The 115343-nt window shown below is 52.0% G+C and carries 92 protein-coding genes, 1 pseudogene and 2 other annotated features (2 of these 95 cut by a window edge); of the genes and pseudogenes, 32 read left to right on the forward strand and 61 right to left on the reverse strand.

Annotation, left to right across the window (positions count from 1 at the left end):
- The 5 genes and pseudogenes from CBE72_RS01410 to CBE72_RS01430 form a co-directional block, all read left to right on the forward strand.
- A protein-coding gene (locus CBE72_RS01410; RefSeq protein WP_100141973.1) for a type I polyketide synthase crosses the window boundary here: on the forward strand, window positions 1-6357 show its 3' portion. Its footprint begins 2664 nt before the window's first position; the window shows 6357 of its 9021 coding nt (coding positions 2665-9021); its start codon lies off the left edge, out of view; the stop codon is at window positions 6355-6357.
- On the forward strand, window positions 6354-8609 hold the full coding sequence (locus CBE72_RS01415) for a PfaB family protein (protein WP_100141974.1): 2256 nt from the start codon (window positions 6354-6356) through the stop codon (window positions 8607-8609). The genes CBE72_RS01410 and CBE72_RS01415 overlap by 4 nt, the downstream gene beginning before the upstream one ends.
- Before the next feature lie 7 nt (window positions 8610-8616).
- Window positions 8617-14490, forward strand: coding sequence for a hotdog fold thioesterase (locus CBE72_RS01420; protein ID WP_268239843.1), 5874 nt, complete (start codon window positions 8617-8619; stop codon window positions 14488-14490).
- 226 nt (window positions 14491-14716) lie between these two features.
- Window positions 14717-16147, forward strand: a pseudogene (locus CBE72_RS01425) (PfaD family polyunsaturated fatty acid/polyketide biosynthesis protein); the annotation flags it as partial.
- A gap of 232 nt (window positions 16148-16379) precedes the next feature.
- On the forward strand, window positions 16380-16916 hold the full coding sequence (locus CBE72_RS01430; RefSeq protein WP_157929017.1) for a DUF4124 domain-containing protein: 537 nt from the start codon (window positions 16380-16382) through the stop codon (window positions 16914-16916).
- 203 nt (window positions 16917-17119) lie between these two features.
- On the opposite strand, the gene CBE72_RS01435 is transcribed toward CBE72_RS01430, so the two are convergent.
- Window positions 17120-17566, reverse strand: coding sequence for a GNAT family N-acetyltransferase (locus CBE72_RS01435; protein ID WP_100141976.1), 447 nt, complete (start codon window positions 17564-17566; stop codon window positions 17120-17122).
- Between the two features lie 310 nt (window positions 17567-17876).
- Here CBE72_RS01435 and CBE72_RS01440 point away from each other — a divergent pair, with 310 nt between their 5' ends.
- Window positions 17877-20996 carry an NAD(P)-binding protein gene (locus CBE72_RS01440; RefSeq protein ID WP_100141977.1) on the forward strand — a complete coding sequence of 1040 codons (3120 nt, stop codon included), beginning with the start codon at window positions 17877-17879 and terminating at the stop codon, window positions 20994-20996.
- Between the two features lie 105 nt (window positions 20997-21101).
- Here the strand turns inward: CBE72_RS01440 and CBE72_RS01445 are convergent, their stop codons facing one another.
- Together CBE72_RS01445 and CBE72_RS01450 are read right to left on the reverse strand one after the other, a co-directional pair.
- Window positions 21102-22769, reverse strand: a complete 1668-nt coding sequence (locus CBE72_RS01445) for a diguanylate cyclase (protein WP_100142104.1) — start codon at window positions 22767-22769, stop codon at window positions 21102-21104.
- Between the two features lie 229 nt (window positions 22770-22998).
- Window positions 22999-23514, reverse strand: coding sequence for a GNAT family N-acetyltransferase (locus CBE72_RS01450; protein ID WP_100141978.1), 516 nt, complete (start codon window positions 23512-23514; stop codon window positions 22999-23001).
- A gap of 498 nt (window positions 23515-24012) precedes the next feature.
- Between CBE72_RS01450 and CBE72_RS01455 the strand changes: the two genes are divergently transcribed.
- Window positions 24013-24990, forward strand: a complete 978-nt coding sequence (locus tag CBE72_RS01455) for a DUF4382 domain-containing protein (protein ID WP_100141979.1) — start codon at window positions 24013-24015, stop codon at window positions 24988-24990.
- 142 nt (window positions 24991-25132) lie between these two features.
- On the opposite strand, the gene CBE72_RS01460 is transcribed toward CBE72_RS01455, so the two are convergent.
- Complete coding sequence (locus tag CBE72_RS01460) at window positions 25133-26503, reverse strand: magnesium transporter (protein WP_100141980.1); 1371 nt, start codon at window positions 26501-26503, stop codon at window positions 25133-25135.
- A 113-nt stretch (window positions 26504-26616) separates the two neighbouring features.
- On the opposite strand from CBE72_RS01460, the gene CBE72_RS01465 reads away from it, so the two are divergent.
- Window positions 26617-27108 (forward strand): glutathione peroxidase, encoded by a 492-nt coding sequence (locus CBE72_RS01465; protein WP_100141981.1) that lies wholly within the window; start codon window positions 26617-26619, stop codon window positions 27106-27108.
- Window positions 27109-27486: 378 nt separating this feature from the next.
- On the opposite strand, the gene CBE72_RS01470 is transcribed toward CBE72_RS01465, so the two are convergent.
- Window positions 27487-27711, reverse strand: coding sequence for a hypothetical protein (locus tag CBE72_RS01470; protein WP_100141982.1), 225 nt, complete (start codon window positions 27709-27711; stop codon window positions 27487-27489).
- Window positions 27712-28390: 679 nt separating this feature from the next.
- Window positions 28391-28909: a ubiquinone anaerobic biosynthesis accessory factor UbiT gene (gene ubiT / locus CBE72_RS01475; protein WP_100141983.1), complete on the reverse strand. Its 519-nt coding sequence runs from the start codon at window positions 28907-28909 to the stop codon at window positions 28391-28393.
- 139 nt (window positions 28910-29048) lie between these two features.
- On the opposite strand from ubiT, the gene ubiU reads away from it, so the two are divergent.
- On the forward strand, window positions 29049-30050 hold the full coding sequence (gene ubiU, locus CBE72_RS01480; RefSeq protein ID WP_100141984.1) for a ubiquinone anaerobic biosynthesis protein UbiU: 1002 nt from the start codon (window positions 29049-29051) through the stop codon (window positions 30048-30050).
- 10 nt (window positions 30051-30060) lie between these two features.
- A complete protein-coding gene (locus CBE72_RS01485; protein ID WP_100141985.1) occupies window positions 30061-30924 on the forward strand; it encodes a U32 family peptidase in 864 nt (287 codons plus the stop codon).
- Window positions 30925-31003: 79 nt separating this feature from the next.
- Here CBE72_RS01485 and CBE72_RS01490 read toward each other — a convergent pair whose 3' ends face one another.
- Window positions 31004-31711, reverse strand: coding sequence for a DUF998 domain-containing protein (locus CBE72_RS01490; RefSeq protein WP_100141986.1), 708 nt, complete (start codon window positions 31709-31711; stop codon window positions 31004-31006).
- Window positions 31712-32213: 502 nt separating this feature from the next.
- Here CBE72_RS01490 and CBE72_RS01495 point away from each other — a divergent pair.
- The 6 genes from CBE72_RS01495 to CBE72_RS01520 all read left to right on the forward strand — a co-directional run bounded on the left by CBE72_RS01495 (window position 32214) and on the right by CBE72_RS01520 (window position 42367).
- Window positions 32214-33758, forward strand: coding sequence for a methyl-accepting chemotaxis protein (locus tag CBE72_RS01495; protein ID WP_100141987.1), 1545 nt, complete (start codon window positions 32214-32216; stop codon window positions 33756-33758).
- A 283-nt stretch (window positions 33759-34041) separates the two neighbouring features.
- Window positions 34042-35400 (forward strand): YjiH family protein, encoded by a 1359-nt coding sequence (locus tag CBE72_RS01500; protein WP_229671889.1) that lies wholly within the window; start codon window positions 34042-34044, stop codon window positions 35398-35400.
- Between the two features lie 138 nt (window positions 35401-35538).
- The gene (locus tag CBE72_RS01505; RefSeq protein ID WP_157929018.1) at window positions 35539-39189 is read left to right on the forward strand and encodes a two-component regulator propeller domain-containing protein; all 3651 of its coding nucleotides are present in this window, start codon (window positions 35539-35541) and stop codon (window positions 39187-39189) included.
- 89 nt (window positions 39190-39278) lie between these two features.
- Window positions 39279-40145: a UDP-2,3-diacylglucosamine diphosphatase gene (locus CBE72_RS01510; protein WP_100141989.1), complete on the forward strand. Its 867-nt coding sequence runs from the start codon at window positions 39279-39281 to the stop codon at window positions 40143-40145.
- A 14-nt stretch (window positions 40146-40159) separates the two neighbouring features.
- The gene (gene olsF, locus CBE72_RS01515; protein WP_100141990.1) at window positions 40160-41908 is read left to right on the forward strand and encodes a bifunctional ornithine lipid synthase OlsF; all 1749 of its coding nucleotides are present in this window, start codon (window positions 40160-40162) and stop codon (window positions 41906-41908) included.
- 51 nt (window positions 41909-41959) lie between these two features.
- Window positions 41960-42367 carry a CBS domain-containing protein gene (locus CBE72_RS01520; RefSeq protein WP_100141991.1) on the forward strand — a complete coding sequence of 136 codons (408 nt, stop codon included), beginning with the start codon at window positions 41960-41962 and terminating at the stop codon, window positions 42365-42367.
- Between the two features lie 41 nt (window positions 42368-42408).
- On the opposite strand, the gene CBE72_RS01525 is transcribed toward CBE72_RS01520, so the two are convergent.
- The 12 genes from CBE72_RS01525 to murJ form a co-directional block, all read right to left on the reverse strand.
- Complete coding sequence (locus CBE72_RS01525; protein ID WP_157929019.1) at window positions 42409-42708, reverse strand: TapY2 family type IVa secretion system protein; 300 nt, start codon at window positions 42706-42708, stop codon at window positions 42409-42411.
- Window positions 42705-43100 (reverse strand): type IV pilin protein, encoded by a 396-nt coding sequence (locus tag CBE72_RS01530; RefSeq protein WP_100141993.1) that lies wholly within the window; start codon window positions 43098-43100, stop codon window positions 42705-42707. The genes CBE72_RS01525 and CBE72_RS01530 overlap by 4 nt, the downstream gene beginning before the upstream one ends.
- 8 nt (window positions 43101-43108) lie before the next feature.
- Window positions 43109-46636, reverse strand: a complete 3528-nt coding sequence (locus CBE72_RS01535) for a pilus assembly protein (protein ID WP_100141994.1) — start codon at window positions 46634-46636, stop codon at window positions 43109-43111.
- 4 nt (window positions 46637-46640) lie between these two features.
- Window positions 46641-47075, reverse strand: a complete 435-nt coding sequence (locus CBE72_RS01540) for a PilX N-terminal domain-containing pilus assembly protein (RefSeq protein ID WP_100142106.1) — start codon at window positions 47073-47075, stop codon at window positions 46641-46643.
- A gap of 10 nt (window positions 47076-47085) precedes the next feature.
- Window positions 47086-48045 carry a PilW family protein gene (locus CBE72_RS01545; RefSeq protein WP_373289246.1) on the reverse strand — a complete coding sequence of 320 codons (960 nt, stop codon included), beginning with the start codon at window positions 48043-48045 and terminating at the stop codon, window positions 47086-47088.
- A gap of 4 nt (window positions 48046-48049) precedes the next feature.
- Entirely contained in the window at window positions 48050-48601 is a 552-nt protein-coding gene (gene pilV, locus CBE72_RS01550; protein ID WP_100141996.1) for a type IV pilus modification protein PilV, read from the reverse strand.
- A 231-nt stretch (window positions 48602-48832) separates the two neighbouring features.
- Entirely contained in the window at window positions 48833-49786 is a 954-nt protein-coding gene (gene ispH, locus CBE72_RS01555) for a 4-hydroxy-3-methylbut-2-enyl diphosphate reductase (protein WP_100141997.1), read from the reverse strand.
- A gap of 1 nt (window position 49787) precedes the next feature.
- Window positions 49788-50210, reverse strand: a complete 423-nt coding sequence (gene fkpB, locus CBE72_RS01560; protein ID WP_100141998.1) for an FKBP-type peptidyl-prolyl cis-trans isomerase — start codon at window positions 50208-50210, stop codon at window positions 49788-49790.
- Window positions 50211-50213: 3 nt separating this feature from the next.
- Entirely contained in the window at window positions 50214-50729 is a 516-nt protein-coding gene (gene lspA / locus CBE72_RS01565; protein WP_100141999.1) for a signal peptidase II, read from the reverse strand.
- A gap of 11 nt (window positions 50730-50740) precedes the next feature.
- The gene (ileS, locus tag CBE72_RS01570; RefSeq protein WP_100142000.1) at window positions 50741-53566 is read right to left on the reverse strand and encodes an isoleucine--tRNA ligase; all 2826 of its coding nucleotides are present in this window, start codon (window positions 53564-53566) and stop codon (window positions 50741-50743) included.
- Between the two features lie 32 nt (window positions 53567-53598).
- Window positions 53599-54534: a bifunctional riboflavin kinase/FAD synthetase gene (gene ribF, locus CBE72_RS01575; protein WP_100142001.1), complete on the reverse strand. Its 936-nt coding sequence runs from the start codon at window positions 54532-54534 to the stop codon at window positions 53599-53601.
- 65 nt (window positions 54535-54599) lie between these two features.
- Entirely contained in the window at window positions 54600-56159 is a 1560-nt protein-coding gene (murJ, locus tag CBE72_RS01580; RefSeq protein WP_100142107.1) for a murein biosynthesis integral membrane protein MurJ, read from the reverse strand.
- 255 nt (window positions 56160-56414) lie between these two features.
- Between murJ and rpsT the strand changes: the two genes are divergently transcribed.
- The gene (gene rpsT / locus CBE72_RS01585; RefSeq protein WP_025011908.1) at window positions 56415-56681 is read left to right on the forward strand and encodes a 30S ribosomal protein S20; all 267 of its coding nucleotides are present in this window, start codon (window positions 56415-56417) and stop codon (window positions 56679-56681) included.
- Between the two features lie 63 nt (window positions 56682-56744).
- Here the strand turns inward: rpsT and CBE72_RS01590 are convergent, their stop codons facing one another.
- Window positions 56745-57041 (reverse strand): ArsR/SmtB family transcription factor, encoded by a 297-nt coding sequence (locus CBE72_RS01590; protein ID WP_025011907.1) that lies wholly within the window; start codon window positions 57039-57041, stop codon window positions 56745-56747.
- Between the two features lie 135 nt (window positions 57042-57176).
- Here CBE72_RS01590 and CBE72_RS01595 point away from each other — a divergent pair, with 135 nt between their 5' ends.
- Entirely contained in the window at window positions 57177-58580 is a 1404-nt protein-coding gene (locus CBE72_RS01595; RefSeq protein ID WP_100142002.1) for a M20/M25/M40 family metallo-hydrolase, read from the forward strand.
- Between the two features lie 73 nt (window positions 58581-58653).
- On the opposite strand, the gene yaaA is transcribed toward CBE72_RS01595, so the two are convergent.
- A complete protein-coding gene (gene yaaA / locus CBE72_RS01600) occupies window positions 58654-59430 on the reverse strand; it encodes a peroxide stress protein YaaA (protein WP_100142003.1) in 777 nt (258 codons plus the stop codon).
- A gap of 114 nt (window positions 59431-59544) precedes the next feature.
- Window positions 59545-61029, reverse strand: a complete 1485-nt coding sequence (locus tag CBE72_RS01605) for an alanine/glycine:cation symporter family protein (RefSeq protein WP_100142108.1) — start codon at window positions 61027-61029, stop codon at window positions 59545-59547.
- A gap of 426 nt (window positions 61030-61455) precedes the next feature.
- Between CBE72_RS01605 and CBE72_RS01610 the strand changes: the two genes are divergently transcribed.
- From CBE72_RS01610 to CBE72_RS01630, 5 genes are all read left to right on the forward strand, one after another.
- On the forward strand, window positions 61456-63822 hold the full coding sequence (locus CBE72_RS01610) for a phosphoketolase family protein (RefSeq protein WP_100142004.1): 2367 nt from the start codon (window positions 61456-61458) through the stop codon (window positions 63820-63822).
- 287 nt (window positions 63823-64109) lie between these two features.
- The gene (locus CBE72_RS01615) at window positions 64110-65213 is read left to right on the forward strand and encodes an OmpA family protein (RefSeq protein ID WP_100142109.1); all 1104 of its coding nucleotides are present in this window, start codon (window positions 64110-64112) and stop codon (window positions 65211-65213) included.
- 248 nt (window positions 65214-65461) lie between these two features.
- Window positions 65462-66415 (forward strand): transaldolase, encoded by a 954-nt coding sequence (tal, locus tag CBE72_RS01620; RefSeq protein ID WP_100142005.1) that lies wholly within the window; start codon window positions 65462-65464, stop codon window positions 66413-66415.
- Window positions 66416-66450: 35 nt separating this feature from the next.
- On the forward strand, window positions 66451-68088 hold the full coding sequence (gene pgi, locus CBE72_RS01625; RefSeq protein WP_100142006.1) for a glucose-6-phosphate isomerase: 1638 nt from the start codon (window positions 66451-66453) through the stop codon (window positions 68086-68088).
- A 190-nt stretch (window positions 68089-68278) separates the two neighbouring features.
- Entirely contained in the window at window positions 68279-68461 is a 183-nt protein-coding gene (locus tag CBE72_RS01630) for a DUF3545 family protein (RefSeq protein ID WP_100142007.1), read from the forward strand.
- Between the two features lie 61 nt (window positions 68462-68522).
- On the opposite strand, the gene CBE72_RS01635 is transcribed toward CBE72_RS01630, so the two are convergent.
- The 3 genes from CBE72_RS01635 to CBE72_RS01645 form a co-directional block, all read right to left on the reverse strand.
- Window positions 68523-69065, reverse strand: coding sequence for a hemerythrin domain-containing protein (locus CBE72_RS01635; protein ID WP_100142008.1), 543 nt, complete (start codon window positions 69063-69065; stop codon window positions 68523-68525).
- 189 nt (window positions 69066-69254) lie between these two features.
- Entirely contained in the window at window positions 69255-70352 is a 1098-nt protein-coding gene (locus CBE72_RS01640; protein ID WP_100142009.1) for a response regulator transcription factor, read from the reverse strand.
- Window positions 70340-72349 carry a hybrid sensor histidine kinase/response regulator gene (locus tag CBE72_RS01645; protein ID WP_229671887.1) on the reverse strand — a complete coding sequence of 670 codons (2010 nt, stop codon included), beginning with the start codon at window positions 72347-72349 and terminating at the stop codon, window positions 70340-70342. The genes CBE72_RS01640 and CBE72_RS01645 overlap by 13 nt, the downstream gene beginning before the upstream one ends.
- A gap of 99 nt (window positions 72350-72448) precedes the next feature.
- Here CBE72_RS01645 and nfo point away from each other — a divergent pair, with 99 nt between their 5' ends.
- A complete protein-coding gene (gene nfo, locus CBE72_RS01650; RefSeq protein ID WP_044734937.1) occupies window positions 72449-73303 on the forward strand; it encodes a deoxyribonuclease IV in 855 nt (284 codons plus the stop codon).
- A gap of 152 nt (window positions 73304-73455) precedes the next feature.
- Here nfo and thrC read toward each other — a convergent pair whose 3' ends face one another.
- From thrC to thrA, 3 genes are read right to left on the reverse strand one after another with little or no spacing between them, the layout of a single operon-like run.
- Complete coding sequence (thrC, locus tag CBE72_RS01655) at window positions 73456-74739, reverse strand: threonine synthase (RefSeq protein ID WP_028779797.1); 1284 nt, start codon at window positions 74737-74739, stop codon at window positions 73456-73458.
- A gap of 39 nt (window positions 74740-74778) precedes the next feature.
- The gene (thrB, locus tag CBE72_RS01660) at window positions 74779-75738 is read right to left on the reverse strand and encodes a homoserine kinase (RefSeq protein ID WP_100142010.1); all 960 of its coding nucleotides are present in this window, start codon (window positions 75736-75738) and stop codon (window positions 74779-74781) included.
- Window positions 75735-78200 (reverse strand): bifunctional aspartate kinase/homoserine dehydrogenase I, encoded by a 2466-nt coding sequence (gene thrA / locus CBE72_RS01665; RefSeq protein ID WP_100142011.1) that lies wholly within the window; start codon window positions 78198-78200, stop codon window positions 75735-75737. The genes thrB and thrA overlap by 4 nt, the downstream gene beginning before the upstream one ends.
- Window positions 78201-78233: 33 nt before the next feature.
- Window positions 78234-78354: a sequence feature (Thr leader region), on the reverse strand.
- A 466-nt stretch (window positions 78355-78820) separates the two neighbouring features.
- Between thrA and CBE72_RS01670 the strand changes: the two genes are divergently transcribed.
- Window positions 78821-79465 (forward strand): FKBP-type peptidyl-prolyl cis-trans isomerase, encoded by a 645-nt coding sequence (locus CBE72_RS01670; protein ID WP_100142012.1) that lies wholly within the window; start codon window positions 78821-78823, stop codon window positions 79463-79465.
- Window positions 79466-79620: 155 nt separating this feature from the next.
- Window positions 79621-80001 (forward strand): hypothetical protein, encoded by a 381-nt coding sequence (locus tag CBE72_RS01675; protein ID WP_157929020.1) that lies wholly within the window; start codon window positions 79621-79623, stop codon window positions 79999-80001.
- Between the two features lies 1 nt (window position 80002).
- On the opposite strand, the gene trpR is transcribed toward CBE72_RS01675, so the two are convergent.
- Window positions 80003-80278: a trp operon repressor gene (gene trpR / locus CBE72_RS01680; RefSeq protein ID WP_100142014.1), complete on the reverse strand. Its 276-nt coding sequence runs from the start codon at window positions 80276-80278 to the stop codon at window positions 80003-80005.
- Window positions 80279-80475: 197 nt separating this feature from the next.
- Between trpR and CBE72_RS01685 the strand changes: the two genes are divergently transcribed.
- On the forward strand, window positions 80476-80928 hold the full coding sequence (locus CBE72_RS01685; RefSeq protein WP_100142015.1) for a c-type cytochrome: 453 nt from the start codon (window positions 80476-80478) through the stop codon (window positions 80926-80928).
- A gap of 62 nt (window positions 80929-80990) precedes the next feature.
- Here CBE72_RS01685 and CBE72_RS01690 read toward each other — a convergent pair whose 3' ends face one another.
- On the reverse strand, window positions 80991-81668 hold the full coding sequence (locus CBE72_RS01690) for a cytochrome b/b6 domain-containing protein (protein WP_100142016.1): 678 nt from the start codon (window positions 81666-81668) through the stop codon (window positions 80991-80993).
- A 313-nt stretch (window positions 81669-81981) separates the two neighbouring features.
- Between CBE72_RS01690 and hpf the strand changes: the two genes are divergently transcribed.
- Together hpf and CBE72_RS01700 are read left to right on the forward strand one after the other, a co-directional pair.
- Complete coding sequence (gene hpf, locus CBE72_RS01695; RefSeq protein ID WP_100142017.1) at window positions 81982-82335, forward strand: ribosome hibernation-promoting factor, HPF/YfiA family; 354 nt, start codon at window positions 81982-81984, stop codon at window positions 82333-82335.
- 108 nt (window positions 82336-82443) lie between these two features.
- Window positions 82444-82563 (forward strand) — a sequence feature (Phe leader region).
- Window positions 82564-82601: 38 nt separating this feature from the next.
- Entirely contained in the window at window positions 82602-84557 is a 1956-nt protein-coding gene (locus CBE72_RS01700) for a chorismate mutase (RefSeq protein ID WP_100142018.1), read from the forward strand.
- On the opposite strand, the gene CBE72_RS01705 is transcribed toward CBE72_RS01700, so the two are convergent.
- The 11 genes from CBE72_RS01705 to ffh form a co-directional block, all read right to left on the reverse strand.
- Window positions 84545-85846 (reverse strand): cation:proton antiporter, encoded by a 1302-nt coding sequence (locus CBE72_RS01705; protein WP_100142019.1) that lies wholly within the window; start codon window positions 85844-85846, stop codon window positions 84545-84547. The genes CBE72_RS01700 and CBE72_RS01705 overlap by 13 nt on opposite strands.
- 46 nt (window positions 85847-85892) lie before the next feature.
- On the reverse strand, window positions 85893-86228 hold the full coding sequence (locus CBE72_RS01710; protein ID WP_028779791.1) for a hypothetical protein: 336 nt from the start codon (window positions 86226-86228) through the stop codon (window positions 85893-85895).
- A gap of 99 nt (window positions 86229-86327) precedes the next feature.
- The gene (locus CBE72_RS01715) at window positions 86328-87425 is read right to left on the reverse strand and encodes an FAD-binding oxidoreductase (protein WP_229671885.1); all 1098 of its coding nucleotides are present in this window, start codon (window positions 87423-87425) and stop codon (window positions 86328-86330) included.
- Window positions 87426-87494: 69 nt separating this feature from the next.
- Window positions 87495-89156 carry a hydroxylamine reductase gene (gene hcp, locus CBE72_RS01720; protein WP_100142020.1) on the reverse strand — a complete coding sequence of 554 codons (1662 nt, stop codon included), beginning with the start codon at window positions 89154-89156 and terminating at the stop codon, window positions 87495-87497.
- A 228-nt stretch (window positions 89157-89384) separates the two neighbouring features.
- Window positions 89385-90524, reverse strand: a complete 1140-nt coding sequence (gene tyrA, locus CBE72_RS01725; RefSeq protein WP_100142021.1) for a bifunctional chorismate mutase/prephenate dehydrogenase — start codon at window positions 90522-90524, stop codon at window positions 89385-89387.
- Between the two features lie 13 nt (window positions 90525-90537).
- Window positions 90538-91629, reverse strand: coding sequence for a 3-deoxy-7-phosphoheptulonate synthase (locus CBE72_RS01730; protein ID WP_025887857.1), 1092 nt, complete (start codon window positions 91627-91629; stop codon window positions 90538-90540).
- 311 nt (window positions 91630-91940) lie between these two features.
- A complete protein-coding gene (gene rplS, locus CBE72_RS01735) occupies window positions 91941-92294 on the reverse strand; it encodes a 50S ribosomal protein L19 (RefSeq protein ID WP_025010567.1) in 354 nt (117 codons plus the stop codon).
- A 34-nt stretch (window positions 92295-92328) separates the two neighbouring features.
- A complete protein-coding gene (gene trmD / locus CBE72_RS01740) occupies window positions 92329-93072 on the reverse strand; it encodes a tRNA (guanosine(37)-N1)-methyltransferase TrmD (RefSeq protein ID WP_093982523.1) in 744 nt (247 codons plus the stop codon).
- 16 nt (window positions 93073-93088) lie between these two features.
- Window positions 93089-93619 carry a ribosome maturation factor RimM gene (rimM, locus tag CBE72_RS01745; protein WP_025010565.1) on the reverse strand — a complete coding sequence of 177 codons (531 nt, stop codon included), beginning with the start codon at window positions 93617-93619 and terminating at the stop codon, window positions 93089-93091.
- A 21-nt stretch (window positions 93620-93640) separates the two neighbouring features.
- Entirely contained in the window at window positions 93641-93892 is a 252-nt protein-coding gene (gene rpsP, locus CBE72_RS01750) for a 30S ribosomal protein S16 (RefSeq protein WP_100142022.1), read from the reverse strand.
- 215 nt (window positions 93893-94107) lie between these two features.
- The gene (gene ffh, locus CBE72_RS01755) at window positions 94108-95481 is read right to left on the reverse strand and encodes a signal recognition particle protein (protein ID WP_100142023.1); all 1374 of its coding nucleotides are present in this window, start codon (window positions 95479-95481) and stop codon (window positions 94108-94110) included.
- A 305-nt stretch (window positions 95482-95786) separates the two neighbouring features.
- Between ffh and CBE72_RS01760 the strand changes: the two genes are divergently transcribed.
- Together CBE72_RS01760 and CBE72_RS01765 are read left to right on the forward strand one after the other, a co-directional pair.
- Window positions 95787-96575, forward strand: a complete 789-nt coding sequence (locus CBE72_RS01760; RefSeq protein ID WP_100142024.1) for a cytochrome C assembly family protein — start codon at window positions 95787-95789, stop codon at window positions 96573-96575.
- Window positions 96576-96675: 100 nt separating this feature from the next.
- Window positions 96676-97944 carry an HlyC/CorC family transporter gene (locus CBE72_RS01765; RefSeq protein WP_100142025.1) on the forward strand — a complete coding sequence of 423 codons (1269 nt, stop codon included), beginning with the start codon at window positions 96676-96678 and terminating at the stop codon, window positions 97942-97944.
- A 23-nt stretch (window positions 97945-97967) separates the two neighbouring features.
- On the opposite strand, the gene CBE72_RS01770 is transcribed toward CBE72_RS01765, so the two are convergent.
- The 12 genes from CBE72_RS01770 to rpoE form a co-directional block, all read right to left on the reverse strand.
- Window positions 97968-98507 (reverse strand): Mpo1 family 2-hydroxy fatty acid dioxygenase, encoded by a 540-nt coding sequence (locus CBE72_RS01770; RefSeq protein ID WP_100142026.1) that lies wholly within the window; start codon window positions 98505-98507, stop codon window positions 97968-97970.
- Between the two features lie 288 nt (window positions 98508-98795).
- The gene (acpS, locus tag CBE72_RS01775) at window positions 98796-99176 is read right to left on the reverse strand and encodes a holo-ACP synthase (protein ID WP_100142027.1); all 381 of its coding nucleotides are present in this window, start codon (window positions 99174-99176) and stop codon (window positions 98796-98798) included.
- Window positions 99176-99913 carry a pyridoxine 5'-phosphate synthase gene (pdxJ, locus tag CBE72_RS01780; protein ID WP_071477137.1) on the reverse strand — a complete coding sequence of 246 codons (738 nt, stop codon included), beginning with the start codon at window positions 99911-99913 and terminating at the stop codon, window positions 99176-99178. The genes acpS and pdxJ overlap by 1 nt, the downstream gene beginning before the upstream one ends.
- A gap of 112 nt (window positions 99914-100025) precedes the next feature.
- Complete coding sequence (gene recO, locus CBE72_RS01785) at window positions 100026-100751, reverse strand: DNA repair protein RecO (RefSeq protein WP_100142028.1); 726 nt, start codon at window positions 100749-100751, stop codon at window positions 100026-100028.
- Between the two features lie 8 nt (window positions 100752-100759).
- Complete coding sequence (gene era, locus CBE72_RS01790; protein ID WP_039034209.1) at window positions 100760-101749, reverse strand: GTPase Era; 990 nt, start codon at window positions 101747-101749, stop codon at window positions 100760-100762.
- Window positions 101746-102429: a ribonuclease III gene (rnc, locus tag CBE72_RS01795; protein ID WP_100142029.1), complete on the reverse strand. Its 684-nt coding sequence runs from the start codon at window positions 102427-102429 to the stop codon at window positions 101746-101748. The genes era and rnc overlap by 4 nt, the downstream gene beginning before the upstream one ends.
- Window positions 102426-103340: a signal peptidase I gene (gene lepB, locus CBE72_RS01800; RefSeq protein ID WP_100142030.1), complete on the reverse strand. Its 915-nt coding sequence runs from the start codon at window positions 103338-103340 to the stop codon at window positions 102426-102428. The genes rnc and lepB overlap by 4 nt, the downstream gene beginning before the upstream one ends.
- A gap of 169 nt (window positions 103341-103509) precedes the next feature.
- Entirely contained in the window at window positions 103510-105300 is a 1791-nt protein-coding gene (lepA, locus tag CBE72_RS01805; protein ID WP_100142031.1) for a translation elongation factor 4, read from the reverse strand.
- Between the two features lie 117 nt (window positions 105301-105417).
- The gene (locus CBE72_RS01810) at window positions 105418-105897 is read right to left on the reverse strand and encodes a SoxR reducing system RseC family protein (RefSeq protein WP_100142032.1); all 480 of its coding nucleotides are present in this window, start codon (window positions 105895-105897) and stop codon (window positions 105418-105420) included.
- Between the two features lie 10 nt (window positions 105898-105907).
- Entirely contained in the window at window positions 105908-106840 is a 933-nt protein-coding gene (locus tag CBE72_RS01815) for a MucB/RseB C-terminal domain-containing protein (protein ID WP_100142033.1), read from the reverse strand.
- 9 nt (window positions 106841-106849) lie between these two features.
- Window positions 106850-107470 (reverse strand): sigma-E factor negative regulatory protein, encoded by a 621-nt coding sequence (locus CBE72_RS01820; RefSeq protein WP_100142034.1) that lies wholly within the window; start codon window positions 107468-107470, stop codon window positions 106850-106852.
- A 24-nt stretch (window positions 107471-107494) separates the two neighbouring features.
- Entirely contained in the window at window positions 107495-108073 is a 579-nt protein-coding gene (gene rpoE / locus CBE72_RS01825; RefSeq protein ID WP_025010551.1) for an RNA polymerase sigma factor RpoE, read from the reverse strand.
- 199 nt (window positions 108074-108272) lie between these two features.
- Between rpoE and nadB the strand changes: the two genes are divergently transcribed.
- Window positions 108273-109883: an L-aspartate oxidase gene (gene nadB, locus CBE72_RS01830; RefSeq protein ID WP_100142035.1), complete on the forward strand. Its 1611-nt coding sequence runs from the start codon at window positions 108273-108275 to the stop codon at window positions 109881-109883.
- A 16-nt stretch (window positions 109884-109899) separates the two neighbouring features.
- Here the strand turns inward: nadB and CBE72_RS01835 are convergent, their stop codons facing one another.
- The 8 genes from CBE72_RS01835 to CBE72_RS01870 form a co-directional block, all read right to left on the reverse strand.
- A complete protein-coding gene (locus tag CBE72_RS01835; RefSeq protein ID WP_100142036.1) occupies window positions 109900-110322 on the reverse strand; it encodes a protein YgfX in 423 nt (140 codons plus the stop codon).
- Window positions 110303-110542: an FAD assembly factor SdhE gene (locus CBE72_RS01840; RefSeq protein WP_100142112.1), complete on the reverse strand. Its 240-nt coding sequence runs from the start codon at window positions 110540-110542 to the stop codon at window positions 110303-110305. The genes CBE72_RS01835 and CBE72_RS01840 overlap by 20 nt, the downstream gene beginning before the upstream one ends.
- Before the next feature lie 98 nt (window positions 110543-110640).
- Complete coding sequence (gene nhaR, locus CBE72_RS01845) at window positions 110641-111549, reverse strand: transcriptional activator NhaR (RefSeq protein ID WP_100142037.1); 909 nt, start codon at window positions 111547-111549, stop codon at window positions 110641-110643.
- Window positions 111550-111565: 16 nt separating this feature from the next.
- Window positions 111566-111949: a hypothetical protein gene (locus tag CBE72_RS01850; protein ID WP_167387629.1), complete on the reverse strand. Its 384-nt coding sequence runs from the start codon at window positions 111947-111949 to the stop codon at window positions 111566-111568.
- A complete protein-coding gene (nhaA, locus tag CBE72_RS01855; RefSeq protein ID WP_100142038.1) occupies window positions 111946-113121 on the reverse strand; it encodes a Na+/H+ antiporter NhaA in 1176 nt (391 codons plus the stop codon). Before nhaA ends, CBE72_RS01850 begins: the two co-directional genes overlap by 4 nt.
- 116 nt (window positions 113122-113237) lie before the next feature.
- Entirely contained in the window at window positions 113238-114032 is a 795-nt protein-coding gene (gene thyA, locus CBE72_RS01860; RefSeq protein WP_100142039.1) for a thymidylate synthase, read from the reverse strand.
- On the reverse strand, window positions 114032-114859 hold the full coding sequence (gene lgt / locus CBE72_RS01865) for a prolipoprotein diacylglyceryl transferase (protein ID WP_100142040.1): 828 nt from the start codon (window positions 114857-114859) through the stop codon (window positions 114032-114034). The genes thyA and lgt overlap by 1 nt, the downstream gene beginning before the upstream one ends.
- Window positions 114860-114896: 37 nt before the next feature.
- Window positions 114897-115343: the 3' portion of a sulfite exporter TauE/SafE family protein gene (locus CBE72_RS01870; RefSeq protein ID WP_100142041.1), read on the reverse strand. It continues 354 nt past the right edge of the window; only the last 447 of its 801 coding nucleotides appear in the window; its start codon lies beyond the right edge, outside the window; its stop codon occupies window positions 114897-114899.

Below are 115343 nucleotides of genomic sequence, written 5' to 3' on the forward strand. Positions count from 1 at the left end.
AACACCCTGGCCAGGTTGGCACAAGCCACCTTGGGCGATCGCGCTGCCGAATGCCTGTTCCTGTCGCTGGACAACCCAAGCTGTATCGATTCACTGGCCGCCGACACTGAGCTGAAGCAAGCCCTGCTCAGCCTGGCATTGGCGGGCCTGCCTCTGACAGATCCCGATGCCTATCGCGCCGTACAAACCCAGGCCAAACACAAGGCCTCACCGATGACAATCAAGCTCGGTGCCAGTAACTATATCAGCCCGGCGACCGCCCAGAAGATGGCGGCCTCACTCAAAGAGGGCCGGGTCAGTCAACAGACAAAAATAGTCGAGAAAGTCGTGGAAAAAATCGTCGAGATCCCAGTAGCGGCCGCAAGCCAGAACCCGAGTCAACCGAGCCAAGCTACAGCGCCACAAGCTGCAAACGGCCTCCCAGCAAACAGCGGCAGCGGATTACAGCAGTTTTTCAGCGCCCAGCAACAGTTGGCCGAGCTGCATCAGCAGTTTCTGAATATCCCACTGCAATATGGCAACAGTGTGCAGCAACTGCTCGCCGAGCAAGTAAAACTGGCGACGGCTGGCAAAGCGATTCCTGACAGCCTCAATCAGACCCTGGCCATGTTCCACCAGCACCAGGCCGAGACTTTAAAGATCCACAACGACTTTATTCAGTCGCAAAATCTCGGCGCCCAGCAGTTGTTGCAACAACTTCAGGGCGGCGCTGTGTTACCAAATTCTGTGTTGCCCAATGCTGTTTTGCCCAATATAGAGCAGGCCCAAGCAGCACCAGTGTCTGTGCCAGTGCCCGCCCAGGCTGCAGCGCCTGTAACTCACGCCGCAGCGCCAGTCAAAGCAGCGAGCACGCCCCAGCAACCAAGCCAAGTGCTACAGAGTCGGCCTCAAGCTCCAGCCCCAGCAGTAGCCGTAACCACAGCCAAGCCAAGCACAGGTGTCGAAGAGCTGATGTTACAAGTGGTGGCCGACAAAACCGGCTACCCCACAGAAATGCTCGAGCTGGGGATGGATATGGAAGCCGATCTTGGTATCGATTCCATCAAACGGGTGGAGATCTTGGGCACAGTACAAGATGAATTGCCTGAGCTGCCGCCGCTGGACGCCGCAACCTTGAGTGAATGCCGCACTCTGGGACAGATCGTCGATTATCTGCAGCAAAGCGCCGGTGTGGATTCCAGTGTGCAACCCGAGCCAATTCAGCCAAGCCCAGCCCTGTCAAACACAGCTAGTGATGTGACGGCACTGATGCTGCAGGTGGTGGCCGACAAGACAGGCTATCCCACAGAGATGCTGGAGCTGGGGATGGATATGGAAGCCGATCTCGGTATCGATTCCATCAAGCGGGTGGAAATTCTCGGCACAGTGCAGGATGCCTTGCCTGAGCTGCCACAGTTGGACGCCGCCACCCTAAGCGAATGCCGCACCCTGGGGCAGATTGTCGACTATCTGCAGCAAAGCGCCGGAGTGAACACCAGTGTTCAGCCACCCCGGGCTCAATCAAATGCAGCTCAATCAAACACTGCTCATGCAAATCAGAATGATGTCACGGCACTGATGCTGCAAGTGGTGGCCGACAAGACCGGCTACCCGGCCGAAATGCTCGAGCTGGGGATGGATATGGAAGCCGATCTTGGTATCGATTCCATCAAACGGGTGGAGATCTTGGGCACAGTACAAGATGAATTGCCTGAGCTGCCGCCGCTGGACGCCGCAACCTTGAGTGAATGCCGCACTCTGGGACAGATCGTCGATTATCTGCAGCAAAGCGCCGGTGTGGATTCCAGTGTGCAACCCGAGCCAATTCAGCCAAGCCCAGCCCTGTCAAACACAGCTAGTGATGTGACGGCACTGATGCTGCAGGTGGTGGCCGACAAGACAGGCTATCCCACAGAGATGCTGGAGCTGGGGATGGATATGGAAGCCGATCTCGGTATCGATTCCATCAAGCGGGTGGAAATTCTCGGCACAGTGCAGGATGCCTTGCCTGAGCTGCCACAGTTGGACGCCGCCACCCTAAGCGAATGCCGCACCCTGGGGCAGATTGTCGACTATCTGCAGCAAAGCGCCGGAGTGAACACCAGTGTTCAGCCACCCCGGGCTCAATCAAATGCAGCTCAATCAAACACTGCTCATGCAAATCAGAATGATGTCACGGCACTGATGCTGCAAGTGGTGGCCGACAAGACCGGCTACCCGGCCGAAATGCTCGAGCTGGGGATGGATATGGAAGCCGATCTTGGTATCGATTCCATCAAACGGGTGGAGATCTTGGGCACAGTACAAGATGAATTGCCTGAGCTGCCGCCGCTGGACGCCGCAACTCTAAGTGAATGCCGCACCCTGGGGCAAATTGTCGACTATCTGCAGCAAAGCGCCGGAGTGAATTCAAGCGTTCAGCCAAGCCCGATTCAATCAAACACAGCTAGTGATGTGACGGCACTGATGCTGCAAGTGGTGGCTGAGAAGACCGGCTACCCGGCCGAAATGCTCGAGCTGGGGATGGATATGGAGGCCGATCTTGGTATCGATTCCATCAAGCGGGTGGAGATCTTGGGCACAGTACAAGATGAATTGCCTGAGCTGCCGCCGCTGGACGCCGCAACTCTAAGTGAATGCCGCACCCTGGGGCAAATTGTCGACTATCTGCAGCAAAGCGCCGGAGTGAATTCAAGCGTTCAGCCAAGCCCGATTCAATCAAACACAGCTAGTGATGTGACGGCACTGATGCTGCAAGTGGTGGCTGAGAAGACCGGCTACCCGGCCGAAATGCTCGAGCTGGGGATGGATATGGAGGCCGATCTTGGTATCGATTCCATCAAGCGGGTGGAAATTCTCGGCACAGTGCAGGACCAATTGCCTGAGCTGCCGCCTCTGGATGCCGCCACCTTAAGCGAATGCCGCACCCTGGGGCAGATAGTCGATTATCTGCAGCAAAGCGCCGGAGTGGATTCAAGCGCGCAGCCTGAGCCAGTTTCAAATCAGAGTGATATCACGGCAATCATGCTGCAGGTAGTGGCTGAGAAGACCGGCTACCCGGCCGAAATGCTTGAGCTGGGGATGGATATGGAGGCCGATCTTGGTATCGATTCCATCAAGCGGGTGGAAATTCTCGGCACAGTGCAGGACCAATTGCCTGAGCTGCCGCCTCTGGATGCCGCCACCTTAAGCGAATGCCGCACCCTGGGGCAGATAGTCGATTATCTGCAGCAAAGCGCCGGAGTGGATTCAAGCGCGCAGCCTGAGCCAGTTTCAAATCAGAGTGATATCACGGCAATCATGCTGCAGGTAGTGGCTGAGAAGACCGGCTACCCGGCCGAAATGCTTGAGCTGGGGATGGATATGGAGGCCGATCTTGGTATCGATTCCATCAAGCGGGTGGAAATTCTCGGCACAGTGCAGGACCAATTGCCTGAGCTGCCGCCTCTGGATGCCGCCACCTTAAGCGAATGCCGCACCCTGGGGCAGATAGTCGATTATCTGCAGCAAAGCGCCGGAGTGGATTCAAGCGCGCAGCCTGAGCCAGTTTCAAATCAGAGTGATATCACGGCAATCATGCTGCAGGTAGTGGCTGAGAAGACCGGCTACCCGGCCGAAATGCTTGAGCTGGGGATGGATATGGAGGCCGATCTCGGTATCGATTCCATCAAGCGGGTGGAAATTCTCGGCACAGTGCAGGACCAATTGCCAGAGCTGCCACAGCTGGACGCCGCAAGCTTAAGCGAATGCCGCACCCTGGGGCAGATCATAGATTGTTTTGCCGGTTCAAACGCTGAGCATGCCGCCGAGCCGCTAACCCAAACCGATGAGACGCCAAACACTCAGCCGAGTGTGGCCTTGCCGCCCCATTCGGGAGTCAGCCTAAAAAAGCTGCCGGCGGCAGATAGATTCTCAGGCGCAAGCGCCGAGGCTCTGTTTGCCGCGAACAGCTGTGCGCTGCTGCTCGATGACGGCCACAACGCCGGAGTCCTGGCCAAGAAACTGACCGACAGTGGCATCAGTGTCACTCTGGTGCGCCCGGCGGCAACCGATTCGCAATCGGCGCTGGATAGCAAGCTGCCAATCCTGACTCTGACCAGCAATGATGATGCCGGAGTCAAGGCGCTCATCGCCGGGCTCAAACAGCAAGTGGCCATCTATATCCATCTGCAGCCACAACTGCCGCGGGAACAACTCGAGGAGTTGATGCCGCTCAGCATCACGGCCAAGACTCAGGTACAACTGAGCTTCCTGTTCGCCAAGCATTTGAGCCCAACCTGGCAAGCGCCGACAAAAGGCCGCCGCGCCTTTATCACTGTGGCGCGCATGGATGGTCAGCTGGGTTTCAGCGGTCAGCCCTGTGAATTGAATCAGAGCGCCCTGTTTGGCTTAACCAAGACCCTGGCGCAGGAATGGCCTCAGGTGCATTGCCGCGCGTTGGATCTTGCTCCTGAGCTTGATGCCTCGGCGCTGGCCTCGCAAGTCATGGATGCGCTCTACAGCCCGAGTCAGGATCCGTTGGAGTGGGGCAAAAGCGCCGCCGGTAGAGTGACCCTGGTAGCGACTTCGGCCGATGACCAGAATGCTGCCGATACAAGCCTGGCGCCATGCAGACTCGATAGTTCAGATAAAATACTGGTGACCGGGGGCGCAAAAGGCGTCACCCTGGACTGTGCCCTGGCGCTGGCCCACCAAAGTGGCAGTCACTTTATTCTCGCCGGTCGCAGCAAGGCCTTGGCATTGGAAGCCTTTCCCGATTGGGCCAAGGGGCTTGAGAGCGGTCAGCTAAAAGCAGCCGCAATCACTGCGCTAATGGCCAGGGGGCAAAAGCCCTCGCCCAAGGAAGTGGAAGCCCTGATAAAACCTCTGGTCAACGCGCTTGAGATTCACGCAGCGCTCAAGCGCTTTGAGGCCATAGGTGCCAGCGCCGAATACCTGAGCCTGGATGTCAGTAACCCGGATGTGGTCGCATCCACACTGGCGCCCATTCAAGCATTGGCGCCTATCAGCGGGCTGATTCACGGCGCCGGGGTGTTGGCCGATAAACACATCGCCGACAAGACCCTCGCCGAACTCGAATTGGTTACAGGCACCAAGGTTGGCGGCCTCTCCGCCTTGCTCAGTACCTTGGCGCCAAACAAAAAGGCCGCCAAGCACTTAAAACTGTTGGCGCTGTTTTCCTCCGCCGCCGGTTTCTACGGCAACACAGGCCAGAGCGACTACGCCATGGCCAATGAAATTCTCAATAAAACCGCTCATCGGCTGCATCATGAGCTGCCAACCACCCGAGTGATCAGTTTCAACTGGGGCCCCTGGGATGGCGGCATGGTCAACGCGGCGCTGAAACAGATGTTTGAGTCCCGCGGCGTCTATGTGATCCCAAGAGAAGCCGGTGCCAAGCTGTTTGCCGAGGCGATTCTGGCCCGCTCGGAGCCGCAGCTGTTGATTGGCTCCAGCATGCAAGGCCCGGGGGGTAAACAAGGCCTGAACCACACAGATGCGCCAGAGGCCCAAGCTAGCCCGCAAACCCTGAGTCGCAGCATCAAGCGCCAGGAGCTGGCGCTGCTGGAAGATCACTGCATTGGCGGCAATCCGGTATGGCCGACTGTCTGCGCGCTCCAGTGGATGCTGCAAAGTGCCCAGAGCCTCTTTGGCGGCGATTGGCGCGCCGTGGACTATAAGCTGCTCAAAGGCGTGGTGTTTGACAGTGATGAAAAGCGATTGCAGCTCAACCTGACTCTGGGAACCGATGGCGAGCTGCAGGCGAGCATCAGCTGTGATGAGCGGCCTCAGTACCAGGCGACCCTGCTGCCGTTAATACAGCAGCCGTTAATACAGCAGCCCGCCAGTCAGCCACTGACACATGTTTCTATGCCCGAAACAGGTGAAAGTGGGCCCGAGATCGGCGAAGGTGAGCTCCAAGTGCGTCAAGGCAGTGAGCTTTATCACAGCGGCGCCCTGTTCCATGGCCCGCAGCTGCAGGCCATTACTGAGGTGCTGCAGTTTGACGATCAAGGGCTTAGCTGCCGATACCGGCTACCGGAAGCCGCATCGAGCGAAGATCGCGCCCTGATCCAGCAAGACGCACTGCTGCAGGCCATGTTGATCTGGGCCCGGCTCAAATACGATGCCGCCAGCCTGCCCTCTTCCCTGGCGGCGCTCTGGCAAAACGCCCTACTACCTGAAAATGACACCGGCCTTATTCGCCTGCAGGTGACCAAGCACTCCAGCCGTCAGCTCAGCGCCGATCTGGCCCTGTTCAACGCCGAGGGCCAGCTGCAAACCGGGCTGGAAAATGCCAAGGTCACCATTAGCAAGGGGCTCAACGCCGCCTTTGAACCGGCCAAAGCCGCCACAGCTAATAGAGAAAGGCCTTGAGCAAAGCGATAGGCCCTATGCCTCACATTGGAGTAAAGCCAGCTGAGTCTGCGGCCGAAAAGCCGCTGCGGCTGGCGCTGTGCCTGGTCGAAGAGGAGCAAAGCCTGGCGCCCAAGCTTAGGGCTGCCTTGCGCACTATCGCGTTTGATAACAATCAGGTTCCCGACTGGCCTTGGCTGGTGGCCGAGGTCAAGGCCGGGGCAAGCCTGAGCCTGGTGCTGCCATCAAAGCAGCGGCTATTGCTGCTAAGCGCAGTCGATGCGGCGCAAGCAAGACTGCATCCCCAAGCCTTGCTGCAGGCCTTAAGCCATGGCGCTCACAAGCCGCAGCAGCTTCTTAAGCAGGCCTGGCAGCAGGCAAAACGCCCGGAGATAGAAGAAAGGGACACTCTGTTTCTGGAGCAATCGCTGGAACTTGAGCCGTTATGCCTGCAACTGGAGGCATTTGCCAAGCGGCGCCTGGCGCAGAAAATGGCGGGATTGCCTTTTCAAGGCAAGTCTCTGGCGCTGGCCAGTAACTCCCCGGCTATGGCGCTGATCCTCAGCCAAGGCACAGCCTTGAGCGGTTATTGCGATAAAACAGCCTTGAGCGGTTCTTGTGATAAAACAGCCCTGAGCGGTTCTTGCGATAAAACAACCCTGAGCAGCTCTTATGACAAAAAAGCCCTGAGCGACTCTTGCCTGAACAGCTCTGGTGTGAGCGGCTTGGCTTCTGGAAAAAAATTAACCTCAAGCCTTTGCCCCCAAGGAGCGCCCTGGCTTTTGCCACTGACCTTGATTGCCAACCCAAAGACTCTGCTCAGTGAGGCGCAAACTGCGCTGCAGCAGGCCCAAAGTCGCCTGAGCCAATCGATGAACGCAGATGCTCTGGCGCGCAGGCTGACGGATGAATTAAAAACCCTGGAGCAGAGCTTTTCAGGCACAGCGCCCGAGGGCGGCGAATACTATTCGCTGGTGCTTATTGGCCGAGATGCCACCGAGCTTATTGCCGAGAGCGAATTGCTCATGGGTCAGCTTCAAAAAATAACGTCTTTGGCCGAACTGCCAGAGCTTGAGCTTATTACGCCAAATGGCAGCGTTTTTTGCGCCAAGCCACTGGGCCCTGCTCGCCTCTGCTTTGTCTACCCGGGTGTCGGCACGGCTTACCATGGCATGCTCAGCGCCTTAAAACAGGCCTTTCCCAACAGTTATGCCGATTTTGAGGCCGCGGCAACAGCCGAAAATGTCGCCCTATCCACCCTGCTGCCAACAGCCTTGAGCGATGCTTCCAAAGAAACAACCTTGAGCGATAAAGCAGAGGCCGCACCCAGTCCGGCGCCAACAATGACACTCGCCGAGCAGGCCGTTGCCGGGGTCGGCGCCAGTGTGCTGCTGACGCAGATACTGCGGCGGGAGTTCAAGCTCCGCCCAGCCTTTGCCATCGGCTACTCCATGGGCGAAGCGGCCATGTTTGCCGCCAATGGCGTCTGGGACAAGCCTTTTGCTTTGGTTAAACCTACGCTGGAAAGCCGGATTTTCTCAGAGCAGATCTCGGGCGCGCTCACAGCCGTGCGCCAGGAGTGGCAACTCGATGCCAGAGATGCCATCTGCTGGAACAGTTTTCTGCTGCGCATTGATACAGGCAGCATCACGCCATTATTGCAAAACCCGGCTTACTCGCGGGTCTACCTCGCCATACGTCAGGGGCCTAGCTGCGTGCTGGCCGGGGATGAGGCTCAGTGCCGGGCACTGATAAAGTCCCTTGGCAAACGCGGCGTTGCCGCCAACCGGGTCACCGCCATGCACACACCGGCGGCCCTGCGTGTAAAGCCAGAATTGACCGACTTTTATGACAGACCACTCTCGGGCGAGCTTGAACAGCCGCAGCCCATCTATATCAGCGCCGGCAGCGAGCAGCCGCTCAAACCTGCCAGGCTTGAGCGCCAGCAGATAGCCGAGACCATAGCGACTTGTTTCAGCCAGCCACTCAATCTGGAGTCGCTGCTGCAACGGGCCCGAAAACATGGCGCGCAGCTGTTTCTGGAGGTCGGCGCCGACAGCCAAACCAGCAGCATTATCCAGGCGATGGCCGGAAAACAGCTCTCCAGCGATATCAAGGCCTTTGGCTGCGATCGCAAGCATAGCGGCGCCGCCGACAACAAAGCATTACTCAAGGCCCTGGCTCGACTCATCAGCCACAGGGTCCCACTGGCCACAGCGGCGCTGTATCCACAGCTTGCCCGGCCCGATAAACTTAGTGACGTGAGAAAGTGAGAACAGAGTGACAAGTAAACAAGCCGAGCCCATCGCCATAGTTGGCATGGCCGCCCGCTTCCCGGGCTGTGAGGATCTGGACGCCTTCTGGCAACTGCTCAGTGAAGGCCGGGATGCCATCAGCTCTCTGAATGACAGCCAATTGGGCGCCAGAGTCAGCGATTATCAAGGCGCAAAAGGCCAAAGCGACCGTTTCTATTGTGATCAGGGCGGTTATATTCGCCAGCTAAACTTCTCGCCCGAGGGCTATGCCAGATCAGCGGATGAAATGGCAACGGGTGCCCAAACCTGGGATCAGCACCTGTTGTGGGCACTCGATTGCGCCCGCAAGGCCCTGCAAAGCGCCGGGCTAACCCCAGCGCAAAACGCTTCCGACTTGGCGCGCTGCGGCGCCGTGATGGGCACGCTTTCGTTCCCGACCCGAGCTTCCAACAAGGCCTTTTTGCCGCTGTATCATCACAGTGTCGATACGGCGCTGCGACGGCGTTTCCCCGGCATGCCGCCATTGGCGTCAGCCATAGATGCGGGAACAGACGCAAATACCGGCCCAGGCACAGATGCAAGCATTCGCCATTGGGATACGGATATCGCCGCCCAGGGCTCTGAACTGCTGTGCGATTGCCTGGGCCTTGGCGGCCCCAGCCTGAGCCTGGATGCCGCCTGCGCCAGCTCAGTCTATGCATTGCGCCTGGCCTGCGACTATCTCAGTAACCACAGCGCCGATGTGATGTTGGCCGGTGCCGTCAGCGGTGCCGATCCCTTCTTTATCCATATGGGCTTTTCCATTTTCCAGGCCTTCCCCGAGTCGGGCCAAAGCGCCCCGCTGGATAACCATTCCGGCGGCCTGTTTGCCGGTGAAGGCTGCGGCGTATTGGTGCTCAAGCGCCTGAGCGATGCCCAAAGGGATGGCGATAACATTCACGGCATAATCAGAGGCACAGGGCTTTCCAACGATGGTCGCGGCCAGTTTGTCTTAAGCCCCGCCAGCAAGGGCCAGGTACTGGCGTTTGAACGGGCATCCGAGGCGGCAAATATCGCGCCATCCCAGGTGGAGGTGATTGAGTGCCACGCCACGGGCACGCCTCTGGGTGACAAGGTGGAACTCAGCTCCATGGAGCAGTTTTTCGGCCCCCGTCTGGAAGGCTGTGCCGCGCCTAAAATCGGCTCGGTCAAGTCCAATCTCAGCCACTTGCTGACCGCTGCCGGTATGGCAGGCATCATCAAGTTACTGCTGTCGATGAAACACAAGCTGTTACCTGCCTCGGTGAGAATATCGGCGCCACTGAGCTCGCCCACCGGCGTGTTTGGCGAGCACAATATAGTGCGCAGCGCCATCCCCTGGCCGACCAAAGCGGGCAATCCCGGCTCGGTTGCCGGGGTGTCTGTGTTCGGATTCGGAGGCTGTAACGCCCACTTGCTGCTCACAGGGCCAGATGCTGCCAAAGAGTTTATTCCAGCCAAACCTTCGCCGGGAACGGCTGAACACAAGGGCGCTGACGGCCTGGCGATTGAGGGCGCCGCCGCGCATTTCGGCGCCGCCGACTCGCTCGAGACGCTTGCCAAACTGATAGCCAAAGGGCAAACGGCCACCAGAGCGCTGCCACCCAAACGCTGGAAAGGCCTGGAGCGCAACCGCTCTTTGCTCTCCAGCATGGGGCTTGAACAGGCTCCCAATGGCGGCTACATAGACGAATTTGAACTGGATTTCCTCAAATTCCGCCTGCCGCCCCATCCGGGAGATAGACTGGTGGCGCAGCAATTACTGCTGCTCAAGGTAGCCGATGATGCGATTCGCGATGCCCATCTGCCCATGGGTGGCCGGGTGGCTGTGTTGGTCGCCATGGAAACCGAGCTTGAGCTGCATCAGTTCCGCGGCAGGGTTAATCTGCATAGCCAGATTAGCCAGAGCCTTAACGATGCCGGCATCACCTTAAGCCAAGATGAGTATCTCGAACTCGAGCGTTTGGCGATGGACAGCGTTTTGCCCAGCGCCAGCCTCAATCAATACACCAGCTATATAGGCAACATCATGGCCTCCCGGGTCGCCTCCCAATGGGATTTCAACGGCCCGGCTTTCAGTATTTCGGCCGCCGAGTTATCGGTTCCCCGGGCGTTGGAAGTCGCCGCCAATCTCTGCCGCACCGAGGCGTTGGACGCCGTAGTAGTGGCCGCGGTGGATCTCGCCGGCAGCGCCGAGCGGGTATTGCACTCGGGCAAGCGTCTGCAGCAGCTTGGACTGTTACCGGGTGAAGGCGCCGGCGCCTTGGTGCTGAAGCCGTCAGTTGCGCATCAAAGCGGCCGCTACGGCGCCCTGACAGAGCTGAGCTTCAAGCCGTTTTCATCAGTGGAATTAACAGCTACTGAGACTCTCTCTGCGGCAGACTCAAGGGAGCAAGCACTTTGCCGGGACGCACAGCCTGAAGTAGATGAGCACAGCCCCAGCTTCAAGGCTTTTCGTCGTCTCGCGGCCACCAGCCACAGCGCCGTCTCGCGTATGGGGCACAGCTTTGCCGCCGCCGGGATGGCCAGTTTGCTGCACTCGCTGCTGCGCCTGACCCAGGATAGGGATAAAGATTCCCACACCCTGCTGATAGATGGTGAGCGCCGCTGCGCCGCGGTTAATTTGCAACAGTCGGCGGAGCAAAAGGCGCGCCTGCAACAGGCGCTCCGCACGCAGAATAAAAAGAACCGTCAAGGGGCCAGTGAAAAGCCCAGTCCAAAGATAGCCGACACAAATGTTCGCCAGCTGTGGCAAACCATCACCCTTGGCGGTGACGCCATAGAGCAGCATATCGCCACCGCCGAGCTTAAACACGAGACCGGCATTCGCCAAAAGCTTGCCCAGGCAAAGAACACTCAAGCCCAAGCCGCGCCGGTAATACACACCAGCAACCAACAAGTTAACAGTGAACTCACTCAGGAGCTCAGCCCGGTGAACAATCAGCACGCCCCATCAGCTCTCAGACAATCCGTGCCCGGCGATAAAATTGCGGCCGCACCCCATAGAGCCGCTACCGAAGCGCACCTGCAGGCACTGGCAGATAATCAACGGCTGGCACGTGAAGCGCATCAGGCCTTTCTCAAGAGTCGTGAAACCGGACTGGCACTGGCCAGCGCCCTCTTGGGCGCCGGAGCTGCGGCCGAAAACTGCTTAAGCGCCGAAAATATCGGCTCAGAAGACAAGCGCTCGACAGCCCAAAACTCCGCCTCAGTAGCACCTTTGCCAGCGCGCACGCCCAATGACTCGGTCCAAACGGCTGCAGAAGCTGTTGCCAAAACCATTACCCCCAAAGCGACATCCCAAGTGCCCAAGGACAAACCCTGTATCTGGAATTATCAGGATCTGGTGCAATACGCCGAGGGCGACATAGCGCCGGTATTCGGCCCCGAGTATGCCGTGATTGACAGCTACCGCCGCCGGGTGCGACTGCCCACCACAGATTATCTGCTGGTCTCCAGGGTGACTAAACTCAATGCCCGTCTTGGCGAATACAAGCCGAGCACCATGACCACGGAGTATGATATTCCCGTGGACGCCCCCTATCTGGTCGATGGCCAGATCCCCTGGGCGGTGGCCGTGGAGTCGGGCCAGTGCGACTTGATGCTGATAAGCTATCTCGGCATAGATCTGGAGAACAAGGGCGAGCGGGTCTACCGTTTGCTCGACTGTACCCTCACCTTCCTCGGCGATCTGCCCCGTGGCGGTGATACCCTGAGATACGACATCTCCATCAATCACTTCGCCCGCAACGGCGATACCCTGCTGTTTTTCTTCTCCTACGAGTGTTTTGTCGGCGAACGTCTGATCCTCAAGATGGACAACGGCTGCGCCGGTTTCTTCACCGATGCCGAGCTGGCCGATGGCAAAGGAGTCATCCGCACCGAAGAGGAGATCAAGGCCCGCAACCTAGCGATGGCGAACAAGCGCCAATTCCAGCCCTTGATCCACTGTAAACAACAGATATTTGATTATCAGCGGATGAGGCAACTGCTGAGCGGTGATATCGGCGCCTGCTTTGGCCCTTCACATGACTTGGGTTACCGCCAAGCCTCGCTGTGTTTTGCCTCGGAAAAGTTCCTGATGATCGAAGAGGTCAGCAGAGTTGAGTCAAGTGGCGGCGCCTGGGGCCTGGGTCTGGTTGAAGGGCACAAGCAACTGGAGCCGGATCACTGGTATTTCCCCTGTCATTTCAAGGACGATCAGGTGATGGCCGGCTCCTTGATGGCCGAGGGCTGCGGTCAGTTGCTGCAGTTCTATATGCTCTATCTTGGCCTGCACAAACACACCCGCAATGGCCGCTTCCAACCACTGGAAAGTGCGCCGCAGAAGGTGCGTTGCCGCGGACAGGTACAGCCGCAATCCAATCGTCTCACCTATCGGATGGAAGTCACCGAAATAGGACTGACCCCCTGTCCCTGGGCCAAGGCTAATATTGAGATCTTGCTCGACGGCAAGGCGGTGGTGGACTTTCAGAATCTGGGCGTCATGCTCAAAGAAGATGAAGACTGTCACAGGTACGCCGATGACAGTGTAGTGAGTGACCAGGAGTACAGCGGAAAGCCGCAACACCCTGCCGCCTCGGCAAGTGATGCTAACGAGGCGCTGAACGCCGGACGCCAGGCGTCCATCAATGCCCCCTTGATGAGCCAGGAAAGCTGCCCGGACTCTCAGCCCATTCACGGCGTGCTCCCGGTCAGGCATGTTCCGGCACCAGTAACGCCGGACTACTCAAATCGCACACCCGATACTGCGCCCTTTACCCCCTGGCACATGTTCGAGTTCGCCACCGGCGATATTGAGAACTGCTTCGGCCCCGACTTTGCCGCCTACCGCGGGCTTATCCCACCGCGCACCCCTTGCGGCGATCTGCAGCTCACCACCAGGGTGACACAGGTGATTGGCAAGCGCGGCGACTTCAAGTCTCCGGCCTCCTGTATCGGCGAATATGAAGTGCCGCCCAAGGCTTGGTACTTCAGTGAAAACAGTCACCCGGCGCATATGCCCTACTCGATTTTGATGGAGATAGCGCTGCAGCCCAACGGTTTTATTTCCGGCTATATGGGCACCACCTTGGGCTATGGCGACACTGAGCTTTTCTTCCGTAACCTCGACGGTAAAGGCACACTGCTGCGCCGGCTTGACCTGCGTGGCAAGACCATCAGCAACGACTCGCGTCTGCTGAGCACTGTCAAGGCGGGCACCAACATCATCCAGAGTTTCAGCTTTGTGCTCAGCGCCGATGGTGAACCCTTCTATAAAGGCGAGGCAGTATTTGGTTACTTCAAGGCCGAGGCGCTGAAAAACCAGTTGGGGCTGGATAACGGCAAGGTGACCGAGCCCTGGGATAAACAGCAGGGGCTTGAGGCCGATGTAAGCTATGATCTTCGCGCTGCCGATTGCGCTCTCTATCATGGTTCTTGGAAGCAAAAACACCTGCGCCTGCCGGGCGGTCGACTCAACTTTGTCGATTCTATCCGCATCTGCCGCCAAGGCGGCCATTCCGGCTTGGGTTACATCTATGGCGAGCGCAAAATCGATGCCGCTGACTGGTTCTTCCGCTTCCATTTCCATCAGGACCCTGTGATGCCGGGCTCGCTCGGAGTGGAAGCCATGCTGGAACTCCTGAGTGCCTTTGCTCTGGACGCCGGGCTTGGAAGCCAATTCAGTAACCCAAGATTCGCCCATTGCCTGAGTCAGGTACAGTGGAAATACCGCGGTCAGATCAATCCCCTGAACCGGCAGATGTCGCTGGAGCTGCATATCACAGCCATAGAAGATACGCCGGACAGAGTCACACTGACAGCCGATGCCTGGCTAGCCAAAGATGGCCTGCGAATTTATGAAATAAAAGATCTGGCTCTGGCCATTGAAGAAGCCTGAACCCTCAGGCAAAGACAACCGAACAGATAATGAGAGCAACAAGATGACAAGCTTCAATTGGCCCTGGGCCCTGAACCCAAATAGTGATGATGTCTTTGCGGCCACGGATAACTGTGCCGTCAACGCAATCAAGGCGCTGGATAAGCCGCTGTTTGTCGCCAGACAAACCAAGGGTGAAATCCTGTTTGCCAATCAGGCGCAGCTTGCCGAGGCGAGTGCTAGCGGCAATACACTGCCGGTTTGTGCCATGGTGCCGCCACTCAGCGCAGCAGCGCTCGGCGATCCGGCCTTTGCTGCCTGCCACAAAGTCAAGTACGCCTATTATGCCGGCGCCATGGCCAACGGTATCGCCTCCGAAGATCTGGTGATTGCCCTCGGCAAGGCCGGCATACTCTGCTCATTCGGCGCCGCCGGTCTGGTGCCCTCCCGGGTGGAAGCCGCCATCGGCCGAATTCAGGCGGCGCTGCCAAGCGGCCCCTACGCCTTTAACCTGATCCACAGCCCCAGCGAACCAGCACTCGAGCAAGGTGCGGTCGAGCTCTATCTCAAACACCGGGTACGCACAGTCGAAGCCTCGGCCTTCCTGGCGCTGACCCCTCACATAGTGAGATATCGGGTGGCCGGACTGAGCCGGGACAGTGACGGCAACACCCTAATCGCCAACAAGGTGATAGCCAAGGTGAGCCGCACCGAAGTCGCCGCCCACTTTATGGCGCCGCCGCCGGAGAAAATCCTCCAGCAGTTGCTGAGTCAGGGATGGATCACTGAACTGCAGGCCGAACTTGCCAGGCAGGTGCCCATGGCCGACGACATTACCGCCGAGGCAGACTCCGGCGGCCATACCGACAATCGTCCTCTGGTTACCCTGCTGCCCACCATTATCGCCTTGCGGGACCAAATGCAGGCAAAATACGCCTACCAAGAACCTATCCGGGTTGGAGCCGGAGGCGGCATAGGCACGCCGGATGCGGCATTGGCGGCCTTCAATATGGGCGCCGCCTTTATCGTTACCGGCTCTATCAATCAGGCCTGTATCGAAGCCGGCGCCAGCGAGCACAGCCGTAAGCTATTGGCGACAGTGGAAATGGCCGATGTCACCATGGCGCCGGCCGCGGATATGTTTGAGATGGGCGTCAAGCTGCAAGTGGTAAAACGCGGCACACTGTTCCCCATGCGGGCCAATAAGCTTTACGAAATTTACAGCCGCTACGACTCGATAGAGGCCATTCCGGCCGATGAGCGCCAAAAACTGGAAACTCAGGTGTTTCGCGCCAATCTGGATGAAATCTGGCAAGGCACGGTTGCCCACTTTATGGCGCGGGATCCCGAACAAATTCGCCGCGCCGAGGGCAATCCAAAGCGCAAGATGGCGCTCATTTTCCGCTGGTATCTGGGGCTATCGAGCCGCTGGTCCAATACAGGGGAAAGCGGTCGGGAGATGGATTACCAGATCTGGGCCGGGCCGGCACTGGGCGCCTTCAACGCCTGGGCCAAGGATAGCTATCTGGATGATTACCGTCAGCGCCGTGCCGTGGACTTGGCACTGCAACTGCTCGTAGGCGCCGCCTATCAAAACCGGGTCAATCAGCTGCGAAGCCAGGGCATAATCCTGCCATCCAGCCTGGGCCATTATCGGCCGCTGAAATCGCTGGACTGAGCAGGATTACGGCTCATCAAAAAAGGTCTTATAGGCCTTTTACCATGCACCGCAAACGGGCACTCTGCCTGTTTGCGGTGCAATTCTGAGTTTTAGTTTGCATTTAGAGGTACAATCATCCGCCTTTATAACTTCCACTCAAACGATAAAAATATAAAATTTTCTTTTTAAATTTAAGGTCTATGCCTATCATAAGTTAACCACATGAGAGGTAGTTTTAGAAAGGGAATTCATGAGAATTAGCACAATATTACTAGCAACAACATCCTCACTGCTTATAGCTAATATAGCTCACGCGGAAATATATAAGTGTAAAATCAATGGCATTACCAGCTACTCTCAATTTCCTTGCGATGAAGGGGACAAATCAAAAGGAACATATCAACCAAATCCCCCAAGCATGACATATAAACCAACAATGCCATTAGCAGAGTATTATTTGGAAAATGAAAAAGTTCCTGTCAACACTATGGATGCCGGGGATGCAATATCCATTTACAATACTCAATGCAATAGAGACTCTTACAGTGGTGTTATTCAGAACATAAGTGCATACTCCACTTATGTTACGACCATTACAGTTGCATTCAAATATTACAAGCTGGGAATGGATAAGAAAATCTGGGATAGACAAACAAAAGTACTAAAACTCCAGCCCGGTAGAAGCACCCTTTTCTCTATTAAGGGAAGAGCTGCGCCGACCTCATATAATATCGATTGTGTTGTATCACGCCATGTTAAGTTTGTTGATAGTACAGTCACGAGATAATCGAAATGGCATCGTGAATTTGGCCATCTAAATAGACAAAGTGATAGATTGACTTCTCGCAAATAGGTGGCGGATATGAAGAATACAAAACCGACATTCAGTGCTGATTTTAAGCTCAGATAATAACGAATTATAGATAGGTGGGCTGCCTGAATACTGTGAAGAACTGGACATCCTTTAGCACAGACGAAAGTCCGCAGTAGTTAGCCGTAAGGCTGATGACTCTGGGGGATAAGCTGCAAATGCAGCTCGCCACCTTCGGTAAGCCCCAAGGATTGCCAGCCGAGATGGCGATAGAAGCCTTCGGCGCGGGTACCCGGCTCGGTACTGAGTTGCAGCTTGCTACAGCCACCGGCGTGGAGCCAGTCAACAGCTTGCTGTAACAGAGCCTTACCTATGCCCTTTCCTGCCGCCTCTTGAGCGATAAAAAGCGCCCAAATTCTGGCATCATCACGGTCGGCGCAGATAAAGCCAAACAGTTGGGTGTCAGTCTCGGCAATCCAGCTTCGCCGCCGGCCGCTCAGGTAACCGAGATAACAGGCATGAGTGATCCGCCCGGGATCCAGCAGGCGATTTTCGCTCACATTCAACCTCAGTGACATCATGGCGGGGATATCGCTCAACCTGGCGGTGCGTATGTTTATGCTCATGCTCGCGCTTGCGGCTAAAAAAACTCTCTTCATAGTGCTCAAAATAGCGCCAATTCAGGATAACAGTCCAGTTCACGTTAGCTTCAGTCAGCGACAGAGGCGTTCTTCCTTGAGCATTGCATTCCAGACAAGCAAGATAAACGGGAAATCGCGACTTTCTTTCAACCCCATCGCCTGCAACTGTATGCGCCCCAAGGCCAGCGCCAGACAACAGGGACAGCAATTGTAAGATGCCTGAATATGCGCTAGGTTTATTCAGTTAATTCAGCCAGATAAATCTGGCAAACGTCAGTACACAAGGATGGTCGCCATGAACGAACAACGCCCCGACTTTATCTACCCTCCCGGCTCAATGCTTATGCACTCTCCTCTGGTGTTAACCCAGGCCGATATGTACGGCTTTTTCCTCAAGGGCAAGCTTGCCAATTTGCAACAGAGTGTCGATCAAACCCTGAACCGGGTCGCCAACAACAAGATGTATTTCAAGGTGTTGTCCCCTTTTGTACTGACAACTTTCACTCAAATCGCCAAGGCTTATTCCAGTGTCGAGGTGGATCGCAACAAGGGGTGGATCCAGGAAACCGATATCATCACCTGGGTGATGGTGGGCAAACAGGCCGGACCGGATTCCGGCGAAATCAGCGAAATCCTGTTTCAGCCGCTGCATATCTGGGTCAATGATGCGATGGCATTGATCAATGGCCGCGAGCTGTTTGGTTATCCCAAATACGCCTGCGAATACCGGATGCCTGGCGTAGATGAGCCGCTGACAGAACTGTCGTTGTCGGCCAAGAGTTTTCAAAAATTTTCCCCGGATGCCGAACTGGCAATGGCACCACTGCTCCAGGTTAAGTGCAAACCGCAGCAGGAGAATGCCCTCTCGCCACTGGAAGCCATAGGCCAAACCTGGGACTTTATTCAGGCCCAAACCGACTTTATTCCCGATCTGGATGCTCTTGGGGCCGAGCAGGTATTCGAACTGCTGTTCAAACCGGCGGTGGAGCAAGTTTTCCTGAAGCAGTTCCCCGACGCTTCCGGCACCAAGGCGGTATATCAGGCACTGCTGCAGGCGCCGGCCAAAGTCAACAAGGTGCATCATCTGTCGCTGCTGGATAACTCCCTGGTGGCCACCGTCTTTGCCAACGACAGCTTCCCGCTGGCCGATACCCTGGGGGTACAACTCGGCGAGCAGCAGGTGTTGCTGCCCTACCATGTGAACTTTGACTTTGAGGTGCCGCCGGGCGAAGTGTTGGTGGATAACTCTATAGTCAAAAAAGAGAAAATTGCCATTCTCGGTGGAGGCGTTGCCGCCATTACCGCGGCCATGTGCCTTACAGAACAACCTGGCTGGCAAAACCGGTACCAGATAGATATCTATCAACAGGGCTGGCGCATTGGTGGCAAGGGAGCCTCCGGGCGCAATGCCGCCATGGGGGATCGTATCGAAGAGCATGGGCTGCATATTTGGTTTGGTTTCTACCAAAATGCCGCCGCTCTGATGCGCAAAGCCTATGAAGAACTGGGGCGAGCGGATGACGCGCCGCTGGCCAGCTTTGTCGAAGCCTTCAAGCCCCATAACTTCATTGTGCTGCAGGAGCAGATAGAAGGTCGCAGCCTGAGCTGGCCCATAGAGTTCCCGCCCATGCCGGGTATCCCCGGCGACAGTACAGAAACCCTGACGCTGTGGAAATTGGTCAAGGCGGCCTTCTACTGGATCCGTCAATGGTTAAAACGGATGGATGAAGTCGATAAGGCCGTGGCCAAGGATAGCCCCAGAGACTGGTTCTCCCGCGACTGGTTTGAACGCCTGAACGATCGCATCGAAGAGGCGCTGGATGACGCCAAAGATAGTCTGGAAACCCTGGGGGACAAGCTGGAGTGCCGCTTCAACCAGCTGATAGGCCAGGAGTGTGACGATCACCACCACGACACTGTCGAGGACGATGGCCTAATCGAGAGTGCCGTCGATATACTGCATCGGCGTCTCAAGCGCCGCTTTGGCGATCACTTGAGTGGCAATGACGAGCTCAGGCGCCTCTACATAGGTGCCGACCTCGGTCTGACCATACTCAAGGGGATGTTTGTCGATGGGGTATTCAAGGGCGGATTCGATGTTATCAACGGCTATGACTACCGCGAATGGCTGCGTCGCCATGGCGCCAGCGAGCGCTACACTGTTGATTCAGCACCGGTCAGGGGCTTCTACGATCTGGTGTTCGCCTACGAGCAGGGCGATTTCTCCCGCCCCAATGTGGAAGCCGGCACCATAATCCGCTCCATGCTGCGAATTGCCCTCTGCTACCAAGGGGGCGTGATGTGGAAAATGCAGGCCGGCATGGGCGACACAGTATTCACCCCCTACTATGAAGTACTGAAACGCCGCGGAGTGAATTTTCACTTCTTCCACCAGGTACAACAGCTGCATTGTCAGGGGCAATCCGTCAGCAGCATAGAGATAATGGAGCAGGCCAGCCTCAAACCCGGACTCAGCGAGTATCAGCCGCTGGTGGATGTCAAAGGACTCGGCTGCTGGCCAAGCGAGCCTCTGCTATCACAACTGGATGAAACTCAAGCCAGATTAATTGCCGAAAACCGGGTCAACCTGGAACACTTCTGGAGTGATTGGCCGCAGCTGTACCAGCAAGAAACCGGCCACGCTCTGCCGGTGAAACAGCTGCGTAAGGGGGTGGATTTTGACAAGGTGATCTTTGGTCTATCCATAGGAGCCGTTCCTCATGTGGCTAAAGAGGTGATGACCCAAAGTCCGGCGCTATCTCAAGCTGTGGCCAAGGTGCAAACCGTGGCGACCCAGGCCTATCAGTTGTGGCTCAACACAGATCTCAACGGCCTTGGCTGGCAGCTTTTTCCGGCTTCCGGCGAAGAGCCTGTGCTGTCGGCCTTCAGCGAACCCTATGACACCTGGGCCAGTATGGATCAATTGATTGACAAAGAAAGCTGGCCGATAGGCCGCGTCAAAAATGCCAGTTACTTCTGCTCGGCGCTGCCGGTTGCCGAATATCCATCCAGAGAGCAGAGTGACTTTAACCAGCAAATGAATGCCGTGGCCAAGTCCGGGGCTCTGGGGCAACTCGAGCATCAAATAGGCAATCTCTGGCCGGAAGCCAAAAATGGCTTTGTCTGGGATTGGCTGCACGATCCGGAGGAACGTCAAGGACAACAGCGCTTTGACAGCCAATACTGGCGTGCCAATGTCGACCCGTCCGAGCGGTATGTGTTGTCGGTGAAAGATAGCTCGCGTTTTCGCATCACCACAGACGGTACTGGGCTGGATAACCTCTATGTCACCGGCGATTGGATAAAAACAGGGCTGAATGTGGGCTGCGTCGAAGCCGCAACCATGGCGGGTATGCACACCTCCAAGGCTATCTGTGGCTATCCGCGCCATATCAAGGGTGAGGAAGACTTCTGATAGGCATCCAGGCGAGATTTAGCCGGTTCGACTCGGCTTTGGACTTGCTCCTGACTGAGCTGCTGACTTAGCCCAGGAATTAGTCCCGAAATTAGCCCCGTGAGTTTAGCGGGGCAGGCCTTCGGCTGCTGCAAGTTGTCTGGAGTGCAGCTCACGGCGACGCAGACTCTTGCACTGATACAAGTCTTTGTCGGCGGCGCGGACCCAATCCTGGATCGTTTCTTTATCTGTACTGGTGGCAGAGCCATGATTGACACAGAGCTCGGCAAAACCTTCACTGGCAATACGCTGCTCCAGCCTCGGCAGTAAGTTCTGCAGTTGCTGCGCCTCGGCTTCCGGCAACAGCAAAGCAAAGTCATCGCCACCGATACGAAAAGGCTTTAACTTGGCCACAGACCAGCTCTTTAGCTCTTCGGCTATCGCCAGCAGCAATCTGTCCCCTTCCCCATGCCCCAGGGTATCATTGACCCGTTTCAGCCCCTCAATATCCAGCAATACCAAGCGGTATCCTGGCTTGGGCATGCCACTACTCAGGCAGGAATCCGCCAGACTCTCATCATAGGCCAAGCGGTTGGCAAGACCTGTAAGGCTATCACTGCGAGCTCGCTCCCAAGCGATACCCAACTTGCGGATATACTCCTGGCGCTCTTCCGACAAGAGTTTGAGCTTGCTTGCCAACGCCAAGGACAACAGCAGAGCATCGGCAGTGCCGCCCAGCAGAGTCGCCAGCTCGGCATATTCAAAGAAATCCGGGGTGATACCCATGTTACCGGGCAATATGATGATTGCCGGCAATAGCAAACAGCTGAAAGCCATAATGAAATAACGTGCCGGCGAGAAGCCTTTCATCAGACAGACATTACCGCAAACTATCGCCAGTCCAATCCAGAGCATGATAAGCACGGAAGCAATAATCGCTGTATAGGACAAAAGCCAGATACTGGTAGGCAGAGCCAGCACACAGGCCCACAACAAGATGCGACTGAGGCGCCAAAGCTTGGGCGAATAAAGAGAAAGCTGCAAAAAATTGTTATAGAACAAGATGTTCAATATTGGCAGACTGATAAAGAACAGGTGGTGCAACTCGAGTTGACGGAACTGAAACAGGTGCACCGGCAAGTGGAAGGTCAAGGCCCAGCCGCAGAAATAGGCCAGCACATAAAGACCGTACCAAAAGAACGCCTTGTCACGGGTGGTAAAGAAGATGAACAGGTTATAGCAGGCGATAAAAATCAAGCCCCCGAGGCATAGCACCACGGCTGTGGCATGCCTGTCGGCACTGAGTCTGTGTTCCCTTTCCGGTGCCAGACGGATCTCGGGTGCCGATGAGTAGTAACGGCTCTCGACCTTGACCACCAGCCAATAATCTATCCCCGGCTTGATGATGAACCGCCTGCCGTAATCAAACAGATACTGATAGTCGGCATCATAGCCAGAGTGGGCTTGTTGCATGCTGCCATCCTGCCCAAGCAGCAGAAGGTCGATGGATTCTATGATGGAGTTGCGTACGTCTATGACCCAAGACTGTTCACGACTGGCCACTTGCAGAGGGTGTACCATCCAGTAACTGCCGCCAGTCAAACTCAGGCTGGTTTCCTGTTGCGCCCGGATCCAAGCCGGAACATCATCGAACGAAGTCGGTGCCAGCTGTTGTGGCTCTGCCTTAAGAATGTAGCTGTTGTCGAGCACCTGAGCGGCCCAGGTACCCGCACTGAACAGAAGCAAAATAGACGCCAGCAGTAGCCTGCAAAGGTAACCTGAGTGTTTATCCATATTGAAGGGCGAACGTTTGTCTGTCGGCAAATCGATTTCCGTCCAAGGCCATGGCCGTATCCTTATCCCTGAGTACACAAACGCCCAAGGCACTGAATCTATTTTTTATTGTTGATGATTTAACTCTATTTCGGTGAACCGCATTTTGCAATCCAGCTCACAGCATTCGTGATAAAATCCTGTCAGGAAATGCCAGTTTGCCACGCTCTGGTGACGAAAAAGTGTAACTTCAGTCTATTCTGACTCTATCCCCCACCAACTTGAGCATTTCTGTAGTGACATCCACTTGGTCATCCAACACTAAAAAGTACCACCCCACAGTATTGCCTGTGCCCCTGATACTCAGATAGTTACCCCAAAACTGCATCCCGGACTTGAGCAAGTTGTCACGACTGGCACGATTCTCTTCTCTAACTGTAGCAAACAATAGCCGGATCCCCATTTCCCGGGCGATTTGGATCCGTTTTTGGGTCAAGGCCGCCGCAATCCCCCGCCGTCTGTACTCAGGATGCACCATTAGATACCCAAGCTCGGCGATATCTCCGTGACCGGCCTTGATCACAGCGCAGCCCACCAGCTCTCCGGTCCCGTTTTGCGCCACTATCACGGCACGGGAGGCCATAAAGGCCTGATGATCCAAGGGGTGAGCATTATCGTCGCGGCTGTCCACCAGAGCACAGGCGGCAGCAATCAGATCTGGACTTTGGGCCAGGGAAAGCGTGATCTCCTGGACAGGATTAGACATAGATACTCCTTTGGTGACTATACTTGGTGGATATGTGCGCTATTGAAAAGGCGCCCCGATAAAACTTAACCTCGGCTTAACCAGGTTAACGTATGGCTACAGGTAAAAGCCGCAATTAGTTCGGGAAGGTGCGAACAGGTCCCATGTGTGCTCTGCGTAGGCTTACAGGCCAGGATGCAAGGCGTGATTCGCAGCAAATGGCCTTAGTCCTTTGCAAGATGCACAACACAGCAGACTGGCCTGTAAGCCACGCCCTTCGGGGCTTACACTGCAACCGGCTCTCTGCGTTATCCGACTTTGACAGGCCCCGGCATGCCTTCAGTCAGATGCCTTGAACGCCAATTGCTGTGTAAGCCAGAGTGCCACGAGGACCTGTTCGCACCTTCCTTATGTTAGCCCCATTAAGGGAGTTTGTGGCAGACAACAAACATAATTCTCTGAGTAACCCCGGGTAACCGGGTAGCTTTCACGCTCCGGAAAACAACAAGAGGAACCAAGATGAACCATAGTATCTCAACTATCGCACTGCTTTGCGGCTCAGGCCTGTTGCTGACTGCCTGTGGCGGCAGCGACAATGATACCCCACCGACACCAACACCCAATACCGCCAAAGTCAGCTTCGCCGTATCTGATGCCCCGGTCGACAGCGCCGAAAAAGTGGTCGTGGCGTTTGACAAAATTGAGCTGGTACGGGAAGGACAGGATAATATCCTCCTCGAGGTCTCCGGGCCTAACGGCGAGGACTACCGCCAACTGGATCTGCTGGAGTATCAAGGCAGCGACAGCGCTCTCATCCTCAGTGATGCAGAGTTGGAAGTCGGCACTTATTCACAGTTGATCCTGCATGTGGATGATACATCTGCAGAGCTCAGCTATGTGATCGACGAAACCGGTCAGGTAGAGCTCAAGCAACCCAGTGATAAACTGCGTTTAGGCAGCTTTGAAGTCGACAGTACCGGCGTTCAGCGCTTCACCATAGAGTTTGACCTGCGCCGCAGCCTGGTGGAAAACAAAAATGGTCAGCGCTATAACCTCAAGCCCCATGGTGTATCCATAGTCAACAACGCGACTGTAGCTTCCTTGTCCGGTGAGGTGGATATCAACCTGTTCAACGCCGGTGAATGTGCTGCCGATAGCGGCAACTTTGTCTACCTCTATCCCGGTCACGATCTGGACCCAGCACTGCTGACCGATAACCTGGATCCGGATGTCAATCAGAATGCCGTACCAGAAGGCGCGGTAGTGCCATATAACTCGGTCGAAGTGGAGTATGAAGCGGGTAACTTCGGCAAATACGCCTTTGGCTTTATTCCCGCCGGGGATTATACAGTAGCTTTCAGTTGCAGCGCGGAAAATGATAACCCAGAACAATATGATGGTCTCGTCATTCCCAACCCTGCCCCTCAGTTGCATCAGGTCACCCTGAGCAATCAAACCGATACAGTGCAAGACTTCAACGCCGTTGTCGCCCAGTAGTTTTCAAAGCATTATGTGAAAGGGAGCCTGTGCTCCCTTTTGTTTTAACAGCTTTTTTCTTTTGAACGCCTTTTCTTTTGAGTGTCTTCTATTGAGCTCACTTTGCAGCAGTGGTCAATGCTGTCACATAAATAGCTAACGACTATAGATACAGCAAGGTTGCCAATCCAAGGAAGGTAAAGAAGCCGACAACATCCGTGACCGTGGTCAGGATCACCGAACCGGAAAGCGCAGCATCCTGATTGAATTTCTGCAATATCATGGGTACCGTCACCCCGGCCAAGGCCGCAACCAGCATATTGACCAAAATGGCTACAGCAATCGTCATACCTATCAGGTTATCGTCAAACCAGAGCCCGGCGACCAAACCTATGAGTACGGCCCAGAGAATGCCGTTGAGCGCCCCGATCCCAAGTTCGTTCTTCATCAAGGAAAACAGGTTACCTATGGATATCTGTCCCATCGCCATGCCGCGGATCATCAGGGTCAATGATTGCGAACCGGCAATCCCGCCCATAGAGGCCACTATCGGCATCAATACCGCCAACGCCACCACTTTTGCCAATACATCCTCGAACAGACCTATGGTGGCAGAGGCCAAAAATGCCGTCAGCAGATTAATCCCGAGCCAAATGGCGCGGCGACGAGCGCCCTTGACGATAGGCGCAAACAGGTCGTCAGACTCATCCATACCGGCCGAGGCCATCAAACGCGCTTCATAGTGTTCACGCACCAAGGCGGTTGCCGTTCGCAGTGTCAAACGGCCGATTAAGGTGCCTTCTTCATCGACCACCGGCAGTTCAATGTCTGAGCTGTGCTCTATCGCTTCGGCCGCCTCTATCAAGGATGAATCTGCCGACAATACCCGGCTGTCCGGCTCGATAAGCGAAATAAGCAGGGTTTGTGGATCCTGGCGGAAAATCTCATAACGACTGACGGTTCCCTGGTAGTGATTATCCTCATCCACCAGATAGAGGTTTTCGCAACAATCCAAGTCAATACGGCGGAAAAAACGTTGCGCCTGTTCCACCCGGCTCTTGTTACTGAGTACCAAGGCCTGATGCTCTGTGTAACGGCCTATTTCATTTTCCGAGTATTGATCATAAAGCTCGTAGCGCTTGCGTTGCCGCTCACCCATTTGCGCCAAAGCGCGGTCGATAAAGCTATCGGGCAGATAATCGCTCCACTCGATCATCTCTTCTGCAGACAGCTGCGCCAGCAACAGATCCACCTCTTCCACCGACATCTGTTTAAGAAGGCTCATCCTGGGTTCGGCACGCATCAAACTGAGCACAGCCGAACGTTCGGCAAAGGCTATCTGATCCCAGCGCTCATAGCGTTCATCCAGCGGCAAGGACTCCAGCAATAAGGCTATCGTGCCAGGTTCCGCCTCTTCGAGGATCTCACCAAAGACCTCGGCCTGAGCATCCCCTTCCAATAACGTTAATTGCTGTACTACCTGCCCTACCTCGGCTTGCGGTTGAAGCTCAGGCTCGGCTGCTGTTTGTGTCACTCAACTCTCCTCTATTTCTCTATGTGTCCTTGGAATAATATTTAGGTTGCGCACAACTAAATTGCGCACCATAAAATCATCTTGTATAGTTAAGCCTCAACCAAGGAGCCACTATGTCTAACTCAATATACGCTATCCCTGTGGAGAATATCCAAGGGCAACAAACGGATCTCAGTGAATTTCAGGGGCGGGTCATGTTACTGGTCAATACCGCCAGTGCCTGTGGCTTTACCCCCCAATATGCCGGATTGGAAAGCCTATATCAGGAATTCAAAGAGCAAGGCCTGGTGGTTCTCGGCTTTCCCTGTAACCAGTTTGGAGCTCAGGAAAAGGGCGATGAGCAGGAGATCCAGTCTTTCTGCGAATTGAATTTCGGGGTTAGCTTTCCACTGTTTGCCAAACTGGAAGTCAATGGTCCCAACGCTCACCCCTTGTTTATGCTGCTTAAGCAACAGGCCCCAGGCGTATTAGGTTCGGAAAGCATTAAATGGAATTTCACCAAGTTTCTGGTTGACCGACACGGCAAAGTCATCAAGCGCTATGCCCCCACGACCAAACCAGAGGCTTTGCGCAAGCAGATTATTCAATTACTAAGAAGCAAATAATCAATTGAAAAATAAAACAATTAAAAATTTATAATTTTTTTTCGAGACAGGGGGAACCAAAACATCATCACAGACTCCAACATAGTGAGCAGTGAATTTACTTTTTCATGTTCATCATTCTCCCTGAGGGGCTTCTAGCGCAGCCCCATTGATCTTCGATAGATCATAAGGCAGTCCTTAATGGCTGCCTTTTTTTATGTCCAATGACCAGGAGTTATCATTTAGCCGCTATGGGTCATGGCAGTCTTGCATAAGCCGCAAAACGTATAATTGAAAAAAAACAATTCAGAAATTGAACTTTCCTCTGTTCTTTGACTCCAAAACAATGAAGCGATTCAACATGTTCATCATCACCTCCCTTGGATGGGAGCCCAAACGCTAGCGCAATGGGTTTTCGTTCTTTGCACCACTTTGTTTTGTACGAATTTGTTTTGTACGACCTTGTATGGCAGCCCCTTGGGTTGCCATTTTTTTATGTTTGGATATCCGCCTTTTCGCAACCGACTGCCCCGCCAGGAACGCTTCAAAAAAATTTTTATCCTGCCGGGAAACTTTTTCGCTAAAACCGACTCTGAATAACAGAACCTTTTTCAAGTGTTTCATCATCACCTCCCTTGGATGGGAGCCCAAATGCTAGCGCAGCGGGTTTTCATTCTTTGCACGACTTTGTATGGCAGCCCCTTGGGTTGCCATTTTTTTTTAGGTTTGGATATCCGCCTTTTCGCAACCGACTGCCCCGCCAGGAACGCCTCAAAAAATTTTTATCCTGCCGGGAAACTTTTTCGCTAAAACCGACTCTGAATAGCAGAACCTTTTTCAAGTGTTTCATCATCACCTCCCTTGGATGGGAGCCCAAATGCTAGCGCAGCGGGTTTTCATTCTTTGCACCACTTAGTTTTGTACGAATTAGTTTTGTACGACCTTATATGGCAGCCCCTTGGGTTGCCATTTTTTTATCCTACAGCTCGACTCATTCGGATAGATAAATAGTTAATGCCAATATTGCCATTCAAGAAAATGAAAATACTGAGTCAAACGCACTGTAAGACCCTAATGTGACAGACTTTTTGGGGTTCTACTGATAGGAGTGAAGCCAATAAAACTGAATTATTTTGCTTGGTGCGGGAACTCGCGGAAAAATAGACAGTCAGAATTAGTGAACAGAGTGTTTCATCATTATCCTCCCTTAAAGATGGTTTCTAGCGCACCATCCAGAGTTTAGATTGAACTCTGACAGCGACCCAAATGGGTCGCTTTTTTTATGTCTCACTTTTGCCACGTATCAGGCCCATTGAGGCGTGGCTTGTGAACTTTGTAAGAGCGTGGTCAGCAGATAGGCTAACTTATCCAGCATCAGCTTCAGCCCTTTGGGCATACTTTGAACATCTATGCCAAGCAGCAAATTTTTAACCTCGAGGCCCAATTCGGTATCGCCTTCTATACTGAGACGTCGCTGAAAGAACAGAGTATCGGGATCTTCCTTGGCGGCGGCGACCAACAAGAGTTCAGCGCTATTGGCACTGAAGGTGACTTCCGGGGCCACGAAAGGCCGCACCTTAAAACCTTGTTCGAAACTGACTTCAAATGCCAATTCCATGTCCTCGACCCGGACCCCAACCCATTGCTCTTCGAGAAAATCTAACTCTCCATCCTTAACTTGCTCACTGAGCAAGACGGTCAAAAGTTGCTGCAACACACTGGCCTTGACGGCAAAAGGAACCAGAGTCAGCGGCTTGCCAACTAACTTGGGTGCCAGAGTGAGAATATCGCGCGCCGCCTTGGCGGTTAAAGCCTTGCGCATCTTGAGTTACTCCTGATAAAAATGCCAAAACTTCAACAGTCTAACCAAGTTTTATATTCATAAACCTGCTTCATATCAATTCTATGGCAGGCAAAGGTCGATAGACTGTAGTTCTGTACACAACAGGGAGAAAGTTAACATGGAACTTCTGTGTCCGGCCGGCAACTTGGCATCACTCAAGGCTGCTCTCAACGCCGGCGCCGATGCCCTCTATCTGGGGCTGAAAGACGACACCAACGCCCGTTCATTTGCTGGGTTGAACTTCACTCCAACCAAGCTGCAACAGGCAGCCAAAGAAGTTAAATCCCAGGGGCGTAAGCTGTATCTGACCATCAATACTTTTCCGCAACCGGGAGAAGAGAAACGTTGGTATCAGGCCGTCGATCTGGCCGCCAATACAGATATTGATGGACTGATCATGGCCGATCTATCTTTGTTGGACTACGCCCACAGCCGTTACCCTCATTTGCGACTGCATCTATCGGTGCAGGCCAGTGCCACCAATCTCGGCGCCTTGGCTCTCTATAAACGTGAATTCAACATTGAGCGCGCCGTGCTCCCCAGGGTGCTCTCCATCAAGCAGGTCAAAGATCTCGCCAAGGCCAGTCCGGTTGACCTGGAGGTCTTTGCCTTTGGCAGTCTGTGTATCATGGCCGAAGGGCGCTGTCAGCTGTCTTCCTACGTGACCGGAGAATCGCCCAACTCAGGTGGTTCCTGCTCACCGGCAAAACACGTGCGCTGGCAGGAAAACCAAGGCTGTCGCCAGACCCGTCTCAACGAAGTCTTAATTGATAGCTCGGGACTGAATGAACAGATGGGTTACCCTGTGGTGTGCAAGGGACGCTACCTGACCGAGGAAGATAGCCAACCAGGGTTCCTGCTGGAGTCCCCCACCAGCCTCAATACCCTGGACTTGTTACCAGAGCTGGCTCAAGCCGGCATAGTGTCACTCAAGATTGAAGGACGTCAGCGCAGCCCCGCCTATGTGGAACAGGTTACCCGGGTTTGGCGTCAGGCGCTGGACACTTATCAGAATGCGCCGGAACAATTCCAATCCAAACCCGAATGGCATGCCGCGCTAGCCAAAGTTTCTGAGGGACAAACCACCACACTGGGTGCCTACGAGCGCAGCTGGCAATAGGACGTTTTCTATGAATATCTCTCTTGGCCCGCTACTCTATTGCTGGCCTAAAGCACAGGTACAAGCCTTCTACCGTGACGTTGCAGACAGCACTATTCCACAGGTTTACTTGGGTGAAGCCGTTTGCAGTCGGCGGCGGCAGATGAAGTTTGCCGATTTTCTGGCCCTGGCCCATGAGCTCAAGGCCGCCGGCAAACAGGTTGTACTGTCAACACTGGCCTTAATAGAGGCACAATCCGAGCTCAAAGAGCTTAAGAAACAACTCGATAATGGCGACTTTCTAATTGAAGCCAATGATATGGCCGCCGTAGGTATGGCGCGAGAGCAGGGACTGCCTTTTGTTTGTGGGGCCAGTATCAACAACTACAACAGAGCTAGCCTGGATAAACTGCATCAGTGGGGTATGCAGCGCTTTGTGATGCCCATTGAGCTGTCAAAGACTTGGCTGCAAAAAGTCATCTCTCCGGCACCGAATTTTGAAATCGAGGTATTGGGTCATGGCTACTTGCCCTTGGCCCACTCGGCCCGTTGTTTTACCGCCCGCCACAAAGGCCTGGCGAAAGATGACTGTCAAACAGTATGTCTTGAGTATCCCAAAGGGCTGCTAGTCCAGACTCAAGAGCAACAGCCGCTATTGCGACTCAACGGCATACAGACTCAGTCGGCAGCCCATTGCGACCTCAGACGGGAAATACCAGAAATGAAACGTTTGGGCGTTGACTGGTTCAGGGTATCACCGGATAGTCATGATTCCATCGCACTGGCGGAATCTTTACAGCTAGATGAAGGGAATGAAATCGATGCTGAAGTCAGCAAAGAAGCCTGTAATGGCTACTGGCACGATGCACCTGGCATGCTCTATCAAAGACTTTGATAAAACTCGGTACTTATGCCCCTTAAGCAAGCTACTAAAAAATCATAGACTCTCAGCCAAAGCTGTAATCTGGCGACCATCAATAAGGACTTTCAACCGGCTCCTGTTCATCGGGAGCCTTTTTTGTGCACAGCAGTAAACACAGGACCCAAATCATAAAGCTACCGACGCCCAACCACTGGAGAAAAGCCGGCCACCAAAAGTCAGGGCGGGGAAATTGCAACACTAACTCATAATAAAAGGGGTTGTCGCCCTCGGTAATACCAAGTTCCAAATACGGTAGGAGTAGAAAGGCGCCCAAGCAGGCACCACTGAGGCTTCCTGGGATCAGAGGCCACAGCGTTGTCCGCCCCATGGGACGTTGCAGCAGGTAAATCAGATAACAACCGACACTGATACAACCAAAGATAAAAAACCACTTCAGCATTAAAGTATGCAGATGATAAACATTGACAGGAAACAGACCAACACCGGCCAACGCCATGCAAGTCAGGCTCAAGCTGATGTACAGGAGGTGACCACTCAACAGGCGAGACAACTGCAAGGTGAATAACCAACAGAGCACCAAACTCAAGCTACCGAAAAACAAGCCGCCATTGAGCAGTACCGCCAATTTTGAATGGCCGTAACTCCCCAGTTCACTCAAGCTGTGGTTAAGCAGGCTGAAGGCTTGCCCATCATTACTCTGATAGCCCCAGATCACCAACCCCAGGCCCAGCAGTATGCCAAAGAGTCCCAGCAAACCAAAGCTCAACGCCATTCTTGCCAGTCTCTGTGTTCTCTGCATGACTGTTATCTGCCCCTGATTAAACTTCTGTTACCTAAGTTACATGCTCCAGTTTTTTTTTTAAAGCCCGGGTTAGACCTTTTTGCGTTACCGATCGCTTATTTACCCGAGTTTAAACTACAAAACCGGTTGTTTGTCGAATTATTGTACCTTGATGCTTTAGCCATTCTTTGCGGCCTTGGAATACCCAGCCGCTGACTTAGGATAACAACTTGAGAAACCAAGATAATGACAGTTCGAAAAACGGCGCCCCCATGAGCAAAAGCAGAATTCACGATAGCAAACTGATAGACAGTGTATTTGCAGAGCTTTCTTCCGGTCTGGACACCGACCATCGAATTTTCAATTTTTATACATATCAATAACCTGCAAACATTTTACCCCTAAAGAAATTGCAAAAAGCACTCACTCAAATAACCACATAAATGTTATGCTTATCACACTTAAAACGATAATAAGGCCTGAATCAACATTGGGCCGCTAACTCTGAGTCTGAATAAAGATGTCCACAAGGAATTCCACCACCACAGACAGGGAAGTCTGTCTGCAATCCACCGATGAACTTATCTCTACTACAGATCTTCGCGGCGTTATCACTTACGTTAACCCCGCTTTTGTCGAGATCTCGGGGTTCTCTGAAACCGAGTTACTGGGTCACAGTCATAATAAGGTTCGCCATCCCGACATGCCCAGGGCAGCCTTTGCCGAAATGTGGCAAAGCCTCAAGGCAGGAAATACCTGGCGGGGATTAGTTAAAAATCGTTGTAAAGACGGGGGATTTTATTGGGTTGATGCCTTCGTATCCCCCATCTTTGAACAGGGAAAAATCATTGGTTATCAATCGGTCAGGGTTAAGCCCAATCAAGAGACTGTCAAGCGGGCCATCAAAATATACGGTCGCCTTAACTTGGGCAAACAGGTCAAAGATCCGCTGACACTGACACAAAAACGCTTGCTTTCGGCACTGATGGCCGGGGCAGGCCTACTGCTCTGTGGTTATATTTGGGGTTGGGGCGTGATGTTGGCTGGCGCCATGTTGATGGCGCTCAATTTGATTATTTTTTATGACGAAGCCTTTCGTATTCCGGCACGATTGATGGCACTCAAGCAAGAATACGACTCTGTGAGTCGCTTCATCTATGCCGGCCAGGATACCTCATCCGTGCTCGAATTCCAGTTACAGCGTAAGGCTGCGATGCTTCAGGGCGTATTGGGCCGGACTCAGGATCAAGCGCTGAAAACCAACGACATTGCCGATCAACTGGTGGTGGCCACCGAGCAGGCCAGAGTCGGCATGGATTTGGAGCAGCAACAGATGCAGCAGATAGCCAGTGCCATTGAAGAGCTGCACGCCACCATCAGTGAGGTGGCCGACAATACTCAAGCAACCTCAAACCGTATAGATCAAGCCTACAGTCTCTGCCGCCAAAGCCGTGATGCGATGCATCAGAATAGCGAACATATACTTCACCTGGCCGATGATGTTGCCAGGGCGGCTTCCAATGCCAAACAACTGAACGATGAAGCACAACAGGTTGCCAATGCCATGTCGGAAATCGATGCCATTGCCGATCAAACCAACTTGCTGGCTCTCAATGCGGCCATAGAAGCGGCCAGAGCCGGTGAACAGGGACGTGGCTTTGCCGTGGTCGCCGATGAGGTCAGAGCCTTGTCCGGCCGTACTCAGCAATCCACCAAGAGTATCTCGGCCAGCATAGAAACCATGTTCAGCATGCTGACCCAGTGGGCCAATGAAATGGAAGCCAGCAGACAGCAGGCACAAGCTTGCGCCACTCAAGCTCTGTCGGCAATGGAATCGATCAACACGGTCAACCAGGGAATGAGTGAAATTCATGATCTCGCCAGACAAAATGCCGTAGCAGCCACCCAGCAAGGGCAAGTGGTACAGGAGATAGCAAGCGGCATCCAGACAATTCACGGCGCCACCAATGATAACTTCAGCGCTCTATGTCAGGTTGAACAAGCCGTATTGCAACTAAAAGCCAGTGCCGACAGGTCGTTGAACCTGAGACAGACCTTCGGATAAAGCTTAACCGGGTTGAGCAACAAATATTTAACCAGCTATTTTTTAAGACTTTTTCATAAGGGACTGCTCAAACAATAATTAAGCAAAGACGAGAAATAACTATGCTGTTGTGATCAAAGAGACAGAACTGACAGCGAATGAATTTACATAGCCACGTTAAGGGGGTAATCTTGCCCCCCTAAATTCGGGGGCGGGTTGCATGAAAATGCATACAAAGCCAATATTGCCCCTGGCGAGTAACTTTGTTACTCATCCATTAGTGTAAATTCAGGGTGTAATAACCGTGGCAGAAGCAAAACAAACCCGCAACATAGCAACCTTACTCACCTTCCTGGTGCCATCCCTGCTCGGCGTCTTACTCTTTATGACGCCTATCAGTTATAACAATGAATTGACCATTCCTGTGGCGGTGTTGGCCGGTGAACTCAAAAGTTTGCTCAATGATTATTTGACCAGCATAATTTGCGCCATAGTGGTATTTACCGCCACGGCCAGTGTGTTGGTGAAACTCCTGCGTCCCGGCTTCGTCCGCCACAGCAAGTTTCTCAATTCTCTATTGAATATCAGCCCTGCCTGGCTCTTGGTTAGAGTGTTGGGAGCAATATTTATCTGCCTGACCTTCTTCCAGGTTGGCCCTGAGATGCTCAGAGCCGATTCCACCGGCGCTTTGGTGATGAATGACCTGTTGCCACTGCTGTTCTGTGTGTTCTTTTTTGCCGGTATGTTCCTGCCTTTATTGCTCAACTTTGGCCTGTTAGAACTCTTCGGTACCTTACTGACCAAATTGATGCGGCCGGTGTTCAACCTGCCGGGGCGCAGCGCCATCGACTGTATGGCTTCCTGGCTCGGCGATGGCAGTGTCGGGATTTTGCTAACCAGTAAGCAGTATGAAAACCGCTTCTACACCCAGCGAGAAGCGGCAGTTATCGGCACCACCTTCTCGGCAGTCTCCATCACCTTTACCCTTGTGGTGCTCACTCAAGTGAAACTGCAAGCGATGTTTGTGCCCTTCTACCTGACGGTCTGTCTGGCCGGCATTGTTGCCGCCATAATAGTGCCCAAGTTGCCGCCGCTGTCGCGCAAGAAAGATGTTTATATTGATGGCAGCCCCAGACAGAAAGGTGATGAGTCGCTGCCCGAAGGTCATAACTCCCTGTCCTGGGGGCTGGATCTGGCGCTTACCAAGGCAGCCAATACCGGCGGGATATTTAAGGTGCTCTCCGAAGGGGTAAAGAATGTCGTCGATATGATCTTCGGTGTACTCCCTGTCGTAATGGCAATAGGTACCATAGCTCTGGTCATCGCCGAATACACCCCGGTATTTGACTATCTTGGCAAGCCTTTTATTCCATTGTTGGAACTGATGCAGATCCCCGAAGCTACCCAAGCCTCCAAGACCATAGTCGTCGGGTTTGCCGATATGTTTATCCCCTCGATTCTGGCCACCAGCATAGAATCCGACATGACACGCTTTGTGATTGCGGCACTATCTGTCACCCAATTGATCTATATGAGTGAAGTAGGTGCCTTGCTTATCGGCAGCAAGATACCGGTGAAAATCTGGGAGTTGTTTGCCATCTTCCTGCTACGAACCCTGGTGACTCTGCCTGTGATTGCCGGGATGGCGCACCTGCTGTTCTAAGGGTAATTTAGCCGAACTTCCCCACAACGGCCGCGACACGCGGCCGTTTTTATTTCTAAGCACTAGAATGTGCTAACAAAATTCGCATTTCGGCCACCAGCATCTACACTGAAAAAAGTTCGTTTTTGAGGCTTTTCGGTGAAAATCTTTGCGTTACTGCTCCTTTTTACGGCACTTTGGTGCCTCGATAGCCTGACGCCGTCATTAGGCTATCGCCCTGTTCTTGAGCAATTTCAGGCCGAAGACGGCTTGTCGATGAACACTGTCAATGACCTCGCCACAGACGATCGTGGTCACCTGTGGATAGCCACCCAGGCCGGACTCAACCGCTTCGATGGCGAACATTTCAGGCTCTACAGTAAGCAGGACGCTCCCTACGGCCCTAGTGGCAATCACATTGAAAGGCTACTGTTTTCAAGCCAGAAGGAGTTGTGGCTGCTGACCTTGAGCGATGGCCTGAATCTTTATCATCCGGACAGTGGCCGCTTTGAAATATTGGGTGCCGAAGCCGATCTGCCGCTGACAGGGATCCGCGAGCTGGCAGAAGACAAGCAAGGCATGCTCTGGCTGCTGATGGATGATGCCAAGGTTTGGCGCTACGACCCCAAACGCCGCCAACGCCTGGATAGCCAGCAGCTTCAGACAAATACCGTTTCACAACTGAGGTTTTATGCAACGCCTTCCGGCGACTTGTATCTTGCAGGAGACTCGCTCTGGCAGCTGGATGACAGCAAGTCCTGGCAACAGGTGACAATATTGCTGCAGTCTGCTCAGGTAGAGTCTCTGATACAGGCCAAGGACGGCAGTTTATGGCTCGCAAGCAAAGGAACGCTCTGGCACTGGTCTTTGGGAACCGAGGCTGTGCCTTACTCCATCAACCAACTTGGCGATGCCGGCATTCGGCATATGGTTTTGGATCCACAGCAACGGCTCTGGTTGGCGGTGGATAAACTCGGTCTGCTGCGGTTTACACCTCAAACCCGGGAGCTTCTTTGGCAACAAAACAGCGATGGCAAGACCATCCAGACGCTGCATCTGGATGACAGCAACCAACTTTGGATAGCGACCAAGGGAGCCGGTCTCGGTAAGCTGGATCTCAATCAGGAAGCGATGGGAAAACTGCTGCCCAACAGTTTCGAGAACCACAACCTGGGTAATGGCGATGTCAGAGCGATTTTTCGCGATCATCAGGGGCAACTCTGGGTCGGCACCGCCAGCGGCCTTTATCAGGCACTGGAGTCTGACTCGGGCAAAATTCAAGGCTTCAAACCCTCGCCGCTGGCAAGCCAACTGCTGGATAAGGCCTTTATCGGCTTTATCAAAGAAGACAGTCAGGGCCGGCTGTGGATTGGCACCCGGGGCGAAGGCTTACTGATCTTCAATGCCGAGCGCGACAGCTATCTGCACTATCGCCATCAGGCCAATGAACCAGGCTCACTGCCGGCCAACACCCTCTACAGTTTAACCTTTGACCAAAGTGGCATTGCCTGGATAGCCACCAAAGAAGCCGGAGTCAGCCGTTATCTAGGTATCGAAAAAGGTTTTGCCGCACCGGATGCCGCGCCGCTGCCCAAAACAGAAACCACTTCGATACTGGAGGATAACGGCGGCAATATCTGGATCACCAGTTACGGTGAAGGCCTATTCAGGCTCAAGCCGAATGGCAGCGTATCTCATTGGTCCACAGATACTGAAGTCCCTCTACCCAGCAAACACCTGTTTTCCATCTACCAACACCCGGATGGACAGTTATGGGTAGCATCCAGCGACGGTGTATTCTCATTCAGCCCGGATAGAGGGCAGTATCAAATGTTTGACCGCCAACACGGCCTGATAGGTGATGTCGCCTACCTGATGCAACATGATGCCGACAACAAGCTCTGGATTGGCAGCGCCAGCGGGCTGTCATGGCTGGATCCCGCAACAGGCACAAGCCGGAATTTTGCTTATGAAGATGGCTTGCAAGCCAACGAGTTCAACTTTGGCGCCGGGTTTCTCGATAGGGACGGTAGCCTGTTTCTCGGCGGTGTAAAAGGCCTCAACCATATTCAGCCCCCCGCTTTACCCGCGAGGAAACCTCCGGCGCAGCCGATCATAGATGAGCTGCAGGCACTGGGGCAGATACAAGAGCACGCACCCAAGCCCTGGAACCGACAGAAACTGGTTCTGGGGGTTGATGCCTTACCCCTGAGTCTCAAATTCCACAGCCCGAACCTGCATCACGCCAGGCATCTTGAGTATCAATACAAACTCGAAGGCATGCAGCAGGAGTGGCTCAATACCCGGGGGGCCAGAACTGCCTTCTTCCCGGCGCTCAAACCCGGTGACTATCGCTTTATGGTCAGAGCCGTGGATATTGACGGCAATACCAGCCCGGCGCAGAGCCTGCAGCTAAGCATAACTCCCAGGCCCTGGCAAAGCCCCTGGGCTTATACTATTTACAGCTTATTGTTGCTGAGCCTGATATTTGGCTTTGCTTATAACAGGTGGCAGAAGTTTATTGAGCAACGAAAACTGCTGCAACAGGTGGCGAGCAGCGAGCAAAAGCTGCAACTGGCACTTATCGGCAGTGGTGATGAGTTTTGGGATTGGGATTTGCAAGCACAGGAAGCCAATCGCAATAACGCATTTCTCTGGTATCCCGAGCCCGAAACCCACCTGAAAGATACGCTGGAGCGCTGTGTCCATCCCGAAGACTTGCCGCTCATCTGGCCCGAGATTGATGCCTGCCTCCATAAAGGCCGGCAAGAATTTGAACTCAGCTATCGCGGCAAGACCCAGGACGACAGCTGGCTTTGGGTACTCAACCGTGGCCGGATCATGGCCAGGGATCAAGAGGGGCGCCCTTTAAGGATTACAGGAACCATCAAGGATATTCAGAAACTGAAAGAAACCGAATCGGCACTGCGTCGCTTCAATCAGGAGTTGGAGCTGAGGGTTAAACAGCGCACAGAAGCACTGCAACAGAGCAATGATGAACTGAACCACACCCTGGAAGAGTTACAACTTGCGCAGTCTGAACTGCTGGATAAGGAGAAAATGGCCACACTTGGTGGTCTGGTTGCCAGCATCACCCATGAAGTCAACACTCCCATAGGTATCTGTGTCACCGCGGCTTCGCATCTGGCGGAGAATGTTAAAGCCTTCAACAAGCGCTTTTACGCCGAGGATGTCGATCAGCAGGATTTCGAACAGTACCAGAGTGAAGTGGCCGACTGCAGCCGACTGATGCTGACCAACCTGGAACGCGCCGCCAAGCTGATCCGCAGCTTCAAACAGCTCTCTGTCGATCAGTCCCATGAAGAACTGCGGGAATTTAACCTGGGGCACTATCTGGATGAGATTTTCCTGTCGCTCAACCCCATGCTGCACCGCTCGCCTCACAAGTACAGCTATCAATGCCCGGCCGACATCACCCTCAACTCCACTCCGGGCGTCTTTTACCAAATTATCAGTAACCTGTTTACCAATTCACTGGTACACGCCTTTCCAGAAGGAAGCGAGGGACGGATGTCGCTCAATGTCAGCCGCACAGATAACGGCATAGAGCTTGTCTACCGTGATGATGGTTGCGGCATGAACACCGAAGTACAGCAGAATATTTTTGTTCCCTTTTTTACTACCAAACGCGGTAAAGGCGGCAGTGGCCTGGGGATGAACATAGTCTATAACCTGGTAACTCAAGTACTTGGCGGCGAGATCCGCCTGATCAGCGCACCGGGTCATGGCAGCGAGTTCCGCATCATACTGCCAAATGATATCGAGGTAAGCTCAGGGGCGTCACAATAAGGTCATCAAGACGTCACTTCAAGGTCAAATAACTGACTTAGAGTCTTTCACAGTCAAACCCGTTTCACTGGTTTTATCCAGGAGCTGCGATGAAAGACAGCAAGTCATTGGTCAACAAACCATCGACATTTCACCCACACTCCCGCCGCGCAGCCGAGTCTGTCATCAAGCTCAACGCCCTCTGGCTCTCGGATATTCACCTGGGCAGCATTGACTGCAAGGCCGAATATCTGCTGCATTTCCTAAACAGCGTTCAGCCCAAGGTGCTGTATCTGGTGGGGGACATAGTCGACATCTGGGCCCTCAAACGCAGGGTATTCTGGCCCGAGAGTCACAACCAACTGCTGCAAAAACTGCTGCAGATGGCACAAAGCGGCATCAAGCTGGTGTATCTGCCCGGCAACCATGATGAACTGTTTAAGGACTACCACCAGCTGCAACTCGCCGACGTCATTATCAGCAAAGAGTACCGACATCAAACCCTGAGCGGCAAAACCCTGCTGATGCTGCATGGTGATCAGTTTGACTCCGAAGTCTGTATCGGCCGCATCACCGCCCGCCTCGGCGATCACCTCTACGATGTCTTGATGTTTCTCAACCGCCAGTTGCACAAGGTTCGCCGCCGTCTCGGTTATCCCTATTGGTCTTTGGCCGGCTTTATCAAGCAAAGAGTCGGCAAGGCTCAACAAGCCATCAACAGTTTTCGCGAAGCCGTGGTGCGTTATGGCCGCAAGCAGAAGGTGGACGGCATCATCTGTGGCCATATTCACCAGCCGGAGCTCACGGAAATGAGCGGCTTTATCTATGCCAATGATGGTGACTGGGTAGAGAACTGCACCCTATTGACTGAAACCCTCGACGGCGAGCTGCAACTCGAGCGCTGGAATGAACAACTGGGCCGGACCGAAGTACTGAAACGCTTCGCCTGGCAGAGACAAGAACAACAAGCTGCTTAAATCAGGTACCCATTATGATGTTTACCGTCGATAAAGTCGTGGAATCCAATCTGCCCAATATCAACAGCAAGCCTTGGCTCGCCAAGCCAACCAAGGCCTTACTGCGTTATCTGCTTAATGAGCGGGAGTGCAATGATATCGCCGGCCAATTCAGTTTTCTCAAGGGCGTGGATTTTGTTGAACAAATGCTGGAAAGCTTTGCCGTCAGCTATACGGTGCCGGACAGTGAGGTGGAAAACATTCCCCATCAGGGCCGGGTCGTTATCTTCGCCAATCATCCAATAGGTTCGCTGGATGCTCTGGTGCTGATAAAACTAATCAGCGAAGTCAGGCCTGACATTAAAGTGGTTGCCAACGAGCTGCTGATGACACTGACGCCACTGCACAACATCCTGCTGCCGGTTCGCAATATGACTGGCGGAACCCCCAGACAACACCTGGAGAAGATCCATCAGCATCTGCGCAGTGAAGGCGCTGTGCTCATCTTTCCATCGGGTGAGGTTTCCCGGCTCAGACCAAGTGGCATTCGCGATACCCAGTGGCAAACCGGCTTCCTGAAGATGGCTATCAGCTGCAATGCGCCGCTGCTGCCCATGTATGTCGATGCCAAGAACTCGGCGACCTTTTACGGCGCTTCCATCTTGTATAAACCTTTGGCTACCCTGCTGTTGGTGAAGGAGATGTTTAAACAAGCCAGTAATACTCTGCCGGTACGTATCGGCGAGCTTATCCCGGCAGAAGCGGTCAGCAGCAGTAACTTCCCGCTCAAAACCCGGGTCAGTCTGCTGAAGAACCATCTCTATCGCATCGGCAAGAATCGTAGCCCACTTTTCAACACCCAGAGCGCCATCGCCCATCCAGAAAAACGTCGTGAGTTGCAGCAGGCTTTACTGCAGTGCGAGCAACTTGGTCAAACTCAGGATGACAAGCAGATTTTCCTCTATCGCCATCAGGGCAGCAGCCCAGTGATGCGGGAAATAGGTCGGCTGCGGGAGCTGGCTTTTCGCGCAGTGGGTGAAGGTACAGGAAAACGCAGAGACATAGACAAATACGACTCCAGTTATCTGCACCTGGTGCTCTGGGATCCCAAGGAGCTGGAAATAGTCGGCGCCTACCGCTTTGCCGAAGTTGCGAACTTGCACAGTGCCGGAGAAAGCCTCTACAGTGAGTCACTGTTTCACTATCAAGCTGAATTTGCACCCTATTTAGCCAAAGGCCTGGAACTCGGCCGCAGCTTTGTACAGCCTAAATATTGGGGGAAGCGCAGTCTCGATTACCTCTGGTACGGCATAGGTGCCTTTCTGGCTCGTCATCCCTGCTACCGCTATCTTTTCGGGCCGGTGACCATAAGCAACCAACTGCCGGCACCAGCCAAGGAGATGTTAGTACACTTCTACCTGCAGCAGTTTCCCTGTAAGACACAACTGGCACAGTCTTTCGCGCCTTTTTGTCTGTCACCTGAGCGCCAGACTGAGCTGGACAAACTCTATATCGATTCAGATTATCAAGACGCGTTTAAACAGCTCAAGCAGACCCTTGCCAGTATGGGCGCCGCTGTGCCAACTCTCTACAAGCAATACGGCGATCTTTGCCAGCCTGATGGGGTGCGCTTCCTCGCCTTTGGAGTGGATGCCGACTTTGCCGACTGTATCGATGGTTTGGTGCTGGTGGACTTGGACAAGCTCAAGTTCAAGAAACGCAGCCGCTATATCGATTGTCATCTGCAGGAGCTCAATCAGCAAGATGAACATGCTCTGAGTTAGCATTATTGACAGGGCTCTGATATAACAAAGGAAAGGTTATGGAGGATCCCTATGCAGCTCTGCATCGCCGATATCATGATCACCCGAGTCGTCACTGTGGAAATGGACGACCGCCTGAGTGTGGCCAAAGAGATATTTCATCATGCAGGCTTTCATCACTTATTGATAGTGAATGATGAAGGCAAGCTGGAAGGCGTCTTGTCCGAGCGTGATCTACTGCGGGCCTTAAGCCCCAATCTTGGCAGCGATACCGCCACTAGCAGAGATCTGGAAACCCTCAATAAGCGGGTGCATCAAGTGATGAGCCGTAATCCTGTAACCGTTGCGCCACATCTAGGCTTGGCCCAGGCATCCAGACTACTGCTGGAGAAAGATATAGGTTCACTGCCGGTACTGGAAAACGGTGAGATTGTCGGCATAGTGACCTGGAAAGATCTATTGCGAGCCTATTGCTGTTAACCACAATAGGCTCAGACTTCATTCAAAGGCTTGGGTGAAAGCTATCTCAGAGTCATCTCATCCAACTTACGAGCCTTTTCAGAGCTGAACTCCTCATTAAGCAACACACATTCGCTGGCTTCCCTGATAAAGTAACGCTTGCCGCTATTATCCTTTAACGACTTACCGCTTAAACGCGCCATCAATAACGGCTGTTTTTCCAAGTCCCAGCGATAAAAGGCGATTTGCTCTCCCTTACTGGTGAGCAAGTGACACTTCACATCCTGCCGCTCGGCGGCTTGGGTTGTTAATAACATACCGGGCAGTAAGAGCAGCAAGCCGTATTTAATTGATTTCATCATTTCCAACACTCCGCAGAAGTGCCCCCCTTGACCCCGGCATCGGTCAAGGTCAGCGTCTTACATTTGCTGTCACGGCTGGCCTGTACTCCTTGCGCCGTCGCGGTCAGGGTAAAACTGCCGGTGCCGCTCGATGCTATGCTGTAATGGCCGTTCTCTGTTATAAAGGGATTGGCATTGAGTCCCAGTTTAGTCATATCCGTGGCATAAGTGCGATTATCCAAATAGTACTGCTCCTGCAGATTGGCCAGTCGCATCAAGGCCGCATGAGCCTCAGAGCGGGTACTCTTGGCAATATACTGGGTATAAGATGGATAAGCGATCGCCGCCAGAATGCCAAGTATCACCACAGTGATCATGACTTCTATCAGGGTAAAACCCACTGCTTTTTTCATCTCTTATCCTACTCATTTACATGGTAATAAATTCGATTGGTCGTTAAACCACTTCCCAGAGAAATTGTTCCTTTACAATCACCATTTTCACACTCTCCCTTCCCTACGCCGATAATATATGCAGTAGGATCCTCATCAGTCTCTGGTTTAGGGACAACTATTTGAGGAGTATCCGGAACTCTTTCCCCAACGTCATAATAAACTTCACTAAAACTGCGAGTTCCCTTATGCAAGCTGAATACATATAAACGACCTTGGCCAGCAAAACCACATATACCGGCATCTAAATCTATATCTGAATTAGCAGGTGGAACAAAAGAAGTAAAGTATACCTTACCATCAAAAATCAATGATGCTGACAATGATTTCTCACCGGAAGAGCTAAAATCATAGAACCATCCCCTTTTGGTTCCGAATACAATATCTTCAGCCTGAGATGTGGGAGCTGATGATGTAACATCATATAAATCATCAATACCCAAAGGTTCTGGGTGGTCGGTTAAGAAAGATTTAGTAACAACATTTCTATCTTGAAAGACATAAAACATATCATTCGTTGCTGTACCAAGGGGGTGAGTTCGATTCCCGCTACCTATAGCTACAGCATCATAAGGGATATTTTGATAACTTAAAGTTCCATCATCACTATGAATATTGTTAAATTGAGTCTGAGCCACGACAGGCTCAACAAAAAACATTCTATCATTAGGTAAACTAGACGTAGCGATAGATGCAAACATAAACACAGACCATTCAGACATAATATTACTAGGCATATCAATTCGCCATATTTGACCACTAACATCTGAAGCGTAGATTCTATCACTCACACCATCATTATTACTATCAATCACTGCAACTTTATTAGGAACACTACTCATCCCTATTGCATTAAACTTCTTAACCAACTCACCAGTAGCTGCATTAATAATATATACCGCATCCCCGCCACCTCCTGAATACGCCATCCCACCACCAACTATTAATACAGGATCACTAACTCCAGGAACTTGAGTAATCACTGGTTCCGACCAAGATTGTCCTAGTTCTTCAAAGCCGTTACTATCAGAGTTTATCATCCATTTGAAAACAGGATTATCTGGATTCGTTATATCTAAAGAGTAATATGAGCTACCTCCTCTCCGCATCCCTAAATAGACCCATGCCTTAGATACTTTACCATCTGAATCAGTTTCAGTATAAGCAACAGGTGATAAATCCATACCATAAACACTATGCTCTCCAGTTTCATAATTTGTACGTAATTCCGGAACATTGCCCCATAATTCATGTGGTATAAATGCCCATGACTCCTGAACATTACCAATTGAGTAATCGCTGCTTCCTGAATCAGAATCTTTAAACATGTGAACTAAACCTTGGTTTGTACCGATAATTATTCTGACATCCAAGTTCTCCGAACCACTACTACTTGGCTTACTGCCAAAGTTAATTGCCAAAGGTTTGGAGTGGAGAGGGTCTCCCATTATATCTTCTCGAGCTTCTGATGTACTTCCATCACCATCATCATCATCAACATCAACACCATATAACCAGTCTAGATCTGTTTGAGAATAAGTTGTTGCAAAACTAGAGCTTCCGAAATCTATCAAACTACCACCAATATCAGTCTTTATTGATCGATTCTTTAAACTTTTCCTTAAGGTTGGAAGCACTCCACCAGAATTTACCTTATTACCATCCATACTACTTCCAGTGCAAGTATTCCAGTATGTGCATACAGTAGATGCTATATTTCCACTAGAATCAATAGCATTAGCATTACCACCAGGGCCAACAATTTCTCCTAATGAATTAACTTTTAATTTTTTAAGATTACCACTCCATCTAGGTCCCTCTCCAGGTAAAAACATAGCGAAATAGGCAGAGTTATAAGTTTGAGTTTTATCAAAGTTATTACTAGCAATGCTTGGTGAGGTAAACGAAGAGTCTATTGAAAGGATCGATTTCAAAGCATCGTCCATAGCTCCAACGAGGTCTAACCCTGTTTTAGCAACATAGTAACCTTTAGAAACCCCATTATCATTTCTTGGGTTTCCACCTCTAAAAGCAGCCTCTTCCAAGAGAGACGCAGCAACATCTGCTCCGTCAGAAAAACCGATGGTGAATAACCTAACATTTTGCTTATTATCGATCCCTGACGAATCTTTAACTCCTTTCACTAGGTCATTATTATACATGTATGCCGCCAAAGCGGGCAAATAACTTACTTCCACATCACCTTTATTATTGACAAATTCAAACCCAGAATAATCGGCAGTATTACCTGAAGAAGTCAAAGACAAAATCTTGGAATTAGCACTATTATCCAAAGTTGGGGCCCCATCCGTGATGTAAATAACGTATGCGGTATCAGGACATTTTTTAAATGGCGAAGAATAATTGCCTGAAGATATAATACTTGGTGGATTATTCGGAATGTAATCATCGATTTTATAGATACCTTTCCCATTCGCATCTGCATTGCCATATGTTACAGGCCCACCACTAAAGTATTGATATGATTCATACAATGTTTCACATAATGGTGTATTGGTCTGCGCCGGCATATTATTAATCAATGACGTAAGACTAGCCAGATTACCATCGGTCATTTCAGCTATATCGAATACGACTCTACCACCATTTGCATCCCCCTCTTCGGGGTAATTAAGATTAAACACAGCTAAGCCAGCATCAATAGGAATAGCCAAATCTGTAAGAGCAGAAACTAAAGCCTCCTTTGCGACCTCAAGCCTTGTTCCTGTTCCACCACTATTTTTACCATCATCAGTTGTTGTGACCCACTCATACCAAACTAGATAGTGAGCTGTATACAAGGTAACAGGAGACCCCTTACCAAAATCAGTGCCATTTAAACTTTGAGTACGAGCAGCTTCATCCGTACCTAATGTATACATATCTTTTGAATCTATAGGATACCCTAGAGGGAAACTTGCACCTTTCTTATCTTTCCCAGGATTTAAAGCAATTCTATTTAATATATCTTCATAACAGTCAACTATCTGCCCTTGGTTAAACCCCTCATTTTCTGCTAAAGAATACCATTTACCGGAATTCCCTTTCAGCTTAAACTCCCGTAAATAGCCAGTATATTTTCCTCTAGAAATTAATGCATCAGCAGCCAGTTTACAATTATTATTGTCACTATAAAATCTACGGGACTCAGTTGGGTCATCTGGTACCGGCATAGTACTTGTATTATCTATACCTCCAGCATTCCAATATATACCTTTTTCATTAATATACCCCGCATATCCAGCCAGATATTCAGAAAAGCCATCTGCATAAGAGCAAATACCACTTACCTGATCTTCTTCCGAACAGTACGAACTTGTAGCATTTTGATCTTCGGTGGACATGCTTCCAGAATTATCAAAGATAAATAATACTTGCGGACGCTTACCACTTCTTACAGTTGAGTCTATAAGATAAAGCTCTGTATCATCAGCAATAGTAACTCCAGAAACTACAACTATGGCCATCAGAACACTTAATAATATTTTATTAAACATAATTTTAGTTTCCTGTAAGTATTTGCTGCTCGACTCCGGATGCAACCGTTAATGAACCAAGGTCATCACGTCCATAGCTGACGGTGCTTGTTATCTGAAAGCGGCGACAGCTAACTAAATTGGCTCCTGTAGCATTGGAGGTTCTTTGACAACTAACGTCCTTAACACCAGTGTCCGGTAAAGGCGAAATAACTTGCTCACCATAAAATCTGTCCAAATTCACTTCATCTTTAACATTAGCAAATGGGGCTCCAGCGTACTCTGTTATGACCGCCTGCAAACCACCGTCTGCCAAAGCCTTGGCTTCCACTCGCTCGGCACCAGCGCCGGCCATGCGCAGCGATTGACTGGAGTTAACCGCCAGTGCCACACCAATCAAGGTCAAAATAATCAGGAGGATAAGTGCAAAAAACAGTACGATGCCCCGCTGCTGTCTTATCTTCATCGGCCTAATTCCTTATCAACACAGGGTTTTCGAGTACCACTGTGGTCGAAACCACTTTACGGCGGAAGTTATCGCCGTCCCCATTGATGGCTCTGTTGCCGGTTTTATCGCCCAGAGAATATGTCGTGTTATTGGTGTAGCTGTTGTCCACCTCGGGAGAGCGCACCAATAGAAATATCCTCAGGGCCACAATCCGCTGAAACAACTGGTTGTCCCACATCAAATCGGTCACATTCTGCACTGGCATAAAGCTATCAGCAGTATCATCACCATCCTCGTCAAATCCGTAAAGAATGCGCATATTCTCAATACCTTCGACCAAGGGTTCATCGATATTCATCCCTGTACTCGAGAGCGATTTGCGGGTCAAAACAGGTATACCGTTGTTGTCCTTAATAAAATAGACATGGTGTTGGTATTCCCACACCCTTTGGTTTTCAAGACTAGGATCGGTATTTTTAAAAAACACCGCCTGGCTAGCCGTTGTGGCGACCCGAAAACCACTGCTTGCACCTGGAGGGCCCACCAGGCGTTTGATCTGAATTACATCTGTCCCTGTTATCACTGAGTTGACACAGCTCAGCGAACCGGCGCTCACCCCAGCCTCATAGCCCCACAGGCGTCTAAAGTGGGCTGGCTGGCCGTTGGGCAGAGTGGCGTTGTTGAGCCCCTGTCCGATACAATCTGCCCCCACTGCATCATCGACCCGAGCATTGGTGCCCAGTACAAAGTCTGTCCCTGTCATATCACCAAAAAAGCCTACCTGACTCAGATCCGGCACCATGATGGCCAACGCAATACGGCCATTTTCCTGTAACTGATTGAACTGCCCGGTGGTGGTAACATTAGTGGCAGACATACTGAACATGGCAAACAAACCGAGCGCCAGGAAAAGACTGATGACCATGGCCACCATGAGCTCTACCAGAGAAAAACCCGACTGCTTTGAATTTTCCACACTCACCGCCTTAACCTTGATTGATCACTGTCTTGAGGATAAAGACCCGCCGACGCTTACCCAAACTATTGCCGCAGTCGGTCGTTTCATAAGCGGTACCAGCGGTTTCCTGTATGCCACGCCAAGCCATTACAATAGTGACATTGCTGCCATTGACATTCAGACAAGCGGTAGCGCTGTCGAGGCCGCCAACATTCTGGCTGCCGACAGCTTCAGCCGCGCCGGTAAAGAGTTCTTGCCATTGGTAAAGGTCCCAAGCTAATGTCTCGGCAGCATTGCAGGTCACCGTGGCGCCAAGGGCCACGTCGCAGGATTTGGCTGGAGCACTTCCGCCCCCAGAATAGGGGGAGCCGTCATCGTAATTACTCAGCACTGAGTTATTAAGCTTCATCCGATTGAGGATATCATTGGCAAAATAAGCCGCCTGAGTCTGCTGAAATGATTCAAAGCTGGCACGCTTAGCCACTATATGTAGATTAAATATCCCGATAAGCCCTATCACCAAAATGACGAGCGCTACCATAACCTCAATCAGAGAGAATCCCTCTCTCCGTTTTTTCATCCGCGTCAAATCTCCAGACAATGCCATGTTTTTGACAATAAATTCAGCCTATTAGTTCTTTAATATCTTATAGTTAGCTTAAGGCAATGATAATACCTGTTAATGATAGTTGAGTCGAATGTAAATCTCCAGTAACTATGTTCTCTAATAAATTCACGTTTTATAAGAGAAATTTCCCATAAAAAAAAGAGGCTTAAAAAGCCTCTTTTTTAAACCCTGTTCTGCTGTTGTCTATCGCAACTCGGCAGGCACGGCAAATACGGTATCTTCCTTACGCCCTTCAACTTCGGTCACCACGCTCGGAGCCAGTTTGGCTATGGCTTCAACCACCTGTTGCACCAATACTTCCGGTGCAGAGGCTCCGGCGGTAACCGCAACCCTAGCGACGCCATCGAACCACTCCCGTTCAACGTCATCGGCGTTATCCACTAGATAGGCCTGAGTACCGGACTTGAGCGCCAGCTCCCGCAGTCTGTTAGAGTTGGAACTGTTCTTGGAACCAACCACAATCAGTAGGTCTACATCCTGTGCCATCTTACGCACCGCGTCCTGGCGATTTTGGGTGGCGTAGCAGATGTCGTCCTTACGGGGCCCTTCAATCGAAGGGAAGCGCTTCTGCAGCGCGGCAATAATATCCAGGGTATCATCCACCGACAGCGTGGTTTGGGTGACAAAGCAAAGATTGTCGCTATCCTTCACCTGCAGTGCATCCACATCGGCCGGAGACTCTATAAGATAGACGCCTCCATCAGGGTTGTCATACTGCCCCATGGTACCTTCCACTTCGGGATGGCCGGCATGACCGATAAGAATGCACTCAATCCCCTTGCGACTGGCGCGAGTCACCTGCAGATGTACCTTAGTAACCAAAGGACAAGTCGCATCAAACACCTTAAGACCACGACGCTTGGCCTCGTTGCGCACCGCCTGTGACACCCCATGGGCACTGAAAATCACTATGCTGTTATCGGGCACTTGATCCAGTTCGTCGACAAAAATCGCCCCGCGCTGCTTGAGATCTTCAACCACATAACGGTTATGCACCACTTCATGGCGCACATAGATAGGCGGGGAAAAGAGTTCCAACGCCCGCTCGACTATGCTGATGGCCCGGTCGACTCCGGCACAGAAGCCTCTGGGATTGGCCAATAAGATGTTAAGACCGGCAGGTTTTTCTACTGACATATCAAAGCTCCTGCAATACTTCCAGTTCAAAGGTCACCTGATGGCCCGCCAGCGGATGGTTCAGATCCACTGTGACAGAATCACCGACTATCTCCCTCACTATTCCGGGTATTTCACTGCCGCCTGGGCCAGCGAAACTGACGATAACACCGGGTTCCAGCGTCATATCTGCCGGGAATCGGCTGCGATCCAAGTGATGAATGGCATCGGGATTGGACTCGCCGAAAGCATCGGCAGGCGCCAGAGTAAAGCAGTGATTGTCACCAGTTTTCAACTTAAGAAGCTCAGCCTCAAACGCCGGACTCAGACTGCCGTCACCAATATTGAGCCGGGCAGGCTTACCAGACGCCTTTGTACTGTCTGCGGTCGAGCCGTCTTCCAGCAAGATATTCAAGTGACACAAGAGGGATTTCACATCAGACATCAGTTACTCCTTGGCTTCATTCTGCTTGGCAGCGGCCTTGTCTCCGCCGAAAAATGAATCCCAGATGATCAGGACTGCGCCAACACAGATAGCCGAGTCAGCGATATTGAATGCCGGGTAGTGGCTGGTTTTCCAGTAGAAATCGAGAAAATCCACCACAAAGCCATGCATCAGGCGATCAACAAGATTTCCCAGCGCGCCGCCAATCACCAGAGTATATGCCAGGTTTAGGCGCCATAATCCGGCCGATTGCCGTCTAAGCCAAACGGTCAGCAATACACTGAAGCCGACAGCGACGGCGGTAAATAACCAACGCTGCCAGCCACCGGCATCGCTGAGGAAGCTGAAGGCGGCACCATAGTTACGTACATAGGTCAGATTAAAGAAAGGCAACAGCTGCACCGACTCATACAGCTTGAAGTTCCCCAATACCCACTGTTTGGACAGCTGGTCGGCCAAAAAGACCAACACAGCCACCCAATACCAGCGCAGGCCACTCTGTTTCCAGTCTGCGGGCATGTTTATTATCCTCAGGCGAACAGGCGCTGTTCACCCTCTCCTTCGATATTGGTCACACAGCGGCCACACAGCAACGGATGCTCGGCGATCTGGCCAACGTCCTCTCTGTGGTGCCAGCAACGGTCGCACTTGGCCGCTTCTGACTTGGCAACGCTGAGCTTAAGTGATGCCAGCTCAGTTTCACGAGCATCGGCAGGCGCATCGGCGAGCGGCTTAACCACGGCCTTGGAAGTCAGCAGCACAAAGCGCAGTTCATCGCCCAGTTTGGCCAGAGCTTCGGTCAGCGCCGCATCGGCAAACAGAGTCACCTCGGCTTCCAGCGCGCCGCCGATCAGTTTATCGCGGCGGCCCTGCTCCAGCGCCTTGTTGACTTCATCACGAACCTGCAGCAACTGTGCCCAGTATTCATCACTCAGATCTGAGTCCAGCTGAACGGCCTTGAGGCCCTGGAACCACTCTTGAGTAAACACATAGGCGTCACGCTTACCCGGCAGCAACTGCCAGATTTCATCGGCAGTGAAGCTGAGGATAGGGGCAACCCAACGCACCATGGCTTCGGCAATCAGATACAGAGCCGACTGACAGCTGCGACGAGCGTGACCATCTCGCTTGGCGGTGTACTGTCTGTCCTTGATGATATCCAGATAGAAGCTACCCAATTCAACCGAGCAGAATTGCATCAGCTTCTGAGTCACTATGTGGAAGTTATAGGCATCATAGGCTTCCAGCAACTCTTCCTGCAGCTTGGCGGCGCGGCGCACCACCCAACGATCCAGCGCCACCATGTCTTCGATGGCGATCATGTCTGTCTCTGGCTCAAAACCGCTCAGGTTGGCCAACAGGAAGCGGGCGGTGTTACGGATACGGCGATAAGCATCGGCGCTACGGTTGAGGATCTCATCGGATACCGTCATTTCACCGCTGTAGTCGGTAGAAGCCACCCACAGACGCAGAATATCGGCGCCCAGTTTGTTGGTTACCTGCTGTGGTGCAATCACGTTGCCGATGGACTTGGACATCTTGCGGCCCTTGCCATCCACGGTAAAGCCGTGAGTCAGTACCTGTTTGTATGGTGCCTTGCCATTCATGGCGGTTGAGATCATCAGTGATGACATGAACCAACCACGGTGCTGATCCGAGCCTTCCAGGTAGAGGTCAATTTCCTGCCCCTGGAATTCAGGACGGGCGGCAACCACAGAGGAGAAGGTAGAACCTGAGTCATACCAAACATCCAGAGTGTCGGTCACCTTGCGGTACTGGGCCGCATCTTCACCCAAGAGCTCAGACTCATCCAGATCCCACCAGGCTTGAATGCCCTGCTGCTCAATGCGATGAGCAACACGCTCCATCAAGGCCACGCTATCTGGATGAAGTTCTTCCGTATCCTTGTGAACAAACAGAGTGATAGGCACGCCCCAAGTACGCTGACGCGAGATACACCAGTCAGGACGGTTCTCGACCATCTTCTCAATCCGGCTCTGCCCCCAATCCGGGATCCATTGGGTCTGCTCGATTTCACCCATGGCCTTGGTGCGCAGTCCTTTGTTATCCATGGAGATAAACCACTGCGGTGTAGCGCGGAAAATAATAGGTGTCTTGTGGCGCCAGCAGTGAGGGTAGCTGTGACGATAAGCTTCGCGGTGCAGCAAGGCACCTTTTTCCTGCAGCAAGGCGACAACTTCGTCGTTAGCCTTGAACACGTGCTTGCCGGCAAACAGCGGGGTATCCGCCTTGTAAACGCCGTTATCACCTACAGGGTTAGCCACTTCCAGACCGTACTTCTGACCAACCACAAAGTCGTCCTGACCGTGTCCAGGGGCAGTGTGTACCACGCCGGTACCGGATTCGGTGGTTACGTGATCGCCAAGGATCGCCGGCACACTGAAATCATAGAAAGGGTGCTGGAACTGCATCAACTCAAGCTCGCCACCTTTGGTGCGGCCGAGGATCTGATGGCTCTTGACACCATAACGGGCTATACAACTTTCCACCAGGGCTTCGGCCAGAATAACCGCTTGCTTGGCGCCGTCTTCAGACTCAATCTCCACCAGCACATAGTCCAAATCAGGACTCAGTGACAGCGCGCGGTTGGCAGGCAAGGTCCAAGGAGTAGTAGTCCAGATAACCATGGAGACTGGCGCTTGATACTCAGTAACCCCAAAAGCGGCTAGCACTTTAGCCTTGTCCACGGCAGCAAAGGCCACGTCTATAGCCGGTGAAGTCTTGTCTTCATATTCCACTTCGGCTTCGGCCAGGGCAGAACCACAGTCGGTACACCAATGCACCGGCTTAACCCCTTTGTGCAGGTGGCCATTGTCGATCACTTTAGCCAATGAGCGAATGATGTTGGCCTCAGTGCTGAAATCCATGGTCAGGTAAGGTTTGAACCAGTCACCGAGTACGCCGAGACGGATAAAGTCATTGCGCTGACCATCCACCTGTTTGGCGGCATACTTACGGCACTCGTCACGAAACTCAGCGGCAGAGATTTTCTGCCCGGGCTTACCAACTTTCTGTTCTACCTTGAGTTCGATTGGCAGACCATGGCAGTCCCAACCTGGCACATAAGGCGCATCAAACCCAGACAAAGTCTTGGATTTGATAATAATATCCTTGAGGATCTTGTTAACTGAGTGACCAATATGAATATCGCCATTCGCATATGGAGGGCCATCGTGCAGAATGAAAAGCTTGCGGCCAATACGGCTATCACGGATCTGTTGGTACAGATTCTCCTCGGTCCAGCGTTTCAACATCTCTGGCTCGCGATTTGCCAAATTACCACGCATCGGAAACTCGGTTTCCGGCAAATTCAAAGTTGATTTATAGTCGCTCATTGATCCTATACCATTAATTTAGCTAAGAGAGCTCAGCCTGCTTCATTGCTGAGTAAGGCGCGAGCCTCATCAGCGTCATTCATTATTTGTTTCTTAAGTGCCTCAAGGGACTCGAACGGTTTCTCGTCACGGATCTTGGCCACTAATTCCACTTCTACTTTACGCCCGTAGAGGTCACCTTCAAAGTCAAACAGGTGCACTTCCAACTGGCAGTTTTGTCCTTGAACCGTGGGGCGAAAACCCACATTGGCAACGCCATCGTATTGTTCGCTACCATCCCACCAGAGCCTGACCGCAAACACGCCCCTTACAGGAACCACCTTGCGCTTCATCGCAATATTGGCGGTGGGGAATCCCAGCGTCCGACCCAGCTTTTTGCCATGGGCCACCTTACCACTGAGAGTATAGGGATGTCCCAATAAACGTCTGGCCTGTTCAAGATTGCCCTTGGCCAACGCTTCTCTGACCATGGTGGAACTGACCCTATGATCGCCAACCAAGAAGCTCTGAGTACTGACTACCGCAAAACCATGCTGTTCGCCAGCTGCGCGAAGCAGTTCAAAGTTTCCCTGACGCGCCCGTCCAAAACAGAAATCGTCACCGACCACCAGATACTTGACCCCGAGTTTACGCACCAGCAGTTCTTCAACAAACTCCTTGGCCGGCATCTGGGCAAACTTTTGATTGAAGTTGACACACACAAGCCTGTCGATTCCAAGCTCACCCAGCAACCTAACCTTATCACGAAGCAGGCTAAGACGAGCCGGGGCATCCTGGCCTCGAAACAGTTCCTGTGGTTGCGGTTCAAAAGTCATCAGGGTTGCAGGCAAGCCAAAATGACGCGCCTTCTTGACCAGATTGGCTATCACCTCGGCATGGCCCCTGTGTACACCATCAAAGTTACCTATGGTTAGCACACAACCACGATGGGCCGGCAATATATTGTATATTCCGCGAATCAGTTCCATTAAATCAACGACCGCTCAAGCGTAAATTGGCGGATTATATAACAGCTCGGCAGCAGAATCAGCCCTCAGTTCCTGGCTTTGAGACGCCAGGGATGGATCCCAAGCAGCACCAGTGCGATAAAATACCCCAGAGCGCCACCTAAGATCAGGGCAAACAGATGGCTCATTCGTTCAATCAGCGACCAATCCAGCCATTGGGCCTGCTCGGGAGAAAAATAGAGCAACAGGGCCACCATCACGACAGTTGCAAGTAACGTCTTGATAAAAAAGATGATAGTTTGCTTGCTGACTCTGTAAACACCGGCCAGGTGTAAACCGCGATATAACAGGGAGGCATTGAGTAAAGCAGACAGCGAGGTGGCGATGGCCAACCCCACATATCCAAATGGCACGGCAAAAATTATATTGAACCCCATGTTGCTAACCATAGCTATGATGCCATAGCGAACCGGCGTCTTGGTGTCTTGACGAGCATAATATCCAGGTGCCAACACCTTGATCAGCATAAAACTCAATAACCCGGTACCGTAAGCGATCAAAGAATAGGAAGCCATTTCCACATCACTGACCCCAAAGGCGCCACGCATAAAAAGCACCATCAACATCGGCTGAGCCAAGACAATCAGTCCCATCATGGCCGGCAATCCCAACAGTACAATGGCGCGGATGCCCCAGTCCATGGTACGGCCAAATCCCTCCCCCTCGGCATTAACATGTTTCTTGGATAAGGCCGGCAAAATAACGGTAGCAATAGCAATACCAAACAGTCCCAGTGGGAACTCCAACAGACGGTCTGAATAATAGAGCCAACTGATGGAGCCTGTTACCAAAAAACTGGCGATAAAAGTATCCAGCAGCAGGTTAATTTGTGACACAGAAACACCAAATAACGCCGGGATCATCAGGGTGCGGATTTTAACCACCCCGGGATGATTCCAGCCCCAAGAGGGCTTGACCAGAGCTCTCTCTTGCAGCAGAAAAGGAATTTGAAACAGAAACTGGATCACACCACCGAAGAATACCCCCCAGGCCAGACCTATCTCGGGTTTGTCTAGGGTCGGGCTCAGCCACAGAGCCGCCGCAATAATGGCGACATTGAGAAATACCGGAGTAAAAGCCGAAACCGCGAATCGGCCACGGGTATTGAGAATAGAGCCAGCCAAGGCGGTAAAAGTGATAAACCAAAGATAGGGGAAGGTGATCTTCAACATTAACGATGCCAGTTCAAACTTGGCGCCGTCAGGCTCGTCATTGACCCAGGCCATAAACCAACCGGCACCGAACAAAGCTGTCAGTATTGGTGAAGCCAAAACCCCAATCAGAGTCACTACTGTCACCAACAAGCCCAAGGTACCGGCAACCTTAGATAATAAGAGCTTAACCTCTTCGCTGGACTCTTTCTCCTGATATTGGGTTAATACAGGCACAAAGGCCTGAGCAAAGGCCCCTTCTGCAAACAAGCGCCGCAGAAAGTTGGGGATCTTGTTGGCAAAAAAGAATACATCGGCACTGCTGCCTGCGCCCATCAAATTGGCGACTACTACATCCCGTACCAACCCCAAAACACGGGAAATCAAGGTCATGACACTCACTATTGCGCCAGACCGTACCAATTTTTTGCTCAAATATTCCCCCAGAAGACCTCGGCTACCATCTATGGTAACAAGTCTCAAAAATTCCACTTAAGCTCTGTCACATGCCAGCATTTGCTGGTAGAATTGCGCCACATCTTACACGAGTTGGGTTGAGGATCGCCAAATCGGGTTGAATTAATTTATCTTTATGATGGATATTCAATCATTGTCATTGACAAAGTGGTGAAAACCGGGCATTCTCCTCGGCCTTTAAAAGTATCAAATCCAGTTTTTAGGAGTTGCACCTTGGCTAATAGCAAGACTGCAAAGAAGCGCGCGCTTCAATCAGAAAAGCGTCGTCAACACAACGCTAGCCGTCGCTCTATGTTGCGTACCTACGTGAAAAAAGTTATCGCTGCTATCAAAGCTGGCGATCACAAAGCGGCTACTGAAGCTTTCGCTGTTGCACAACCCATTCTTGACCGTATGGCAACCAAAGGCCTGATCCACAAGAACAAGGCTGCCCGTCATAAGGCTCGTCTGAACGCTCGTATCAAAGCACTAGCTGCTTAATTCGATACCAGCATAAAAAAAACCGGCAATTGCCGGTTTTTTTATACCCCAAATTCAATAACATCAATGACAATAGATGTTATTCAACAGCTTGATGATTTCGCGCACTTCTTCACTCTTGAGCGAATAATACACTGTCTGGGCTTCTTTACGGGTAGCCACTAGATTGTCTTTACGCAACCACGCCAGATGCTGAGACAACGCCGACTGGCTCAAGCCCAGTTTCTTGTTCATTTCCCCAACGCACATCTCTCCCTCACTCAGGAGATAGCACAGAATAAATAAACGCCTCTCATTGGCCAGTGCCTTTAATAATACGACGGCATGGTCCGCTCGCTGCTGCATTAACTCTATATTCATGACGAGCCTATTCTCCTAATACAAACTCCGTCCCTAATATAGCCTTGCCTTACGGAGATAGTCGGGACATAAAGCACACTTTTTGTTAGATTGTTTTCAAAAATGGGACGTACCTAATAAAAACAAAGGAAACACATGAAAAACCATCAAACCGCCCTGTTACTTTTCCTACTTATTCCATCACTTATTGGTTGCCAATCGACCATTCCTTCCGATACAAATCAACTGCTTGCAGAATCTTTGCAACAAAAAGCTCTCAGTTCAGATCTCGGTTTCCAAATTGTGGAATCTTTGACAGTAGAAGTCGGTCCTCGCCTCGCAGGCAGCCCCAAAGACGCCATGGCAGTTGCCTGGGCGGAGAAAAAATTGCAGTCATTGGGTTTTGACCGAGTCTATAAGGAAGCGGTGGAAGTCCCGGTATGGGTACGTGGTAAGGCCAGTGCCAGCATAGTGGCGCCCTTCCAGCAACCTCTGGTCATCACGGCCTTAGGAGGGAGTGTTGCTACCCCGGCAGAAGGTATCACGGCCAAGATAGTTCGCTTCGATGACTTAAACGCATTGAAAAATGCCAATCCTGATGATGTTGCCGGGAAAATTGTCTTTATCGATCAAAAAACCGAACGTCACAAAACGGGTAAAGGTTACGGCAAGAGCGTTGGTGGCCGCTCACGAGGCGCTATAGAGGCAGCGCGAAAAGGTGCCTTGGCAATAGTTATCCGTTCGATAGGTACAGACCACGACCGTATGGCCCATACCGGCACCATGCATTATGAAGAAGGCTTAAAGCGGATCCCGGCGGCGGCCATGTCGGCGCCAGATGCCGATCTTATCAACGCCATGCTTAAGCGTTCTGCCGATATCACCCTCGCGTTGAATATGTCTCCCGAAAACAAGGGCAGCGCCATTTCCTATAACGTCATAGCAGAAGTCACCGGCAGTAGTAAGCCAGATGAGATCGTGCTGATTGGGGCTCATCTGGATTCCTGGGATGAAGGCACAGGAGCCATAGATGACGGTGCCGGAGTCGCGATTGTCACCGCGGCCGCTAAGCTTATACAAGATTTGCCGGTAAAACCGGCTCGGACGGTACGAGTCGTGCTCTATGCGGCCGAAGAGCTCGGCTTGGTTGGTGGCAAGGCTTATGCCAAGGCCCACGCGGCAGCGCTGGATAAACACTATATCGCAGCCGAATCGGATTTCGGGGCTGGCCCTATCTACCGCATCGACTTTCAGGTCAATGAACAAGTACTGCCCAAACTACAGCAACTGACCCAAGTGATGCAGCGAAACGGCGTAGCCGCCGGTGACAACAGCGCCTACGGTGGCCCGGATATTTCCATGCTGCCAGCCAGTGGCGTTCCTGTGGCCTCCCTGCGCCAGGATGGTACCGATTACTTCGACTACCACCACACACCCAACGATACCCTGGACAAGATAGATCCCAAGGCGCTGGCACAAAACATTGCGGCCTATGCCCAGTTCGCCTATTTGATGGCACAGTCTGAACTGGAACTGCGACCGCTGCCTGCCAAACAGTAAATCACACGCTTTAGAAGCAAAAAGCCGTTCAACAATGAACGGCTTTCTTATTTCTATATATCAGAAAGGGTTATCAACTCTGCTCTTCCCGCAGGAACACAGGAGTATCGGGGCTAGAATCGGTTTCACTGTAATAATAGCCAGCGCTATTAAATGCCTTTAACCGCTCCAAACTCTGTTCCTCTTGCTCCAACAGGTAGCGAGCCATCATGCCTCTGGCCTTCTTGGCATAAAAGCTGATGACCTTATACTGCCCATTTTTGCAGTCTTTAAACACTGGCGTGATAATACGTCCGGCAATCTGCTTGGGTTTAATCGCTTTGAAGTACTCATTGGAAGCCAAATTCACTACAATATCATCCCCTTGCTGAACCAATGCCTGATTAATGGCATCGGTGATGATATCGCCCCAGAAGGCGTACAGGTTATTGCCCCTGGGATTATTCAAGGAGGTGCCCATTTCCAGCCGATAGGCTTGCATCAAGTCCAGAGGCCTCAACAGGCCATAGAGACCTGACAAAATACGCAGATGCTGCTGGGCTCTTACAACCGTATCAGGCGAAAGAGTGTCGGCATCCAGCCCGGTATAAACATCACCACGGAAAGCGTAGAGTGCTTGCTTGGCATTCTCCGGGGTAAAATCAGGTTGCCACTCGGCGAATCGGGCGGCATTCAAGCCAGCAATCTTGTCACTGACTTTCATCAAAGAAGCAATATTGGCTGGAGTCAGGTCCCGACAAACCTGAATAAGCTCGCTACTATGCTCGAGAAACTGTGGCAGGCTATATTCAGACACTGCCGCAGGGTTGTCATAATCCAGGGTCTTGGCCGGTGAAACCAAAATCAGCATATTCACTCCGTCTAATTGGTATAGAACCAACTATGATACTGGGATGAAATAAAAAAACCACGCACTGATAGCGTGGTTTTTTCGATACTCTTAATCTGGATTACTCTCTGGCCATTAACACTTTTCGCTGCGAACTACAGGTTCGCCAGTCCAGATACCCTCTTCAATATGACCATCGAGTTCAGGGAACTTGCTCTTGTCAAACACAGGCTCTTTGCCTTCACTCAATTGATCGCGGTAATCGTTAATCACTCGCATGGCAACACCTGAAAGCAGTACCAAAGCGATGATATTGACTGTAGCCATCAATCCCATCGAAAGATCGGCCAAATTCCAGACCAAGGTTATTTTCGCTACAGCCCCAAACATCACCATGCCGAGTACGCACAAGCGGAACAGAGGCAACACCTTACGGCTATTATTGGAAAGAAACAGCACATTGGTTTCAGCATAAGAATAGTTGGCGATTATTGAGGTAAAGCAAAACAGTAAAATGGCAAAGGCTACGAAAAAGCCTCCCCAATCTCCAACATGGGTGGTCAATGCCGCTATGGTCAGTTGGATCCCTTTGTCCCCCTCGCCAACATTGACACCACTGAGATCGCCGGCCAACAAGATTATTGCGGCTGTCGCACTACAGATAACAATAGTGTCCATAAACACGCCTATCATCTGCACAAAACCCTGTGATGCTGGGTGATTTGGTGTAGGTGACGCGCTGGCAGCAACGTTGGCAGCGCTACCCATCCCCGCCTCGTTGGAGAACAAACCGCGAGCGATCCCGGACTGCATCGCCTGAGCCACAGTATAAGCTACCCCACCAGCAGCAGCCTCTTGCCAACCGAAGGCGCTGCTGACTATCAGTTTGAGAATGGTCGGCAATTGTTCAATATTCATGCCGACAACGACCAAAGCGATCAGGATATAAGCAAAAGCCATAATGGGTACAACCACCTCAGAGACGCGCGCAACTTTACGCAGCCCCCCCATGATGACCAAACCACTGGCGACCACCAGAAGAATACCTATCCAATAAGTGGCTTTAATATCAAACCAGTAGGCCTCTTTGACATCAAATACAATTTCCAATGCCCCTGTAATGGTATTGGCCTGAACGGCATTGAAAACCAGACCAAAGGCGATGATCAAGAATACGGAGAAGAGGATCCCCATCCAACGCTGTCCAAGTCCCCTTTCCATATAATAAGAGGGACCACCACGAAACTGGTCATCTTTATCTTTTACTTTATAGATCTGAGCCAGAGTCGACTCAATCATGGCCGTAGCCATACCCAAGAGAGCGATGAGCCACATCCAGAATACGGCTCCCGGACCACCGGCGCCTATGGCAACGGCCACCCCGGCCATATTACCGGCACCGACCCTGGCGGCCATGCTGGTACAAAATACCTGAAACGATGACAAGCCACTGTCACAGCCCTGTCTACTGGTAGCCATCACCTTGGCAGAATGTCCTAGGTGAGTGAGCTGAATGAACAAAAGCCTCAGAGTGAAGTACAAGCCAGCGCCCACTAAGGCATAGACCAATAGCTTTCCCCAAAGCAGAGAGTTCAAAAAATCGACTATGGTTTCTATTATCATAATTGTAAGCTTTCCCGTGACAAACTTGGCCTATCATTGACATGATGCCGCCAAGTTTGTGGTTAAGATTCCTTCCTGAATGAAAAAGGATAAGCAGCGACCAGTTTCTTTTCGAATTATCCTACATACACTAAGGTATGCCGGCCGAGCTTGAGGGCGGAGAAAATAGCATAGGATGGCAAAATCACCGCGTGACACGGATCACACTTAACCACTCACGTGACAGCGAATTCACCATAAAAACACCAGAACAGACTAGTGTTATAACTTGAATAACAGGGATTTCACAGGAAATATCTAAAAAACACCAGCTAAACAAACTTTCAAAATTTGGATTTGGGACACATTTTTGTAATAAAACTACAAATATAGTATCCACAAGATAATTTGATTCACTTTTAGCTAGCTCAAGCGAGGCACGATATGACCCAAAAGCAAGAGATAGGTGCACTGAAGAAATTTGTCCGGGCCACCAACTTCCTGGCAACCTCACAAATTTACCTTAAACACAACGTATTGTATAAACGCCCTTTACAACACGGTGATATCAAGCCAAGGCTCTTGGGTCACTGGGGAACCTGTCCGGGGATCAACTTCGTATATGCTAATGTGAATAGATTGATTACCAAGCACAAGCGCCCGTTCCTCTATCTGGTCGGCCCAGGTCACGGTTTCCCGGCAGTTCAAGCCAACCTCTTCCTCGAAGGCTCTCTCAGCCACTTCTATCCAGAAACCATCCCCTACAATGAAACCGGTATTGAAGATATCTGTCGCAAGTTCTCCGCTGCTTACGGCTATCCTTCACATGCCAACCCCGAAGCTCCCGGGCAAATCCTTGAAGGGGGCGAGTTGGGCTACTCCTTGTCTGTCGCCTGGGGAGCCGTGCTGGATAATCCTGACTTGATTGCCGCCGTGCTCGTTGGTGACGGTGAATCTGAAACCGGTCCGCTGGCAGCCTCCTGGTACGCCAACCGTCTGGTCTCTCCAGCCACCAACGGTGCCATACTGCCGATTGTCCATATTAATGGTTACAAGATCTCCGGCCCAACCCGTATGGGACGCATGAGCCATGAAGAGCTGGATCTCGAATTCAGAGGCTTGGGTTATCACCCCATCATAGTGGATAGCGAGCAGGAAGAAGATGTATACCTGCAGATGACCAAAGCGATGGATACGGCTTATGAGATGATCAACGACATCCAGAAACGTGCCCGCAATGGTGAAGATGTCGTCAAGCCTCGTTGGCCGGTGATCTTGATGCGCACCGCCAAAGGCTGGACCGGCGTTCCCGAATATGATGGTAAGAAACTCGAAGGCAACTGTGAGTCTCACCAAGTAATTGTCAATAAGTGTGCCACCGACAAGGGGCATCTGGCCGCATTGGATAACTGGCTCGACAGCTATAAGTTCTCTGAACTCTACTCCATCAATGAGCAGAACCAGATTGTCTTCGACAAAGACATCCAGTCACTATTGCCTCCTGCGGAACTCTGTTGTGGCCGTCAGAAGATGAGCTATGGTGGTGAAGTAGTACGCGCCCTCAGCAATCCCGACCTATCCAAACTGGCTTATGGTCCTGAGGTTCCAAGGGGACACAGAGGCTACTCCATGTTGAAGATGGGCCAGTGGATGCGTGAAGCCTTCCGTCTCAATAAAGACCAACGCAACCTGCGGATCTTCAGCCCTGACGAAACTTACTCCAACCAGCTGCAAGCGGTATTTGAAGCCACAGATCGCGCTTGGCAATGGCCAATTGAAAGCTGGGATGAAGATATGAGCCGCGACGGTCGGGTCATGGAGCTGTTGTCCGAAAACCTATTGTTCGGCATGATGCACGGCTACACTGTCACAGGCCGTCACGCCATGTTCCCTACCTATGAGTCTTTCTCTCAGGTAGTATCCTCCATGGCCGATCAATACTGTAAGTATGTCTATGCCAGCCAAGGGGTTCACTTCCGTAAGCCACTGCCGGCCTGCAACGTGGTGCTTTCCTCTCTGCTGGAACGTCAGGATCACAACGGTTACTCTCACCAGAACCCTTCCTTCCTAGGGGCAATGCTTGAGAAACATCCGAAGATAATCTCGGCTTATCTGCCTGCGGATGCCAACACCACTCTGGTTTACACAGAACGCGCTTTCGCCGACCGCGACAAACTGAACATTCTGGTCGCCGGTAAGAAAGAGCTGCCTCAATGGCTAAGCCTTGACGAAGCCCGCCAACAGGCCAAAGACGGTGTCATGGTGTGGGATTTTGCCTCTGATGAAAATCCGGATGTCGTCCTAGCTGGCTGTGGTGACTATGTGACCCAAGAATGTATGGCGGCGTTGGTACTCATTCGCGAACTGTTGCCAAGAGTACGTATCCGCTTTGTCAGTGTTACTGAATTACACAGTAGCGGTCTGGGTAGCCTCAAATTCCAGGAAAAACCTTGGTTGATGGATGAGATATTTACCGAAAACAAGGGTGTGGTATTTAACTATCACGGCTATCCAAACACCATCAAAAAACTGATCTTCGATTACAAAGGCAGCCATAGATTCAGAATAAAAGGTTATGAAGAAGAAGGTTCAACCACCACACCATTTGATATGGGTGTTCGTAACGGTACCTCTCGCTATCACTTGGTAATCGATATGGCTTACAAGTTATTCCAGCAAGGTGTTATCGATGAAACCCGTCATGTGGCGATCACCACAGATATGCTGCAACGCCTGGTTGACCATAGAAACTATATCAAGGCCAACGGTGTGGATCCTGAGTATATCGAGAACTGGATTTGGACCCGTTAAGCTGAACATCAGCTAAACAAGAAGCAAATAATTTAGTTATCGAATTGTTTGCCAAAATTAAAAAAGCGTCTGCAAACAGGCGCTTTTTCTTTATTCCATATTGTTAAATCCCATTCCAGTTGAATTTTTAAACAATAAAATTCTCTTTGGTTAAGTGGAAAATAGCTTAATTTCAATGGATAATTGAGCCAGCTAGCTAAAACACTAAAGGGATCCCAACATTAAGTGCTAGTCATGTTTCCGATACGGGACATTTGGGTAATCGAATAGCAATGGACTTGGAGAACATGATGAATAAGACATTTAAAGTATTGTTACTTGCATCTGTGATGCCTTTTGCAGCATCAGCAGCAGACGAACTTAGCCCATGGTATGTAGGTGCGGGCTTAGGTGTAAACAACTACGAACCTAACTGTGATCAGAAAACCATGAAAACCTGTGGTGAAGACGATCCATATGCTTGGGACGTATTTGCAGGTTATCTGTTCAACGATTACTTTGGTGTTGAACTGGGTTACCGTGACCTGGGTCGTGCCGAATGGACCGACTATGCCAACAAACTCAATGACGTAGGTGCCAAGGGTGCTACTCTGGGACTGGTCGCTTTCTGGCCTTTCGCCGATAAGTGGAGCCTGTCTGCAGAAGCCGGTGCTATGAACTACCACATTTCCAACAACAGACAATGGGGTAGTGAATACTACAGTGACAGTGGTGTTGCACCTTACTTCGGTGCTGGTATCGGTTATAACATCACAGAGAACCTGAAACTGGCCGCCAAATATCGTCGTTATGAAAACCTCGATGAGGAAAAGTGGAACACTCTGGCGATGGAAAGCAACTATTGGGGTCTTGAACTGAGCTACCGTTTCGGCAGCACTTCAAAACCAGCACCCGTAGTCGCTCCAGTAGTTGTAGAGCCAGTTGACAGCGATAACGATGGTGTCAACGACGATATGGATCAGTGTCCAAACACACCAGCTAACCACCAAGTAGATGCTAATGGTTGCTCTATCTATGTTGAGAAGCTGGAAAAGCTGGAAGTTAAGGCTGAGTTTGATAACAACTCATCTGTACTGAAAGCCGACTCTATGGCTGAAATCCAGAAAGTCGCAGACTTCATGAGCAAGTATCCTAAAGCCGATCTTGAAATCGCTGGCCACGCATCACTGCCAGGCAAAGCCGATTACAACCAGTGGCTGTCTCAGAAACGTGCTGATGCAGTAGCTAAAGTACTGGTTGACCAGTATGGCATCGATGCCAGCCGTATCAGCGCCAAAGGCTACGGTGAAAGCCAACCTCTGATGCAGGGTTCTTCTGCTGAAGCCAACAAGGTGAACCGCCGTATCGAAGCTCACCTGAGCTTTAAAGAAAAAGAAGCTCTGCTGAAATAAGCTGAACTTGTTCGGAAAAGTCGCTGCCTGCAGCGACTTTTTTATTTTCAGCCTTTGTGTCATTAGAATTCCCTTGATTATGGGAGTACACTTCCTCTAATTCAATAACGCTCCTCATTGACATTTATTCACCATTTTTGTAATTTTTTTTCAATCCTGGTTGGAAATGAGAGCAAAATCGCTTTTAATAGCGTTCAGTAATCCCCACGTACCACGTAAGCGGCCGTAATCTGAGAAGGATGTTTTTCATGCCAAACACACTCACGCAACTCAAATCCGTTACAACCATAGTTGCAGATACCGGCGACATTGAAGCTATCAAACTCTATCATCCGCAAGATGCCACCACCAATCCTTCATTGATCCTTAAAGCCTCTCAAATTCCTGAGTATGCCCCATTGATCGATGATGCTATTTCCTGGGCCAAAGCTCAGAGCCAGGATCCGCAGCAACAACTGCAAGACGCCGCAGACAAGCTGGCGGTCAACATTGGGGTGGAAATTCTCAAGCTGGTCCCTGGACGAATTTCAACTGAAGTCGATGCGCGTCTGTCATTCGATAAAGTCGGCTCCATTGCCAAGGCCAACAAACTGGTCAAACTCTATGAAGCAGCCGGTATCGACAAGTCACGAATTCTGATCAAACTGGCGTCGACTTGGGAAGGCATCTGCGCCGCCAAAGAGCTGGAGCAAAATGGTATCAACTGTAACCTGACTCTGTTGTTCAGTTTCGCTCAGGCCAGAGCCTGTGCCGAAGCTGGGGTTTATCTAATTTCCCCCTTCGTTGGCCGCATTCTCGACTGGTATAAAAAAGATACTGGCAAAGAATATAGTGCCAGTGAAGATCCTGGTGTGATCTCAGTGACCCAGATTTACAACTATTACAAACAGCATGGCTATAAGACTGTGGTTATGGGCGCCAGCTTCCGTAATACAGGTGAAATCATTGAGCTAGCCGGCTGTGATCGTCTGACTATAGGCCCTTCTTTACTGGAAGAGTTGGCCAACTCGGACGCCCAGATAGTAACCAAGCTGCAACCAGCCACAGAAATACAAGAGCCCCCTAAGCCACTGACCGAAGCCGAGTTCCGTTGGGAGTTCAACGAAGATCCCATGGCAGTAGAAAAGCTGGCCGAGGGGATTCGGAACTTTGCCATAGATCAGGGTAAACTCGAAGCCATGCTCAAGGCTAAACTGAACTAAAGATCTGTACTGAAATAGACGCTCAGGGACAACTCATGACACATTTGACCGAATCTGCTAGTTGGCAAACTCTCAAGGCCATGAGTGCAAAAATGCCTCATATGCGTGAACTCTTTGCCGACAACCCGCAGCGCTTTGAACAGCTATCGATTAAAGATTGTGGACTGCTGTTGGATTACTCCAAGAACCGTCTCACCGAGGCGGTACAGCAAGAGCTGTTCAGGCTCGCCCGTGAAGCTGGGCTTGAGCAAAAAATAGCAGCTATGTTTGCCGGTGAAACAATCAACACCACAGAGCAACGCGCGGTGTTACACACAGCTCTTAGAGCACCGGCCGATGCGGATATTCGTGTCGATGGCATCAATGTTGTCCCTGAGGTACAACAGACTCTGGCTCAAATGGAAACTTTTGTCGAGGCACTCTATTCGGGTCAATGGCGTGGCTATACCGGCAAGAAGATCACAGATCTTGTCTCCATCGGAATTGGTGGTTCCTTCCTCGGCCCCAAGATTATCTCCGAGGCCCTGCGTCCCTATTGGAACGGTAAGCTAAAGTGTCATTTCGTTGCCAATGTCGATGGCACGGCCATCAGTGAAAAACTGAAAAAGCTGGATCCTGAAACCACCCTATTCCTGATGTCGTCAAAATCCTTTGGCACTCAGGAAACCTTGACCAACACTCTCAGCGCCAGAGAGTGGTTCCTGGCCAAAGGCGGCTCACAGCAGGATATCGGCAAGCACTTTGCGGCAATTACTTCCAACGTCGCCAAGGCAACGGCATTTGGCATAGATGAAGACAATATCTTCCCCATGTGGGATTGGGTTGGCGGGCGCTATTCTCTCTGGTCGGCCATAGGTCTGCCCATAGCCGCCCTGATAGGCATGGATAACTTTAAGGCTCTGTTGGCAGGGGCTAGAGCAATGGATGTACATTTCGCATCCAGGCCTCTAGAGCAGAATATGCCGGTGATCATGGGGCTACTCTCTGTATGGTACAACAACTTCTTCAACGCCCAATCCCATGTGGTGTTGACCTATGATCACTACCTCAGAGGGCTTCCAGCCTATTTCCAGCAGCTGGATATGGAGAGTAACGGCAAGTCCGTCACTCTGGACGGCAATTCAGTGGATTACAATACAGGGCCGGTTATTTGGGGCGGAGAAGGCACCAATGGCCAACACGCCTACCACCAGCTGTTGCACCAAGGTACGGCATTGATCCCGGCTGACTTTATCCTACCATTGCAAAGCCATAATCCTATCGGTGAGCATCACGCTCAGCTGGCATCCAACTGTTTTGGTCAGACCCAGGCGCTGATGCAAGGACGAACCTTCGATGAAGCCTTGGCCGAACTGGCCGACAGCCCACTCTCAGAGGCTGAGAAACAGCTTATTGCCAAACATAAGGTCATGGAAGGCAACAAGCCGAGCAATACCCTGTTGATGGACAAGCTGACCCCAATAACCTTGGGCGCCTTGATTGCTCTTTACGAGCACAGAACCCTGGTTCAGGGCGCTATCTGGGATATTAACTCATTCGATCAATGGGGAGTCGAGTTGGGTAAGGCGTTGGGAAATGAAGTGCTGTCGCGTATCGGAGCAGAACAAGATAGTCAAGATCTCGATGCTTCCAGCAATGCTCTGATCAATATCTTTAGAAAAGCTAAAATCTAGCCAGTTAACCTTGCAAATCAACAGATACCAGCCAGCCCCACTGACTGGTATTTTTTTGTCCGCCATCTTGTCTATGCCTCTTCATTAAAACATCATCTCAATTTAACAAAAAAGAAACATTCTTCTTGCACCCTGTTTGCCAAGTATGATATTTAAATGTTGATAAAACATACAACAACAGGAGGTTGCCATGGATCGTTTGGATTATGGTAGTGCGCTAGACGAAGTCGTTGAAAGACCAAGCCGCTCTCGAAGCTCCAACAAGAAGCGCAAATGGCGTGAAATTGAAGCGCTGAAAGATAAACATCGTCTGTTGAAGGAACTACAGGAGATAGACAACAGTTTTGACTATGATATCGACAGCCTCCTCTAAATATGAGAGACATTAAAAAAGAGCGCTAAGCGCTCTTTTTTAATGTCTGCTTCCCACAAGGTTATCTGTCGGCGGTTTGAATATAGCTTCTCAGTTCGTCGAATAGCTGGTCATCATCGCTGCTGAACAAAGGATCCTCTATCAGCTTCAACTCACACATGCTTTGGATCTTCTGCCAGTCTTCATCCTTCAGGCTCTTGGCAAGCAAAGGAAAGATCTCCCGCTCTTCATACAGCATGTGCTTTTCCTGCAAATCCACATATCCCTTCAATTCAGCAACCAGTTTTTCCTTGGCCACCACCACATCGTTGAGGATCAGGTTGAGTGTCGCCATCAAGGCCGATGAAGCTTCAATCAATTTTTGGTGCTCTTCCTCAAGACGCCGGGTAGGCTCGGTACGGCTCTCCTTAATGAGGAAATAGTCGTAAATGATATCTTCGAGTGGATGATGGCTGTGCTCGGCATAGCCCTGCATATATTCGACAACATCCCGTACCAGATTAAAATTGACGTGCTCACCTTCGGCCAGCTTCAGGTATTTCCCCTTCAGCAACTTCAGCAATATGGCAATATGCTTGTGGTCATTCATCAATCTTTGCAGCATAGGGCACTCCATTTTGAGTCGGGCCTTTCTAAGTAATAGTAGTAAACAGGCCAAATATTACTCAATACTAACCATAGATGTTTTCCGGGGACATGATAAAGATCAAGGAAAATAACCTTCTAAATCAATAATTCATAATTTAGTGACACATATAGCCTTCAATGGCAATCTACACTCAGGCTAGGCACCTCAACAGCCCTGGCTTTCCTCCATCATCACCAGCATCTCTTTGAGAGAGCCACGGATACGATTAAATGCCTCACCGGCAGAGCTGGCTTCACGGAGGTGCCGCTCGACCATTGAGGTAAAATAACTCTCCTGCTCTTCTGTCATGTCCAGCACATGAAAGCTGCTGCGAATTTCAGTAGTGATCCCCGATAAGGTATCGCAAAAGCGCTGATCCTGTTGCTGCATGGAATCACCCAACTGCTTCATCAACAGGTGCAACCTATCCATCACCCGACGCAGCATCTGTTGGCGCTCTATATCCAATACCCTGGCCTCCAATCCTTCGACCACAACGGCAATCACGTCCCTGAGTCGGCCGTACAACACCTCATCCTCGACCGGCATATTCTTGATCAAGAATGACACATGCTTGTCGTTGCACATGGTTCGATTACCAAAGTCATATAGGCGTCCCTGTTTGTCCAAAAGCTCGAAAATATTGGCTTCTATCGGGCTTATCTGGGTGTTGTCCGACACAAAATATTCGGCGCTGTCTGTGCGTATTTCCAGACAGGTATTGAGGTTGAGCTGAGTCATCAACTCAAAAAAAGCATCGGCAAGAGCACGGTAGTTGCTGCAAAGAAAACACTGGCGGAAGAACTGCAACACACAACCATATTGGGACGATTCACTCATGGACTGAAACGCCATGTTTCTCGACATGGACTCAGCCTGCATCAGAGACTGTTTGCGCTGCTGATATTGCGCCACACTGCGAACCTTGGCCAACAGCTCTTTAAGGTCAAAGGGTTTGGCGATGAAATCCACAGCCCCGGCTTCATAGGCCTTGAGACGCTCGTCGAGGGTATTCATACCGGAAACAAACACCACTGACGCCTCCCGCCCCTGTGATTGCAAGTGAGCACATAACTCCACACCGCTGGAATCCGGCAGATTGATATCCATCAGGATAATTTCCGGTGTCGCCGACTCCAACGCCGCCAAATAAGCTGTCGCCGAATCAAACACTTGAACTGAGTAATCATCCTGTAAGACTTCCTCTATCAAAGCCAGATAATCAAGATCGTCATCCACCACCCAGACAGTTAAATTGTCCATAACTCTCCCTTACTGTCATCAGCAAACCTAATTCCCACCTGCTTGAGTGCCAGAATCAATCCTGTCAGATCAAAGGGTTTATGCAGTACCGGAAATGGCATCTCGTCAGCGCTGGAAATCCCTATGTTCTGAATAAAGCCGGAGATCAGCAACACCAGCAGTGAGTGTTTAACATTGAGTTTTTGTGCAAGTTCATAGCCGTTGATACCACCAGGCATCAACACATCTGTGATAAGAAGCTCTGCATCACAACACCGCTGCTCGTAGCGTTGCAACACAGTGAGGGGGTCGTGGAATAACTCTGCCTCTATTCCCAGCAGGTCGCAATAGTCGGCCATCACCTCCAACATTTCTGGCTCATCATCCACGACAATTGCCTTTAAGGGACGCCTGACTCTGGGCAATTCCCCCGTATTGGCACTGAGTTGTGGCTCAGTCGCCAACTTACGACTCTGCGGGAACCATAATCTGAATTCAGTGCCGGCAACTCCCGTGTTCAGGATGGCGATATAACCCTTGGAACGTTTAACAAAACCGTACACCATGGCCAGTCCAAGACCTGTGCCCTTACTCTTGTCCTTGGTGGTGAAGAACGGGTCGAATACCTTGTCCTGAAAGGCTTCAGGAATACCACTGCCGCCATCAATCACACTGATCCATACATAATGCCCGGGCTCCACCTGGGTCTTGCCTACGGCGATCCCGGGTAGATAACCAGTCAAATAGCCACTGCCGGTACGGATCTTGAGTTCTCCCTTGCCCTCCATGGCATCGCGACCATTGAGCAGCAGATTCAATAAGGCGTCTTCCAGCTCCCCTTTGTCGAGCATCACAGGTTTGTTATCCGGTGCCAGCTCAATACTCAGCGTTATTTGACTGGTCAAGGACTTGGCAAACAACTCCTGCAAACCTTCAATCACCTCATTGACCTGGCAAGGCTCGGCATTGAACTGTTCCTGGCGCGAAAACGACAACAGTCTGCGGGTCAGATCTGTGCCTCGCTGGCAGGCCTTAAAGGCGGTATTGAGGTATTTTTCAGCTTTGGGATCAGAGGTTTTAAGCTGCATTAACTCCAGGTTACCCTTCAATACCCCGAGAATATTGTTGAAGTCGTGGGCTATGCCGCCGACCAACTCACCAATGGCTTGCATCTTCTGGGTTCTGGCCACGGCCTGCTGCAACTGATGCTGCTCGCTGTAATCGCGACCTATAACGGCGTATATGCGCCGACTTTGGGAAATACAGTAACAGTTGAGATGCAATAACTCCCTGCCGCCATCGCCCTTATGACACCAAAGTTCCCCGGTATAACTGCCCTTGCGGCGCAACTGTTCCCTAAAAGAGTCACTTTCTTCGCCTTCAAACAACAGGCCGGTTAAATTGGCGCCCACCAATTCCCGGTTGGCATATAAGGTCACAGCTGTGGCTGCCGGGTTGGCGTAAAGGATGAGTTCTCGCTCAGATTCGAGACTAAACAGCAGTAATAAACTGTCGGCACCGTCTATAACGGCCTTGAAGCAGAGTTCATCCTCTGCCGACTGTGATGAACTGCGGCTGAGCTGACATTGATAGATGGCCCCCACCAAGGGACCGATACTGGCCTGGCATGAGGCCAAAGACTCAAACCAACCGGGAGCCGATGAGTGGAAAAACAGCAATAGTTCTGAATCTTTGATTGGCCAGACGGTAAATTTCAGCCATTGATGAAGCTCTTGTTGGCTCGCTTCTTTGGCCCATTGATTAACACTGCTCCAAAGCGTCAAATAGATAACCGGATCCCGACACCAACAAGTGACTGATTCCGGCATATCGTTGGCGCCCAACTCTGAGCGTTCCACCATCAGCAAAGCCTCTGCCCCTGAGGCATGTACCAGGGTCTGGCACAGGGCCGGCAATACGTCCTGTCCCTGGGTCAAACCCAGTTGCAATTTAGCCAGTTCAATCAGCAGTCGGGACCAGTAGCCAGGGAATTCGGTTTGAGCCTCAGAGGAAAACACGTTAAAGTCCCTTTCCGTTGTTTTTCAGTCATTCAAGCATAGACAAGTTTGCAATATTAGCGACTTATCCAGCTTGCCAAACGCTATAGAGGAGTCTGGGTGACGAGTCAGGAAAGGTGGGTTGGTGCCCATGTCAGCGCCCAGGGTGGTGTGGAAAATGCTCCGCTCAATGCCCACAAGATAGGGGCCAGTGCCTTTGCACTGTTTACCAAGAATCAACGTCGCTGGCAGGCAGCACCTTTAACCGAGCAGTCCATCGCCGCCTTTCAGGAAAACTGCCAACAGTTGGGGTTCAGACCCGAGGCAATTCTGCCCCACGACAGCTATCTGATTAACCTGGGACATCCGGATCCTTTGCTGCTGGAAAAATCCCGCGATGCCTTTGTCGATGAGATGCTTCGCTGCAAACAATTGGGATTAACCTTGCTGAACTTTCATCCTGGCAGCCACTTGCGACAGATAAGTGAAAACCACTGTCTGCGTAACATCAGCGATTCAATCAACCTTGCATTGGCAGCTTGTGATGGCGTCTGTGCCGTCATCGAAAATACCGCAGGACAAGGCTCCAACCTGGGACACAGCTTCGAACAACTGGCGCAGATAATAGATGGGGTTGAGGATAAATCCCGAGTCGGCGTTTGCCTGGATACCGCCCATATGTTTGCCGCAGGTTACGACATTCGTACTCAGGAAAGCTGCCGGGAAAGCTTTGACGCCTTTGGCCGTATCGTGGGCTTTCAATACCTCAAGGGCATGCACCTCAACGACAGCAAGACGGGACTCGGCAGCCGGGTCGACCGCCACGACTCCTTGGGCATGGGCGAAATAGGCAAAACCGCTTTCGAGTATATTCTCGGCCACCCCGCCACCAAGGGGATACCCTTAATATTGGAAACCATACGCCCGGAGATCTGGCCCGAAGAAATTGCCTGGCTGAACAGCCTTAGCCGCTAAACCATCTATTCGCTCTCCGTCGATTAAATCTCCCTACCGTCCCAGTAAAAAAGCCGCATTATTTGCGGCTTTGGGGATAATTGCTGCACTAAATTCAATCCTTGGCAGCCCTATCGACCTCCAAGGGCTGAACCAAGAACTGAGCCAAGGCCTTAGTTCAATACCGCAAACATGTGCTGTTTAAGGCTATCAAAATCGGCTGGCAGAACAGCCGACAGCAGCGGCTTATCTGCCACTCTTTGTAATGCCTGAGGCAGTGGCAGACTGGTGTTCAACTCGCGGTCGACCACATCCTTGAATTTGGCCGGATGCGCGGTTGCCAGAAAGATCCCCTGCTCTTCCTCCTTCAATGACAAACGCAGTGCCTCGGCAGCCACCGCCGCATGAGGCTCGGCCAGATAACCTGTCTGCTCAAGCGCTAACATGGCCTGACGGGTTTGCCCCTCGGACAGCGCCAAGCCGGACAAGTCAGACAGCGGCCATTTCATCTCGGCAAAAATCGCTTCCACTCTGGGCCAGTTGCTCGGCTCGGACACATCCATGGCGTTGGACATGGTCGCAACGGTCTGCCGCGGTGCCCAATCACCAAAACTCAAATAGCGCGGTACAGTATCATTGCTGTTGGTGGCCGCCACAAAGCGCTTGATGGGCAATCCCATGGCTTTGGCCAGCAGACCCGCGGTCAGGTTACCGAAGTTACCACTGGGAACACTGACAACCGGCGCCGATTGATGCTGCTTTCTATGCTGGGCAACCGCTTCAAAGTAATAACAGATCTGCGCCAGCAAGCGGCTGATGTTGATGGAGTTGGCCGAGTTCAGGTGTAAACCGTCACGAATATCACTGTCTTCAAAGGCCTGCTTGACCAAATGCTGACAAGCATCGAAGTCGGCTTCGACCGCAACAGTGTGAATATTGCCGCCCAGAGTGGCAAACATCTTTTCTTGCAACTCACTTATCTTGCCTTTGGGATAGAGCACCATCACCCGCACCTTATCCAGGCCAAAGAAGGCATCGGCCACCGCCGCGCCTGTATCCCCTGAGGTAGCGGTCAAAATAGTCAGAGGCTCTGAGCCGCCAAGCTGGTTGAGACACTGAGCCATAAAACGGGCACCGAAGTCTTTAAAAGCCAAGGTTGGCCCATGAAACAGCTCCAGACAACTGCGCTGCTCATCCACCTGCACCAACGGCAGAGGGAAATTAAACGCCTTCTCCACCAGCTTGTCGACACAGTCCTGCCCCAGCTCATCGGCGAGCCAGGCACCGAGTATCTGTTTGCTGCGCTCGACAAAAGGCAGAGCCAACAGGGCATCGACATCTGCCAGTTTCGGGATCCGGGTTGGGAAAAAGAGCCCTCGGTCCATGCCAAGACCCAGCTTGAGCGCTTCAGTAAAACTTACCCGCTGTGCCGGGTGCTTGAGGTTATAGAGTTCCATATTGATGCCTTAAATTCTTTTTTTGGATGAAAATGCGTTTCAGGACAATATCCGGGTGCCTTGAATATCCAGGCGGCAGATGTGGGCAAAGCCGCCTGCTTCGGTTAAATAGTGTTGCTCCAGGTAGCGTTTGGCCTGCTCGGCGCGGGCCAGATCGCCGCTGATGGAAAACAGGGTTGGGCCGCTGCCGGAAATACCGGTGGCCAACATACCCAGCTCAGACAATCCGCGCCGCGCCGCCAGATACCCGGGGATAGCCTCGGCCCGATAGGGTTCAGCCAACACATCTTTCAACACAGTCAGCGCCAGTGCCTCATCCTGGCGGTAACAGGCATGAACAAAGGCACTGAGATTGCGACCGAATTCTATACAGGTTCCCTTGTCGTATTGGTTCGGCATCAAGGCGCGCATTGCCGCCGTCGACAATGAAATCCCGGGATAGGCCACCAACCAGTACCAGGAATCAAAGGCCGGTAAGGGCTCGCAGATACGCCCGGGTAAATCCAGCATCAGTTGCAATCCACCCAAATAGCAAGGCGCCACGTTGTCATAGTGCACCGAGCCGCTGATCTCCCCTTCAAAACGCCCCATCAACCCCAGCAAGGCCTGCTCATCATAGGGACGGCTGAAATATTCATTGAGACCATAGAGCGCTGCCACCACTGAACTGGCGCTGGAGCCAAGACCACTGCCAACCGGCAGATTCTTGGACAGGGTCAAGGAAACGCCTTGATTGATCCCGGCCTCACCTAGGAAAAACTCGGCGCAGCGATAGACAATATTCTGCTGCGGCTCCTGCGGCAGCTTATGAGCCCAGGGGCCAAGTTGAGTCAGAGAAACGCCGCAAGGCGCGGCGCCCACTGTGACTGTATCCCCCAGTAAACTGCCATCAATGGGTGCCAGTGCGGCGCCCAGCAAATCAAAGCCGACACCGACATTTCCCATAGAGGCGGGCGCATAGACAGTCACGGGGGCATTGGCGGGAATAAACTGACTCATGCGCTGACCTCCCGAGTCCAGTTGAGGGTTCTGAGTAAGTCGGCGAACACCCCGGCAGCCGTCACTTCAGTACCGGCGCCATAGCCTCTGAGCACAAAGGGGATCGGCTGATAGTAGCGGCTGTAGAAAGCCAGCGCATTCTCACCACCTTTGACGCTGAACAGGGGATCATCGGCCGCCACTTCGGCGATACGCACCCTGCAACCTGACTCATCTATCTGGCCGACATAACGCAGGCGTTTACCCTTGGCATGGGCGGCAGCCACTCGCTCGGCAACGGCGGCATCCAGCTGTGGCAGAGCCGCCATAAACTGGGCCACATCGCCTGATGCATCAAAGTCATCCGGCAAGACAGACTCCACCTGAATATCATCCAGCTCCAGCGGCAAGCCCACTTCCCGGGCCAAAATCAACACCTTGCGCGCTACATCCATACCATTGAGATCGTCTCTGGGGTCCGGCTCGGTGAAGCACTTTTCCCGAGCAATGGCCGTGGCCTGTGACAGACTCATCCCCTCATCCAGCATACCGAAGATAAACGACAGCGAACCCGAAAGTATCCCCTGGAAACGTAGCAACTTATCACCGGCAAACAGCAGCTTTTTCAGGTTATCGATAACCGGCAAACCGGCGCCGACATTGGTTTCATAAAGGAACTGGCGCCGCTGGGCCAGCGCGGTTTGCCGCAGCGCGCGGTAAAAAGCCAACTCACGGGTATTGGCCTTCTTGTTGGGTGTCACCACGTGCAAACCGGCATTCATCACATCCAGATAACGGCCGGCAATGACATCCGAAGAGGTGCAATCCAGCAATACAGGATTGAGCAACTGCTGCTCCTTAGCCCAGGCCAACATCTGTGTCAGATCAAAAGCGACGGACGAATCGTTGAGCCTTGACTGCCAATCGGCCAGGGAGATACCGGCGGCGTCGAGCAACATCTTGCCTGAGTTGGCGATGGCGCAAACCCGAATACTGATATGTTGCCCTTTGAGCATGGCTTCCTGCTGTTTTATCTGCTCTAACAAGCCAGCACCTATGTTACCGGCGCCAACCAGGAAGACATCGAGATACTGCTGCACATCGAAAAAGCCCTGGTGACAGGCCGCCACCGCATGACGCGTCTTGCGCTGCTCGACCACGGCAGAAATAGAGCGCTCGGACGAACCCTGGGCAATGGCAATGATATTGACACTGGCCTGGGCCAGAGCCTGAAAGAAGCGCGCGGCCACGCCCTTGTGGGTACGCATGCCGTCACCTATCAGGGATACTATCGCCAGTTGATCCCGCATCTCCAGCGGCTCCAACAGCTCACTCTTGAGCTCAAGTTCAAACTCCTGCTCCAGCGCCCACTTGACTCTGGGGGCATCCAAAGTGGCCACACAGAAACTGATGCTGTACTCGCTGGAGCTTTGAGTGATTAGTGATACCGAAACCTTGGATCTGGCTATGGAGGCTAGAATACGCGATGCCATGCCCACCATGCCTTTCATTCCCGGACCTGAGACGTTGAACATGGTTTGGTTATCCAGATTGGAGATAGCCTTGACCTGCAGCCCGGTCTGATCCGGCTGATTGGATACCAGAGTACCCGGCGCCTGGGGGTTGAAACTGTTTTTGATGTAGCAAGGAATTTGGAACTGGGCTATGGGCGAAATGGTCTTGGGATGCAACACCTTGGCGCCAAAATAGGAGAGCTCCATTGCCTCTTGGTAACTGAGCTGAGGGAGCAGCTTGGCATCGGCAACCACCCGGGGATCGGTATTGTAGACCCCATCGACATCAGTCCAGATTTCGCAGCAGTCGGCATCCAGACAGGCGGCCAGAACTGCAGCCGAATAATCCGAACCATTACGCCCCAGAGTCACCACCTTGCCATCGGCACCGGCGGCGGTAAACCCGGGCATGACCCACACTCTCTGCTCATCGAGCTGAAGCAGTGCAAATCTGGGCTTACTGACGGCAATATCCACCACAGACTCCAGTGGTGTGCCGACACCGAGGAATAATTCCCTCGGATCGAGTAAACCGGCACTGACTCCCTTGGCCTTGAGCACTTCGACCATCAAGGCTGCAGAGAGTCGCTCACCGGCCACCAGGATCTCGGCCCGCACGCTATCGGGACATTCTCCCAAAAGCTGAACCCCAGCCAATTTTGCGCGCCAACTCGCCAACTGTTGTGCCAACACCTTCTCCAGCTGCTGTCTGGCTTCCTCACAAAGAGAGACTGACGCATCGGCGTACAAGGCTTCAAATACCTGGGCCACCTTGGCGAGGGCTTCATCGACATCCCCTTTGGCCAATACCATATCGACCATGGCCAATAGATTGTTGGTTACGGTTGCCGGAGCCGACAGTACTGTGGCCACTTGCTCTTCTCTGGCACTGGTCAGAACTATTTCAGCTGCCATTTCAAACCGTTGCCAGTTTGCCAGCGAGGTACCGCCGAACTTCATCACTTTCATCTATCTCTCCTTTAAATACCGCGCCCGCCCAGGAAACAAAAAGCCCGCTCCTTGGAGGGAGCGGGCTTTTTGTTTGAAATTCTTAAGGGTATAGTCAGCCCGCCCCCACACTGGTAATGGTGGTGGTTGTAATGGTGGTGATTACAACTGAGCTTAGCTGATGCATTTAGGTTTCTATACTCGTTTCGTTCTCTTATGTTCAGGTCGATTCACTTGGGAGTAGTGCTCCCCGGAATGACTGGATTGCAGACAGGATTGCTTTTTTTCATTGCCATTGTCAAGGATGTTTATCTTGAGATTTTAATAAAATCGCAATTATATTGAAAAAGTCTCACCAAAGTTCGCTTTTTACTGGATAAACATTAAACATAACAGCCTATTCTCTCGAAACTTAAACAAACAATAATCTAGCTCTCTTGGCTCCCAAGCGGTGAGATATTGAAAATACGGTTTAACCAAACAAACACATGGAAAATATCAGCAACCCTCATCCCTTAACTGAATTTGAACGCCACTCATTTGATAAAACTCTGTGCAACAGTTGGCATAAGCAACGTTCAGATATCGCCAGCGCGAAAAAAGCACGTTATCATGCGGCCACATTCTGAACGGGAGGCGATATGCAAATCACCCAACACAGCGCGGTTACCATTCACTACCGCCTAACTGACGCCAAGGGTCAGTTGATAGAAAGTTCTTTTGAGGCAGATCCTATGGTCTACCTTCACGGTATGGAAAACCTGATCCCAGGACTTGAAAAAGCACTGGAAGGCAAGAGCAAAGGCGATACCCTGGAAGTGACCATAGAAGCTGAAGAAGCCTATGGTCCATATCACGATGGCCTGCGTCAGGAAGTTCCTCTGGAAGCCTTTGGCGATATCCAGGACATAGTGCCAGGCATGCGCTTTATTGCCGAAACTGAAATGGGTCAGCGTCCGGTACAAGTGACCGAAGTTCTGGATAACAGTGTTATCGTTGATGGTAACCATCCTCTGGCGGGTCAATCACTGACCTTTAATGTGGAAGTGATGGACGTGCGTGAAGCGACGGCTGAAGAAGTCGCCCACGGCCATATCCACGCCCATGGTGGTTGTGGTGGTCACGGCCATGATCACGGCGGTTGTTGTGGTGGCAATGGCCATGAACATGGCGGTTGCTGTGGCGGTCATGAGCACGAGCACGGCGGTTGCTGTAACTCTGACACCGAAGAAAGTGCCCAAAAAGAAGGCTGCGACGGTAATGGTGGTTGCGGCTGCCGCGGTTAATAACCAAGCAGACAGACCACCTAGCAAATTATTGCTATCAATCGAGAGTCCGGCCAATGCCGGACTCTTTGTTTATGCCACTTTAGAAAACAAGGCTGGAACTCCTGCTTTGGGCTAGAATCAATAGATACCCGGATGCGAAGGAATGCCGCCCTGTGATCTTGTCCAGAATGGTTTATGAAAGCCTACCTTACCTGTATTTTTTAACCGGTAGTCTGGCACTCTATCTCCTCGAACCCCTGCTTGGGAGCCTGGGTTCCATTTTACTGATATTGGCCGCGGCCTGGATTTACAACCTGCGTTCGAGTCACAGACGCAGCGATCCCAAACGCCTGCGACGAGGAGGTGTTTGGCCAGAACCTGTTTATGCAGGATTGCCTTTTCTCTGGTTACTGTCGGGCATGCTGCTGTTGAGATTTGCAGATAAGGACGTTTACCAACTGCTGGGGCTGCTCATTTGTGCCTGGGGAAGCTATATTCTGAGTCAGCGTCACCTCTACCGCCGCCACAAATTGCCGCGACAGCCCCTAATCTAACTCAAAGAATCAAGGTGCGGATCTTTTCTTTCAGCGCTGCGGGCATATGCTTCAAATAGTTGGAGCAACGGGTGATTGTAGCAATGCTCACCTCATATTCGGCCGCAATCTGCCTTTGACTCATCTCACCTTCAAGCAATACCTGAAACACCTTCAAACGGCCAGCGATGGCATGCCTTTCATCATCGGTCAGCAGCAATTCAAACAGGCAGTTAAGGTCTTCGGGATTATTGTGAGCCAGTACTTTCTCCAGTACTGATATCCAATCAGGGCGCATAGCAACTCTTTCGTGTTCACGTAATGGTACGTGAACACAGTATAGCCGTGTTTATCTTCGAAAAAAAGTCGTGCTTTGGCAGCCAGTTACTGACAAAACTTTACATGTAAACTGAAAAAGCCTACTCCCTCCATCACACAAAATGTGTACAATGGCCGAGCAATGTCACATTAACGCACAAACTTGTGAGAATGATAATGAAAAAATACTTATTGATGTTAGCCGCCACTGCGGCGCTTAGCGCTACAGCGGTTCAGGCCCACAACTTTGAAAACAGTGATGATGCCATCCAGTACCGTCAGTCTGGTTTCAGTCTGCTGGCCTATAACTTTGGAGATATCGGTGCCATGCTCAAAGGCAAGAAAGACTTTGACGCCGATGTTGCAGCCATGCGCGCAGCCAATGTGGCCGCTCTGGCGAAACTGCCACTGGAAGGCTTTATCGATGGTTCTGACAAGGGTGATACTGAAGCCCTAGCCAAGATTTGGGCCGACAAGGCTGACTTTGAAGCCAAGTTCAAAGAACTGCAAACCAATGCTGATGCCCTGGCTGTTGCTGCCAAGAGTGGCGACAAGAATGAGCTGAAAAAAGCCTTCGGCGCCGTTGGCAAGAGCTGCAAAGGCTGCCACGACGTATACAAGAAAGACTAATCTCTTTCGGCGATTCCATTAAAAAAGCCTGCATCAAGCAGGCTTTTTTAATGTTTCAAAGCTTACAGCATGCCGATCACGGGCATCATCAAAAAGTGCACCACAGGCACGGCAACCACCAACAAAAGCACCAGTGCCAACATCAGAGACGCAAATCTGGGCTGCTGTGCATCTGCAGCTGGTAAGCGCTTATAGCCACTGAACATGGCCCCCACCAGCTTTTCACCTTTGAAGCGGTGCAACAAGACGGCGGCCACATGAATACCGGCAAGGATCAATAAAAGATCGAAATTCTTCTTGTGTAACCAGGTAAACCAACTGGCGGTTTCACCGCTGACATAGGAGACCAAGGGACCTTCGGTAAATATCTCATCTGTGGCAAACAAACCCGACATCAATTGCAGACTGATGATGATCAGCAATAGCACCACCATATAACCCCCAAGAGGGTTATGCCCTAAAGAATGAGGAGCCTGCTTGGCCCGCATCTTGGCAAGATAATCCAATGCCTTGCGGGGATGACGAACAAAATGACTGAAACGAGCCGTATCACTGCCAATAAAGCCCCAGATAAGCCGCACCACCAGCAAGATCATCAAACAATAGGCGAATAACTGGTGATAACTCATCTCCCCCTGATCGGCACTCCACCATAACCCGGCCAGGAGCAGCAGCATGCCCCAATGAAACACCCGCACAGGTATATCCCAGACCTTCACTTTAACTTCGTTGTTATTCATAAAGTACTTCCTGTTATCACCCGTTTTGGCCCGAACGGCATAAGGGTAAAGAGTTGTAGATGACAAGCATGATGATATTTAAAGCGACGGGGGGAGGCAATCGGAAAGGAGTAACGAACAATTTATTCCATCGAATATGACCCTTTATTGACAAGGGTTCAAGGCTTTTTAGGGCAAAATAATCCAAACTTGTCTAAGTGATCAAATAAGTGACAAACGCTCTCTGACTTGCCACAAACATTGATCCAGATCACATTTTTAAGTCTGGGGATTGTTAATCTGAAACCAAGGAAGCAACAGAGGGTTTGACAATATGCTAAAGATCACCAGCAAGCAATTTGAAGTCACAGCTGCCATCCGTGAACGTGTTGAGAGCCGCCTTGCCAAACTGGACCGTTACGATACCCAGCTGATTAATCCCCATGTCATCATCCTCACAGAAGGGCCACTCTTTAAAATAGAAGCATCAATTAAACTGGCCAACGGACAACTTTTTGCCCAGGCGAAACATGAAAACCTCTACGCAGCCATAAATGCAATGGGACAAAAGCTGGAAAAACAGCTCAATCGCCTGACCCACAAGCCCGCAGCTCAGCGTGGTGCCTTGGAAACCGAAGCCACCGAACCTGAGTTCGAATATGATTATAAGGAGGATTACGCAGCTTGATATTTCAATCTCCCACTAACCAGCGCACCTCCGGGTGCGCTTTTCATTGCTGAACCCAAAGATTTTTTGATTGACAGCCCAAGGGGATAGTTTTAGCTTAAATGCCATGAAATACCCTAATCGCTCGTTTTTTATTTTCTTTTTTACACCTCATTCCCGGAGGCGGCCCTGACGTGTAAAAACGAAAATGAAAATTGCCAAGCCTCCCACCCGGGAGGCTTTTTTGTCTGTATCATGCACTGAGTATTACTGGTTTAGAGGTCAGAATGAACAAAGTACCATCGCTGGAGCGAATAAGGGATGACATCACCACACTGGACAGGGATCTGCTGGCGCTGTTGGCCAAACGCCGGCAACTCAGCCTGGAAGTCGCCCGCAGCAAAGAGGTGGACATTCGCCCTATCCGTGATACCCAGAGAGAAAAAGAACTCTTGGCAAGGCTGGTTCGCCAAGGGCGGGAACAGGGGCTGGATGCCCACTATGTCATCAGTCTGTACCAGGCCATTATTGAAGATTCTGTACTGAACCAGCAGGCCTACCTCCAGGGTAGAGCCAATCCCGAAACCCAGAAACAGCAATACTGCATCGCCTATTTGGGCGCCAGAGGTTCATATTCCTACCTGGCCGCCAGCCGCTACTGTCAACGCCGTCAGGTAGAGATGCAGGATCTGGGTTGCCAGAACTTCGATGATATAGTGCAGGCCGTCGAGTCCGGCCATGCCGACTATGGTTTTCTGCCGATAGAGAACACCTCATCCGGCTCCATCAACGAAGTCTACGATGTGTTGCAGCACACCAGCCTGGCTATTGTGGGTGAAACCACCATAGAAGTGGGCCACTGTCTGCTGGCCAAAGCGGGAAGCAAACTTGCGGATATCAAAACCGTCTACGCCCACCCCCAACCCATCAGCCAATGTAGCCGCTACCTGAGCCGCCATCCCGACTTTCGTCTGGAATATTGTGCCAGCAGCGCCGAAGCAATGGAAAAAGTTCTCCAGGGCGATAACACTGTGGCCGCTATCGGCTCCAGTGAAGGCGGCGCCCTCTACCAGTTGGAACCTCTGGAGCAGGAACTGGCCAATCAAAAAATCAACCAGAGCCGCTTTATCGTAGTGGCCCGCAAGGCGATAGAAGTGCCGGAGCAACTGCCGGCCAAGACCACTCTGATTATGGCAACCGGTCAGAAGCCTGGCGCCTTGGTGGAAGCCTTGCTGATCCTTAAAGATCACAACCTCAATATGAGTAAGCTGGAGTCACGCCCTATCCCGGGCACGCCTTGGGAAGAGATGTTTTATCTGGATGTCGATGCCAATCTGGCATCCATAGCTATGCAGCAAGCACTTGCCGAGCTTGAGCGGCTCACCCGCTTTATCAAGGTACTTGGCTGTTACCCTTGTGAGACGGTCGAGCCAACCCAGCTGAGTCACAGCCAACTGTTGATTGAACCTGAGAGTTCCAGGCAGGACAGCGCCAAACCGTCACCCCAGAGACATTCCCGCCACTATAAACCGGCAAGCACAGAAATTAGTTGCGGTCAGCTCAAACTGGGGCAAGGCCAGTTCGCCGCCTTGGCGCAACTGAACCTCCCCATAGATGCAGCCAGCTTTGCGCCAAGCGCCAAGGCCCTCAGGGAAGCGGGATTTCAGGGCGTGGTTCTCAGCACGCTGACGCGCCAACCCAATGCCAAACAGCAACTGCCCAAATTGCAGAGCCTGTTAAACCAAGCCGGGCTGCAGAGCATTGTTACCTTGGAGCATGCAGAAGATCTGGCTCTGGCCCAGACCGCGGCCGACATGCTGCTGCTCAGCGGCAAACAGATGTACAACACAGAGCTGCTCAACGCGCTTGGTGGACAGAACCTGCCGGTAATATTGGAGCGTAATCCCATGGCCAGCCAACAGGATTGGCTGACCAGCGCCGATACTCTGCTCGCCGGTGGGAATCAGCAGTTAATCCTTTGTGATGCGGGGGTCAGTGGATTGAATCAACCAGAACAACTTATGTTGGATCTCGCCGCCCTGGTGGAACTAAAAACCCAGAGCCACCTGCCGCTATTGGTAAATCCAAGTCTGTGCCTCAACCCAAGCAGCAGTGAGCAAACACTGACTGCTCAGGCCTTGGCTATCAAGGCGTTGGGCGTAGATGGTTTAATCATCGCAGCCGATGTCCGTCATCCACAGCAACATGCAGGCTTAATCGCCAAGCTGTATCAGACAGCCTGAGTCGATTCGGCAGCGGCTTTACCGGCCTCTGCCGCCTCGCGGCTGCGGCGGATCAAACGGGAAACCGTTGAGCCCTGCACCATGATAGAAAAGACCACCACAGCATAGGTCATTACCAGCAAGAGATCCCTGAGCTCCAGCTCGGGGGTCAGCACTATCCCCGCCGGAATACTCATGGCCATAGCCAGCGCCAGGCCGCCCTTGAGCCCGCCCCAGATCAGGATCCCCTCCGCGCCTTGGCTGTATTGCCGCATACGCCGGAACCCCAGATAAGGTAAGTACACGCTGACACATCTTGCCAACAACACCACAGGGATACTCAGCAGCACAAACCACCAGAGTTGCATATCCAGATGGGTCAACAGCAGCAGGAGCCCCAATAGCAGGAACAAGAGCGAATTGAAGAAGTGCTCAAGCAGGGCCCAGAACCTTTGCAGCAATATTCTCCCCGTGACCCCAAAGCATTTTGGCACGGTGAAATTCCCCAGCACGATTCCTGCGGCCACCATGGCCAGAGGGCCGGACACCGAGAGCTTTTCTGCCATCACATAACCTGCGGTCGGCACCACCAGAGTAATCAAGAGTCTCTGGGTTTCTTCATCCGTGAGTTTCATCAATTGATGCAGCGCAAAGGCCAGCGCCAGGCCATAGGCAATGCCACCAACGGCCTCATGGAAAAACAGCGCGCCGACATCGGCCAGGCTCAGAGCCTCAGCGGAAAAAGCCAGCTGCGAGACAGCAACAAACAGCACCAGGCCAATGCCATCATTGAACAGCGACTCACCCTCAACCTGAATCGCAATATCCTCAGGCGCGCCGAGTTTTTTCAAGATGGCCAAAACCGCTATCGGATCGGTTGGTGATATTAAGGCCCCGAACAACAGGCAGTAACTCCAGGGCAGCACCAGCCCCAGCAGCGGCATCAAATAGAAACAAAGCGCCGCCACTGTCAGAGTGGAAATCACAGTACCAAGCAGAGCCAGACAGAGAATTTCCCATTTCTGGCTTGCCAGCACCTTGAGCCTTATCTGCAGCGCACCGGCAAAGAGCAGAAAACCCAACATACCGTTCAGCAGCAGCGCCTGAAAGTCGAGGCGCTGCAATACCGAAATGGTTTTGATATGGATATCCAGCTCAAACAACTTACCCACCACCAGGATAATCAGGCTAAGGAGCATGGCCAGGCCTGTGATGGCTATGGTTTCTTGCAGTGAGTGAAAACGGCTGGATAACAGCGAGATAATCAGTGCCAGCGCCGCCAGCACACAGAAGAGTTGATAGTCCGTCATATTTCCTTGCGATCAGGCTGACCGCTTCCCTGGTAGCAGACAAGAGCTACATGGCTTGTCCATCTGTGAGGCTGAGCCAGCCCTTGAAGATCCGGTAACTGAACCAGATAACCCCCAGGGCGCACAAGCTGAGGCTGAGCCACAGCGGATTGACCCAGTAGCCCATAGCCAGTAGCAGTGCCAAACCCATAATACTGCGCCTTTGCCAGCGCAAGTGAGAGCCCAGCAGCGACAGAGGTGCAACCTGCCTTTGGCTTAAGTTAATCAACAGGCTCAGGATCACAGGCAGGAAAAACAACGGAAAGGCACACATAAGCGCATATAAAAAATGGCCCATGCTGCGATCTTCACTGGCAAATGCTTCTGAGGGTAAGCTGGTCATAGTCTGTCTCCGGCCAACATCTGGAATGCAGGGCCCAAAGCTCTTGCCCTGCTTTAACCATACTGTGAGATCGCCACTTCTGCAATGCCGGAAACAGAATTAGAAGGGGCCGGTTTCCAGTTGAATATCACTCTTCACCCGGCTGGAGCACGCCAGCACCATACCTGAGTCAATCTCATCCCGACTGAGCGTCTGCTGGCTGCTGCTTTCCACCTCACCGGAGACAACCCGGCACTTACAGGAGCCACAAACGCCGCTGCGACAGGCGGCAATAATGGGCAAACCTTCAGACTCCAACGCTTCGAGTAGGGTCTGCTCGCCATTGATGCTGAGCTCAAGGCCGGCAACACTCAAGCGGTAATTAACCGAACCGTCACCCGCGGGCGCCGAGGTATTTTCAGCAAAGCTTTCCTTGTGAAAACGCGTCATATCGAAATCTGCTTGCGCCAGCATCTGCTCTGTGGCCGTCATATAAGCCTCAGGGCCACAGACATACACAGTGCGCTGGCGATAATCCGGCACCAGTTGCTCCAGTGCCGCCAAGCTCAAGCGTCCCGGTAACATAGGGCACTCGGCAAGATCCCCGGAAACTGAGGCAGTCTCACTTCCCTGCTCCAGCAGATAGCCCAGCTTAAAGTTATCGTGACGGCTGGCCATGGCCCGCAAACTGTCTCGGAAGATGAGATCCTGCTCGCTTCTGGCACTGTGAATAAAAGCGATATCGCTGTCAAGATAGCTGTCGGTCAGAAAACGACTCATGGAAAACATCGGCGTAATGCCACAACCGGCGCTTAAAAACAGATAGCGCTCGGCCGGTATATCGATAAGGTTAAACTGGCCGTAAGGCCCTGAAGCCATCAGGCTGTGACCCGGCTTAAGATTATCAATAAGGTAGTTGGAAATTTTGCCGCCCTCGACCCTCTTGATGGTCAGCATCAATGAGTTGGGCCGAGATGGCGAAGAGGAGATGGTATAACAGCGGCGATACTCCTCACCGGCAATCTCCAATTGCAATGCCAAAAACTGCCCGGGCTTGAAATGAAAAGACAGCGGCTGGGCTGCTTTAAAACGAAAACTCACCACATCCGGGGTTTCCTGCCAGCGGGCGACACAAATGAGCCGCAGCTCTCCGGGAACCCATTGACCAGCCTGATATTGACTGATTGCCGGCGAAACTTGTAATGGATTGAGTGTCATCGAAACTCCCTCTACAGAGAAAGAAATGGCCGGCATGCCTACTGGCATCCCGGCCTCAAGAAATACGCATCAAGCGGCGCCGAGAATCGCCTCCAGGTCTTCCTCAACCGTGCCAACATTGCGCAGGCCGAACTTATCTTCCAGTACCTTCAGCAAATTGGCGGTCAGGAAGGCCGGAGGGGTTGGGCCGGTACGTATGTTCTTCACTCCCAGTGACAGCAAGGTCAACAGGACCACTATCGCTTTCTGCTCAAACCAGGACAGCACCAAACTCAGCGGCAGTTCGTTGATATCACACTCAAATACCTCGGACAGTGCCAACGCCAGCTGGATCGCCGAGTAGGCGTCGTTACACTGGCCGATATCCAGCAATCTGGGGATACCGTTGATATCACCGAATTCGAGCTTGTTGAACTTGTACTTGCCACAGCCCAGGGTCAGGATCAGGCTGTCTTTGGGGGCCGCCTTGGCAAGTTCGGTGAAGTAACTGCGCTCAGCCTTGTCACCATCACAGCCGCCAATCAGGAAGAAGTGACGAATATTGCCGTTCTTGACGTTTTCAACCACGGCAGGCGCCGCGTTCATCAAAGCGTTGCGGGCGAAACCTATGGTGATCATATGGGGGATCTCATCATAGGCAAAGCCTTCAAGCGCCAGTGCCTTGTCGATAACAGCACTGAAATCATCGCCGGTCAGGTGAGTCACGCCCGGCCAACCAACGATACTGCGAGTAAAGATGCGGTCGGCATACTGACCGACATTGGGATCGATAATGCAGTTGGAGGTCATCACCACGGCGCCGGGGAAGTTGGCAAATTCCTTCTGTTGATTTTGCCAGGCGCTGCCGTAGTTCCCCACCAGATGCGGGTATTTCTTCAGTTCGGGATAAGCCAGCGCCGGCAACATCTCACCATGGGTATAGACATTGATGCCCTTGCCTTCAGTCTGTTGCAGGATGAGCTCGAGATCTTTCATATCGTGGCCCGAAACCAGGATTGCCTTGCCCTTCACCGGCTTGGTGTTGACCTGAGTCGGCTCTGGATGACCAAAGGCTGCGGTTTCACCGGCATCGAGCATAGCCATCACAGAATAGTTGAGCTGACCTATCTCCATCGCGGTGGCAAACAGCTTGTCAGCATCTGTGCTATCGGTCGCCAGAAAGGCCATGATCTCGTGAAAACGACCGGCCACTTCGCTGCTGGTCTGATCCAGAACCCGGGCGTGTTCCATATAGGCAGCCGCCCCTTTCAGGCCGTAGAGGCACAGGAGTCGCAGACCGAGAATATCTTCATTGAGGTCATCACCGCGGTTGGGCGCAGCCACTTTGGCCTGCTGTAACAGCTCGGCCTTGGATGCCCCCAGCAGCAGAGTCGCCGCGGCGGACATAGGCTCGGGAGTCACGCCCCTTTGTTCGCAAAGCTCCAGATAGCGCTGCTTTAGCTGGTCTCGCAAGCGAGCGGCTTCCTTTGCATATTCGGTAATCCGCTCGTCGTCGAAGTTGACATTGGTCAGAGTGGCGAAAAATGCCTTGGGCACAAAGGTATCAACTTGCGGATCGATAACCTCAAACTCCCGGAGTTTGACGGCATAGGCGGACAGCCCCTGCAACATGTAAATCAACAGATCTTGCAGATCCGAGGTCGCGGCCAATTTACCGCACATCCCCTGGGCATAGCTGCAGCCATTACCGGCCGGGGTTCGAATGGTTTGCTCACACTGAATACAAAACACGGCATATCTCCTTTAATCATGCTTTATTTTTGCATGTTTTAAATCAGTGTACTCTTTCATCGTTCAGACGAAAGAACGTGAGTCATAAAGCTTGAAGGAGATCACCTTAAGCAATTGCTGAATAAATGGCTTTTTGACTTCTATCTTGCTGATACAAATGAAAAAGGAGCCTAAAAGGCTCCCTTGGATAAATCGCGTTGCACTGCCAGCTGAGTGACCGCCTTGAGATCAGTGACTCTTCATATCATTGACCGACTGCAGCATGCTGCGGCTCTCGCTGCGAAACTGTGGTGCAAAGTCACCGAACCATTCGGCCACCTCACGGAACTGGCGCACAAAGCCATCTCTGTCACCGGCCTTGAGCATGGCCAAAGCGCCGGCATAGTTGTCCAGATAGTCGGAGATAGCACCCAGGCTCTCCTGCTGGGCGAAGATGATATCGGCGTAAAGCTCTGGGCTTTGGGCAAACAAGCGACCGACCATGGCCAGCTCCAGCCGGTAAATCGGCGAGCTGAACTGCAGCAGGCTATCGAGATCGGCCTGCTCCCGGCACAAGTTGAGGCCATAGACAAAGCTGGAGAAGTGGCGCATCGCCTGCACCAATTGCATCGCTTTATCATGTTTGCCGGCATCCGCTTCCACCAACCGCGCTCCCCAAATAGCTATCTGCTCCAGCAGCCAGGCATAGGCCTCACTCTGCCGGCCATGGCACACCACAACAACCTGCTTGGCAAGGCTGCCCACATCCGGGCCAAACATGGGATGAAGCCCCACCACAGGCCCGCAGTGGGCCGCGAGCATGGCTTGCAGCGGCTCCGACTTTATCGAGGTCAGATCCGCAAGAATGCAATCCTTGGGCAAACGCTGTAAACGGGAGCGAATAAGCTCACAGGTAATGGCAATCGGCACAGTGACCAATACCAGACCGGCCCCGTCGAGGATAGCATCGGCATTATCCCAATCATCTTTATCGAGCAGATGTACTGGATAGCCGGAGAGTGTCAGCATCTGGGCAAACAGGGTGCCCAACTGGCCACGACCGCCAATGATCACCACCTTGTTGATATCCGGGTTCACCTGCTTGAAACCCACATCCTTCTCGTTGAGATAGGATTCCCGCATCAGGCGCCTGAGCACATCTTCTATCAACTGCGGCGATACCCCCAGACTTTCGGCTTCTGCACGGCGCTTGGCCAACATGGCGGCCTCACGCTGCGGTGCATAGATGGGCAGGCCGGCGTTGTGTTTGACCGCGCCGACCTGGGCCACCAAATCCAGCCGCTGACGCAGCAACTTGAGTAACTCTTGGTCGACGCCGTCAATCAGTCCGCGTAACTTTTCCAGCTCTGCCGTGGTTTTCTCACTCATCTCAAATCTTCCGTCAGCCATTTGCCACCCTGAGCATATCAAAGCGAGTGGGTAAAATAGAACTCAGTTGCGCTGCCCCTTGCCTGAGCAGTTGCTCCGTATCCTGCCAATCTATGCAGGCATCTGTGACCGAAACCCCATAGTCAAGCTCGGCAAGCGGCTTGTCACAGGCCTGACTACCGGCAAACAGATGGCTTTCCAACATCAAACCTATGATGGAGCGATTGCCCGCCGCTATCTGGTCAAATACATCCCGGCACACAGGCAGTTGCCGCCGATGATCTTTATTGGAGTTGCCATGACTACAGTCGATAATCAGTCTGGCATTGAGCCCGGCACCATGCAGCTGCCGTTCACACTCAGCCACCGAATCGGCGTCATAGTTGGGGCCAGCACCACCCCGCAGGATCACATGCCCATCCGGGTTACCGGCGGTTTGCAGCAAAGCCACCTGCCCTTGTTGATTGATCCCCATGAATCTGTGACTGCTGGCCGCCGACTTGAGGGCGTTAATGGCCACCCCCAGATTGCCATCCGTACCGTTTTTAAATCCTACCGGCATGGAAAGCCCGGAGGCCATCTCCCTGTGGGTTTGTGACTCTGTGGTTCTGGCGCCTATGGCTGACCAGGTCACCAGCTCGGAAATATATTGCGGACTGATGGGATCCAGCGCTTCAGTGGCAACCGGCAACTCGAGTTCGGCCAGAAACAGCATCAACTCCCGCGCCATCCGCAACCCTTTTTCAATATTGAAGGACTCATCCATATCGGGATCATTGATCATCCCTTTCCAGCCCACAGTCGTTCGGGGCTTTTCAAAATAGACCCGCATCAGGATAAAAAACTGATCCTTGAGCTCGTCATGGAGCTTTTTCAGTTTCAGGGCATATTCCTTGGCCGACTCAATATCGTGAATAGAGCAAGGGCCGGTAACGACCAACACCCGGTTGTCACGCTTGTGAACTATGTCAGAAACCGTCTTGCGAGCGCTGAGAATATAGCGATAGCCGTGATCAGAAAGTGGCAACTGCTGCTTGAGTTCTTCGGGAGTTATGAGGACTTGTTCGGCACTGATGTGCACATTCTCTATATTACTGGACTGCATTCTGATCACCTGAAATTAATTTGCGCGACTTGCTCAATCGCATCACTGTAGCGGTACACCATTACGGCATTACACTATGCCGAGAGTGAGCCAAGAGATCAAGGGCGAAACCAGAAAAAATTTTCATGTAATCGCAAAGGTGGGAGCATTAGGCTGGGCAATTAATCTGTGTAGGCGTGTAGGACTGTGAGCTTGGCTGACTTGCGCGGCAAAAATCTGCTGTCGCCAGTTCGTGGAGCAGCGAAAGAGAAAACAAAAACCCGCCATATAGGCGGGTCTCTGTGCGAACACTTGCGTCTTTATGTAGCGGCTTACTTAGTAGCCAGCTTCTCACGGATACGTGCAGACTTACCTGAACGCTCACGCAGATAGTACAGCTTGGCGCGACGAACGCGACCACGACGCTTAACTTCGATGCTGGAAATCAGTGGGCTGTGCGTTTGGAAAGCACGCTCAACACCTTCACCATTAGAGATCTTACGTACGGTAAATGCAGAGTGCAGACCGCGGTTACGCTTAGCGATAACCACGCCTTCAAAGGCCTGCAGACGCTCTTTGTCACCTTCTTTAACACGAACCTGAACGACTACGGTATCACCGGCACCGAACTCAGGTACGTCTTTTTTCATTTGCTCATCGTTGAGCATTTTAATGATGTTGTTCATAACTTACTCCGTTCTAGAATTAACTGAGCTGCGACTAGGCTGAGTCCATTGCGTCAACGAACTGCGCTAATAGAGTCGTCTGTTCGTCAGTCAGAGCTAGATTTTCAAATAATTCTGGTCGTCGCTGCAGTGTTCTTATCAAACTCTGCTGTAGACGCCAGCGTCTAATTTGTTCGTGGTTGCCGCTGAGCAACACCGCCGGAACATCCAGTCCATCGAGACATTCAGGCCGGGTATAGTGAGGACAATCCAATAATCCGTCAGAGAAGGAATCCTGCTCTGCCGAGGCCTGTTTGCCCAGCACGCCGGGGACCAGTCTCGAAACCGAATCTATCAGGGTCATTGCCGGCAATTCACCGCCCGAGAGCACGTAATCACCAATCGACCACTCCTCATCCACTTCCGTCTGAATGATGCGCTCATCGATACCTTCGTAGCGACCGCACACCAGGATCAGCTTGGATGATTGTGCCAGCTCAGATACGCCTTGCTGAGTCAGCTTGCGTCCCTGAGGTGACAGATATATCACCTTGGCTCCCTCACCTGCCGCAGCCTTGGCTGCATGAATGGCATCGCGAAGGGGCTGAACCATCATCAACATTCCGGGACCACCACCATAAGGTCTGTCGTCCACAGTGTTGTGTCTGTCATGGGTGAAATCCCTGGGATTCCACGTCTGTACTTCCAGCAGGCCATTCTTCACGGCCCGACCCGTCACGCCAAAGTCTGTTACTGCTCGAAACATCTCCGGGAACAGGGTGATTACCCCTAACCACATAAGCTGTTTCCTCGACTCAGAAGTCCGGATCCCAATCCACTAAAATCTGTTTTGCCGAAACGTTCACCTCTTTGATGAACTGTTCGGTGACAAAGGGGATCATACGTTCCGCTTTGCCAAAGCTATCTTTGGCGTTGGCCTTCACCAGCAAGACGTCATTGGATCCTGTTTCCACGATCTGATCGACCTTGCCCATGTTGTAGCCCTTGGTGTTGATCACTTCACAGCCGATAAGATCGCGCCAGTAGAATTCATCTTCCGGCAGATCTTTCATCTGCTCAGGCAGTATGCCGATCTCACAGTTAGTGAGCATCTGCGCCCGCTCCCGCGTCTCTACCCCTTCAAGTGCGGCAACAACCGCCTTGCCCTGATAGCGCCACTGGGTGACCTTCACTTCACGCCATTCGCCCTGCTCTTTAATGAGCCAAGGTGAATAGTCAAAAATACCTTCAACAGAATCGGTATAGGCGGTGATTTTCAGCCAACCTTTAATGCCATAGCTGGAACCAAGTTTGCCCAACACGATTGGCTGTGGGTTACTGCTCATCAATCTATACCTTAAACGCTATTAAGCAGCTGCTTTACGAGCGTCTTTGATCAGTTTTGCTACGCGTTCTGTAGTTGCAGCACCGTTTGCAACCCAGTGCTCAACACGGTCCAGATCCAGGCGCAGAGTTTCTTCCTGACCTTTGGCCAGAGGATTGAAGAAACCTACACGCTCGATGAAACGACCGTCACGGGCATTGCGGCTATCAGCAACAACGATGTTGTAAAATGGACGCTTTTTCGCGCCACCACGAGCTAAACGAATGGTAACCATGCGTTCTTTATCCTCTAATGATTTGCTTTTCAGCAAAAATAAAAACTGGAACCCCGTGTTCGCGAAGAGTCCCAGATAGAAAGCCGGAAGATTTTACCTGACTTTCGGGCGATTGCAACCGATCCCGGCTAATTTTACAACGCCCATTCACAGCTTATCCCAAGCGGGACAATAGCTAAGGAAGGTTTTCACCTTCCTGGTAAGGTTATTCTGTATCAGCGACCGGGGAACTTCATTCCCGGAGGCAGCATACCTCCCAGGCCGCGCATCATCTTATGCATGCCGCCTTTGGCAGACATTTTTTTCATCATTTTCTGCATCTGGGTAAACTGCTTCAGCAAGCGGTTTACATCTTGAATTTGAGTGCCTGAACCGGCGGCGATGCGGCGTTTTCGTGAGCCCTTGATCATGTCCGGGCGCTTACGCTCATCCGGCGTCATGGAGTTAATAATAGCCTCCATTTGACCTGTGAGCTTACCGTTTTGTACCTGCGCTAAAGCATCGGGAGGCAGTTGACCGACACCGGGTAGTTTTTCCAGCATCCCCATCATGCCGCCCATATTCTTCATCTGTTGCAGCTGCTCACGGAAGTCTTCCAGGTCAAAACTGCCGCCGGACTTCACTTTTGAGGCCAGCTTAAGGGCTTTTTCCTTATCGACACCGCGCTCAACTTCTTCGATGAGCGACAATACGTCACCCATCCCTAGAATACGGGAAGCGACCCGGTCTGGATGGAAAGGCTCGAGGGCATCAGTTTTTTCACCCACACCCAGGAACTTAATCGGTTTACCTGTGATGTGACGAATGGACAGGGCGGCACCGCCTCTGGCATCACCATCCACCTTGGTGAGGATCACCCCGGTCAGCGGCAGCGCTTCATTAAAGGCCTTGGCGGTATTAGCCGCATCTTGACCTGTCATGGCATCGACCACAAACAAGGTTTCAACCGGCTTGACCGCAGCGTGCAGCGCCTTGATCTCATCCATCATCGCCTCGTCCACATGCAGACGACCGGCGGTATCCAGAATCACAACATCGATAAACTTACGCTTGGCGTAATCGATGGCGGCATTGGCGATATCCACCGGTTTTTGACTAACGTCCGATGGGAAGAATTCGACTTCGACTTCATTGGCCAGGGTTTCCAGCTGCTTGATCGCCGCCGGACGGTATACGTCGGCACTGACCACGAGCACTGACTTCTTCTGTCTGGTACGCAGGAACTTACCCAGCTTAGCGACACTGGTGGTTTTACCCGCGCCCTGCAGACCGGCCATCATCAATACGGCAGGCGGCTGAGCGGCTAAGTTGAGGGCCTCATTGGCCTCCCCCATGGCTTTTTCCAGTTCGCTCTGAACAATTTTGACGAACACCTGCCCTGGGGTCAGGCTCTTGGCCACTTCCTGGCCAACGGCACGTTCTTTGACGCTGCTGACAAATTCCCGCACCACTGGCAGGGCCACATCGGCCTCCAGCAGTGCCATACGAACTTCGCGCAGGGTGTCCTTCACGTTCTCTTCAGTCAAGCGACCCCGACCACTGATATTTTTCAGGGTGCGGGACAATCTGTCGGTGAGATTCTCAAACATCGTCCAGTTCTATACCGTTTATGAATGTAAAATGATGGGGCGTATTATAACTATGCTAGGGTATTAATGCAGCTTTGTTCTCAAGATGGGGTTAAATCGGCACTTATCAAGGTGCAAATGAATATTTTGTCCCAAGATGAATGGGAACCAATTGTCGCAATTTATGCACTAACTGTCGGGAACTGCATAATTTTGTCGTCTGGGTCACTGCCCAATTGCCAGTAGCTCATGTTATTCTAACGCAAGCAAGTTTTTCTGAAACTGCCCACAGAGGCTAATTACACATAAGGATAGGTTAATCCCAGATGGTCATTCTCTCTGCTGCCGCGATGTTTTTCTACAGCATAGCGCTGATATTAGTGACAAGCCGCTTGTTTCACGTTGAGGGGCCCAACCGCCGCGCCGTGGCCGGTTTTGCCGCCTTGGGTGTGATACTGCACGCCGCAGCTCTATACCAGGCGATCTTTACCGCCGATGGCCAGAATTTCAGCCTGACCAATGTGATATCCATGGTGAACTGGATCATCGCTTTGGCATTCACCTTGGTGCTTTCCCGTATCAAGGTCATCGTCTTGGTGCCAGTTGTGTATGCCTGCTCTGTGATATCCGTTTCCCTGTTATGGCTACTGCCACCCAAATACATTACCCATTTTGAACTGCACCCCGAAGTGTTGGTTCATGTGGTATTGTCGCTGATGGCCTACAGTGCCTTGATGATAGCGGCACTCTATGCCATCCAATTAGCCTTTATTCAGAACAAGCTAAAGAAAAAGCAGCTGATGTTGAGTCCGGCGTTACCCCCTTTGATGACGGTCGAAAAACAGCTATACCACCTGATTATCATAGGGGTAATTCTGCTGAGTCTATCACTGGCCACCGGCTTTATCTTCCTCGATGATATGTTTGCCGATGGCAAGGGGCACAAGGCGGTACTTTCCATTCTGGCCTGGTTCGTTTATATCGCCATGCTGTGGCAGCAGTATACCCTGGGTTGCCGTATCCGCAGTGCGGTGATCTACAGTCTCACAGGCGCCAGCCTGCTCTCCCTTGCTTATTTTGGCGCCCGCATCGTCAAAGAGCTGATCCTGAACTAATCTGAACCGAGTCAGGCAGGGCTAGACCTTTGCCTGACTTGACACTCCATGCAATTGCCAGTATTTACTAACATTCGCTATTCCTGACGGGGCCCCTTTTTTGGACGATATATCGACCGGCATACTCCTGATAATTCTACTGCTGTTAATCCTGATTTCGGCGTATTTTTCCGGTTCGGAAACCGCCATGATGACCCTCAACCGCTACCGGTTACGCCATTTGGCCAACAATGGCCACAAAGGTGCAAAACGCGCCATCAAACTACTCGAGCGTCCAGATAAACTCATTGGCCTGATCCTCATAGGCAATAACCTGGTCAATATCCTGGCCTCCTCAATCGCCACTATTTTAGGGATCCGTCTCTGGGGCGACTTGGGGTTAGCCATCGCCACCGGGGTACTGACACTCGTGGTCTTGGTGTTTGCCGAAGTGACGCCCAAAACTGTGGCGGCACTACATCCCGAACGTATCGCCTTCCCTTCCAGCCTGGTTCTCAAGTGGTTATTGTGGTTATTTCTGCCCTTGGTCAAGATTGTTAATATTATTACCTCTTTTATCCTTAGGCTGATGAGCATACGCTCCATCCGAGCCGATGACGCCTTGAGCCAGGAAGAGCTGCGCACCGTAGTGCATGAAGCCGGGGCCCTGATCCCAAGACGCCACCAAGAGATGTTGCTGTCGATTCTGGATCTGGAAAAGGTCACTGTGGAAGACATCATGGTGCCCCGCTCCGAGCTCTATGCCATCAATATCAATGATGACTTCAAAAGCATCAACAAGCAGGTTATTCAGAGCCCGCATACCCGGGTACTCTTGTATCGTGACAACATAGATGATGCCGTGGGTTTTGTGCATCTGCGTGATGCCTTGAGGCTACAATCCAAGGAACAGTTCAGTAAATCTTCCCTGCTTAGGGCTGTAAAAGAGTTGTACTTTATTCCCGAGGGTACACCGCTCAACGTGCAATTGGCCAACTTCCAGCACAATAAGGAACGCATAGGCCTGGTGGTGGATGAATACGGTGATATTCAAGGCTTGGTGACGCTGGAAGATATTCTCGAGGAAATCGTCGGCGACTTTACCACCTCCATGGTCACCACTCCCAGCGAAGATATTACCCCGCAGCAGGATGGCAGTTTCCTGATCGATGCCACCATCAATATCCGCGATCTCAACAAAGAGATGGAATGGGACTTCCCCACCGACGGCCCCAAGACCCTCAATGGTTTGATCCTGGAATATCTGGAAGAGATACCCCAGGCCAATACCAGCCTGAGGCTCGCGGGTTACCCGATGGAAGTGGTGGAAGTGGCCGACAACATGATCAAGACAGTGCGGATCATGCCGCAGTTTTATCGCCCATCTTGAAACTCAACCCGCTTTGAGCTGAGTCATTGGGCAGTATTGGCTGCCCGTTTGGCGGCTTCCAGTGCCCGGCGTTTGGCCCGGGCTATCGCGGTTATGGTGTTATCCAACTCACCTTCCAGCCCCAGCATAAAAAACACTTCGGCCATCAGGAAAAAGGGGCCTATAAGCAGCTGATTGAGATCATCGATAAAGGCCGGTTTGGCCTTTTCATACTTGTGGCCGATAAACTGGAATATCCAACCTATGACGAAAACCGTTATACCCAACCAGATATTGGCATAGCCCAGGGTATAGAGCCATTCGGTCGTCAGAATCACCGGCAGGATAAACAGCGCCAGTCCCAGCGCCAAACGCCAATGCAGCTTGATGTAATAAAGCATCACCCCAACAGCCAGCAACATGGCGACGCTGAGAGTACCACTTGAAAAAGGCAGGCGCCACAACGACAGCATTAAAAATACTGACCAGATAATCAATGGGATACCGATAAAATGAGTTTTGATATTGGTAGGGTTCAGATGCACACTCTTATAGGTGGACAACTGTTCAACAGCCGACTTCATGACGCTCTCCTTGGTTTTGTTATTATTCTCCTCCCGCCAAGCAGGGACCTCGAGTGTCTATTTGACTCCGGTGCAGGCCCATATACTTGAGCTTCAGATCAGTGCCTGTACTCAGATGCGATTAATACACCTGATGGTTTGAGAGTACCGCAACAATTAACCAGTGACAACGCCATCAAAAAAGGAGCCTCTCAGCTCCTCTCATGCTTTGACAAAACTGTACTTTGACAAACAGATAGCCTGGCAGACTTGGACAAAGCTCTTAGTAACAGACAAGGCTTAGTTGTGCTAGTCGCTTAAGATAACCGTCGCCACCGCATAGTGACGTTCATCGGCAATGGACAGTAGTGCCCGCTTGGCGCCCAGTGTTTCCAGGCGTTGGCGCGCCCCATCACTGAATTCAAGCTGGGGCGCACCATCGGCATTGTTGCTGATATGAATATGCTGAAACGAGACTCCGCGGCCAATTCCAGTTCCCAGCGCCTTGGCAGCCGCTTCCTTGGCCGCAAAGCGCTTGGCCAGAAATCGCGCCGGTTCGCTTAACGTCTCAAAGCGGGCATATTCGGCCTCGGTCAGCACCCGTTTGGCCAGCCTATCGCCGCCCCGTGCCAACTGAGCCTCAATGCGGGCGATTTCCACTATGTCGGTTCCCAGTCCCAGCACAGCCATTACTCGCCTCTGCGACCTTCCAGCATGAGTTGCTTCATATCTCTGACCGCCTTGTCCAGGCCGTCTATCGCCGCCCTGGCTATGATGGCGTGGCCGATATTCAGCTCATGCAGCTCGGGAATGGCCGCTATCGGCTTCACATTATGATAGTGCAGCCCGTGCCCTGCGTTGACCACCAAGCCCTTGCCATGAGCATAGGCAGCCATTTCCGTGATACGGGCCAACTCCTCGCTCTCCTCTTCAGCGCTGTGGGCGTCGGCGTAGCGGCCGGTATGAATTTCTATCACGGGCGCCCCCACGGCAACGGCGGCATCTATCTGCTCGCGGTTGGCATCGATAAAGAGTGATACCTTAATGCCCTGCTCGGCCAGACGTTTAACCGCCGCGGCGATTTTCGGCTGCTGACCGGCAACGTCCAAACCGCCCTCTGTAGTAAGCTCCTCACGTTTTTCCGGCACCAGACAAACATAGGCAGGCTTAACCTCACAGGCGATATCCAGCATCTCTTCGGTGACCGCCATTTCCAGATTCATCCGGGTCTTGAGCGTCTTGGCCAGCAGATAGACATCGCGATCCACTATGTGGCGTCTGTCTTCACGCAGATGGATAGTGATCCCCTCAGCGCCGGCGTGCTCTGCCACGGCCGCTGCATGCACAGGATCCGGGTAATGGGTGCCACGCACCTGCCGCAAGGTGGCGATATGATCTATGTTCACCCCTAACAAGATTCGATTCATCTGTAACTCCTTGATAATTCCTGGAATGCACCGGCCTGTTCGGCGGTATAAAAGCAGTTTCTATTCTCTGCCCATTGTAACGGCAGCATTTGAAAAAAGCGGGCTGAAGAGCTCATTTATCCCCTCGGTTTTGCGGCTGTGGCTCCCTTGGCAAATTTCCCCCCCGGCGGGCAAACAACTGCCTGCTGAGCAGTGGCTTATCGCCGAGCAGTGGCCGGAGCAATTGCCGGGTCAAGGCTTTGGCGGCTTGCCAATCCTCTTGCTGAAGGCGATTTTCTGCCAATGCCAACAGAGTGCTTCCCGGTAGCGCCTCTTGCCGCTTGGCATCACCAACAAAGGGAATAAACCCCTGTTCGGGAATAAATCTGTAGCAGCCATCGGCTTGGATATCGGCGCCATCGGCATCCTTAACCAATGAGGGCATGCAACCAAGCTCGGATAAGAGTCTGAGCTCGAAATAGCGCAGTGTTGTCTGCTCAAAGCCCTTGGCCAGCGCCAGCAGGCTCTGATGATAACTGAAAAACAGCGCTTCGCCACTCTGGTGGTTGCCCAGTACCCGCACCAAGAGTTCATTGAGGTACATGGCCGCATATAAAGCGTCCCCGGACAGGGGCACTGCCGGGGACGCACTTTCAATTTGAGTCAGGGTTCTGAGGTCGCTGCGGCCAGTCAATTGGAACAGCAGCGGCTGAAACGGCTGCACTATGCTCTTTATCGAGCGCTTGCCACTGCCGACTCTGGCAACGGCGTCGACCCGACCAAGGCCATCCACCAACAGGTTCAACAACATGCTGGATTCCCGATAGGGCCGGGCGTGCAGCACATAGCCTCGCAGCATAGTCGGCCTCAGTCTTCGCCGTAACCCAGACTGCGAAGGGCACGTTCATCATCGGCCCAGCCCGACTTCACCTTGACCCAGACCTCCAGGAACACTTTGTTATCAAATAACTGCTCCATGTCCTTGCGGGCCTCGGTGGCGATAGTACGAATTCGCTCACCCTTCTTGCCGATCACCATGCGTTTCTGACCGTCACGTTCAACCAGAATAAGCGCATTGATCTGATAGACGCCATTCTCCATCATCTTGAACTGCTCGATTTCCACCGTGGCATCATAAGGCAGCTCATCACCGAGAAAACGCATCAGTTTTTCACGGACGATTTCAGAAGCCATAAAGCGTTGTGAACGGTCGGTAATATAGTCTTCCGGGAAATAGTGCACGCTCTCGGGCAGTGATTCTTTCGCCAGCGACATCAAGCGGCCGACATTGGTACCCGATTTGGCTGAGATGGGCACAATTTCATCGAAGGCATATTTCTGCCCCAGGGCTTCCAGGTGCGGAAACAGTGTCTCTTTATCCTTGATATAGTCGACCTTGTTCACCGCCAGCACTGTCTTGCGCTCATTGCCGCCATGACGCAGCTTATTGAGCACCATTTCGTCATCGGCGGTCCAGTTGAGACCATCGACCACAAAGATCACCATGCAGACATCGGCCAGCGAGCTGGCGGCGGCGCGATTCATCAAACGGTTGATGGCGCGCTTTTCCTCTATGTGCAATCCAGGGGTGTCGATAAAGACTATCTGCGATGGGCCTTCGGTGTGGATCCCCATGATCCTGTGGCGGGTGGTTTGCGGCTTACGGGAGGTGATACTCACCTTTTGGCCGAGCAAACGGTTGAGCAAGGTGGACTTGCCGACATTGGGGCGACCGACTATGGCCACCATACCGCAATAAGTGACGTCATAGGCGGGTGTCGGTGACGGCTGGTTCATCTTGGCCAGCAGTTCATCCAGGCTCGGCTCCTGGGCCGGTACCTCTGGGGTCTTACTCATTTTTTCAGTAACTCCAATATCCCAGCAGCGGCTTGCTGCTCGGCTTTTCTGCGTGAACTGCCGGTGCCGGATACGGCTTGTTCCAGCTCTTCGATACGGCATTCTACGGTAAAGGTCTGATCGTGCGCCTCGCCGGAAACCGCCACCACTTTATACTCAGGCAGAGGTTTCTTATAACCCTGCAGATATTCCTGCAGCTGGGTCTTGGCATCTTTCTGGCTGACCCCGGGTTGAATCGCCTTCAGTCGCTGCTGGTACCAGCTCAAGAGCAGTGGTCGACAGGTTTCCAGATCAGAGTCCAGGTAGATGGCGCCTATGATGGCCTCCACTGCATCGGCGAGAATGGATTCGCGGCGAAAACCGCCACTCTTGAGCTCGCCTGGACCCAGGGTCAGATAGTCACCCAGCTTAAACTCCTTGGCAATTATCGCCAGGGTATCACCGCGCACCAAGGTCGCACGCATCCGGCTGAGATCGCCTTCGGTCGCCTTGGGAAACTGATGATACAGGGCATCGGAAATCACTATCGACAGAATAGAGTCTCCGAGAAACTCCAACCGCTCGTTATGCTTGTTGGCCGCACTTCTGTGAGTCATGGCCTGCTCCAGCAGTGCCATGTTATTGAATTCATACCCCAGAGTACGACACAGACGGGCAAAATTCTTCACAGGTTCTCTCACTTCAAACCACCTACACGCTCAAAACGCACACCGCTTGGCACCCAGGTAGGTAACCAATCCTGAGGCTGGCGCTCAAACTCAAAACTTATCCAAATTGCCACAGCCTTACCTACCAGATTCGCTTCGGGTACAAAGCCCCAGAAACGGCTGTCGGTACTGTTGTCGCGGTTATCGCCCATGGCAAAGTAGTGACCTTCAGGTACGACAAACTCCCCTTGGGCAAAGCCTGGCTCACGGTAATAGAAGGCCGATGGCTCAGGGCGGGCCGGGTTGATCAGAATATCGTGAGTCACCTCACCCAGTTGCTCGCGAAAACGCAGCAGATCCACGCCATCATCCTGGAACTCACCTTTATTGACTGGCACTCTCAATACCAGTTTAGGGCCTGGACAAGGTTGTTGCTCTTTACAGGCTTCCTGAATATAGAGTTCCTTGTTGCGATAGATGATCTTATCGCCTGGCAAACCGATAACCCGTTTGATGTAATCGACCCGTTCATCTTTAGGGTATTTGAATACTATGATGTCGCCGCGCTCCGGCTCGCCGGTTTCCACCAGCTTATTGCGCCATACAGGATCTTTCAGGCCATAGCTGAATTTTTCCACCAGAATGAAGTCTCCCACCAGCAGGGTTGGCATCATGGAGCCGGACGGGATCTGAAACGGCTCGTACAAAAAAGATCTCAGGATTAGCACAAAGGCTATCACAGGGAAAATGGACTTGGAGGTTTCCACATAACCTGGCTCCTGGATGATTTTTTCAGTGACTTCATCGGTCAGGGTGCCATTTTGCGCTTGGGCCAGTGCCAGTTTAGCCTGACGCTTGGGGGCCAGCACAAAGGCATCGAGTGCCCAAATAAGGCCACTGACCAAGGTCACCAGCACCAGAATAATGGAAAAATAGGCTGCCATTGGTTAATTAACTCCTGCCTTGTATTAAATTAGAATAAGTCTTGTCAGCTTTAGTTAGTTTACCCATATTTGCCGTTCCAGGGACAGGTCTCCCCTTAAACTAACTAAAGCGCCGCAAAATGCGGCGCAAATGAGATGTTGCTATCTTGGGCGCCGCGGCGCCACAGGATCACTCGTTCAGTTTCAATACCGCCAGGAAGGCTTCCTGTGGAACTTCCACGTTACCGAGCTGCTTCATCCGTTTCTTACCTTCTTTCTGCTTCTGCAGCAGTTTCTTCTTCCGGGAAACGTCACCACCGTAACATTTAGCGGTTACGTCTTTACGCAGTGCTTTCACGGTCGAACGGGCCACAATCTGACTGCCCACTGCGGCTTGAATTGCAATATCAAACATCTGCCGCGGGATCAGCTCTTTCATCTTCTCCACCAGAGCGATACCACGGTGGCGTATGTTGCCCCTGTGGATGATCATCGCCAGTGCATCGACTCTGTCGCCGTTGATCAACACATCCAAACGCACCATGTCGGCCGCTTGGAAGTAGACAAAGTTATACTCAAGCGAAGCATAACCACGACTGGTGGACTTAAGCCTGTCAAAGAAGTCCATCACGACTTCGGCCGCCGGAATATGATAGGTCAGTGCTACCTGGTTGCCGTGGTAAACCATATTCTTCTGCACACCGCGCTTTTCAACACACAGAGTGATCACGTTGCCTAGGTAATCTTTGGGCACCAGAATATTGGCTTCGACGATAGGCTCACGCATCTCCTCGATATAGTTGAGTGCCGGCAACTCCGATGGGTTATCCACATAGACAACATCGCCATTGGTCAGCTCAACTTCATACTCTACAGTCGGTGCCGTGGTGATCAGATCCAGGTTATATTCCCGCTCCAATCGCTCCTGGATGATCTCCATATGCAGAAGTCCCAGATAACCAATACGGAAACCAAATCCCAGAGCCGTGGAGTTTTCCGGCTCAAACTGCAGTGAAGCATCGTTCAAGCTCAGTTTATTCAACGCATCACGGAAGTTTTCATAGTCGTCGGTAGAGATGGGGAACACACCAGCGTATACCTGAGGCTTCACTTTCTTGAAGCCCGGCAGCGGTTTTTCCGCGCCGTGTTTGGCATGGGTCAGGGTATCCCCCACGGGGGCCCCGTGGATCTCTTTGATACCGGCAATAACAAAGCCTACTTCACCGGTTCTCAGTTCAGTTTTTTCTTTCTGCTTGGGAGTGAAGATCCCCACCTTGTCGGCGTTGTAAGTCTGGCCTGTGCTCATGACCTTGAACTTATCGCCCTTCTTGAGCACGCCATTCTTGATCCGCACCAGGGACACAACCCCTTGGTAGCTGTCGAACCAAGAGTCAACAATCAGTGCCTGCAGCGGCCCTTCCGGGTCACCTTCCGGTGGTGGGATTTGTGCCACTATGGTTTCCAGCACTTCGTCTATGCCGATACCTGTCTTGGCAGAGCAGCGCACTGCATCTTTGGCTTCAATGCCAACTATATCTTCAATCTCGGCCGCCACCCGCTCGGGTTCAGCCTGTGGCAGGTCAATCTTGTTGAGTACAGGAACAACGTCCAGATCCATTTCCAGCGCGGTATAACAGTTCGCCAGAGTTTGGGCTTCAACCCCTTGACCGGCATCAACCACCAGCAATGCTCCCTCACAAGCCGCCAGCGAGCGGGAAACTTCATAGGAGAAGTCAACGTGTCCAGGGGTATCGATGAAGTTCAGCTGATAGGTTTCACCGTCTTTGGCCTTATAGTCGAGCGTAACACTCTGGGCCTTGATGGTGATACCACGTTCGCGCTCCAGATCCATTGAATCCAGCACCTGAGCAGCCATTTCACGGTCGGTTAAGCCGCCACAAACCTGGATCAGGCGATCTGAGAGGGTAGATTTGCCATGGTCGATATGGGCAATAATCGAAAAGTTTCTAATATGTTTCATTATGCTGCAATGACTAAATTCTAATGGGAGACTGTGCTTAAAGGTGCGAAATTGTACCCGATTGCGGGGCCAATACCAATTAGATTCACACTTTGAGCCTTTGTGGCGATGACGGGGTTAGTGGCACTTGCTTTCTGAAGCCGTTTCCATGGCTTGGCCCAGATTGGCGAGAATGACGGGCTGAGCCTGACTTTCAATGCTGCGCGCTTGAGACTTACCCAGTAACCAAGCCAGCAAGGCAAAGGCGATCGCCAGAGAGATGGCGCCGCCATCAGTATTGAAACCGGCGAGCGAGGCAACAAATCGTCCCAGCAGCCCGCCTAGAAACAACCCGGCCAAAGGCAGCATATAAACCAACAATGCCGCCTTGAGCACTACGCTTTCAGGCAAGCCTAAGCGCAATAGAGTGCCTTCGGGATAAGTTTCAGTGCTGGGCAGGGAAAACTCCTGTAGCCGGCTGCCAAACGCCTTGGCAACAGCCGAGGTGCCGCAGGATTCGCTGCTGGAGCAGTGATTACAGGCACTCTTCAACTCCACCTGCACCTTGACCCAACCATCGCTGTCTGTGCCAACGACCTTAGCCACCTGCTCCATCATAATTCAGCCCTCACTCCAGCCTTAGACCCGAAGCGATACGGATAAGCGTTTGTGTCGGCACCTTACCAACGGCAACCACTTCCAAATTACCGACTCGGTCGGCGGCCATAGAAAGGCCATTACGGGTCATCAGTTCTTCCGGCATGGGCGCGTCACCTGCGCGGGCAACATAGACGGAGATATTGCTGAGGCCATCGGTCAGGGCTATGTATTCCACCGGCTCATGGCTGCCAATCAGGCGATGATGATCGCGAACCACCACCTGGAAACCGGCGGGTAACCATTCAAACTGCCAGTTCTGGCCATCTTCACGTTCTGACAGATTCATGACTGCCGGCCATTCCTGCTTATAGGCTTCCACCAACAGAGGCGCGGTCTCTTGCAGTTCTATCAGTTCGATGACCAACAACTGTTCCAACAGTTGTTTATCCTGATTCAGCATGTCATAGCGCAGCGGCAGGAAGGTTTCCATATCCAACCACACCTGGAAACCGTAACGAAATTCATCATTGGGCAAAATGCGGATCATCTGTCCGGGACGCCCAGCGATACGACTGCGCCCCCCCAGCACCAATTGGTACCCGGCTTCAAGATCGCCGCTGTCACCGAAGAAGGCCGCTGGCATTACCCCTTGAATACGCTTGGCCTTAATGCTGTAGGCGGGCTGGTCATGTTCAATAAAGGTCACTGTATTACCGACACGGACAGCATTCTTCGGCGGGCCATTGAGGTGTTCAAGGAAGGCTACCTCTTCGCCGTTGACTTTACCGTGCAGGTATACCAAAGGCCGAATATTATCGGCCTGAAGTTGGATGAGTGAAATCTTGTATTCTTTCTCGCGCAAGGCCTGACTCATTTTTTCAAGCCAGACCTTGGCGGACATATCATCCTGCGCTAAGGCAGGAAAAGCAAAGGCCAGAATGGCCAAGAGGAAAAGACGCAAGAGATTTCCTTAACGATTCATAGGAACAGGAACGACCTCGTTATTGTTATCCATAACCACACCGGCATTCAATCTCTGTTGCAACATATGATCCTGAATATAGCTGTTGATCCGGCGACGCTGCTCAATCAACTGCTCATTGGTATACCCCTGAGGTTGCTGAACCGGTCCGGTTTGCAGGCTAACGGGTGAGGCGCTGCCTACCAAAGGACGGGTAATAAGCACGGGGGATGCAGGATCCTGGCTTTCGGGAGTCTGGTTGTAATTCTGAACGCCGACTATGGCAACCATGGCAACGGTGGCCGCAATAGCATACTGGCCAAACTGCTTGAACATGGGGATCACTCTACCACCGCTGGCAACCTGACGTTGGGGCTCATCGGCCACAGATACCGGGGTTGAGGTGACAGGTGCGACAATTGTCGGTTCCTTGTCGATAGCGGCCGCAATACTAGCGGAAAGATCCAAGGGGATAGCTGAGGGCAACTCGCCACGCATAGCATCACCAATTAGGTGGTAGTTACGCCACTTGTCGTGAGAAGCAGTGTCACCAGCCAGTTCTGCCAGCGTCTGAGCGTCGGTTTCGCCGTCCACTGCCGCAGAAACCCACTCCTGACCTAATTTATCCATTACTCACCTGTCTCTATTAAAGGGTCATCTTTCCAGCAAAGGCTGGAGCTTCTTGTCGATGGCTTCCCGGGCGCGAAAGATGCGAGATCTCACAGTACCGACAGGGCAATCCATCACATTGGCAATATCCTCGTAGCTCATACCATCAAGCTCACGCAAGGAGATAGCCATCTTTAACTCTTCCGGCAGCGATTCGAGAGTGTCGAAGACAGTCTTCTTTATCTCGTCTGAAAGCATCAACCGCTCAGGGGAGGCGAACTCTTTCAGGGCATCGCTGCCATCGTAAAATTCGGCTTCATCGGCATCAACATCGTTCGCAGGTGTTCTGCGCCCCTGTGACACCAGATGATTCTTGGCCGTATTTACTGCTATTCGGTACAACCAGGTATAAAAGGCACTCTCACCGCGAAAATTAGGTAACGCCCGATAAGCCTTGATAAAAGCCTCTTGCGCTACGTCTGCTACATCGGCCTGATTCCGTACATAACGGGATATCAGATTGATGACCTTACTCTGATACTTCTGTACCAGCAGGTTAAAAGCGTTTTTATCGCCACGTTGTACGCGCTCAACCAGTTGTTGATCACTTGTTTGTCCACTCATCCGAGCCGACTTCTCCCAAATCTTATAATGCTGATTTCTCAGTCGCTCGAATCATATTCACTTATGTAGACTAGCGTGCTTCGAAAAAGTTCTGATGTTTTGCAAAAAATGTACTGTGAATATCCTGAGCTGAGTTGTATCCATCCCTTGCGAGTTGGTTTACCATAACCGAACCCCCAGTCACATCTCATGATACCCGATGAAACAAGTAGTTGAACACCAATCTGACGTCCTGGTCATAGGCAGTGGTGCAGCGGGCTTGACTCTCGCCCTTCACCTGGCTGAAAAAACCAAAGTCATTTTACTCTCCAAAGGTCCTCTCAACGAAGGCTCAACCTATTATGCCCAAGGGGGCATAGCCTCGGTTTTCGACGAGGAGGATACCATAGAATCCCACGTGGCCGACACCTTGGTCGCCGGCGCCGGACTCTGTGATGAAGCAGTGGTAACCTACACGGCCGAAAATGCTCGCGCCGCCATGCAATGGCTGATTGAATGCGGTGTTGCCTTCGATAAGGAAGAAAACCCCGATGGCAGCATCAATGACAGCGCCTACCATCTAACCCGCGAAGGTGGCCACAGCCACAGACGTATTCTGCACGCCGCCGACGCCACCGGCAAAGAGGTACAGACCACACTGCAGGAGATGGCCCAGGCCCACCCCAATATTCTGGTGCTTGAGCGTTATAACGCCATAGATTTGATCACCACCCGTAAACTGGGCCGTCCGGGCAACCGAGTATTGGGTGCCTATGTCTGGAACCGTAACCTTGAGCAGGTAGAAACCATCAAGGCCAAGTTTGTTGCTCTGGCGACCGGCGGCAGTTCCAAGGTTTACCAGTACACCTCCAACCCAGATATCGCCAGTGGCGATGGTATTGCCATGGCCTGGCGTGCCGGTTGCCGGGTAGCCAACATGGAATTCAATCAGTTCCACCCAACCTGTCTATATCATTCAGATGCTCGTAATTTCCTGCTGACCGAAGCTCTGCGCGGTGAAGGAGCCTATCTGCGCCGTCCCGATGGAAGTCGTTTTATGCCAGACTTCGATGAACGCGCCGAACTGGCGCCTAGGGACATAGTGGCCAGAGCCATAGACTATGAAATGAAGCGCCTCGGCGCCGATTGCGTCTACCTGGATATCAGCCACAAGGACCCGGAATTTGTCATCAAGCATTTCCCCACCATTTACCAACGCTGTCTAGACTTGGGGATAGATATTACCAAACAGCCAATCCCTGTGGTGCCTGCCGCTCACTATACCTGCGGCGGGGTAATGACAGATTTTCACGGTCAGACAGATCTCAATGGCCTCTATGCCATAGGTGAAGTGGCTTATACCGGACTACATGGCGCCAACCGCCTGGCGAGTAACTCCTTGCTGGAGTGCCTGGTATTTGCCCGCGCTGCTTCGACCGATATTCAAAGCCAACTGAATAAAGTCGTTATGCCCGGCAATATCCCGGCCTGGGATGAAAGCCAAGTATGTAACTCGGATGAAGAGGTGGTGATTGCCCACAACTGGCACGAGCTGAGACTCTTTATGTGGGACTATGTCGGCATTGTGCGCTCAGACAAGCGTTTGGAGCGGGCCCTGCGGCGCTGCGCCATGCTGCAACAGGAGATCCAGGAGTATTACAGCAACTTCCACGTCAGCAATAACCTGCTGGAATTGCGCAACCTGGTACAGGTGGCCGAGTTGATCATCCGCTGCGCCATGGCCCGCAAGGAAAGCCGCGGCCTGCACTGCAATATCGATCACCCACAGAAACTGGACAACCCGCAGCCTACCATTCTGCAACCTGAATAACTTGGTAGAAATGAGTTCAGTTAGCGGACTTTGAGCACAGCAACAATAGACGACACAGATGACGATAGTCTGTGTCGTCAAACATATCGGCAAACAGCCAGCAACGCCCGCAGTTTTCCTTCCCCTGATAGGTAAAAGTCACCACAAAGGGGCTGACCCAAGGTCTGCCACTGAGTTCGAAACTCGAACCGGGTTCGAACTGTCCCTCACCCAATTCATTGAGCCAGAAACAGAGTTGCCAGCGATGCAAACGCCACAGCGCCAGGCCAAAGCCTGTCAACATTAGCAATAGACACAGGTATTTGAACGATAGATAGAAGGGATAATCCAGCGCCGGCCAGACAAGAAAACTGCTCAAACAAACGGCAGCCAGCACCATCAGACTCAGATACTGGCTGAAGGAAGAACTGAGTTGAAACCTATGGCGCTGCCCGGCCACGAACGCGCACTACCATCTGTGCCAGTTGTGGATCCGGACATTGCTCATGCCCCATAAACCAGGCAAACAGTTCCGGGTCTTCACACTCAAGCAGACGAACAAACAGAGCCTTATTGTCAGGGCTCAGCGTTTCGTAATGCTGTTCCACAAAGGGTTGAAACAGTACATCAAGCTCCAGCATCCCACGGCGACATGCCCACTTCACCCTGGGGGTACTCATCAAGTCAGACACCTTTCTTGCTCCAATCAAGAGTTTTGCCGCAAGTTTACATTCTGGCGTCTGCGCTGTCGAATATCCGCCTTTATCATCTCCCCGCATCAAAACTGCTGCACTTGAAGGTCTCGACCGGCGAACAAGTCACCAAAATCGGTTTCCAACAAGCGCTGCACCGCCGGATGCTGGATCATCCGTTCGGCAAACATCACATGATATTCCTCTTTGATCTCCATGGTTTCACCGAGCAGACGTATGTTGTGCTCGAGAATATCCTGCTGATAAATAGAGGGGGCAACAAATATCCCCTTACGGAAATAGCCAAAGGCCTTCATCATAGCCGCATCGTCGAACTCACCGAGGATTTTAACATTGAGACGTTTCTCATCAAACCAGCGATAGAGTTGCTGGCCCAGGGAGGTACGCCGACTGGGGATCAGTAAGGGGCCCTCCTCCAGACATTCGGGGAAACCACTTTTGAACTCCTGCGCCGAGAAGAAGGCGATACCGCACTCTCCCAGCTTCTTGGAGAGAATTTCAGGATACTTGAGGGACTCTCCGGCACAATCCGACAGTATCATATCCAACTTATGTTCCCTGAGCCGGGTCATTAGGCTCTCGTGAGTCGATTCATAACACGCTAGGTGCATAGAGCTATTGGACGGGATTACCGACATCAACACTCGACTGGCCAGCGCCTTGGAGAGGGCATCGGCAATACCTACCTCGAACAGGATGGACTCATCCTTGCGATAATTGAGCACATCGAGCATCTCGTAAGAGAGGCTGAACATTTTGTCGGCGTAGCGAAATACCAGCTCGCCCAATTCTGTGGGTGCCAGGTTGCGCCCTACCCGCTTGAACAGACTCCCCTTGAGCCTTTCCTCCAGCGTCCTTATCTGGCCGGTAATGGTCTGGGGAGTTAAACAGAGTGTCTCGGCAGCCTTGGTCACTGAGCCTTGCTTATGCACCATCCAAAAGTAATACAGGTGGTTATAGTTCAAATGAGACATAGGCTGCCCCGACTCCTTACTTCAAACGTTGACAGTCCAGCAAATTATTTACGGCCAACTGTAGTGTCTCTATATCCTTGACCTCGCCGCTTTCAAAGGCTTCGCTGATCCCCATAACCAGTTGATCCCTGTCCGGGATCCTCTCCAGGCAATACTTGCGATTGGCTTCCTGAAAACGCTTTCCTCCCCGATACTTAAGCGCGCGAGCTTCATAGCCGTTACTGTCCAAGCGAGCGCCTACCGCCTGAGGTTTATACATGAGGGCACCATCAACAACGCCCTCAAGATAACTCTGACACAGGGCCGCTTCCTTGTCTGCAACACAGGCTTCTATCTGTGACGCCTGAGCCAAAGGGGCTAAGCCCGCCAGAATGAGTCCGGCCATTATGCTTGTTTTCATTCCTTTTCTCCTTTTTCAGGTAACACTTTTGACAGCCAGAAATAGCCCACGACTGCCGCCAACATAGATCCAATCAGGATCCCCAACCTGGCCAAATCGCTATAGACAACGCCACCATGCTCAAACGCCAGTGAGGCAATAAACATCGACATGGTAAACCCTATACCGCACATCACGGCTACAGGCATGATATGGCGCCAGGCAATCCCCTCGGGCAACTCTGCCAGACGCAACTTAACCGCGATAAAGCTGAACAACACCACACCAATCGGCTTACCAAGCAACAGACCCAAAGCGATACCCAGAGGAACAGGCGATACCAGGCTCTCCAGCGACATGCCCCCCAAAGCCACCCCGGCATTGGCAAAAGCGAATACCGGCAGGATCAAGAAGGTGCTCCAAGGGTGCAGCGCATGCTCCAGGTGCTCGGAAGGTGAACCACCCTTCTTGTCGCGCAGCGGAATACAGAAGGCGATGATCACCCCGGCCAAAGTAGCATGAACCCCGGACTTAAGTACGGCGACCCAGAGAATGGCCCCAAGCACGCCATAAGCCCCCAGTGCAGTCACGCCACGGCGATTCAAGGTAACCAAACCTATGACGGCAGCGGCGGCAATCAAGAGGCTTATCATGGACAGATCACTGCTATAGAACAGCGCAATAATAACGATGACGCCAAGGTCATCTATGATTGCCAGCGCCAGCAAAAACACCTTGAGCGCCACTGGAACCCGGTTGCCCAAAAGTGCCATGATCCCCAGCGCAAAAGCGATATCGGTCGCGGCCGGAATCGCCCAGCCGCCCTGAGTCACAGGATCATTGGCATTAAACAGCAGATAGATAGCGGCCGGAACAACCATGCCACCTATAGCGGCAAAGGTGGGCAGAGATGCCTTGGAAACGCTGGACAGTGCCCCCTCCAGCAGCTCACGTTTGACCTCCAGACCAATCAACAGAAAGAACAGCGCCATCAGACCATCATTGATCCACAGCAATAAGGGCTTATTGATATCTAGGGCCCCGAGACGCAACTGCATCGGGGTATCCAAAAAACCTTGATAGAGACCGGCTAACGGTGAATTGGCCAGGACCATAGCCAAAGCTACAGCAATCAATAACAGAATACCGCCGGCAGACTCCTGGCTCAGGAAATTCCGAAGTGCCTTTTCCATACTAAACTCCCAAAAACATAATTGGTTTGAGTGTAGTAGATGGATTAAAGTAAGTATAATCGAAAGTTTCTGAGGAATACCTCGAAATATACGAAGTATTCCTCGAAAAAACTGGTTTAGATAGCGACAGGCGCCTTGATATGCGGGTGAGGATCGTAACCGGACAACTCGAAATCTTCGAATCGGTAGTCGAAAATTGATTCGGGTTTACGGATTATTTTCATTTGCGGCAAAGGCTTGGGTTCACGACTGAGTTGTAGCGCCGTTTGCTCCATATGATTGGAGTAAAGATGGGTATCACCACCGGTCCAGACAAAATCGCCCAATTCGAGGTCGCACTGCTGCGCCACCATCATGGTCAACAAGGCATAGCTGGCAATATTGAAAGGTAACCCCAAGAACACATCACAGCTGCGTTGATACAGCTGACAGGACAACTTGCCATCGGCTACATAAAACTGGAAGAAGGCATGACAAGGTGCCAACGCCATCTTGTCGAGCTCGGAGACGTTCCAAGCCGAGACAATCAAACGTCTGGAGTCTGGTTGCGACTTGATCTGCTCTATCACCTGAGTGATCTGATCGATATGACCGCCATCGGGCGTTGGCCAACTGCGCCACTGAGCGCCGTAAACCGGCCCCAGATTACCGGCCTCATCGGCCCACTCATCCCAAATTGTCACTTTATTTTCATGCAGGTAGGCAACATTGGTGTCCCCTTTCAGGAACCAGAGTAACTCATGGATGATGGAGCGCAAATGACACTTCTTGGTGGTCACCAAGGGGAACCCCTTACTGAGGTCAAAACGCATCTGGTAACCAAATACAGAGCGGGTTCCCGTACCGGTACGGTCACTTTTTTCGGTACCGGCATCTAAAATATGTTGCATTAAATCAAGATATTGCTGCATTACTGCTTGTCCTTCACCACGCCGGCCTGCGGCGCATTACGCATTAACAGATAGAGTCCAAAGAGGATCATGGGCACTGACAGTATCTGCCCCATGGTCAAAAAGCCCCAATAGAGCCCGAGTTGAGCATCCGGCTGTCTGACCGTTTCCACTATGCAGCGGAAGATACCATAGCCGAGCAAAAACATCCCGGACACGGCGCCGGTCTTGGGACTACGCCTGCTAAACCATTGCAGCAAAATAAACAGCGTGACGCCTTCGAGGGCAAATTGATACAGTTGTGAAGGGTGACGAGGCTCGGGACCACCGGAAGGAAACACCATGGCCCAAGGCACATCAGTTACCCGGCCCCAGAGTTCACCATTGATAAAGTTACCCAGACGCCCAGCGCCCAGGCCAATGGGCACCACCGGAGCCACCATATCGGCCACCGCAAAGAAACTGCGCTTCTGTTTCCAGGCGATGTAGAGCATGGCCAGAATGACCCCCATCAAACCACCGTGGAAGGACATGCCGCCTTCACTGATCCTAAACAGGTATAAGGGATCGGCAATAAAGTAATCCAGATGGTAGAAGAGCACATAACCTATGCGCCCCCCCAGGATCACCCCGAGAAAAGCATAAAACAGCAGATCAGAGACCTGCTCACGGCTCCATAATCCCTTGGATCTGTCGGCCATACGGTTGAGCAGTATCATGGCAGCCACAAAGCCCAGCAGGTACATGAAACCATACCAACGCAAAGCCGGTTCAAAAGTCTGGCCAAACAGCTCAAAGGGGCCAAAGGAGACGATCACGGGATCGATATTGGGAAATTCTAAAGCCATAACAGAAAGACGATTCCTAAATTAACGATGGCGCAGATCAGGCCAGAATAAGTTTAAGACCCACAACAACCAATAAAAGTGCAAATATTTTCTTCAGCACAGGTGTCGGCCAGGTACTGGCCGCTTTGACACCGACCGGCGCCATCAGCATGGAGGAAGCAATAATACCCACCAGCGCCGGCAGATAAACATACCCCAAAGTGCCGCTTGGCATATCCGGGGCATTCCAGCCTGCGATAACATACCCTAAACTGCCCCAAAGGGCGATGATAAGACCTGTAGCCGATGAAAAACCCACCGCCTGACGCATCTGCAGCCCACACCAGGTGAGGAAAGGTACCAAGAGCACCCCACCACCTATGCCCATCAAGGCGGCAATAATGGCAATAATCGCCGAGACGATCAGTAAAACGGGAAATGGCGGCAAGCCCTCTTTCGCCGCCGGACGAAAAGGAAATGCCATCTGGGCGGCCATCAAAATCAC

The organism is Shewanella carassii, from assembly GCF_002777975.1.
Classification (GTDB): domain Bacteria; phylum Pseudomonadota; class Gammaproteobacteria; order Enterobacterales; family Shewanellaceae; genus Shewanella; species Shewanella carassii.

Excerpts from the sequence above, each read along its gene's own strand:
- CBE72_RS01430 (WP_157929017.1), top strand. The coding sequence starts at position 16,380 with ATGAGAATTAGCACAATATTACTAGCAACAACATCCTCACTGCTTATA.
- CBE72_RS01435 (WP_100141976.1), bottom strand. The coding sequence starts at position 17,566 with ATGAGCATAAACATACGCACCGCCAGGTTGAGCGATATCCCCGCCATG.
- CBE72_RS01440 (WP_100141977.1), top strand. The coding sequence starts at position 17,877 with ATGAACGAACAACGCCCCGACTTTATCTACCCTCCCGGCTCAATGCTT.
- CBE72_RS01445 (WP_100142104.1), bottom strand. The coding sequence starts at position 22,769 with ATGGATAAACACTCAGGTTACCTTTGCAGGCTACTGCTGGCGTCTATT.
- CBE72_RS01450 (WP_100141978.1), bottom strand. The coding sequence starts at position 23,514 with ATGTCTAATCCTGTCCAGGAGATCACGCTTTCCCTGGCCCAAAGTCCA.
- CBE72_RS01455 (WP_100141979.1), top strand. The coding sequence starts at position 24,013 with ATGAACCATAGTATCTCAACTATCGCACTGCTTTGCGGCTCAGGCCTG.
- CBE72_RS01465 (WP_100141981.1), top strand. The coding sequence starts at position 26,617 with ATGTCTAACTCAATATACGCTATCCCTGTGGAGAATATCCAAGGGCAA.
- CBE72_RS01470 (WP_100141982.1), bottom strand. The coding sequence starts at position 27,711 with ATGAAACACTTGAAAAAGGTTCTGTTATTCAGAGTCGGTTTTAGCGAA.
- ubiT (WP_100141983.1), bottom strand. The coding sequence starts at position 28,909 with ATGCGCAAGGCTTTAACCGCCAAGGCGGCGCGCGATATTCTCACTCTG.
- ubiU (WP_100141984.1), top strand. The coding sequence starts at position 29,049 with ATGGAACTTCTGTGTCCGGCCGGCAACTTGGCATCACTCAAGGCTGCT.
- CBE72_RS01485 (WP_100141985.1), top strand. The coding sequence starts at position 30,061 with ATGAATATCTCTCTTGGCCCGCTACTCTATTGCTGGCCTAAAGCACAG.
- CBE72_RS01490 (WP_100141986.1), bottom strand. The coding sequence starts at position 31,711 with ATGCAGAGAACACAGAGACTGGCAAGAATGGCGTTGAGCTTTGGTTTG.
- CBE72_RS01495 (WP_100141987.1), top strand. The coding sequence starts at position 32,214 with ATGTCCACAAGGAATTCCACCACCACAGACAGGGAAGTCTGTCTGCAA.
- CBE72_RS01510 (WP_100141989.1), top strand. The coding sequence starts at position 39,279 with ATGAAAGACAGCAAGTCATTGGTCAACAAACCATCGACATTTCACCCA.
- olsF (WP_100141990.1), top strand. The coding sequence starts at position 40,160 with ATGATGTTTACCGTCGATAAAGTCGTGGAATCCAATCTGCCCAATATC.
- CBE72_RS01520 (WP_100141991.1), top strand. The coding sequence starts at position 41,960 with ATGCAGCTCTGCATCGCCGATATCATGATCACCCGAGTCGTCACTGTG.
- CBE72_RS01525 (WP_157929019.1), bottom strand. The coding sequence starts at position 42,708 with ATGATGAAATCAATTAAATACGGCTTGCTGCTCTTACTGCCCGGTATG.
- CBE72_RS01530 (WP_100141993.1), bottom strand. The coding sequence starts at position 43,100 with ATGAAAAAAGCAGTGGGTTTTACCCTGATAGAAGTCATGATCACTGTG.
- CBE72_RS01535 (WP_100141994.1), bottom strand. The coding sequence starts at position 46,636 with ATGTTTAATAAAATATTATTAAGTGTTCTGATGGCCATAGTTGTAGTT.
- pilV (WP_100141996.1), bottom strand. The coding sequence starts at position 48,601 with ATGAAAAAACGGAGAGAGGGATTCTCTCTGATTGAGGTTATGGTAGCG.
- ispH (WP_100141997.1), bottom strand. The coding sequence starts at position 49,786 with ATGTCAGTAGAAAAACCTGCCGGTCTTAACATCTTATTGGCCAATCCC.
- fkpB (WP_100141998.1), bottom strand. The coding sequence starts at position 50,210 with ATGTCTGATGTGAAATCCCTCTTGTGTCACTTGAATATCTTGCTGGAA.
- lspA (WP_100141999.1), bottom strand. The coding sequence starts at position 50,729 with ATGCCCGCAGACTGGAAACAGAGTGGCCTGCGCTGGTATTGGGTGGCT.
- ileS (WP_100142000.1), bottom strand. The coding sequence starts at position 53,566 with ATGAGCGACTATAAATCAACTTTGAATTTGCCGGAAACCGAGTTTCCG.
- ribF (WP_100142001.1), bottom strand. The coding sequence starts at position 54,534 with ATGGAACTGATTCGCGGAATATACAATATATTGCCGGCCCATCGTGGT.
- CBE72_RS01590 (WP_025011907.1), bottom strand. The coding sequence starts at position 57,041 with ATGAATATAGAGTTAATGCAGCAGCGAGCGGACCATGCCGTCGTATTA.
- CBE72_RS01595 (WP_100142002.1), top strand. The coding sequence starts at position 57,177 with ATGAAAAACCATCAAACCGCCCTGTTACTTTTCCTACTTATTCCATCA.
- yaaA (WP_100142003.1), bottom strand. The coding sequence starts at position 59,430 with ATGCTGATTTTGGTTTCACCGGCCAAGACCCTGGATTATGACAACCCT.
- CBE72_RS01610 (WP_100142004.1), top strand. The coding sequence starts at position 61,456 with ATGACCCAAAAGCAAGAGATAGGTGCACTGAAGAAATTTGTCCGGGCC.
- CBE72_RS01615 (WP_100142109.1), top strand. The coding sequence starts at position 64,110 with ATGATGAATAAGACATTTAAAGTATTGTTACTTGCATCTGTGATGCCT.
- tal (WP_100142005.1), top strand. The coding sequence starts at position 65,462 with ATGCCAAACACACTCACGCAACTCAAATCCGTTACAACCATAGTTGCA.
- pgi (WP_100142006.1), top strand. The coding sequence starts at position 66,451 with ATGACACATTTGACCGAATCTGCTAGTTGGCAAACTCTCAAGGCCATG.
- CBE72_RS01630 (WP_100142007.1), top strand. The coding sequence starts at position 68,279 with ATGGATCGTTTGGATTATGGTAGTGCGCTAGACGAAGTCGTTGAAAGA.
- CBE72_RS01635 (WP_100142008.1), bottom strand. The coding sequence starts at position 69,065 with ATGCTGCAAAGATTGATGAATGACCACAAGCATATTGCCATATTGCTG.
- CBE72_RS01640 (WP_100142009.1), bottom strand. The coding sequence starts at position 70,352 with ATGGACAATTTAACTGTCTGGGTGGTGGATGACGATCTTGATTATCTG.
- thrC (WP_028779797.1), bottom strand. The coding sequence starts at position 74,739 with ATGGAACTCTATAACCTCAAGCACCCGGCACAGCGGGTAAGTTTTACT.
- thrB (WP_100142010.1), bottom strand. The coding sequence starts at position 75,738 with ATGAGTCAGTTTATTCCCGCCAATGCCCCCGTGACTGTCTATGCGCCC.
- thrA (WP_100142011.1), bottom strand. The coding sequence starts at position 78,200 with ATGAAAGTGATGAAGTTCGGCGGTACCTCGCTGGCAAACTGGCAACGG.
- CBE72_RS01670 (WP_100142012.1), top strand. The coding sequence starts at position 78,821 with ATGCAAATCACCCAACACAGCGCGGTTACCATTCACTACCGCCTAACT.
- trpR (WP_100142014.1), bottom strand. The coding sequence starts at position 80,278 with ATGCGCCCTGATTGGATATCAGTACTGGAGAAAGTACTGGCTCACAAT.
- CBE72_RS01685 (WP_100142015.1), top strand. The coding sequence starts at position 80,476 with ATGAAAAAATACTTATTGATGTTAGCCGCCACTGCGGCGCTTAGCGCT.
- CBE72_RS01690 (WP_100142016.1), bottom strand. The coding sequence starts at position 81,668 with ATGAATAACAACGAAGTTAAAGTGAAGGTCTGGGATATACCTGTGCGG.
- hpf (WP_100142017.1), top strand. The coding sequence starts at position 81,982 with ATGCTAAAGATCACCAGCAAGCAATTTGAAGTCACAGCTGCCATCCGT.
- CBE72_RS01700 (WP_100142018.1), top strand. The coding sequence starts at position 82,602 with ATGAACAAAGTACCATCGCTGGAGCGAATAAGGGATGACATCACCACA.
- CBE72_RS01705 (WP_100142019.1), bottom strand. The coding sequence starts at position 85,846 with ATGACGGACTATCAACTCTTCTGTGTGCTGGCGGCGCTGGCACTGATT.
- CBE72_RS01710 (WP_028779791.1), bottom strand. The coding sequence starts at position 86,228 with ATGACCAGCTTACCCTCAGAAGCATTTGCCAGTGAAGATCGCAGCATG.
- CBE72_RS01715 (WP_229671885.1), bottom strand. The coding sequence starts at position 87,425 with ATGACACTCAATCCATTACAAGTTTCGCCGGCAATCAGTCAATATCAG.
- tyrA (WP_100142021.1), bottom strand. The coding sequence starts at position 90,524 with ATGAGTGAGAAAACCACGGCAGAGCTGGAAAAGTTACGCGGACTGATT.
- CBE72_RS01730 (WP_025887857.1), bottom strand. The coding sequence starts at position 91,629 with ATGCAGTCCAGTAATATAGAGAATGTGCACATCAGTGCCGAACAAGTC.
- rplS (WP_025010567.1), bottom strand. The coding sequence starts at position 92,294 with ATGAACAACATCATTAAAATGCTCAACGATGAGCAAATGAAAAAAGAC.
- trmD (WP_093982523.1), bottom strand. The coding sequence starts at position 93,072 with ATGTGGTTAGGGGTAATCACCCTGTTCCCGGAGATGTTTCGAGCAGTA.
- rimM (WP_025010565.1), bottom strand. The coding sequence starts at position 93,619 with ATGAGCAGTAACCCACAGCCAATCGTGTTGGGCAAACTTGGTTCCAGC.
- rpsP (WP_100142022.1), bottom strand. The coding sequence starts at position 93,892 with ATGGTTACCATTCGTTTAGCTCGTGGTGGCGCGAAAAAGCGTCCATTT.
- ffh (WP_100142023.1), bottom strand. The coding sequence starts at position 95,481 with ATGTTTGAGAATCTCACCGACAGATTGTCCCGCACCCTGAAAAATATC.
- CBE72_RS01760 (WP_100142024.1), top strand. The coding sequence starts at position 95,787 with ATGGTCATTCTCTCTGCTGCCGCGATGTTTTTCTACAGCATAGCGCTG.
- CBE72_RS01770 (WP_100142026.1), bottom strand. The coding sequence starts at position 98,507 with ATGAAGTCGGCTGTTGAACAGTTGTCCACCTATAAGAGTGTGCATCTG.
- acpS (WP_100142027.1), bottom strand. The coding sequence starts at position 99,176 with ATGGCTGTGCTGGGACTGGGAACCGACATAGTGGAAATCGCCCGCATT.
- pdxJ (WP_071477137.1), bottom strand. The coding sequence starts at position 99,913 with ATGAATCGAATCTTGTTAGGGGTGAACATAGATCATATCGCCACCTTG.
- recO (WP_100142028.1), bottom strand. The coding sequence starts at position 100,751 with ATGCTGCGAGGCTATGTGCTGCACGCCCGGCCCTATCGGGAATCCAGC.
- era (WP_039034209.1), bottom strand. The coding sequence starts at position 101,749 with ATGAGTAAGACCCCAGAGGTACCGGCCCAGGAGCCGAGCCTGGATGAA.
- lepB (WP_100142030.1), bottom strand. The coding sequence starts at position 103,340 with ATGGCAGCCTATTTTTCCATTATTCTGGTGCTGGTGACCTTGGTCAGT.
- lepA (WP_100142031.1), bottom strand. The coding sequence starts at position 105,300 with ATGAAACATATTAGAAACTTTTCGATTATTGCCCATATCGACCATGGC.
- CBE72_RS01810 (WP_100142032.1), bottom strand. The coding sequence starts at position 105,897 with ATGATGGAGCAGGTGGCTAAGGTCGTTGGCACAGACAGCGATGGTTGG.
- CBE72_RS01820 (WP_100142034.1), bottom strand. The coding sequence starts at position 107,470 with ATGGATAAATTAGGTCAGGAGTGGGTTTCTGCGGCAGTGGACGGCGAA.
- rpoE (WP_025010551.1), bottom strand. The coding sequence starts at position 108,073 with ATGAGTGGACAAACAAGTGATCAACAACTGGTTGAGCGCGTACAACGT.
- nadB (WP_100142035.1), top strand. The coding sequence starts at position 108,273 with ATGAAACAAGTAGTTGAACACCAATCTGACGTCCTGGTCATAGGCAGT.
- CBE72_RS01840 (WP_100142112.1), bottom strand. The coding sequence starts at position 110,542 with ATGAGTACCCCCAGGGTGAAGTGGGCATGTCGCCGTGGGATGCTGGAG.
- nhaR (WP_100142037.1), bottom strand. The coding sequence starts at position 111,549 with ATGTCTCATTTGAACTATAACCACCTGTATTACTTTTGGATGGTGCAT.
- CBE72_RS01850 (WP_167387629.1), bottom strand. The coding sequence starts at position 111,949 with ATGAAAACAAGCATAATGGCCGGACTCATTCTGGCGGGCTTAGCCCCT.
- nhaA (WP_100142038.1), bottom strand. The coding sequence starts at position 113,121 with ATGGAAAAGGCACTTCGGAATTTCCTGAGCCAGGAGTCTGCCGGCGGT.
- thyA (WP_100142039.1), bottom strand. The coding sequence starts at position 114,032 with ATGCAGCAATATCTTGATTTAATGCAACATATTTTAGATGCCGGTACC.
- lgt (WP_100142040.1), bottom strand. The coding sequence starts at position 114,859 with ATGGCTTTAGAATTTCCCAATATCGATCCCGTGATCGTCTCCTTTGGC.